The following is a 113689-nucleotide window of genomic DNA, read 5'->3' on the forward strand; positions in this document are numbered from 1 at the left end:
TGGCCCTCGGCGATGACGCGGCGCTGCTCGTCCTCGTGCAGCAGGGCGGCCACGGCCGGCACGTAGAAGGTCGCGGGAACGCTGTATTTCTCCAGGATCTTCAGGATGCGCGGCACGCCGACCCGGGGCCCGTACTGGCCCCAGGCCATGCGGCCGATGGAATTGCCGCCGTCGCGCAGCTCATTGGTCTCGTGATCGGCGTCGAACGACAAAGCGAAGGCGCAGCGTGCGCCGCCCTGCCAGCGCTCCGGGCGGTAGCTGCGGCCGGCGCGGACCTGGCCGACCAGCTTGCGCCAATGCTCTTCCGGCCACTGCCAGGGTTCCATCTTGCCTTCGGTTGGATTGCTCATTGCAAAGAACTCCTTATTTGCCGCCGTCGACCGACAGGATCTGGCCATTGACGAAGCTCGCGAGGTCGGAGGCGAAGAACATCACCGCCTTGGCGATCTCGTCGGCCGTCCCCAGCCGCTTGAGCGCGACGCTCTCGACGATCTGGCGCTGTTTCTCCGGGCTGTAGCTCGCCCATTGCCGCTCGGTCGCCGGGTTGGTCCGGACGAAACCCGGGGCGACACTGTTGACCCGAATACCATAGGGCCCGAACTCGTGGGCCAATTGACGGGTGAGGCCGAGAAGCGCGTGCTTGGCGGAACAATAGGCCTGAACCCCGGTCAGCGAGGCCTGCAGCGCCGCGCCCGAGGTAATGGTCACGATGGCGCCGCGTCCGGCCTTTTTCATGGCCGGCGCCGCGGCCCGGCAGAGCGTGAAGGCCGAGCCGAGATTGATCTCGACGATCCGGTCCCAATCGGCGTCCTCGACCTCTTCGAGCGGCCGATTGCTCTGGCCGGCGACACCGCCGGCATTGGACACCAGCACGTCGATCGGCCCGCCGCTGCGCTGCTCGATCGAGCGGATCCAGGCGGCGCCGGCCTTCCGGTCGGTCAGGTCGACCCGGTCGGTGATCAGATCGGTCGAGGCGATCTCGGCCAGCGCGGCATCGTCGATGTCGCAACCATAGACCTTGGCGCCGGCGGCGACGAACCGCTGGCTGATGGCGCGACCGAAGCCGATGCCGGCGCCGCTGACCGCGACGGTCTTGCCGTGGAAATCCATGCTCATGCGCGCACCAGCTCATCGAGGTTGGCGTCGCTCATGGCGCGTGTCCCGTCCTCGATCTCGTGGATCGCCTGGACCAGCGCGGCGAGCTTCGGACAGGCAATGCCATGGCGGGCGCCGAGCGCCACCACGGGTGCGAGCTGGACATCGACCTCGGTGCGCCGCTTGCGCACGGCGAGATCGCGCCAGATGCCGGAATGGGTCTTGGCGTTCGGCCGGTTGAACGCCTCCATGGCGGCGACACTGGCGCGGGCCTGGGCCTCGGTCGAGCCGGGCTGGAACGCTGCCGGATCGAAGCCGTTGAAGCCTTTCGGCGTGACGCCCTCGGCCCGGGCGACGCTCAGCACCTCGGTGGCGAGCCCGCGCCAGAGCGGCAGGAGTTCCGGCCGGGCCAGGCAATCGGCGATGCCGAGCTGGCCGATGCCCTGCGCGAACAAGAGCGAGCCATAAGCGAGCTTGCCCCAGAGATAGGAGCCGATGTCGTCGGAGATGATCGCATCGGGCTCGAACAGCCGGACCTCGGCCAGAAGCGCGGTCAGGCGCTCGCTGCCGCGGCCGTCGATCTCGCCGACCACGAAGGCGGCGCGGTTGCCATAATGGATCTCGCCCGGCGCGATCCAGTCGGCGCCGAAATTGATGAAGGCGCCGACGGTACGCTCAGGTCCGACGACGCCCGCGATGATCGGTTCGCACAGGCCGTTCTGCAGCGACACGACAAAGCCGTCATCGGCCAGGTGGGGCAGCAGCGCCCGGGCCGCCGCCTCGGTATGATGGGCCTTCACGGCGAGATAGATCCGTTTCCACGTGCCCTTGAGCGTCTCGGGCGTGAAGGCCGGCGCGACCACGGTCATCGGATCGACCGGACCGGTGATGCGTAGGCCGCGCGCCGGATCGCGGATGGCTTCGACATGCTCGGCCACGATGTCGACAAAGGTCACGTCGCGGCCGGCACGGGCGAGCGTCGCGCCGAAAGTGCCGCCGATGGCGCCGGCACCCCAGATCAGGATCGGTTCTGACATTGCTTCACATTCCCTCGAGATATCAGCGCAGCCGCTCGTGGGCGGTTTCGCGGAAGCCCCAGATGACGATCGCCGAGACGATGCCGGCGGCGATCAGGTAATAGGTCGGCGAGATCGGCGATCCCGTGGCGCCGATCAGATAGGTCGCGATGAACGGCGCGAAACCGCCGAAGATCGCCACCGACAGGCTATAGCCGATCGACATCAGCGTGGTGCGCGAATGGGTCGGGAACAGCTCCGACAGCGCTGCAGGGCCCGCGCCCGAGAAGGCCGCGATGAACAGGTTGAAGACGATCTGGATCGCCACGATCGTCGTCAATGACGGCCCGGACAGGATCACCTGAAACAGCGGGTAGGGCAGGATGACGAAGGCCGCGCAGCAGGCGAGCAGCAGGGGCCTGCGGCCGATCCGATCCGACAGCCAGCCGAACAGCGGCGTGGTCGCGACCAGGATGACCAGGGCGATCGAATTGCCCCACAAGGCCTGGCTCTGGGTGACGCCGGCATGTTTCACCAGGAAGGTCGGCATGTAGTTGAGCATGATGTAATAGGAGACGGTCCAGATGATGGTGAAGCCGAAGGCCTTGGCCATCAGCGTCATCGGGCTGCCGAGGTCATGGGTCGTCTCCGGCGCCGTCTTCTGCGCCGCCACGAAAGCTGGCGTCTCCTCGATATTGCGCCGCATGTAGAAGCCGACCGGCACCAGCAGCCCGCCGAGCAGGAAGGGGATGCGCCAGGCCCAGTCGTTCATTTGCTGGGTGGTGACGAGGCCGGCGACGATCGCCACGACGACGCTGCCGAGCAGGCTGGCGCTGGCGATCGAGGCCTGGCCGATGCCGCCGAACAGGCCACGCCGGCCGGCGGGGGCGGATTCGATGATGAAGGCGGTGGCGCCGCCCCATTCACCGCCGGCGGCCAGCCCCTGGATCAGCCGCATCATCACCAGCAACACCGGCGCCATGATGCCGATCGTCTCGAAGGACGGCAGGATGCCGATGCCGACCGTGCCGACGGCCATGCCGAAAATGGTGATGAGCAGGGCGACCTTGCGCCCCTTCTTGTCGCCGATGCGGCCAATGATGGCGCCGCCGAGCGGGCGCGCCAGGAAGCCGACGCCGAAGGCGGCGAACGAGGCGAGCAGCCCGGCGACCTCGTTCTCGCTGGGGAAGAACTTCGTCGCGATAGTCGCCGCCAGGAAGGCGTAGACGACAAAGTCGTAATATTCCAGGACGTTGCCGATCGAGGCGGCCATCAATTGCCGGCGCCGGGTCGCCGGCGACATCGCGACGGGCCCGTCATGGGGCGCGATCGCCTCGGTCCTGGTCTGCATATTCATGGCGGATAGTCCCCTCGGTTTGTTTTGAAACTGTGCGCGGCGCTGGGCGGCAGGTGAGGGCTATTCGCCGTCCTGCATGGCCAGGCTCTGGGTGAGCGATTGCGCGGACCGCGCCAGCGCCTCGAGCACATCGGCGCGTTTGGCCTGGAAGCGGGTGGTGATGCAGCCGACATCGAGCGTCGCCAGGATGGCGCCGTCGGGCGCAAAGACCGGCGCGGCGATGCCGGTGCCGCCCAGCACATATTCTTCCTCGACGATCGCCAGGCTGTCGTCGCGGACCTGGCGAATGATGGCGCGCAGCGCATCGAGCCTGGTCACCGTCGACGGTGTCAGCTTCAGCCTGGGCGCCGCGTCGAGCATGGCGTCGCGGTTCTCCTCGGGCGAGAAGGCAACGAGAATGCGCCCCATGGCGGTGCAATAGAACGGCGAGGGCGAACCCAGGTCGACGTCGTAGCTGATCGCCTGGCGGGCCACGACCTTGGCCAGCACCTTGACCGCGCCGGCTTCCGCCGCGCCGAGCAGAACCGTCTCGCCGACCGCCTCGCAAAGGCGCTGCATGACCGGCTCGGCCAGGGCGATCAGCCGGGCGTAGCGGTGGCCACCCCAGCCGAAGCCATGACTCCGAAACGTTTCGTTCAGTTTGTAGCGGTCGTCCCGGTCACGCGTCACGTAGCCGCGCACCAGCAAAGTGCGCAGCAGCATCAGCGTGCTGCTCTTGGGGAGGCCCAGCGCTTCCGAGGCCTCGCTCAGCGAGGCGCCCGCGGCCTGGCCCGCGAGATATTCCAGGACATCGAGAACCCGGGCGGCCGAGCGTACCGTGGCGGTCATATATGTGGCTCGTGTTCAGAATGCTGAACACGCTAGGTTGGCGGGCGAGGGGAGTCAATTGGCCGGGAGGGCCTGTGGAAAGGGCCGCCGGGCGAGGGGGCCGCGTCGATGCTGTCAGTGCGTTCCCGCTTTGAATTGATGGTCCGGCCCTTTGCAGACCCTCACCCGGCGCCTGACGGCGCCACCCTCTGGCGCGAGCGGGCGAGGGTTTGCGCGCGTTCACGGCAACGAAAAACAGCCGCCGCGGCTTGCGCCGCGGCGGCTGTCCTTGGTCAAACGTGACGCGGCTGCCTGGTTAGAAATTGACCTTGTCGCCGCCCTTCAGCGCCAGGATCTCGCGCGCTTCGTCCGGGCTTGCCACTTCGAGGCCGAGGCCTTCGATGATCTGGCGCACCTTGGTGACCTGGGCGGCGTTCGACTCGGCGAGCTTGCCGGGGCCGATCCACAGCGAATCCTCCAGGCCGACGCGGACATTGGCGCCCATGGCGAGCGACATGGCGGCGATCGGCATCTGGTTGCGGCCGGCGCCCAGCACCGACCAGTGATACTGGTCGCCGAACAGCCGGTCGGCGGTGCGCTTCATCATCACCACGTCTTCGTAATGCGGACCGATGCCGCCGAGGATGCCGAACACCGACTGCACGAAGAACGGCGGCTTGATGATGCCGCGGTCGGCGAAATGCCGGAGCGTGTAGAGATGGCCGATATCGTAGCACTCGACCTCGAAGCGGGTGCCGTTATCGGCGCAGGTCTTCAGGATATATTCGATATCGGCGAGCGTGTTCTTGAACATGCCGGCGCGCGAGCCTTCGAGATAGGCCCTTTCCCAGTCGTGCTTGAAGTCCTTGAAGCGCTCCAGCATCGGATAGAGGCCGAAATTCATCGTGCCCATGTTGAGGCTGGCGACCTCGGGGGCATAGGTTGCCGCCGGCTTGACGCGTTCCTCGACCGTCATGGTCATGGCGCCGCCGGTGGTGATGTTGACCACCACGTTGGAGGCCTGCTTGATCACCCCAAGGAACGGCGCATAGGCCTCCAGGCTCTGGTCGGGCCGGCCGTCCTTCGGGTCGCGCGCATGCAGGTGGACGATGGAGGCGCCGGCCTTGGCGGCGCCGAGCGCCGCATCGGCGATTTCCTGGCCCGTCACCGGCAGGTGCGGCGACATGCTCGGCGTGTGGATCGAGCCCGTGATGGCACAGGTAATGATGACTTTTTTCGACTTCGCCATGAGCGCGCTCCAATGCGTGGTTTAATCAGACAGGTTTCTTTTTGGCCGCGCGCTTATGCGCCTTGAGCGCGGCCAGCCGTCCGTCGCGCCAGCGCGAAAGACGCGCGATGCGCTCAGGCGATTGTTCGCCGGTCCATTCCGCCATGATGGCCTTTGCATTGCGTTGGGAAAAGGCGTCGCGGCCGGTGAGCCGCCCCAGATTTTCCGCATAGCGATTGTTGTAGTCGGGGATTCCCGCCGGCGCATTGAGTTCTATCGTCTCGAACGGCCCCATGAAAGCCCAGCGCAGGCCGAGCCCGTCGCGGATCGTCTTGTCGAGATCCTCGGGGCTGACGATGCCGTCGCCGACCAGTTGATAGGCCTCGGCCAGCAGCACCGCCTGCAGGCGGTTGAGCACGAAGCCGTCGATCTCCTTCTTTACGATGATCGGCACCTGGCCGACCTTCTCGTAGATCCTGCGGGCTTTCTCGACCACTTTGGGGTCGGTCCAGGGCGCCGGGCAGAGCTCGACGATCGGCACCAGGTGCGGCGGATTGACCGGGTGGGCCACCAGGACGCGGGCGCGGTGCTTCAACTCCTTGGCCCAGAGCGAAGCGACCAGCACCGAGGTGGAGGACGCGACGATCGCCGAGGCCGGCGCCAGCCGGTCGATCTCGCCATGGATCTGCTTCTTGGCGGGAATGTTTTCCGGGCCGCTCTCCTGGACGAAGGCGACCCCCTCGAGCGCACCGGCAAGGTCCTCGGCGACCACCAGATTGGCGGCCGAGCCCTTGGCGTCGTCGACCAGGCCAAGTTCCGCCAACTCCTTGAGGTTCTTGGCGATATGGCCCTTGGCGGCCTTGGCGGCACCAGGGGCCGGATCATAAAGCGCGGTGGTCCAACCGTGGCTAGCGAAGACGGTGGCCCAGGCGCGCCCGATCAGGCCCGATCCGACAATGGCGACTTTCGGCATCAGTTTCCCCGATTCATGAAGGCAGAGATCATTGGATAGGCACGGATCGTCTTGGCCGGGCTTGGCCCTGAGATCCGCGACGTCGGAGCAGTCCGTGAATTCGTGGATGCCCGGGACAAGCCCGGGCAAGACGAGGGGGTGCGAGCAAAAGAAGGTGGCCAGGCCGGCATCGCTTCGCGCTCTCCGCCGCGTCTTGGCCGGGCTTGTCCCGGCCATCCACGAATTGCAGCCAGGACGAATTGCTGCGCATGGGGCCGCCTCATAGCCACAGCACCTTCCGCCGCAGCTCCTGGTCCTCGCGCAGGCTCTTCGAGGCGCCGGTCCAGGTCACAGCGCCGCGCTCGAGCGCAACGGTCCGGTCGGACAGCGCCAGGGCGAGGTCGAGATGGTGGTCGACAATGATGATCGCGACCTCGTGGCGCAGCTTGTCGAAAGCCTCGAACAGCTCTTCCGTGATGGCCGGCGACAGGCCCTCGAACGGCTCGTCGAGCAGCAGCACGCGGGTGTCGCCGACCAGCGCGCGGGCGACCGCCACCATTTGCTGCTCGCCGCCGGACAGGAAATCCGCCGGCGTGGTCCAGCGCTCCCTCAAGCGCGGGAAGAAGCTGAGCACCCGCTCTTCGTCCCAATGCCGGCCGGCGCCGGTCAGCCGCTTCAGGCGGCCGAGCATCAAATTGTCCTTCACCGACATTCCCGCGAACAGGCCACGGCCCTGCGGCACGTAACCGACGCCGCGCCGGGCGATCCGGTCGGACGTCAGTCCGGCCAGCGGCTCGCCTGACAGCGTGATCGTGCCGGAGGCCGGCGGCGCGATGCCGGTAATGGTCTTCAGGAGCGTCGACTTGCCGGCGCCGTTGCGGCCGAGCAGCGCGATGATCTCGCCCTCGGCGATGTCGATCGAGACGTCGTTGAGGATATGGCTCTTGCCGTAGAAGGTGTTGACCTCGCGCATGGCGAGGAGCGGCGTGTCGGTCGCCGCCGAAACGCGCTCCTTCGCCGTGATGGCATGGGTGCCCGAGCCGAGATAGACCGCCTGGACCCGCTCGCTGGACCGTGCCTGTTCCACCGTGCCGTCGATCAGCACCTCGCCGTCGTTCATGACCGTGACGTGGTCGGCGATCTGGAAGACGCGGTCGATGTCATGCTCGACCAGCAGCACGGGGATGTCGGCCGAGATGGTCTTGATGATGTCGCCGACGCGCCGGCGCTCGGCGGCCGCCAGGCCCGCCAGCGGCTCGTCGAGCAGCAGGATGCGCGGCCGGGTGGCGAGCGCCAGCGCCATGTCGACCAGGCGCTGGCCGCCATAGGACAGCGAGCCGGCCTCGGCCTGCTCGATGCCGGCAAGGCCGAGATAACGCATCAAGGTGGTGGTGTCGGCGGCAACGCCCGATAGCGCACTCGCCCGGGTCCAGACGCCGAACCGGCAGGAATGGCGCGCCTGCACCGCGAGCCGGACATTTTCCTGGATGCTCAGGCCGGCGAACAGATTGGTGATCTGGAACGAGCGGCCGATGCCGGCGGCGGTGATCGCCTGGGGGCTGAGGCCGCTGACCAGGCGGCCGTCGAGCATCACGCTGCCCTTGTCGGGCGGGAACAGGCCGGAGATCAGGTTGAAGGCGGTGGTCTTGCCGGCGCCGTTCGGCCCGATCAGGGCGTGCAATGTCCGGTCCGTGACGGTGAAGTCGACGCCGCGCACGGCCCTGATGCCGCCGAAACTCTTCACCACGCCGCTGACCTGCAGCACCGGCCCGCGGCCGCTGCCTTCATGGACGAATTCGGGCGGCACCGGACCGACCGCCTCGACGCGCCGCGCCGCCATGGCGGCATCGGTTTCGATCCGCTTGCGGAACGGCGCCATCAGGCGTTCGGCGACGCCGACCAGGCCGGTCGGCGAGAACACGATGAAGCCGACGAACATCAGGCCGAAAAACAACAGCCAGCTCGACGTGAACAGCGACAGATATTCGCGCGACAGCATGAAGAACAGCGCGCCGAGCGCTGGCCCCAGGAAGCTGCGCATGCCGCCGATCACCACCATGGCCAGCAATTCGCCGGAGAACTGGATGGCGACCGGGTCGGCCGAGGTGAAGCGGTGGTGGAAGGCCGAGAGCACGCCGGCAAAGCCGGTCAGCGTCGCCGAGACGGTGAAGGCGATCAGCTTGTAGCGGTCGGTGTCGTAGCCGACGAACTGGGCGCGGGTCTCGTTTTCGCGGATGGCCACCAGCACGCTGCCGACCGGCGCGTTGTGGAAGCGTTGCAGCAGCAGCACGACCGCGAAGCCGAGCAGGGCGACCAGGCCGTAGAAGGTCCAGCCGTTGTTGAAGTCGAGCAGGCCGTAATTCGGCCTGACGACACCGCCAATGCCGTTCTCGCCGCCGGTCAGCTCGGTCCAGCGGAACGACACGGTGTACATGACAGCGGTCAGCGCCAGCGTCAGCAGCGAGAAATAGACCCCGCGCCGGCGCAAGATTAACAGGCCGGCGAGCGCCGACACGACAGCGACGAAGACGAGCGCGAACAGAATGGGAAATACGAACTGTCCCTGGGCGAAATGGCGCTGGGCCAGCACCGCCGCATAGGCGCCCATGCCGAAAAAGGCGCCGTGGCCGAAGGAGACGAGGCCGGTATGGCCGACCAGGATGTTCAGCGCCATGGCGGCGATGGCGTAGATCACCACATCGGTGGCCGACGTCAGGGTCAGGCCGATGGCGAGCATGGCGAAGGGCAGGGCGAGGAGGGCCGCCGCCGCGGCGAGAAGGGAGCGGTTTTCAGAAGCCATCATGTCACTCGAACTTCTGGATGCGTTCGCCGAACAGGCCGCGCGGGCGCAGCAGCAAGACGAGCACCATGAGCAGGTAGACGGAGGCTTCCGTCGCGGCGGGATAGAAATGGGCGGCGACGCCACGGGTGACGCCGACAATGGCGGCGGCCGCCACCACGCCCCAGAACGAGCCGAGCCCGCCAATCACCACCACCACGAAGGCGAAGGTGATGATCTCCTGGCCCATGGCCGGATGGACGCCGGCGATCGGCGCGACCAGCACGCCGGCGAGCGCCGCCAGGCCGACGCCGATCATCACAACGGCTGTCATGTAGGGTTTGAGCGAAATGCCGAGCGCGCCGACCATGTCGGGGTTCTGCACCCCGGCCCGCACCACCTTGCCGAAGGCGGTGCGCGAGAGCAGCAGCCAGAGGCCGAGCACGCAGGCCGCGGCGATCCCCAGGATCATCAGCCGGTAGCGCGAATAGACGAAGTCGCCGATGAACACCTGGCCGCGCAGCGCCTGCGGGATCGAGAACGGCACGGGTGCCGCGCCATAGATGATGCGCAGGCTCTGCTCGGCGACCATGGCGAGCCCGAAGGTCAGCAGCAGTCCGAGGATCGGGTCGCCGGTATAGAAGCGGCGCAGCAGGAAACGCTCGACCACCATGCCGATCAGCGCCACCAGCAAGGGCGAGGCGACCATGGCGCCGCCGAAGCCGATCTGCGGCGCCAGCGTCACCGCCAGATAGGCGCCGATCGCATAGAAGGCGCCATGCGCCAGGTTCACGATGCCTCCGAGCGAGAAGATCATCGAGAGGCCGAGCGCGATCATCACGTAATAGGCGCCGTTCTGGAGCCCGTTGAGGATCTGCGACAGGAGCGGGATGAAATCGATCACGAGGGCCTCTAGGGTTCCGTCGCAGTGACTATGGTTCTTTGAATGGACAGATCAGGCGACGTTTTCTCAGGCATTTCGATAGTGAAGGAGCGAATTCGTGGATGGCCGGGACAAGCCCGGCCAAGACGGAGCGAGCACGACGACGACGGCTTGGCACCGCTCCTCCGTGCTCGCCGCACTTCGTCTTGCCCGGGCTTGTCCCGGGCATCCACGCCTTCATCCGCTCACGACGATTGCGGTGCGGCAGAACGAGGCCATCTGGCGGCACGAGCCTGGACGGACGCGCGTGCTTCCACCCGGACGACGTCGTCAGCGCCGGCTCACGCCTTGAACATGCACTGGTTCTCATCCGCCGTGGCGGCGATGGCCTCCAGGCTCTCGTCCGGGCCGGGCACCGGCGGCGACGAGGTGAAGATGTCCCACTGGTTCTTCACCTGGGCCTGGGGCAGGGCGGTGATTGCATACATCTCCATCATCATCTGATGGTCGCTGGCGCGGAAATAGCCCTCGCGGGTTTTCAGCAGGTCGAATTTCGCGCCCTTCTCGAAATGCTCGACGATCTTGGCGGCTTCGGTCGTCTTGGTCTCGGCCATCGCCTGGGCCACCACCTTCAGCGAGCAATAGTCGCCCCAGGCCTGGTTTTCCGGCGGCCGCTTCCAGCGCGTGTTGAAGGCCTGGACGAACTTCTTGGTATTGGGCGTGTCGATCAGGTGATGCCAGACCACCGGCCAGATGCCGCCGAAATTGCCGGGGCCGGCCCCCCAGGCGAGCGCGGTGTCGAAACCGAAGCCGGCGACCGGGAAGCTCAGGCCGAACTCAGCATATTGCTTGAGGAAATTGGTGATCTGGGTGCCGGCGAGGTTGAGGATCACCACGTCGGGGCGCGCGGTGCGGATCTTCAGGAGGAAGGGCGAGAAATCCGCGAGATCGGTCGGGATCAGGTCGTCGCCGGCATGGTTGCCGCCATTCTCGCCCATATAGCGCTTGGCGACCCGCAGGAGGTCATGGCCGAAGGCATAGTCGGCGGTCAGCGAATACCATTTCTTGCCCCTGACCAGGCCGTCGCGCACCAGCGAGCGGCCGACGGCCTTCACATACATCGAGTTCTGCGCCTCGATATGGAACATGAAGCGCTGACAGTCGGACCCCCGCAGCGCATCGGAATTGGCGCCGGTATTGATGAACAGCACCTTCTCGCGCTGCACCACCTGGCCGATGGCCAGCGCCGAGGCCGAGGAGATCTCGCCGAGCAGGGCCGCGACCTTGTCGCGCTGGATCAGCCGCTCGGCCTTGGCCGAGGCCTGCTGCGGGTTCGGGCTGTCGTCCAGGATCAGCTCGATCTTGCGGCCCATCACGCCGCCGCCGGCATTGATCTCGTCGGCGGCCAGCTGCACGGCCTGCACCGCATATTCGCCGAGCGGCCCGAGAAATCCGGTGCGCGGCGTGATATGGCCGATCTTGATGGCTTCGGCCTGGGCGTGGCTGATCGCCGGCGCGCCGATCAAGCCGAGGGCGGCGGCCCCGGCGGAGGTCTTCAGAAGTTTGCGACGCGAAAGGCTCAGGTCGATCGGCATGGATCGTCTCCTCGGTTTAACCTGCCCAATTCTCCCGGCGGACCCGTTGCCCGGGCCTCGCCGACGGCCGCTCGTTCGGCTTGCCGTGATCTGTGATCACAGTTATGGTTTCGCAATTGGCACGCTTTGTCCAGCCCCTAAAGCGACATCATGAGCGCGGTTGAAGCCCTCACCACCATTGGCCCGATCGAACGGCAGACGCTCGGCGATCAGGTCTATGGCCATATGCGCGAACTGCTCATGTCCGGGCGCCTGGCGCCGGGCGAGAAGCTGTCCCTGCGCGCCACCGCCGAGGCGCTCGGCGTCAGCATGATGCCGGTGCGGGAAGCGGTGAGCCGGCTGGTCGCCGACCGGGCGCTCGAAGTGGCTCCGAACCGCGCGGTGCGTGTGCCGATCATGTCGGTGGAGCAGTTTCGCGAGCTGTCGGCGGTGCGCATCGAGATCGAGGGCTTTGCCGCCGAGCGCGCGGCGATGGCCGCGACCGAGGCGGATCTCGCCAGGATCGAGGCCGCCGAGACGGCCTTCCGCACGCTGAGCCGCGAGATCGATCCCGACCTGCCCGATGCGGTCGGCTTCAACAAGGCGTTCCATTTCGCGGTCTATGCCGCCAGCGGCCTGCCGACCCTGATCGAGATCGTCGGCGGCCTCTGGCTGAAGGCCGGGCCGGTGATCAATCTCGACCTCAGGGCCAATCCGGAACGCTTCAACACCGGCGGCGCGGTCCGTTTCCACGCCGATGCGGCGGCGGCGATCCGGGCCGGCGACGGCGCGGCGGCACGCGCGGCGATCGCCGGCGACATCAAGGGCGCGTCGGAATTCATCATCGCGCGCGGCGGCCTCGCCAAGGCCGGCGCGGGTAGCCCGGCCGCGGCCATGGCCGCCGGGTTTTCCGACCCACACACCGCATAAGGAGACGGTCCATGGACATGGGCATCAAGGGTTTGCGCGTCCTGGTGACGGCGGGCGCCAACGGCATCGGCCGCGAGATCGCCCGCGCCTTCGTCGAGGAGGGCGCGCGCGTCCATGTCTGCGACGTCGACGCGGAAGCGATCGCGGCCCTGGCGAAATCCGATCCGGTCGTCTCGGCGAGCCTTTGCGACATTGCCGACCGCGGCCAGGTCGCCGGCCTGTTCGAAACCGCCGTCGCCAAATTGGGCGGACTTGATGTCCTCGTGAACAATGCCGGCATTGCCGGGCCGACCGGCCGGGTCGAGGAGATCAATCCGGAGGACTGGGATCGCTGCCTGGAGGTTTGCATCACCGGCCAGTTCAACTGCGTCCGGCTGGCCGTGCCGCATCTGAAACAGAGCGCCAACGCCTCGATCGTCAACCTGTCTTCCGCAGCCGGCCGGCTGGGCTTTGCCCTGCGCACGCCTTATGCGGCGGCGAAATGGGCGGTGGTTGGCTTCACCAAGTCGCTGTCGATCGAGCTCGGCGAGTTCGGCATTCGGGTCAATGCCATCCTGCCGGGCCTGGTCGAGGGTGATCGCATCCGCCGGGTGTTCGAGGCGAAGGCCCAGGCCAAGGGTGTCTCGCGGCAGGAGATCGAGGACCAGGCGCTGGCCTATACCGCGCTGAAGACCATGGTGACGCCGCGCCAGCTCGCCGACCAGATCGTGTTCTGCGCCTCGCCGCGCGGCAAGACCATTTCCGGCCAGGCCCTGTCGATCTGCGGCGATACGCTGATGCTGAGCTGATCGGGACGTGGAACGGGGCAGGGCGGCCGTGACAAGCAGGCCGCCTGCGGGCGAGAGTGCCGCGTCCCGCCCGCAGCCAGCGAATCATCCTTGACCGTCATCGCCCATCTCTCGGACCTGCATCTGGGGCCGGTGCCCTTTCCGGCGGCCTGGCCCTGGCGCCTGAAACCCGTGCTCGGCTGGATCAACTGGGCGCGCCAACCGGGGGCCCATGACGTCGGGCTGTTCGAACGCATGGCGAGCGCGGTGCGGGCGGCCAGGCCGGATCATGTCGTCGTGTCGGGCGACCTGATCGAGCTTGGCCTCGTGCGGGAATGGCAGGCCGCGCGCGCAGCCCTCGGCCGCCTCGGTACGCCGGCCGAGGTCTCCTGGGCGCCCGGCAACCACGACCTCTACACCACCGACGTGCCGGCCCGGATCCGCGAGAGCCTGGCGGACTGGCTGGCACCGGCCGCCTCCACCGGCGACATCCGGGATCACTTTCCGCGTCTCGACCTGGCCGGCCATGTCGCCCTGATCACGCTCTGCTCGGGCACGCCCACCTGGCTGTTTTCCGCCGAAGGCGAATTGGGCACCACGCAGCGCGGCCGGCTCGCGGCCATGCTGGAAGGGCTCGATCGCGGCCGCGTCCTGCCGGTCATCGCCATTCATCATCCGCCGGTCGCGCCCGGCCTGTCGCGCCTGAAGCGGCTGCGCGACGCGCAGGCGCTGCTCGACATCCTCGCCCGCCATCGCTGTCCGCTGGTGCTGCATGGCCACCTGCACAAGGCCTGCTGCCAGGACTGGAGCCGGGACGGCCACCGGATCGCGGTGATCGGCGCGGCCTCCGCCTCCGCCACCGGCCGTCACGGCGACGATCCGGCCTCGTTCAATCTCATCACCGTCGCCCCGGGCGACGGCGGCTTCGACTGGCAGGTGGAGACCCGCCCTGTCGCCTGATGATGCACAGGCCCCATGCGATTTACCGGTTGGCTTCGGCCGGCCTTGATGTCTTTGATGCCAGCCCTTGTTCCGGAGCCCTATCGATGTCTGCCTCTGCCCTTGCGCCCGCCCTGCTCGAAGCCCTGAAGGCGCTGCTCGGCAACCGTGTCTCGACATCGGAATCCGATCGGGCCCAGCACGGCCGCGACGAGTCCTATCATACGCCGCAACTTCCCGACGCGGTCTGCCGGCCCGAGAGCACGGAAGAGGTCGCGGCCATCGTCAAGCTCTGCGCCGCGAACAAGACGCCGATCGTCGCCTATGGCGCCGGCTCCTCGCTCGAGGGCGCGCTGATCCCGCTCAAGGGCGGCGTTTCCATCGACCTCACCGGCATGAATCAGATTCTGAGCGTCCGGCCGGAAGATCTTGATGCCACGGTGCAAGCCGGCGTCACGCGCAAGCAGTTGAATGCCCATTTGCGCGATACCGGCCTGTTCTTCCCGATCGATCCCGGGGCCGACGCCACGATCGGCGGCATGTCGGCGACGCGCGCCTCCGGCACCAATGCGGTGCGCTATGGCACGATGCGTGAAAATGTCGTCAGCCTCACCGTGGTGCTCGCCGACGGGCGGGTGATCAGGACCCGCTCACGGGCCAAGAAGTCCTCGGCCGGTTACGACCTGACCGGCATTTTCGTCGGCTCGGAAGGCACGCTCGGCATCATCACCGAGGTCACCGTCCGGCTCTACGGCATTCCCGAGGTGATGGCGGCGGCGATCTGCGCCTTCCCGACGGTGGAAGCGGCCATCGACACGGTGATCCAGACCATCCAGATGGGCCTGCCGATCTCGCGCATGGAACTGCTCGACGACCGCGCCATTGAGGCGGTGAACAATTATTCCAAGCTCGACCTGCCCATGGCGCCGACCCTGTTCTTCGAATTCGCCGGCAGCCAGTCGAGCGTCGAGGAACAGGCGGCCATCGTCGAGGACCTGGCGCGCGGCGAGGGCGCTTCCAGCTGGCGCTGGTCGACCGATGCCGACGAGCGCGGCAAGCTCTGGCAGGCCCGCCACGACATTCACTGGGCGCTGCGCGCCATCCGTCCCGGCACCCGCGGCTGGGGCACCGATGTCTGCGTGCCGATCTCGGCGCTCGCCCAGGTCATCCGCGAGACCCGCGAGCATTGCGCCCAGGCGCCGTTCTTCGTCGCCATGGTCGGCCATGTCGGCGACGGCAATTTCCACCTGAGCATGCAGCTCGACCGCGACGACCCCGCCGAGCTCGCGCTGGCCAGCGCCATCAACGACCGGATGGTGGCTCTCGCCCTGAAGCTCGGCGGCACCTGCACCGGCGAGCACGGCGTCGGCATCGGCAAGATGAAGTTCATGCGCGCCGAGCACGGCGACGCCATCGACGTGATGCACCTGATCAAGAACGCGCTCGACCCGGACGGTATTTTCAATCCGGGCAAGGTGCTGCCGCCGCCGAAGGCGGCGTGAGGGGCGGGCGAATAGTGAGTGGCGAATAGCGAATGGGGATGATGCCGGGCCGTCAGCGCATCAACCCTCTCTCGCAAGCGGGCGAGGGTTTACGCGCACGGAGCGTTTCGCTTCATCCCCATTCGCCATTCGCCATTCGCCATTCGCTATTCGCTATTCGCTATTCCACCGCAGCCGGGCTGCGCGCCGCGGCCCACCAGGCGGCGAGCGCCTCCGGCCGGCAGGCGAGCTTCTCGTCCAGCCCGCCGGCATAGACGTCCCAGGCTCCGGCGAAGCGGCGGGGCACGCCGATGATGAGCGGGCGGCCGGAGGCGACCGCCTCGCCGATCTCGGCGACCAGGCCATGGCCCTCGCTCTCCATCCGGCCGAACTTGTTGATCACCACCAGGCCGACCGGCTTTTCCAGCGCGGCCTTCAGCGCGCCGGCGGCTTCCGCGAGCCCGGTCGGATCCAGCCTGCAGCTGTCGACGCTGCCGGTGCCGAGGTCCTGGCAGATATTGATGAGCCGGCCAGTGTCCAGGTCTTCCAGCTCCATGTCCATGTCGGCGCAGGAGGCGTCGCGGCCGTTGATCTGGACGAGGCCCGCCACCGCCACGCCCTGGGCCGCCAGGCCATGGGCGAAGTCGGCGAGCATCTGGTCGCAATCGTCATCCGGGCCGTAGATCACGGCGGCGAGCATGGACATGGCGCGGTTCCGATCGCTTCTGTGGCCGCCAGCTTGGCGATGGCGCGGCCGGCAGTCAAAGGCTCGACGATGGTTTCAGGCTTTCTTGCGGATCCGGAAGACCAGCGCGGCCGCGTCCCTTTCCTGCGCCTCGAGGCTGTCGCCGGTCTCGCGCACGAGGTTGGGGATGTCGATCGCCGCCATCGGGTCGGTGCAGGTCACGACCAGCACGCTGCCGGCGGCGACGCGGGTCAGCGCCTTGCGGGTCTTCAGGGCGGGCAGCGGGCATTTCAGCCCGCGCAGGTCGAGCGCCGTCTCGGTCATGCTTTCGGTCATGCCGCGGCCCTGCTGCCGGCGGTTGCCGGTCCGGCGGCGGTGGCTTCGCCCGCCGCGGCCGGCGCGCAGCGCCCCATCGCGGCGAGGTTGGCGTCGCCCCAGGTCTTCAGCGCGCTGATCACCGGATCGAGGCTGCGGCCGAGCTCGGAGAGCGAATATTCCACCCGCGGCGGCACCTCGGCGAAGACCTTGCGCAAGACCAGGCCGTCGGCCTCCAGCTCGCGCAGCTGATTGGTCAGCATGCGCTGGGTCACCCGCGGAACCTTCCGGCGGATCTCATTAAAACGTAACGTTCCGTTCAGGAGGTGGAACAGGACCACGCCCTTCCATTTGCCGTCGATCAGGTCGAGCACTCCCTCGACCGGGCAGCCCGGCCATTGCTCGAGCTTCTTGCGGTGGCGCGTATAGGCCATGACGGTATCCTTTTCGACACTATATGCGTTTTATGTGCGTTCTTGCGAGCTTGCAAGCTATGCCGCATCTGGTCTCCAGCACAACAGAAGGAGACCTGCCATGCGTGCTGTCGGATACCGTGAGAGCCTGCCGATCGAGGCCGAAGCCTCGCTGATCGACGTCGAGCTGCCGAAACCCGAGCCTGGGGGCAGGGACCTGCTGGTCGAGGTCAGGGCCGTCTCGGTCAATCCGGTCGACACCAAGGTGCGCGTCCGGGCAAAGCCCGAGGACGGCGCCGTCAAGGTGCTCGGCTGGGACGCTGCCGGCATCGTCACCGGCGTTGGCCCCGAGGCGCGGCTGTTCAAGCCGGGCGACCAGGTGTTTTATGCCGGCGCTATCGATCGGTCGGGCACCAATGCCGAATTTCATCTGGTCGATGAGCGGATCGTCGGCCGCAAGCCGGTCTCGCTGGATTTCGCCGCCGCCGCGGCCCTGCCGCTGACCACCATCACCGCCTGGGAAACGCTGTTCGACCGGATCGACGTCAGGCGGCCGGTGCCGGGCGCGGCGAGCGCCATCCTGATCATCGGCGGCGCCGGCGGCGTCGGCTCGATCGCGGTCCAGCTAGCCCGCAAATTGACCGACCTGACGGTCATCGCCACCGCCTCGCGGCCGGAGACCCAGGCCTGGGTGCGCGAGCTCGGCGCCCACCATGTCGTCGATCACGCGAAGCCGCTGGCGAGCCAGGTCGCGGCGCTCGGCCTCGGCGCGCCGGCCTTCGTGTTTTCGACCACCCATAGCGGCGAGCATCTGGCCGAGATCGCCGCGCTGATTGCCCCGCAAGGGCGCGTCGGCGTGATCGACAATGCCGCAACCATGGACGTCATGCCGCTGATGCAGAAGAGCGTGTCGTTCCACTGGGAGCTGATGTTCACGCGCTCGCTGTTCGGCACGGACGACATCCAGGCTCAGCACGATCTATTGAACGAAACGTCTCGTCTCGTTGATGCCGGCAAGCTCCGCAGCACATTGACCGAGACGTTCGGCACGATTTCGGCCGCCAATCTCAAGCGCGCCCACGCCCATATCGAAAGCGGCAAGGCGCGCGGCAAGGTGGTGCTGGCCGGCTTCTGAGCCGTCTCCGCTCGACCAGGCGCCGGCGGCTGCTAGACTGCCCCGATGCCCCGCCTTGTCCGTCTCCTCTGGTTGATCGTCCTGTCCTGGGTCGCGGCTGGTCCAGCCGCGGCCCAGGAGATGCGCGGCCATGGCGGCCCGGTCCGCGCCTTGGCGGTCACGACCGATGGCCGGACGGCCATTTCCGGTTCCTTCGACAGCTCGGCCATTCTCTGGTCGATCGAGACGGGTGCTGCGCTCCAGGTTTTGCGCTACCACGACGGCGCGGTGAACGCGGTCGCGGCCTTGCCCGACGGGCGTTTCGCCACTGCCGGCGAGGATGGCCGGATCGCCCTCTGGCAGGCCGGCCGGCCGGAACCGGTCCGGGTGATCGAGGGCCATGCCGGCCCGATCGCCGCGCTTGCCGTCTCGCCCGACGGCCTGAGCATCGCGTCCGCGTCCTGGGACGGTACGGCGCGGGTGGCGCCGATCGCAGCTGGCGAGGCCGAGGTCATCGCCGGCCACAAGGGGCCGCTCAATGCCGTCGCCTTCATGCCGGATGGCAGGAGCCTGGTGACCGGCGGCCATGACCAGACCTTGCGCATCACGCCGCTCGGCGGCGGCGCCGCCGCGCGCAGCGTCGATATCGGCGTCTCCATCAATGCCCTGGTCGTTGCCGCCGACGGCGAGATCGCGGCGGCCGGCGCCGACGGACGCGTCCATCGGGTCTCGTCCGGCGGCGTCAGGCAAGGCGAGATCGTCGCCTCCGAGACGCCGCTGGTGGCGCTTGCTTTGTCGCCCGACGGTCGGCGGCTTGCCGCCGCGGGCATTCGCGGCTCGGTGGCCCTGATCGAGCGGCACGCCGGCAATCCCGGCGGGCGGGTCGAGCGCCTGCTGGTCGGCCCCGGCCTGCCGGTCTGGTCGGTCGCCTTCCGGCCGGGCGGGCAGGAGCTGCTGACGGGCGGCGGCGACCGGCTGGTGCGCCGGTGGGACGCGGCATCGGGCGAGCATATCGGGCCGGTCGCGATGAGCCGGCCGGAAGACCCGCTGGCGCGCTACAGCGGCGATCGCGGCGCCGAGGTGTTCCGCGCCTGCGTCGCCTGCCACACGCTGGATGCCGATGGCGCCAACCGTGCCGGCCCGTCGCTTTACGGGGTGATCGGCCGGCGCATCGGCAGCGCGCCCGGTTATTCCTATTCGCCGGCCTTCCGGACGTTGGACATCGTCTGGAGCAAGGACACCATCGCCCGGCTGTTCGAGATCGGCCCCACCGCCTATACGCCCGGCACGAAAATGCCGGAGCAGACCATTGCCGACCCGGACGACCGTGCCGCGCTGGTCGACTTCATCGCACGGGCTACGGCGCGGCCCTGACCAGGGTCAGTTCAGCTTGTCGCGCCCCTCGGCGGTCTCGCGCAAATAATCTTCCGCGGTGCGCTGGCGCGGCCGCGACGGGGCTCCATAGGGGTCGAAGCTCTCGTTGACCACCTTCTCGACCCGGCACTGCTCGCACATGAACAGGGCGGCGCGGCGATGCGCATTGTCGCCGGAGAACATCCAGTGGCCCTCGAGCTTGGCGGCGATCCGGTCGATCGTTGATTTGGTGCCGAAGGCCTTGCCGCATTGCTCGCAATGAAACGGCTCTTCCTGCTTGATGATACGAAACGGCTCGTTCCAGGCCGCGAAATCGACCTGCGGCTTCAAGGTGATGGCGTCCTCGGGGCAGGTCGCGGCGCACAGGCCGCACTGAACGCAGAGGTTTTCGCTGAAACGCAGCATCGGCTGGTCCGGATTGTCGCTCAGCGCCGCGGTCGGGCAGGCGGAGACGCAGGCGAGGCACAGCGTGCAGGCCGCGGGATCGACGTCGGCCTTGCCGAAAGGCGCGCCCTTGGCCAGTGCCACGACGTCGACCGGCGCCGGGGCCGCCCGATGCAATTCGCGCAATGACAATTCCAGCAGGCCGCGCTTGGTGCCGAGCGGCAGGAAAGAGGCCGGGCGCGGCGCGACCGTCGCCCGCGGCGGCGTGCCGAGCGCCGCGGCCAGTGCGTCCGGATCGTCGGTTTCGATCAGTGTGACGAGATCCTGGCCATAACCAAGGCCGGCGAGCACCGCGTTGGCCGTCGCCATGACCTGATGCAGGCCGGAAAGGTCGTGTTTCGGCCGGGCTCGGCCGATCAGGCGGACGCCCGCCGCGCCATAGGCGAAGGCCGCCGCCAGGAGCTCGGGGCCGACCTGGGTGATCTCGTTGACGCCGAGCGGCAGGACATGGGCCGGAAGGCCGTCGCCGAACCGCGCCAAAGCGTCGATCAGGGGCAGGCCATGGTCGCCGTCATGCAGGAGAACGACACCGTGCTCTCCGCCCGCGGCCCGATAGGTGGTGACCAGCGTGCGCAGGCGGCGCATCAGGCCGTCCACCGGCGGCAGGGCATAGGCCGCCGCCCCGGTCGGGCAGGCGGCCGCGCAGGCGCCGCAGCCGGCGCAGATCGCCGGATCGATCGCCACGGCGTCGCCGTTCGGCGTGATCGCGCCGGTCGGGCAGAGATCGAGGCAGCGCGTGCAGCCGGTGATCTTCGAGCGCGCATGGGCGCAGAGGTCGTCGTGGAAGGTGATGAATTTCGGCTTGTCGAAGGTGCCGACGAGCCCGCGCGCCTCGCCGATCAGCCGCTCGACCGCGGCCGGGTCGGCGGGGTCGGCGCGCAGATAGCCCGGCCGGAGATCGGCCGCGGGGAACAGCGCGGTCCCGCCGGTGAGGTCGAGCACGATGTCGCAGGTCGACGAGGCGCCCTGGCGCGGCGCTTGCCAGAGATAGGCCTGGCGCGATGCAGGCGAGGGCAGGGCGTAGTCGTCGATGGCCAGCGTGAAGGCGCCGAGATGGCCCTTGGCCGCGCTGATCGTGCCTTTGACGACCGGAAATTCGGTGGTCGCCGCCGGCGTCACCTGGCCGGGGCGGGTCAGCAGCACGGTGATGTCGAGCGCATCGGCGAGCCGGCGCGCGGCGGTAATCGCCGTCTCGTCGCGGCCATAGATCAGCGCGACGCCCTTCGATTCCAGCGTCACCAGGGCGATCGGCGGCATTTCCTCGGCGGCGGCCGCCAGGAGCGCCGCGGTCTTGGGCCCGGCATCCGCGGCAGCCGACGACCAGCCGGCCTGCTCGCGTATATTGGCGAAGGCGAGCGTGCCGGCAAAGCCGAGATCGGCCGCGGTTTCCTCGAACAGCGGCGCTTCCTGGGTGCACCCCACGGTGACGTCGCCGCCCTGGTCGAGCACCGCCTTGAACAGGTCGAGCTGCTTGCGGCAGAGCTGGTCGGCCGAACGCACCTTGGCCTTGCACGCCTTGGCGACCAGTTCGCCATGCAGTGGCATGGTCTCCTCGCAGGAACAGACGAGAATGGTCCGGCCGGCTTGCATGCACGTCTCCTCGCGGCACCGGGACGAGACTTCGGCGCGCGAGCGTCAATGCGTCACGCGGGTCCTTTTACCCGGGCCTTTCAGACTCATATATTGGAACGGGTCAAAAGAACCAGACCCGAGGATCCGAGGAAGCGCCGAAGTCCAGCCATGTCCGCCTTGATTGCCATCAGAACGCCGATGACGCTCGACCTGCCGCCCGGTTTCCGGCTGGTGGCCCTGCGCGAATCCGGCGATGCCTTCAGCCATGCCTGCCGGACCGCGGGCGAGGAGGGGGCGGGCACGCTGGTCTGGGTGCGGCGCTTCGATGTCGCCGAGTTCGCCGTGGTGCTGGAGCCCGAGGAGCCGCTCAACCTCGCCCGCAAAGCCTTCTTCATGGGCATGAACGCGGTGGCCGATGCGCTCGCCGCCCATTGCCCGCCCGAGCGGGCCGTCACCTTCGACTGGCCCGATACGATCCGTTTCGATGGCGGGCTGGTCGGCGGTGGGCGGATCGGCTGGCCGAAGGCCTGCGCCGAGACCGAAGCGCCGGCCTGGCTGGTCTTTTCGGCGATCATCCGGGTGGCTTTTCACGATGTCGCCGAACCCGGCCTGACGCCGAACGCCGCGGCGCTCGACGAGGACGGCACGGACGGCATCGGCCCCGCCATGATTGTCGAGAGCTTCGCGCGCTTTTTCCTGCGCCAGGTCGACCTCTGGCGGCATGATGGTTTCGGCCGGATCGGCACCGATTACCTGGCGCGCCTCGGCAAGGACCGGCCGGGCGATATCAGGGGGCTCGACGTCAACGGCGACCTTCTGACCCGCGGTGCCCTCGGCGGCGCCGAGACGCGGCGCGACTGGCTCGGGGCGCTGCGGGCCGTCTCCTGGCTCGACCGCAAGACCGGGGGGCCGAGGCTGTGAAACTCCTGCGCACCATCCGGCTCGATCCCTCCGACACATTCGTGTTCCCGCGCGTGGCGGAACCGGGCGAGTGGGCGGTCACCGGCACCTTCCTGTTCTGGGGGCGCGATCTCTCCGGCCTGGAGGGCAGGGAACGGGCGGCCTTCCGCTCCGGCTTCCTCGGCGTCGAGACCTTCGGCTTCTCGACGCTCGTCGTGGTCCAGGAGGCGCGCGACGACGAACAGGCCGCCGCCGTCGACGCGCTGGCCCGCCATATTCATCGTGAGCTCGGCGCGCCTGATCTCGCCAGCGCCCGTGCCGCCGCCGAGGAGGAGGTCGCCTTTTCGGCCTCGCTCGCCGACCATGAGCCGAACACGCTGGTGGCGCTGCACCGGCTGTTCGAAGCCGGCGAAATCCGCGAGGCGTTCCGGACCCTCAAGGCCCGCGAGCGTACCGCCGGCGCCGACGGCTTGCATGCCCAGGCGCGCGCCTTCAGCTTCCACGAGGTGGTGGATGACGAGCCCGTCGGCGATGAAGTGGATCTGATCGGCATGATGGACAAGCGCTCATGACCCTGGATACGGCGACCTCAAGGGAATTCTGGGTCTCGTCCGGCCATCACATGACCCGGCGTGTCGGCGGCGGTGGCCTTGGCGCCACCGACGAACTGATCCTGGCCTATCTGGCGCGGCCCGAACTGGTGCCGCCGGAGGAGGCCTGCGCCGCCGAGCGCGCCCTCCACGCCCTGCTGATGGCGGAGCCGCGCCGCCCGGTCGCCGCCGCCGAGATCCAGGCCATCCAGGACGAGGATGCCCGCGAGAACTGGAGCTTCATGATCGGCTTCCGCGACCGGCTGATCGCGGCGCCGAGCATCGAGGCCGCCTATCTCGCCATCGTCAGGGGCGGCGCCGGCGCCGTGCCGCCGCTGTTTCTCAACCAGTTGAGCCACCTGATCCTGCGCAACGCGCTCGACGGCTGCGAGGACCCCTTCGTGCTGCGCGCCGCCGAATGCCTGTTCCGCGCGCAGAAGGCCTCGCTCAAGGACGGCACGCTGCTGCTCGCCGATGCCGAGCTGATCGAAGGCTTCGAGGCCGAGCGCCGGACGCTGATGCAGTCCTCGCCGCTGACGGCCATGTTCGGCGCGGACGCCATGGCCGGCCTCGACGTCATGACCGAGGCCAATTCGGGCGACTACTGGTCCTGTTCCGACGCCTTTTCCATGGTGATGAATCTCGGCGGCGATCCGCGCGCCCGCGACGCGCTGGCACGCGTCGTCGAATGTTGGGTCGGCCATCTCCTCGGCATTGCCGTCAGGGTCGCGCCGGCCGAACGCATCGAGGACGCTGACTGGCGCTGGTTCGTCGGGCTCGACGCCGAGGCGACCGGCATCGGCAACCGCATGTGGCGGGGCGAACCGGTCGCGCCCGCGGCCCTGTCGCGGATCTGCGGCCTGTTCAGGCTGGATTTCACCACCTCCGACCGGGTCGACCCTCGTTTGGCCGGAAAACCGGTCTATCTGATCATGGCGCTGACCGAAGACATGGTGCTCAGGCTGAAGCCGCAAAACCTCGTCGTCGGCCTGCCGCTGACGGAAGTGAGGCCGACATGAGGGGGCCGCAAGGAGGGCGATATTGGACAGAACGCCAGCCGGGATGTCTCAACGTCATCCCCGGCGAGCGAAGCGAGGGAAGGGGATCCAGGAGTCGACAGGCCGTGTTTTCAGCGCATGGAATCTCGGCGCGGGGTCATCTCGCGTCGCTGATTTCGCAGCGTCGCGGGCACTGCCCTGCAACCCCTGGATCCCCTTCCCCTCGCTTCGCTCGCCGGGGATGACGTAGAGCTATCCCGGCCGCCGACGGGTCCATTATTCGCCTCATAACGTCGCCGGCCCACGCTGGCTTCACAAACCCCTGCCGGAGACAGACCATGCCGGTTCACCACATCGCGGTCGGCGTCGTCGTCGAGAAGCGCAAGCTCAACAATCCCTGGCTGGATCACGAATGGGCGCCCGCCGCGATCCTGCCCGGTGTTCCCGCGGTCGAGCCCTGGACCTTGATCGGGCGCGAGGGGGAAACCGAAAGCTGGTATGCCGGCCCCTCGGAACTCATCTTCCATTCCGGCGAGACCGCCCATTACCGCGACAATCTGGTGTCGGGCCGCCCCTCGATCTGGGTGGCGCTGCGCGAGGATGCCGAGGGCCGCTGGCAGGTCGCTGCGGTCACCGCCGATCCCTATGAGGGAGAAGCCTTTGTCGACAATGTCACCGACCGGGTCGAGGCGGTTCCCATGCCGCACGAGGTGATGGTCGAGCTCTCGGCCTTCTTCCAAACCCACCATGTCGAGGAGACCTTCTTCAAGCGCAAGCGCGACCGGCAGGATCCTGACAGCATGGGCAGCCGCGGGCTCGCCCAGCCGGCCCGGTTCCGGCGCGAGCCCGGACCGGGAGAAGGCCAATGAGCCGGCACGGCGGCGACGACGAGGGCTTCCTCATCCGCTGGTCGCGGCTGAAGCGCGAGCCGGCGCCGGCGGCCGATCCGGCAACACCCGACATTCCCGCGGCCATCGCCGAGACAGCGGCGGATGCGCCCGCGACCGCGCTCGACGACCTCATCGCGGCCTTGCCCGAGATCGAGACGCTGGTGCCGGGCCAGGACATTTCGGCCTTCATGCGCGCCGGTGTGCCGCTGGCGCTGCGCAATCAGGCCTTGCGCCGGATGTGGACGATCGATCCGGCGATCCGCGATTTCGTCAGCGAGGCCCTGGACTATGCCTATGACTACAATGTCCCGGGAGGCGCGCCGGGCTTTGCCGCGATGACCGCCAATGCCGATCAGGTGCAGGCGGTGCTCGACGGTTTCGACCGGGCCTTGTCCGCCCTGACAAGCGAATCCGAGGCCAAATCAGGCGCGACGCCCATAGCTCAAGACAATATGTCGCAGGCTGCGCCGGCGGAGGCGCCTTCCCTGGCAGGTCATGCTGCGCCGCGGGAAAAGCGGTCGCCAGCCGAGCCGGCTTCGCCACACGCGGATGTCACAGCGTCGGCCGTGCCGCGCGAACCCGCCGAAAGCCTCGCAAATTCGGGCGCCGCGGTGATCGCGCGCGATGTTGCGATGCAAGAAAATCGTCGTGAATCGAAAGACTTGGAGCCTGTCCGACGGCGTCATGGCGGCGCTTTGCCGGACTGAGCTGCGACGGTCCATCCGTTGCATTGGCTCATAGCTTGTAGCTATTCTAGGGTGACTATCGCGTATGGCTTCGATCACCCGCACAGCTTCGCTCCGGTGGTCGGGCCGACAATCGGAAAGACGATCGCGAGAATGCGTGACGGTGGCTTGGAAGCGGCGATCAAGGCGGTTGGCGGGGTTGGAGCCCTGGCCAGGGGCCTGGGCATTTCGCAACCGTCCGTGTCGAACTGGCAGCGCATTCCGCCGGAGCGTGTGATCGCCGTGGAGGCGCTGAGCGGGGTCGGCCGGCAGTTGCTCCGGCCCGATCTCTATCCCGAGAAGCGTCCGAGCCTGGCGGCGGCGATGGAAGAGGCGCGCGCCGCGGCGGAAGCCCGGGCAACCCCGGAGATCGACGAGATGGATCGGCTCCGGGCCGCCGAATATGGCCTGCTCGCCTTGCTGCTGTTCAAGGTTCCCACGGCCGAGGTGCTGGCCAAGGTCGCCGACCTCAAGGGCGACGCCTCGCCGCTCGGCATGGCCCATCTGGCGCTGGCGGAAGCCGCTCGCGGCACCACGGTCGCGGCGGTCAACCGCGAGTTCTTCGACCTGTTCATCGGGGTCGGCCGTGGCGAGCTGCTGCCCTATGGCTCCTATTATCTCACCGGTTTCCTGCACGAGCGGCCGCTGGCCGAGGTGAGGGCGGCCTTCGTCGCGCTCGGCGTGGTGCGCGGCGACGGCTCCAAGGAGCCGGAAGATCATATCGCGCTGCTCTGCGACGTCATGGCGGGCCTGGCGCTCGGCCGGTTCGGCGACGGCTATGACGGCGAGAAGGCGTTTTTCGAAACCCATGTGAAACCATGGGCGCAGCGTTTTTTCGCCGATCTCGAGATGGTGCAGGGCAAGCCGTTCTACCGGGCCGTCGGCGCGGTCGGCCGGCAGTTCATGGATATCGAGACGGAGGCTTTTGCCTTCGCGGCCTGACGAGGCCGGATCGAATGGGGATGGAGGACGGGACATGTCGGGTCAAGGCAAAGACAAGAACGACCGCGCTGGCGAGAACGCTGTCACCGGACCGACGGCCGGCCGGCGCGACTTCCTGAAGGCCATGACCGGCGCCTCCGCGCTCGCCGCGACCGCCGTGGTGGCGAGCGAGCAGGCCGTGGCCCAGGCGCCGGCCTCGGGCCGCGAGAGCCGCGATGAGCGCCGCAAGGCGCGCTACCAGGCGAATTCCGCCGACGTGCAGAACTTCTATCGCACCAATCGCTACTGAGGGGCGCGCCATGCTGACCAGACGCAAAAGTGCCGATGCGAGCCGCTCCCGCCTGGCCGGCCTTGCCGCCGGCCTGACCTCCGGCGTCATGGACCGCCGCACCTTTCTCGCCCGCTCCGGCATCGCGGTCGCCGGTGCCGCCGCCGTCGGTTCGCTCACGCTCGGCGCCGTCCGCAAGGCCGAGGCGGCGGGCGGGGCTCCGCAACCCGGCGTGCCGATCACCGTGCGCAAGAACATCTGCACCCATTGCTCGGTCGGCTGCACCGTGCGCGCCGAAGTGCAGAACGGCGTGTGGACCGGCCAGGAGCCGGCCTGGGAAAGCCCGATCAACCGCGGCACCCACTGCGCCAAGGGCGCCTCGGTGCGCGAGATCGTCCATGGCGACCGGCGCATCAAATATCCGCTGAAGCTGGTCGACGGCGTCTGGCAGAAGATCGGCTGGGAGCAGGCGCTGAACGAGATCGGCGACAAGATGAACGAGATCCGCGCCCGCTCCGGCGCCGATTCCGTCTATCTGCTCGGCTCGGCCAAATATACCAACGAAGCCGCCTATCTGTTCCGCAAGTTCGCGGCGTTCTGGGGCACCAACAACGTCGACCACCAGGCGCGCATCTGCCACTCGACCACGGTCGCCGGCGTCGCCAACACCTGGGGCTACGGCGCCCAGACCAATTCATACAACGACATCCGCAACGCCAAGACCATGGTCATCATGGGCGGCAATCCCGCGGAAGCCCATCCGGTGGCGATGCAGCACCTGCTCTCCGGCAAGGAGATCAACCGCGCCAACATGGTGGTCATCGATCCGCGCATGACCCGCACGGCGGCGCATGCCACCGAATATGTCCGGATCCGCTCGGGCACCGACATCGCGGTGCTCTGGGGCATGCTCTGGCACATCTTCCAGAATGGCTGGGAGGACAAGGAGTTCATCCAGAACCGCGTCTACGGCATGGACGAGATCCGCAAGGAGGTCGCCAAGTGGACGCCCGATGAGGTCGAGCGGGTCAGCGGCGCGCCAGGCGAGCAGTTGAAGCGTGTCGCCGAGATGTTCGCCAAGGCCAAGCCCGCGACCCTGATCTGGGCCATGGGCCAGACCCAGCACACGGTCGGCACCGCCAATGTCCGCGCCAGCTGCATCCTGCTGCTGGCCACCGGCAATGTCGGCGGCTTCGGCTCCGGCGCCAATATTTTCCGTGGCCACACCAATGTGCAGGGCGCCACCGATCTCGGTCTCGATGTCGGCAACCTGCCGCTCTATTACGGCCTGGTCGAAGGCGGCTGGCGCCACTGGGCGCGTGTCTGGGATGTGCCTTACGATTATTTCGTCGGCCGTTTCGACGAGGTGCCGGCCAAGGGCGGCCGCGCAGCGCGCACGGCCAAGCAGAACATGGAGACCTCGGGCCTGCCGTCGACCCGCTGGTTCGACGCGACCAACCTGCCGGCCGAGCAGGTCGACCAGAAGGACAACCTGAAGGCCATGGTGGTGATGGGCCATGGCGGCAACACCATCCCGCGCATTCCCGGCGCCGTCGAAGGCCTGGAAAAGCTCGAGCTCCTGGTCATCGGCGATCCGCATCCGACCAATTTCGTGTCGCTCGGCGGCCGCAAGAACGGCAGCTACGTCCTGCCGATCTGCACCAGTTTCGAATGCGACGGGTCGCGTACCGCCTCGAACCGTTCGCTGCAATGGGGCGAGAAGATCGTCGAGCCGATCTTCGAATCCGCCAATGACTACTGGGTCATCTACAAGCTCGCCCAGAAGCTCGGTTTCGCCACCGAGATGTTCAAGAACATCGCCATGGTCAAAGGCAAGTTCGGCGACGAGCCGGAAGCGGCCTCGATCCTGCGTGAGATCAACCGCGGTGGCTGGTCCACCGGTTATACCGGCCAGTCGCCGGAACGCCTGAAGGCCCATATGGCCAATCAGGACAAGTTCGACATCGTCACCTTGCGCGCGCCGAAGGAGCTCGCCGATATCGGCGGCGACTATTACGGCCTGCCTTGGCCATGCTGGGGCAAGCCGGAGGTGCGCCACCCCGGCACCCACACGCTCTACAACACCAATCTCGCCGTCAAGGACGGCGGCGGCTGCTTCCGGCCGCGCTTCGGCCTGGAGCGCAACGGCGAAACCCTGCTCGCGCAGAATTCCTGGCCCAAGGATTCACCGATCCAGGACGGCTATCCGGAGTTCACCTATGCCATCTTCCAGCGGCTCGGCTGGGACGCGGACCTGACGCCGGCGGAGAAGGCCGGCATCGAGGCCCAGGGCGGCGCGGCCGCGGGCACGGTCAGCTGGGCCAACGACCTGACCGGCGGCATCCAGCGCGTTTGCCTGGAGAAGGGCGTCTCACCCTTTGGCAACGGCAAGGCCCGGGCGATCGCCTGGAACCTGCCCGATCCCGTGCCGGTCCACCGCGAGCCGATCTATTCGCCGCGTCCCGAGCTGGTCGCGAAATATCCGGCGCGGCCCGACGAACGCTCGCTGCGCATGCCGAGCCTCAGCACGACCTATCAGAAGGGCGCCGTCGACAAGGGGATTGCCCGGTCGTTCCCGATCATCCTCACCTCCGGCCGCCTGGTCGAATATGAGGGCGGCGGCGAGGAGACGCGGTCCAACAAATGGCTCGCTGAGCTGCAGCAGGACATGTTCATCGAGGTCAATCCGCGCGAAGCCGCCGCGCGCGGCTTCCAGGACGGGCAATGGGTCTGGGTCAGCGGTCCGGAAGGCGGCCGGGTCCGGGTCAAGGCGCTGGTCACCGAGCGGGTCGGGCCGGGCGTCGCCTGGATGCCGTTCCATTTCGGCGGCTGGTACCAGGGCGCCGACCAGCGCGGCAACTATCCGGCCGGCACCGATCCGATCGTGCTGGGCGAGAGCGTCAACACGGTGACCACCTACGGTTATGACCCGGTGACGGGCATGCACGAAGGCAAGGCCACCCTGTGTCAGATCGCGGCGGCGTGAGAGGGAGGACCGAACCATGGCCCGTATGAAATTCCTCTGCGACGCCGACCGCTGCATCGAGTGCAACGCCTGCGTCACCGCCTGCAAGAACGAGCACGACGTGCCCTGGGGCATCAACCGGCGGCGCGTCGTCACCATCAATGACGGCCGGCCGGGCGAGCGCTCGATCTCGATGGCCTGCATGCACTGCACCGACGCGCCCTGCGCGGCGGTCTGCCCGGTCGACTGCTTCTACACCACGGCCGATGCCGTCGTGCTGCACTCCAAGGAGCTGTGCATCGGCTGCGGTTATTGCTTCTACGCCTGTCCGTTCGGCGCGCCGCAATATCCCCGCGTCGGCAATTTCGGCTCGCGCGGCAAGATGGACAAATGCACCTATTGCTCGGGCGGACCACTGGCCGACAATTCGACGGCCGAATATGCCCAATATGGCGCAAACCGCCTGGCCGAGGGCAAATTGCCGATCTGCGCCGAGATGTGCTCGACCAAGGCGCTGCTCGCCGGCGACAGCGACATGATCACCACCATCTACAAGGAACGGGTGCTCAAGCGCGGCTACGGCTCGGGGGCCTGGGGCTGGCAGACCGCCTATAAGGAAACCATCACGATCTGATGGCCGTTGGCCGGCGAGGGGACCTCCCGCCGCCGGTTTCGCAAGCAACGAAATCGGACGCCCTCGCCGGCGTTCACAGCGGACGCCATGTCCGGGAGAGGATCATCCGATGCGCCTCATGCTTCGGTCTCTCGTCGCCACCTTCCTGGTGCTGGCCGCGCTGGCTTTGGCCACGCCCGTCTCGGCCCAGCCTGCGCCGCCGCAGCCCACGGCGGTGAACCCGACGGCCCTGTCGGTGCAGGAGCGCCAGCTGATGGAACAATTGCGCGCGGGAACGCCCGGCACCGGCACCACGGTGCATGGCCGCGGCACCATTCCCAACACCGATTCCTATGTCCTGATCCAGCCGCAGGGGCAGGCCTGGCGGGCCTTCCACCAGGGCGCCATGCACTGGGTCGCCGGCATCGCCATTCTCGGCATGCTGGCCTTGCTGGCGCTGTTCTATCTGATCCGCGGCACGATCCGGGTCGAGCACGGCATGTCCGGGCTGAAGATCCTGCGCTTTTCCAGCTTCGAGCGGCTGATCCACTGGATGGTCGCCAGCTGCTTCATCCTGCTCGGCTTGTCCGGGCTCAACGTCACCGTCGGCAAGTTCCTGCTGCTGCCCCTGATCGGCGAGAGCGCCTTCGCGCTGACCTCGCAATGGGCCAAATATGCCCATAACTATCTGGCCTGGCCCTTCATGCTCGGCCTCGCCGTGATGTTCCTGACCTGGGTCGGCCACAACATTCCGAACCGCGTCGACATCGAATGGATCAAGCAGGGTGGCGGCATGCTCGCCAATGGCGCGCATCCGCCGGCGCGCAAGTTCAATGCCGGCCAGAAGGGCATCTTCTGGGCGGTCATGGTGGGTGGCGCCGTGCTCTCGCTCTCGGGCATCTATCTGGTCTTCCCCTATACCGCCGGGGGCGTGCTGGCGCTGCAGTTCTGGAACATCGTGCACGGGCTCGCCGGCGTGCTGCTGATCGCGGTGATCCTGGCCCATATCTATATCGGCACGCTCGGCATGCAGGGCGCCTCCGAGGCCATGACCACGGGCGACGTCGATCTCAACTGGGCCAAGGAGCACCACTCACTCTGGGTCCAGGAAGAGGCGGAAAAGGGCAAGCTGCACCCGCATGCCGTGGGCCAGGCCGCCGAATAACCCCGACCGGGACGGCGGTGGCAACGCCCGGCCCCGGCCGGGCGTGGTCGTTTTTGCCGCTTCGTTTCGCGCGTCCTATATGCATTGCTGACGGGCGGGCCGTACGACCGGCCCGAACCAGCGGGGCATCATGAAAGTCATCGGGCTTGCCGGATGGAGCGGCGCGGGCAAGACCACCTTGCTGGTCAGGATCGTGGCGTTGCTGGCGGCGCGCGGCCTTGATGTCGCGACGCTGAAACATGCCCATCATGCCTTCGACATCGATCAGCCGGGCAAGGATTCGCACGCCCATCGCGCTGCCGGCGCCCACCAGGTGCTGGTCGCCTCGGCCCATCGCTACGCGCTGATCCGCGAATTGCGCGGCGCGCCCGAGCCAACCCTCGCCGACCTCTTGCGCAAGCTCTCGCCCTGCGACCTCGTCATCGTCGAGGGCTTCAAGAGCTACGCCCATCCCAAGGTCGAGATCCACCGGGCCGCCAATGGCAAGCCCTGGCTGTTCGGCGAGCTCAGCCATGTCAGCGCGATCGCAGCCGACACCCCGGCACCGGGCTTCTCCGGGCCGGTCGCCGATCTCGACGATGTCGAGGCCGCAACCGCGCTCGTCCTGGCGGCGGCCGAACCCCTGAGCGAAGTGCTGGCGCGGCTCGATGCCGCCGGCCGGCCGGAGCGGCAGCCTCAACCGAGGTGATCAGCTCGGATTGAAGCGCTGCATCCAGGGCGGTCGTCCTTCGAGGCTCGCGCAAGGGCGCTCGCACCTCAGGATGAGGACTGTGGAGTATTGCGGACATGCCGGCGATGAATGCGCGGCACGCTCCACCCTTCATGATCAATGTCGATGCAGCGGACTTACCATCCTCATCCTGAGGTGCGAGCTCTTGCGAGCCTCGAAGGACGGCTATCCTTGATTCCGCGCTTCAATCCCAGATGATCAAGACTAATGCACGTCCACGTCGATATTGACCCGCGCGCGGCTCGGCCCGCGATCGGAGCGCAGCGCCAGGACGACGGTGAACTGATCCTGGCCGCGATAGCCCGGGGCCGATTGATAGGCGAAGCGATTGCCGACCACCCGCGCGCTGCCGTGGGCGGCGGGGCCGGCAATGGTGACGCCTTCGATCCGGGTGACCTGGGCCTGATAGGAACGGCGGGCCAGGCGCCCGAGCCGGATCTGGCTCTCGCAATATGTCCCGGAATTGACCATCAGCGCGCCCTGTGTGGTGGTACCGCCGCGGAAGCGATAGCGGTACTGGCACTCGCTGGCGGCCGCGGCCGTCGAAAAGCCGGCGCCGAGCGCCCCGGCAAGCAAAAGAAGCACAAGGCGCGGCATGATGGCTGTCTCCCTGATCCCGCCTGAGGCTATGGTATCACGCAACCTCCGGCGCTGAAAGATGATGCGCCACGAGGCCTCGCTCTGGCGATCTCCCGCCGGCACGCACGGCGTGCTATGCGAAGGTCATGGCGCAACTTTCCTCCGACCACTTCGCCTTTGGCGGCACGCTTCTGTCGGTCGACGAGGCGATCGCCAAGGTGGCGGCCCGCCTGGTGCCGGTCGCCGAGACGGAGCGCCTGCCGCTGCTCGAGGCCGACGGGCGCATTCTCGCCCATGACCTGATCGCCGGCGTCGACCTGCCGCCTTTCTTCAATTCGGCGGTCGACGGTTATGCCGTCCGTTTCGCCGACCTGAAGGCCGGCGACGACACGGTTCTGCCGGTCTCCGGCAGGGTCGCCGCAGGGACCGTGCTTGGCGGGCCGGTGCGGGCGGGCGAGGCGGTGCGCATCTTCACCGGCGCGCCCATGCCAGAGGGCGCCGACACCGTCTTCATGCAGGAGGATGTCCGGCTCGACGGAGAGCGCGTGATCCTGCCCCAGGGCCTGAAGCCGGGCGCCAATTGCCGGCCGGCGGGCGAGGACCTGCCGCGCGGCCGGCTGGCGCTCGCCGCCGGGCGCCGCATCACGCCGGAAGCGATCGCGCTGGCGGCCGCCCTCGGCTTCACCCAGCTCGACCTGCGCCGGCGGGTCCGGGTCGCGGTCTTCTCCACCGGCGACGAGATCGTCTCGCCGGGACAGCCGCTTGGCGCCGGCCAGCTTTATGATTCCAACCGCTTCACGCTGCAGGCCCTGTTGCGCCGCCTCGGCGCCGAGGTGACCGATCTCGGCATCCTCCGGGACGATCGCGCGGCCGTCGCCGCGGCACTGACCCAGGCCGCGCGCGGCCATGACCTGATCCTGACCTCGGGCGGCGTCTCGACCGGCGAGGAGGATCACGTCAAGGCCGCGGTCGAACAGGCCGGCAGCCTGACCTTCTGGCGGCTCGCCATCAAGCCGGGCCGGCCGGTGGCCATGGGCGTGGTGGAGGGCACCGCCTTCATTGGCCTGCCGGGCAATCCGGTCGCAGTCTTCGTCACCTTCGCCCATGTCGTCCGGCCGTTCCTGGCGGCACTTGGCGGCGGCGTGCCGGAGACGCCGCCGGCCTTGCCGGTGCGATCGACCTTCGCCTATCGCAAGAAGGAAGGGCGGCGCGAATATGTCCGGGTGGCGCTGGCGCGCGGCACCGACGGCACCACGGAGGCGACGAAACACCCGCGCGACGGCGCTGGCGTCATTACTTCGCTCACCGAGACCGATGGACTGGTGGAACTGCCGGAAGCGGTCACCGAGGTGAAGCCCGGCGACATGGTGGGCTTCCTGGCTTACGCGCTGTTGCGCTGAGATTGAGCGGTTGGGCGCGCCAGATGGAGCGCCGCATCAAGGTTTGTCGTCCTTGGTGCCATGCGCCTCAATGCGAAGCGACCCGACCCTACGGACTCGTCAATTCGGCTTGGAAATTCCCGACCAGTCCTTGCCGACCAGGTTGTCGCCGGCCTCGCCGTGGCGCAGATGCGCGCCCGAGCCGACGAAGCGGGCATCCGCGGTCTGCTGGACGGACGTGTTCAGGAACACGCCGGCGCCGGTCGCGAGCACGACGGCGGCGATCAGGCCCAACAGCATCACTTTCATCGCATGCTCCTCCATCCGGCGTCGAAGTTCTTGTTTTGCCGACAGATTCTAGCACTTCGCCCGGGCGCTTCAAGCGTCCTGGTGACGCAGCGAGATCGCTTCCGCCTCGGCCAGGTCCTCAGGCGTATTGGCGTTGAAGAAGGGGTCGTAGGGCAGGGTCGGCCAGACCGCGGCGGCGCAGCCGTGACGGGCGGTCCAGCGATCGATCTTGCGCATGTCCTCGACGACCAGGGCATGGCGGAGATCGGCCCTGAGATCGACGCGCCAGAGCCCGATCACCGGATGGGTCTGGTCGCCCGACCGGGCGCAGGCGAGCGGCAGGCCGGCGGCTTGGCGGGCTTTATGAAGCCGGCTCACGAGATCGCCGGGCAGGAACGGCGCATCGGTCGCGACCGACATGAGCCATTGGATCTCGGGCCGGTGCGTGGCGGCCCAGTCGAGCGCCGCCAGGATGCCGGCGAGCGGCCCGGCAAAGCCCGGCACGTCGTCGGCAACGACGGGCAGCCCGAGAAAACCGAAGCGGGCAGGGTCGCCATTGGCATTGACGATCAGGCCGTCGCATTGCGGCCTCAGGCGTTCGACCACCCGGTCGAGAATGGTCTTGCCGCCGACCGTCTTCATCGGCTTGTCGCCACCGCCCATGCGGCGGGCGAGGCCGCCGGCCAGCAGCACGCCGAGGGTTGGCGGATGGTCGGGTTTCAACGGTTCAGTCATCGCCATCCGAGCCTTTCCGGCGATGCCTGGCGCTTTCCTCCTCGACATAGCTGAGGTCCTGGTCGAACACGATCCGGTCCTCGCCGGCGAGCGCCACGAAGCGTTTTCCCCGCGCCCGCCCGATCAGCGTCAGGCCGCATTGCCGGGCGAGCTGGACGCCCCAGGCGGTGAAGCCGGAGCGCGACACCAGGATCGGAATGCCCATGCGCACGGTCTTGATGACCATTTCCGAGGTCAGCCGGCCGGTCGTGTAGAACAGCTTGTCGGCACCGGTCTCGCCGTGCCGGTACATCCAGCCGGCGACCTTGTCGACGGCATTGTGCCGGCCGACATCCTCCATATAGACCAGCGGCTTGTCCTCCCTGCAGAGCACGCAGCCATGGATCGCGCCGGCGCTCAGGTAGAGCGAGGGTATGGTGTTGATCGCGTTGGTCAGGCGGTAGAGCCAGGAGGTCCTGAACTGCGTCGCCGGCAAGGTGATCTCGCCCAGCGCCTCCATCAGGTCGCCGAAGGCGGTGCCCTGGGCGCAGCCCGAGGTCTGCGTACGCTTCCGGAGCTTGGCCTCGAAATTGGTGTCGGTGTCGGTGCGCACCACCACCACCTCGAGGTCCTCGTCGTAATCGACGCCGGTGACCACGTCGGTGGGTTTCAGCATGTTCTGGTTGAGCAGATAGCCGATCGCGAGATAGTCGGGGTAATCGCCGATCGTCATCATGGTGACGATTTCCTGGGCGTTCAGATAGAGGGTGAGCGGCCTCTCCACCGTCACCGAGGTCTCGATCCGTTGGCCGCGCTCGTCGACGCCGGTGACCCGCTCGGTCAGGCGCGGGTCGTCGGGGTTCGGCACGATCAGCGGACCGGCCATGGCGATCACTCGAAGATGATGCGGGGCGGCGTCCGCATTTTCACCGGGCCGTCGCCGGCAAGGCTCGCCCAGACCAGCCGCGCCATCTCCTGATAGACCTGGGCCTGCGGGCCGTCCGGCTCGGTGGCGACGATCGGCTGGCCGGTATCGGACCGCTCGCGCAGGTTCATGTCGAGCGGCACCTCGCCGAGGAAGGGAACACCGAGCCGGTCGGCCTCGCGCCTCGCCCCGCCATGGCCGAAAATATCGTAGCGCTTGCCGGTATCGGGCGCGATGAAATAGCTCATATTCTCGACGATGCCGAGGATCGGCACCTCGGTCTTGCGGAACATGGCGACGCCGCGCCGGGCGTCGATCAGGGCGAGGTCCTGCGGCGTCGAGACGATCACCGCGCCGGCCAAGGGCGTCGCCTGCGCCATGGTCAGCTGGGCATCGCCGGTGCCGGGCGGCATGTCGACCACCAGCACGTCGAGATCGCCCCAGGCGACCTCGCGCAGCATCTGGGTGATCGCGCTCATCACCATCGGGCCACGCCAGATCATCGGCGTTTCCTCGTCGACCATGAAACCGATCGACATGACCTTGACGCCGAAGCCTTCGAGCGGCGCCAGCGTCCGGCCCTCGATGACCCGCGGCTTGCCGTGCAGGCCGAACAGTTTCGGCAGTGACGGGCCGTAGATGTCGGCGTCCAGGATGCCGATCTTCAGGCCCTGGCTGGCCAGCGCCAGCGCGAGGTTGCAGGCGGTGGTCGACTTGCCGACGCCGCCCTTGCCGGAGGCGATGGCGATCACGTGGCGGACGCCCGGGATCATCGCGGCCTTCGGGGAGGGGGCCTGCTGCGGCCGGCCGGGCGTCACCTGCGGCCGCGGCGACGGCGCGGCCTTGGACTGCGGGCGGTCGGCGGTAAGCGAGACGAAGACCTGGCCGACGCCGGGCAAGCCGCTGATCGCCGACTGGGCCGCCAGCCGGACCGGCTCCATGGCGGCCGCTTCGGTCGCGTCGATGGCGATCGCCACCATCACCTTGTCGCCGCTGACGACGATCTCGGACAGGCGCCCGGAAGCTGCCAGCGTCTGGCCGCTGGCCGGCAGCCTCACGTGTTCGAGTGCGCGCGCGACCTGTTGTTCGGTGACCATGATGCCCTCACATGCCCTCTGTCACATAGGGCATGTCAGGGGGGCGCGGAAGGGCATGCGGCGCCGATGCGGCAGGCGTTTTGCCGAACCGTCACGGCGTGACGGTGAGCCGCAGCAGATATTCGCCGAGCGGCGCCGGCCGGCCGGCGGTGGTCAGTTCGCGCGGCGGGCTCACCAGCTCGCCGAAAGCGACGAAACGGCCCTGCACCGGCACGAAGGGCGCCGCCAGATGGGCCGCCGGCGACATGCGGAACAGAGGCGCCCGGCCATGGGTGCCGATCCACTGGATTTCGACCACCGGCGAACCGGTGCGCGCGCAGGTGGTGGCCGCGCAACGGCCGTCATTGATGACGCGGGTGAATTTCAGGGTGATCACGCGGCCGTCGCTGCCCGGCACTTCGATGGTCTCGCCGCCGCGAATCTCGATATTGCGCGGCGCGCCGGCTTCGGCGCGGCTCGGCGCGGTCATGCTCAGCAGCAGCGCGCAGGCGGCCAGGAACATCAGGGTGGGGGCGGCGATCATGGTGACGTGGGCGAGAAAACGCGGGGCGACGGTCATGACATGCTCCAAGCGACGGCTCGTGCTTGGGTCGCAGCGGCGTCGCCAAAGGTTCAAACCCGCGGCCCTGCCGCCTGGATGCACCTGCCCCCATATCGTCATGACCAACCCCTGCCGCTAGGGTCCGGGCCGACAACCACCCAACAATTGCGGTGTCGCTCCGCCCTTCGCGATCATCTGCATACGATGGCGCGATCGAACCGGATCGAAGCCATAACGAGGCGCCGTGAAATGCCCGTGAAAGAGCGCCGGCGGCATCCAGCGGCGCCATGGCGGCAAAAACCGCCTCGCATGCGTCACGCGCGGGCCCGCCTGCGTGAATCCGCCTTGGAGCCGTCATCGAGCCGTGGTAGCAACTTCCGCCAATCCGAAACCAAGCTCGCCACGCCCTCCCGATCAGCGAGGGCCAAGACGGCTTTATCCCTCAGGAGTTGGCAATGGCCGTTTTCACCAGCCTCGATGAAGCCCTGACCTTCGACGACGTGCTGTTGAAGCCGGGCCTGTCGGACGTGCTGCCGGCGGATGTCGATGTCCGGACCCGCCTGACCAAGGCGATCAGCCTGAACATCCCGATCATTTCCTCCGCCATGGACACGGTGACCGAGGGCCGCATGGCCATCGCCATGGCCCAGGCCGGCGGCATCGGCGTCATCCATCGCAATCTCGACGCCGACGTCCAGGCCGACCATGTCCGCCAGGTCAAGCGCTTCGAAAGCGGCATGGTGCTGAACCCGATCACCATTCACCCGGAAGCGACGCTGGCCGAGGCGCTGTCGCTGATGAAGAAGCACGGCATTTCCGGCGTGCCCGTGGTCGAGCCCTCGCCCAGCGGCAAGGCCGGCAAGCTCGCCGGCATCCTGACCAATCGCGACGTCCGTTTCGCTTCGCGGCCGGACCAGCCGGTCTCCGAGCTGATGACCAAGGAACGGCTGATCACGGTGCGCGAAGGCGTGACCCAGGACGAAGCCAAGCGGCTGCTGCACCAGTTCCGCATCGAAAAGCTGCTGGTCGTCGACGAGCACTACCGCTGCGTCGGCCTGATCACCGTCAAGGACATGGAGAAGCAGGTCGCCAATCCCCATGCCTGCAAGGACGAGCAGGGCCGGCTGCGCGTCGCCGCCGCGACCACCATTGGCGATGCCGGCTTCGCACGCACCGAAATGCTCATCGACGCCGGTGTCGACCTGGTGGTGGTCGATACCGCCCATGGCCATTCGCAAAAGGTGCTGGACCAGGTCGCGCGCATCAAGCGGCTGTCCAACAAGGTGCAGATCCTGGCCGGCAATGTCGCCACCGCCGCGGGCACCCGGGCGCTGATCGACGCCGGCGCCGACGCCATCAAGGTCGGCATTGGCCCGGGTTCCATCTGTACGACCCGTATCGTTGCCGGTGTCGGCGTGCCCCAGCTCACCGCCATCATGGACAGCGTCGAGGCGGCCCAGGGCGCGGGCATTCCCGTCATCGCCGACGGCGGCATCAAGTTTTCGGGAGATCTCGCCAAGGCTTTGGCGGCTGGCGCCGAGGTCGCGATGATCGGCGGCCTGCTGGCCGGCACCGACGAGGCGCCGGGCGAGGTCTATCTGTGGCAGGGCCGCTCCTACAAGAGCTATCGGGGCATGGGGTCGGTCGGCGCCATGGCGCGCGGCTCGGCCGACCGCTATTTCCAGGCCGAGGTGAAGGATAGCCTGAAGCTGGTGCCGGAAGGCATCGAGGGCCAGGTGCCCTATAAGGGGCCGGTCGGCACCGTGGTGCACCAGCTGGTCGGCGGCCTGCGCGCCGCCATGGGCTATACCGGCGCCAAGACGCTCGAGGATTTCCGCAACCATTCCGAATTCGTGCGCATTTCCGGCGCCGGCCTGCGCGAGAGCCACGTCCACGACGTCACCATCACGCGCGAAAGCCCGAATTACCCGAATGGCGGGCGGGTGTGACGGCGAGAGGGTTTGATATGCCGCGGCGCGGCCTTGGCACTTGAGTGCTGCGCGACAGCGGTTAGGACAGGTTGATTTTGGGACAAGCAAGTCGTGGATGCCCGGGACAAGCCCGGGCAAGACGATGTCTGGACATCACTGTCTACTGGGCGATGGAGCGAAGCCAGCGCCTGTCTCAACGCCATACCCTCGTCTTGGCCGGGCTTGTCCCGGCCATCCACGAATTCAGCCCGATTTCTGATGAAAACGGTCGATCCCGTAGCGCGACGGGGGGCCGCCCCTTCATGAAACGCGCCGATCCGATACGACCGAACCCTAGCGCCGCGACCCCTGTTCGAGTTCGGTCTTGGCGTCGCGCACCTGGCGCTGGGTGCGGGTCTCGTCGACCTGGGCGATCGGCGCGGGCGGAGCGGCGCAGGCGGCCAATGTCATCAGGGCGAAGCCCGTCAGCACGACGCGGGACGCGATCATCGGCCAGGCTCTCCGTCGCATGATGAAAAGAAACGACCGCCTGCGACTTCACCCAGCCGTGGCGGCGTTCATCGTCCACGAAAGATGAGATGACCCGGCCGAAGCCGGGCCACCTGAAGACATATCAGCGGGATCAGCGGCAGACGCGCACGTCGCGCGGAACCGCATAGCCATCCCACCTTTCGACCCAGCGGCGCTCGATCCAGCAGTCACCGTAATAATAGGGCTGACTGGCGATCGCCGCGCCTCCGAGGATCAAGCCGGCTGCCGCCGCGCCCGCCCAGGGACCGGGACCATACCAGCCGCCGCCATAGCGGTAGCCGCCACCCCAGCCGGGCCGGCCGCCCCATCCGGGCCGACCGCCCCAACCACCGCCGGGGCGCCCGAATCCGGGGCGTGCGCCGGTGAATGCGCCGGGGCGGATGCCCGCACCGGCGAAGCCGCGGCCGCCGCTGAAGCCGCGGCGCTGCATCTCGATCGGCGCCTGACCTGTCGTGGTCCCGGCCGCCGCCCTGTCGCGCTGCTGTTCGGCAGCACGCACGTCCGTCGCCGGCATGGCCAGGACGAAGCCCAGGGCCAATGCGCCGAGAGCGGCGCCGGCCACAGGGCGGGTACTCATCATGATAGGCATGATATGGTCTCCTAAAGCATCAGGGGTGTCGCCCCCAAGGGATGCGCCGAACCGAACCGCGCCGTCCTCAGGGATATAACGCGAGCCGATTCAGGTATTTCCTTGACCAACGCTTCCGCCACGTGATCGGTTCCCAATCGGCCGGCCGGCGGCCTCGTAACGCTGGCGGAATCGGGGGGAACGGGCATGGGGTTGATGAACCCGAACGGATTGTCGCTGATCTGGCCGCTGCTGGCCCAGGTCGGGCTGACCCTGGTGGTGCTGTTCGTGATGGGCTTTTTTCGCCGCCGCGCGCTGATGCGCAAGGAGGTGCGGCTCGGCGAGATCGCGCTTTCGGGCGACGCCTTTCCGATCAAGGCCAGGCAGGCGGCCAATAATTTCACCAATCAGTTCGAAACGCCGGTTCTGTTCTACGTGCTGGTGATCGTGGCGATCCATGTCGGCGCCACCGGTCCGCTGATGACGGCGCTTGCCTGGGCCTATGTGGCCAGCCGGCTCGCCCATGCCGTCATCCATATCGGCTCGAACGATGTGCGTTATCGCGCGCCGATCTTCACGCTCGGCGTTTTTGTCCTGATCCTGATGCTCGTCGGCGTGCTGATCGCCGCATTGTGATCGCCAGAACGCCGGAAGGCCCCGGTCTTGCGACCGGGGCCGGGCAGGGACGGGCGGCATGGCCGCCCTCCGGCGCTCAATAGGCGCAGACGTTCACCGTGCGGCGAACCAGGCCGTAGGGGGTATCGACCCAGCGGTAGCGGTAGCAGTCGGATGCGATGACGGTGGCGCCGACCCCGACCACGCCGAGGCCGATCCAGCGGCCGCCGCGCCAGTGCCCGTGGCGATGGCCGGCGAAGTGGCGACCGCCGAAATGCATGCCGCCGTGGCGCAGGCCGCCGCCATGAAAACCGCCATGGCGCATGCCGCCGCCGTGGAAGCCGCCGCCGCGGCCGCCGAAACCGCGGGCTTCGGCATCATTCATGGCGAACAGGCCGAGGCCGGCAATGGCGGTGGCGGCGAGAGCGAGCGTCTTGAGCGAGGTCATCGTATCGATCCTTGGGTTGAGTGGGCTTGAGGGATTATCGCCCCATGCCCATGGGTCACCTCGGCCGCGAGAAAGGTTCGATGCGTGGGAGATTATTTTTTTGCGCGCGCGGTCCGGTGGATCGTTTCGAATTGACGGGCACTGCACTGAGGAAAGCCGTCCTTCGAGGGGCGCTTCAATCTCGATTGGCAAAACCGAAGGCCGTCGCGTCCTGAGCACCGACCAAGAAAAACCCCGGTCTTGCGACCGGGGCCAAGGTGGAAACGGGAGGAATGCGGGAGGAAGAGGGATCAGTAGGCGCAGATATTGACGGTGCGCCGGACCAGGCCATAGGGCGTGTCGAACCAGCGGTAGCGGTAGCAGTCGGAAGCGATGACGGTGGCGCCGACACCGACCACGCCGAGGCCGATCCAGCGGCCGCCGCGCCAGTGGCCGTGGCGATGACCGGCGAAGTGGCGCCCGCCGAAATGCATGCCGCCGTGGCGCAGGCCGCCGCCGTGGAAGCCACCGGCGCGGAAACCGCCGCCGCCGCCGCGGCCGCCGAAGCCGCGGGCCTCGGCATCGTTTATGGCGAACAGGCCGAGACCGGCAATGGCGGTGGCGGCGAGGGCAAGGGTCTTGAGAGAGGTCATGGACGTGCTCCTTGGGTGTGGTGGGCTTCGGGAATTTCGCCCCATGCCCATGGGTCATCCCAGGCGGCGGGAAGGTTCATGCGCGGCGTGAAGATTTTTCGCCGCGCGGCGAAATGGACGCCGGCGCGCCGGCGGCGCGGCATATCAGGCGCCGGTCGACCTCCGGACAGGAAACGGTCAACCATTTCTCCGGCAAATCGTGACAATTTGCGATATTTTTGCGCGATCTGGCCGTATTTCACCGATCGGATTAGCCCCTCGTTCACGCTTGCTGGCCAGTCTTCCGGCGGGGCGGACGTGGACAGGCGATCGGGCTATGGCGAGCCAGGTGAAAGTCACGGCCGACGATGTGGCGAAAGCGGCATCGGTCAGGCGCTGGGATCTGTCGTTCCCGAGCAAGCTCGAACGGCGCTTCGCGGCCGATATGGCGCCGCGCCGGGCCAAGGCTCTCGAAATCATCACGCTCCGCACCGTGGTCGTCTACAACGTGTTCCTGGTCGGCGACGCGCTGCTGGTGCCCGACAGCTTCGGGCTGAGCCTGATCGTCCATCTCATGCTGGTCACGCCGTGGCTGCTGGCGGCGGCCGTGCTGCTGCGCCGCACCCTGGATCCGCGGCGATGCGATCTTCTGGTGGCGAGCATTCCGCTGGCCATTGTCGCCGGCATTCTCTGGGTCTTCATGTCGTCGCGCAGCCCGCTCGCCAGCCACTACCAATATTTCATCGTGCTGGTGGTGATGTATGCCAACTCGGCCATGCGGCCGTCATTGGCCTATGGCACCGCGGCCTCCGCCGCGATCGTGGTGGCGCACGGCCTGGCCTGCCTGTTTCATCCCGACATGCCGGTGGCCGCGACCATCACCGCCTCCTTCGGCCTGATGGTGACGATCGGCGTCACGCTGATCGCCAATTATTATATCGAGCGTGACCTCCGGCGCCTCTATCTGCTGCGCCTGAAGGACAATCTGGCCGCCGAGAGCCTGCAGCGGACCGCCGATGACCTCGCGCGCATGTCGCATGTCGATGCCCTGACCGGTCTCGCCAACCGGCGCGGCGTCGACAGCCATGTCGCGGCCCTGTTCGCGGGATCGCAGGCCGTGCCGCGGTGTTTCGCCGTTCTGATGATCGATGTCGACCATTTCAAGGGCTTCAACGACCAATATGGCCATCCCGCCGGCGACCGCTGCCTGGCGCTGATCGGCGCCGCGGCCCGCGAGGTGCTGCGCGACGGCGCCGACATCCTCGGCCGTTATGGCGGCGAGGAATTCGTCGCCATCCTGCCCGACGCCGATCTCGCCGACGGCCTGCGCACGGCCGAACGCATGCGCGCGGCGGTCGAGCGGCTCGCCGTGCCGCACCTGCGCTCCCAGGCCGGTCATGTCACGCTCAGCGTCGGGGTCGGCACCGGCTCGCTCGGCGATGCCGCGAGCCTCACCGCCGCCATCGTCGCGGCCGATGCCGCGCTTTACGAAGCCAAGGCCGCCGGCCGCAACCAGGTGCGCCCGGTTCCATCCGGCATTCTGCCCTCCGGCCGGCCTGCGCGCGCGGCCTGACCGGCCGGCCCGATCCGGCCGCCGGCCGTTTCTCCTTGCTCTCGACCGCCGCCAGCGGCTACCACCACGGCCTTCCAAGGAGCCGCCGTGATCCCGTCCGCCCGCCTGTCCGCCGCCATCGAGGTCCTGGCCGATATCGCCGCCCGCCGCCGCCCGGCGCCCGATGCCCTGAAGGATTGGGGCCTGGCGCACCGTTTCGCCGGGTCGAAAGACCGCGCGGCCATTGCCAGCCTGGTCTATGACGCGCTGCGCCGGCGCGCCTCCGCCGCCCATGTCATGGGCGACGAGAGCCCGCGCGCCGTGCTGCTCGGCGCCCTGGCGCTCGCCCGCGGGCTCGACCGCGCGGCCATCGCGGCGCTGTGCACCGGCGAACGCTTCGCGCCCGAGCCGCTCACCGATGACGAAGCCCGCCGGCTCGACGCGCTCGATCTCGACGACGCGCCGGCCGCCATTGCCGGCGACTTTCCGGACTGGCTGAGCGACGAGCTCGCCGCGGCCTTCGGCGACGAGACGGTGGCCGAGATGCGGGCGCTCTCGGCCCGCGCGCCGATCGACATCCGCGTCAACACGCTGAAGACCGAGCGCAACCGCCTGATGCCGGCGCTCAGCCATCTGGCGCCTGAGATGACGCCGCATGCGCCGACCGGCTTGCGCTTCTCCGCCGGCGAGGACGGCCGCGGCCCGACCTTGCAGGTGACGCCGGAATTCCTGAAGGGCCTGTTCGAGATCCAGGACGAAGGCTCGCAACTGGTCGCCATGATGGCCGGGGCCGCGCCCGACATGCAGGTGGTCGATCTCTGCGCCGGCGGCGGCGGCAAGACGCTCGAGCTCTCGGCGCTGATGGACAATTCCGGCCAGATCTATGCGACCGATTCCGATATGCGCCGGCTCGCCCCGATCCATGAGCGGCTGACCCGGGCAGGGGCCCGCAACGTCCAGGTGCGCACGCCGAAGGGCAGGGCGGACGAGCCGCTCGCCGATCTCCAGGGCAAGATCGACCTGGTGCTCGTCGACGCGCCCTGCACCGGCATCGGCACCTGGCGGCGCAATCCCGACACCAAATGGCGGGTTCGCCCGGGCGCGCTGGCCGAACGCATGAAGGATCAGGATTTCGTGCTGTCGCGCGCCGAACCCCTGGTCAGGCGCGGCGGCCGCATCGCCTATGTCACCTGTTCGGTTCTGCCTTGCGAGAACGACGAGCGGGTCGCCGCCTTCCTGGAAACCCACCCGGATTTCGCCTCCGTCGACCCCGGTGAGGTGCTGGCTCTGGCGCCCGACACGCTCTCGGAACGCGACGACCTCGTCTCGCCCGCCGGCCTCGGCCTGCAGCTGACGCCGCTGCGCACCGGCACGGACGGGTTCTATCTGGCGATCATCGAACGCACTTAGTGCGTGGCGAATAGCGAATGGCGAATGGCGAGTAGGGGATGATGCCGCGCCCGCCGTGCATCAAGCCTCGCCCACGCCTTCGTGGGTGAGGGTTCGCGCGCTCCGACCCGGTTCGGTCAAATCCCCGCTGCAGAATTGACCAATTGGCATGGCTTTCCGGGCATTCTCGCCCGCCAGCACTCCGATCAGGGAACCCCGCCTTGGCCTCTCGCCTCATCGCCCCGGCGCTCGCCGCCGGCCTTCTCCTCGTCCCGGCCGCCACCCAGGCCGCGCCCCAGACCCGCCAGATGGCGGCACGGGAAACCGCCTCCCGCCAGGCCTCGACCCGCGAAGCGGCAGCAGCCATCCAAATGATCAACGCCTACCGCGCCTCATCCTGGATGGGCCCGCTCCGGCTCGATCCGAAACTCACCGCCGCCGCGGCCGAGCAATCGCGCGCCATGGCGGCGGCCGGCACTATGTCTCATGACGTCGGCGGCGCCTTCCAGGCGCGCATGCGGCGGCATGGCATCGGCGATTCCGCCGAGAATATCGGTTACGGTTATGCGAGCGTCGGCGAAGCGGTGGCCGGTTGGCGCGGCTCCTATGCCCACAATGCCAATATGCTCAACCGGACGATGACCCGCGCCGGCTTCGCGCGGGCGGTCGGCGCCGGCGGCCGGCCGTTCTGGACGCTCATCCTGGCGCGCTGAGCCGAGCGGCCTCGGAATGGGGATCGCGCGGCGCGGGGCTTGCAAGCGGACGGGCTTGGTCGTAACCGAAGCGGATGACGCACGACACCATCCTGATCATCGATTTCGGCTCCCAGGTCACCCAGCTGATCGCCCGCCGCGTACGCGAGGCCGGCGTCTATTGCGAGATCCACCCGTTCCAGAACGCCGAAAAGGCCTACAAGGCCTTGAGGCCCAAGGGCGTGATCCTCTCCGGCAGCCCGGCTTCCGTCACCGAGGACTTCTCGCCGCGCGCGCCGCAGCTGATCTTCGACGACAAGCTGCCGGTCTTCGGCATCTGCTATGGCGAGCAGACCATGGCGGAACAGCTGGGCGGCAAGGTGGAAGCCGGCCATCACCGCGAATTCGGCCGCGCCTTCCTCGATGTGAAGAAGAGCACCAAGCTCTTCCAGGGCGTCTGGGAACCGGGCAGCCGGCACCAGGTCTGGATGAGCCATGGCGACCGCGTCACCGCCATCCCCGAGGGCTTCGAGGTGGTCGCCACCTCCGAGAACGCGCCCTTCGCGGCCATTGCCGACGAGGCGCGCAATTATTACGCCGTGCAGTTCCACCCCGAAGTGGTGCACACGCCCGACGGCGCCAAGCTGATCCAGAACTTCGTCAAGAACATTGCCGGCGCCACCGGCGACTGGACCATGGGCGCCTTCCGCCAGGAGGCCATTGCCCGCATCCGCGCCCAGGTCGGCCGCGGCAAGGTGATTTGCGGCCTCTCCGGCGGGGTCGATTCATCGGTTGCTGCCGTGCTGATCCACGAAGCCATCGGCAGCCAGCTGACCTGCGTCTTCGTCGACCACGGCCTGATGCGCCAGGACGAGGCCAAGGAGGTCGTCGGCCTGTTCCGCGACCATTACAACATCCCGCTGGTCCATGTGGACGCCGCCGACCTGTTCCTCGGCGAACTCGCCGGCGTCACCGATCCCGAGGCCAAGCGCAAGACCATTGGCCGGCTGTTCATCGAGGTCTTCGAGAAGGAGGCCAAGGCGGTGGGCGGCGCCGATTTCCTGGCCCAGGGCACGCTTTATCCCGACGTGATCGAGAGCATCTCGTTCACCGGCGGCCCCTCGGTCACCATCAAGAGCCACCACAATGTCGGCGGCCTGCCCGAGCGCATGAACATGCAGCTCGTTGAACCCTTGCGCGAACTGTTCAAGGACGAGGTGAGGGCGCTCGGCCGCGAGCTCGGCCTGCCGGCAAGCTTCGTCGGCCGCCATCCCTTCCCGGGCCCGGGCCTTGCCATCCGCATTCCCGGCGAGATCACGCCGGAAAAGCTCGACATCCTGCGCCAGGCCGACGCGATCTATCTCGACGAGATCCGCAAGGCCGGCCTCTACGACATCATCTGGCAGGCCTTCGCCGTGCTGCTGCCGGTGAAAACCGTCGGCGTGATGGGCGACGGCCGCACCTATGACCATGTCTGCGCGCTGCGCGCGGTGACCTCGGTCGACGGCATGACCGCCGATTTCTACCCCTTCGACATGAACTTCCTCGGCCGCGCCGCGACGCGGATCATCAACGAGGTGAGGGGGATTAATCGGGTGGTTTATGACGTGACGAGCAAGCCGCCGGGGACGATTGAGTGGGAGTGAGGGGAAACCTGCGTGCGTCGTGGTAGTTGGTTGTAGAAATACAGTGATTTAGAGAGAGTTCAATTCACTGTCCGCGTGAATCATCGGAAATGCCTGTTGGTCGCATAGGGTGGATTTGGAATCACCGACTCTTTCGACCCTACAATTCAGCCAAAACTACGCCGACGCATGCTAGGGTCGCATAGTCCTGCATGTCTTTAGTGCTCAAGCGAAATAGACGTCTTCATCGGTTGTGCTTCGGCGCGCCGCCGGGAAGAATTGAGCGATGGATTCGATCAGTCTGGCCTAAAGCGTAGGGGGTGAGATGCGTATTGCAGGATTGTTCGCGGGTATTGGAGGAGTGGAGGCAGGCTTGGCATCTGCGGGCCATGAGACCGATCTACTTTGCGAAATATGGGATCCTGCGCGCGCTGTCCTCTCAGCCAGATTCCCTAATGTCGAGCTTTGGCGCGACGTCATCGACTTGCCCGATCTGCCGAGTACTACTGAGGCGCTCGTTGCGGGCTTCCCCTGCCAGGATCTCAGCCAAGCTGGGTTGACCGCTGGGATCGTAGGCCAGCGCTCCGGCCTTGTCGGGCACGTATTCCGTCTGCTCGATCGCCGACGTGTACCCTGGGTTGTCCTTGAGAACGTATCCTTTATGCTTCAGCTCGACCGGGGCCGCGGCATGCGGACCCTGGTGGAGGCGTTTGAGGAACGTGGCTATCGCTGGGCATATCGAGTCGTCAACTCGCGCGCCTTCGTGCCACAGCGTCGCGAGCGCGTCGTCGTCGTCGCGACGCTGACGGACGTGGATCCCGCTTCCGTGTTGTGCATCGATGACGCTGCGGCTCCCGAAGCACCGACCTCACTCGACACGCATGCGCACGGGTTCTACTGGACCGAGGGCATCCGCGGGCTTGGCTGGGCGCCGGACGGCATCCCGACTCTCAAGAATGGCTCGACCGTGGGCATAGCTTCGCCGCCGGCAATCCTCCTCCCCGACGGAAAAATCGTGACGCCCGACATTCGCGACGCTGAAAGGCTTCAGGGTTTTGAGGCGGATTGGACCGAGCCGGCAGAGGCAGTCGCGCGGCGTTCGCTCCGTTGGTCGCTGGTTGGTAACGCAGTCACCCGACCGTTGGCAGAGTGGCTCGGTAAGCGACTGCAAACGCCTGGCGTGTATGATCAATCCAGAGATGGCGTACTCCCGGCAGACGGCCGTTGGCCGCGATCGGCTCGCTTCGACGGGACGCGCCGCCACCGGATCGAAATTGGTGCGTATCCAGTCTGGCACGAGCGCGAACCGCTGGCCGATTTCCTCAAATTTGGCGGCAAGGCGCTCTCCGCGAGGGCGACGCGCGGTTTCCTGTCAAGGACGGAGCGGAGTCAGCTTCGGTTCGTGCCGGGCTTTCGTGAGAGAGTCAGGGCTCACCTCGACAGCGTCGAGCGGAACGATGTTGCACCACTTGCGATTGCCGCGGAATGAGGGCCGCGAAGCCCACCGACCCGAAGCGCAGCGAGTGGATGAGGCGTGTTAAGCGATTCGGTACACCCGCCGAGGGGGTAGTAGGTGCCTGTCTCCGCAGCCTCGGACTTCGGTACCGCCGGAACGTACGGTCGTTGGTTGGCTCACCCGATTTTGCGAATAGGTGTGGCGCGTGGACAGTCTTCGTAAACGGTTGCTACTGGCATCACCACACGAACTGCACACGTGCGACCGTGCCGAAGGCGAATGCGTCGTTTTGGACGGACAAGTTCGAACGAAATCGCCGACGAGACGCCCGCGCTATCCGTGAACTGCGCGGGAGCGGTTTTCGCGTGGCCGTCGTCTGGGAGTGTGAGTGTAATGCCCGCGACGGGCGGGCGTTAGAGATGGCACTTTCCAGGGCGTTGAAGCTGATCCCCGGAAGGCCTGCGGAACCGTGGGTGACTGGGGCGGTCGAGGAACGACGAAGTATCCATCTGGGTGATTATGCTGATCAGGACGCTGGCGGCACCTGATGTTGCGCCTTCCCGCGCGCCGTCCTTATTACCTTCGCGTAGCCGTGCCGCGCGTCTGCCAGATCGGCGGGCGAGAAGGGTCAAGACAAAGCAATCTCGGCCGCGCGACAGAAGGCCTTTCGATCCCTCGCGATTTGTGGGAAAGACAAGGCGGAATCCGACGATCAGCAAAAGCGCAAGCAGCGAGGAAGCGGCGGTGTCCGAGCGAACCGACGAGGGATGGCATCGCAATCGCTTGGCTCTCGTCGAGCTCGGGAATCTGTTGGGTCCGGTCGACCTGAGCGCACCGAGTGCGAACAAATTCGATCCAACCCGCGCTTGGATCGCGTCACGAACGGGTCTAGAATCACGACGTGTCGCGGTCTACTGGGTTAGCAAGCCCGGTAATTTCGACGTTCGGTTCCGGCAGCCAGGTGTGCTGCGCGACCATCCGGTCCTGGGCGTTGCGCTCGTGCCGATGGGAGGAAACCTGGAAGCTTATGGGAAGCCTGCCCAGCGCCTCGTTCAAAATGGACTCTTCCAAGCCATCGCCATATGCGTGCGCACCGACGATGGCTGGGAAGGGGTGGCCTCCTATGTTCGGGAGGGCTCTGACATCGACGCGACCGCGGGCGGGCTCGTTGACCAGGAGCGCGTGCAGCCGATCGTCGATCCTTCGGAGCCGCCGAGCGAGGCGTTAGAAGGGTTGGATGGTCCACAACCGACGGTGGGTTTGGGAGATTATCCCCTTGATGCGGTCTTCGTCAGGACTGAGACACGAACGGTCTCGGAGGTGGTCAAGCGGATACGGGCGGGACGCTACCAGCTCGATCCCGAATTTCAGCGCGACTTTGTGTGGTCGCAGGCGAAACAGAGTCGCTTGATCGAGTCATGCACGATGCGAATTCCGTTGCCGGTCTTCTACGTCGCGGAGGCCAAGGATGGCGGCATCATCGTCGTAGACGGCCTCCAACGCCTGACGACCTTCGCCCGCTACCTGGATAACAGCTTCGCACTAACCGGCCTGGACAATCTTGAGCGGAACCTAAGCCATCCGCTGACAGGGCTGCGTTTCTCCGATTTGCCCGTCGCGCTGACCGAGCGGATCGAAGACACGCAGCTGACTCTCTACGTGCTCGATGCCAAGGCTCCTGAAAGGGCCAAGCTGGACATCTTCGAACGTGTTAATAGCGGCGTTCCTCTCAGCAGACAGCAGATGAGAAACTGCCTCTTTAATGGACCGGCCACTAAGTGGCTGAAAGAGGCTGGGCAGAGCTCGGCGTTCTTGAGCGCAACCGGAAAATCTCTCGACCCGAAGACTATGCGGGATCGAGAGGCGATCAACCGGTTCTGTGCGTTCCGCTTGCTCAATTGGAGGAGCTACCGGACCGGCGATATGGACGGTTTCCTCGCGCAAGCGCTTGAGCGCATGAATGAAGCCGGTGACGACGAACTTCACTTGCTCTCGCAGACCTTCTCAAGGTCCATGGAGGCGAACATCTTTCTGTTCGGAAAGCACGCTTTTCGCAAGTCGTTAGCCGACTCCGGCGAGGACGCGTTCCGGACTGTGATCAACATCGCACTGTTCGACGTATGCTCGGTGCTGCTGGCGGACGCCGACCCAAATAGAATCGCGAACAATGCGCAGGCCATCCGTGAGCGACTAGGCGAGCTCATAGCGAACGAGGAATTCAGCCACGCCATCACATACTCGACAAACAGCACACGACAGGTCCGTTCCCGCTTCGAACGGGCCGCGGCGGCGATCGAGGGCCTGCTGTGATGCTGGACAGGGTACACCTTCGAGATTTCAAGTGCTTCGAGCAACTGACGCTGCCGCTGCCGAGCCTTACCCTCCTAACGGGCTTCAACGCGTCTGGAAAGTCGACTGCGCTTCAGCCGTTGTTGCTCATGGCCCAGGCTCTAAGAATCGGCAGGCCAACCGCGAGCATCGCTCTCAACGGGCCGCTCGTGCGGCTGGGCACGCCCGGTGAGGTTTTCAACGAGCACCGCGGCGGAAGCTCGCGAAACCTCTCGATCGGCGTTGGCTCGGGCACACTGGACGCATGGTGGCGCCTGGGCGCGGAGGACCGGAACGTCGGCTCTGCCCTCACGCTAGAGACAGTCGAGTTCACCGACGCCGTAGGCGCCGACCGGACTATCGTCGGATGGCCAGACCCTGCCGCGCTTGCGAGCGAGCATCGGATGCTGTTCGAGCTAGTCCGCGAATTGGTTTTCATCAGTGCGGTACGTTCCGGCACGTCCGACACTTTTCCGGGCGTCGACGCAACTGACTTGATCCAGGCGGACGTGGGCGTGCAGGGCGAGTACGCCGCGTGGTGGTTCCAGCGCCATCTCGATGACGACATAGCGCCGGCTCGCAAGCATCCGCATGAGCCGGCGCCGACCCTGCGGCGGCAGCTAAACGCCTGGGCGGCGGAACTTTTTCCCGGGTTCGAAGCCAACGCCCAGCGGATTGCGCGGACATCGTTCCTGCGACTTGAGCTCCGGACGCGCACAACCGAGGACTATCGAAGGCCTGCGAACATCGGCTACGGTCTGACTTATGTGTTTCCCGTGCTGGTAGCGCTGCTGCTGGCGAAGGATGGTCAGACGATCGTTGTCGACAGCCCAGAAGCGCACCTACATCCTAGCGGCCAGTCGGCCATGGGGCGGATCCTTGCTGCCTTCGCAGCTGCGGGCGTCCAGATTGTGGTCGAGACTCACAGCGATCACTTGCTCAACGGGGTGCGGCGTGCTGCCTTGTCCGGTATAGTGCCGCCCCGTGACGTCGGCATCCATTTCTTCAGGTCCATCGAAGTCGGTGGCGAGGAGGCCGGCGTAACTGCGATCGCACTCGATGCCGCGGGCTCGTTGGACCATTGGCCTAGCGGTTTCTTCGATCAGGCAGACATTGACCTCGCGTTGCTCGCGGGGTGGGGCGAGCAGTGAAGTTTCTGATCAACGACCTTTCCATCAATGGGCAGTTCGTAAACGCCGAAGCCTTCTTGACAGAACTGCGTCGATTGCTGGACGCCCGCGATAAGTCTAGGCTGGTAAAGAGTAGCCTGCTTTGTTCTCGCTTGCTTGGAGATCGACCTGCAACGGCAATCCAGACGTTTCGGATTGCGGTGCAAGCCCATAGTGACAAGGACTTGAAGCAACGCATCCTTCGATGGCTGGGCCAAGCCGGTCCCTTTTGGGAAGACGACCGGGTGTCCGTCCCCGAGGATCTATTCCATTTCGCTGGCGAGGACGTCACGCTCCAAGGTTTGGGTGAGGCGGCGCGCCGCCGAATCATCGGTGCTAATGACGCAGTCTATAGCCTGCGAGATTCCGGTAACAATTGCGACGCGGACCCCCTCGTGGTCACCCACGGGTTACTTGAGGCCAAGATCGCCGACGTAGATGTGCCAAATCATCTTTCCGTTGAGAGCATGGAAAAGGCGGCTGTGGCCGCGTTGCCGCTGCCGACAAGTTGGCCGGAGTTGCTGGCGGCGGTCGGATCGGCCTTCGATGCAGTGACGTTGTCGGGGGATATCGCAAGCGTCCTGCGGCCGCATCCCTTCAGCTCCAATGTCGCTGATCGTGTCCTTGAATTGCTCGGGATATTAGATCGATTGGTTAAGAGTCGAGACGGAAGTGGCGAATACACGGACGCCTCGCACGGCATCATTGCCAACTTCTTCTCGGGCAGCACCGCGAGGTTCACCGACGAGTCTACGACTAACAAAAACGACTATCGGGCACAGATGACATTTCCAGATCCCGATGAACCAGGAAAAAGAATATTCTGCCCATTCCATGGTAAAATTAACCATCCTGCCTACCGAATTCATATTCGATGGCCTCTCGAAGCGCACCACAAGAAGATCCTGGTAGCGTATATTGGTCCAAAGATCACTGTCTGATACAGAAGAGAGATCGGCTATGCGTGTCGACTCCTCCTCTCTATTTCGTCTGCCATCTTCCATATGCGTTTGTTGTGCGAATCCGAGTTAAGATCGGGCATCAGGGCGGGATGTGCGCGGAACCGGGCAGGTGCAGCGAAGTTGGCGGTATAGGTAGCCGACACACCTCTTGCGGCGCCCCGAACCATCGCGTGGCCGCCTGAGCCGCGTCCCAAGCTCCGGCGCGCCCTCGACGGCCCGCTTGGAGCGAACCCTTGGAATGAGACAGGGAAATTGGAGGCAACTGGCTGCGGTTTAAGCCTTGTGCGGAATTACGGTGACGGTGCATTGGACTGGACCCTCAAAGCGAGACACGCGATAATTCAGTGACACGCCTCTGGAAGAGAGGTCCAGGTGTCAAATCGAAAGCTGGTCCGTCTATCGACGGATCTGAAGATGCAGATTGTTCAGCGGGTCGAAGCCGGGGAACGGCTTTCGGCGGTCGCGTCCGAGATGGGTGTTCTTCGCAAATCGATTTATGAATGGCGCGCTGCCTATCGCGCCCGCGGGGCTGCCGGATTGAACCAGAAGCGCGGCCCGAAGCCGGGGGGCGAACGGGCGGCGGCCTCGGTGCGGGACGGCGCCTCGTTCGACACACCATTCTCGCCGCCGCCCCGCGCCAACGCGGCGCCGGTCGATGAGTTGAAGAGCGCGCAAGCTCGGATCGCAGAGCTCGAGCGCGTCGTCGGACGTCAGCAGGTCGACCTGCATTTTTTCGCGAAGCCTTGCGGCTCTGGGACGCGAACAGCCCGAGCAGACGCGCGCCCATATCTACGAAGTCATCCAAAAAATGACCTCACAAGAGAGGAGCGATGAGTCGCAAGGCTTACTCGAACAAGATTTGCTCGAACGCGATGCTAACATCTAGCACCTGTGCGCCCTGGGTGGCGTATCGCGCGCCGGCTATTATCGCCATTTGGGGCCACACGCGTCGGTGCGCGACGACGCGGACCTGCGCGATCTCATACAGCGGATTGCGCTGGCCGATCGCCATTGCGGCTATCGGCGCGTCACGCATGCATTGCGGCGGCAGGGCCTGATCGTCAACGCCAAGCGGGTGCTCAGATTGATGCGCGAAGACAATCTGCTCAGCCTACGGGCCAGGCCGTTCGTTCCGCGCACCACCGACAGCTGTCACGGCTTCGCGGTTCGCCCCAACCTGATCCGTGGGGCGGCTTCCACCGGCCTGGATCAAATCTGGGTCAGCGACATCACCTACATCCGGCTGGCCGAGGCCTTCGTTTATCTCGCTGTGGTGATCGACGCCTTCTCGCGCAAGGTCGTGGGCTGGAGGCGCGCCGGATCGCCGTCAGCATAAGCCGGCCGACCAATCCCTACGACAACGCCAAAGCCGAGAGCTTCATGAAGACGCTCAAGACGGAGGAAGTGAACGGCAAGGACTACAAGAACCTTGACGACGCTAGGCGCCGGATCGGCGAGTTCGTCGAAAATACCAAGCGTCTACATTCCGCGCTCGGCTATGCGCCACCGGACGAGTTCGAAGCCGAAATCAGCCGGGTCAACCACAATCAACGCGAGCGCGTGTCACTGAATTAGACCTGTCTCAAACAAGGGGTGCACTCCAGTCAGCAGCCCGCTCTCGTGGCCGAAGTCGCCGGTGAAATCGACGCGTGCCCGCGCCCGATCTTGGCTGGCGGAGGTGACCGACAGCAGGCGGGTCACCGTGTGATAGCCGACGAAAAACCGCTCCAGGTCATCACGGATACCGACATGGCCGACGAAACTCTCGCCCACCGACGGATCCGCGATCACCGCATCCGCGGTGAACAGGGCCAGCGCGCCTTCGACGTCGAAGGCGTTGGTCGCCTTGATCAGCCGGTCGGCGGCCGCACGCACGGCATTTTGGGCGTTCATGTCATCAATTCCCGTGCTGCCAGCTCTTGTAGACGAACTCGAGGCTGTAACCGTCCAGGTCCCTGACCTGGGCGGCGTAATAGCGGGGATCGTAGTGAAGCTGCGGTCCGGGGGCGTGGATCTCGGTCGCGCCGGCGGCCAATGCGGCGGCGTGGGCGGCGTTCACCATCTCTTCGGACGCGGCCACGAAGCCCACATGCACGGCGCCGGGGGCGGCGGTCCCCGGCTTCAGCCAGAAGAACAATCGCCCATTGGCGCCGAAGCCCTTGAGGTCCGGATGACCCGCCGGGCCATCCCGGCCGTCATAATCCACGCGGCTGGTGATCCCGAGGATGGGCAGCACCTTTTCGTAAAAGGCGACGGCGCGATCGGTGTCATCGACCGTCAGAAAGATGTGATCGAGCATGAGGCTCTCCCGCTTCAGATGAGGTCGCCACCGGCCACCTCGATGTTTTGCACGTTGGCCCGGCTGCTGTCGTCGGAAAGCAGGCTGGCGACCATGCGGCCGAAAAAAAGCGCCTGACGATGTCGGCTTCCGAAAACTCCGTTCGTCGTTTCGATGCCAGGCCGATGGAGCCGGCTCGAACACGGAGACGGACGATACCGAGTGACGGCGACAGTGCCTTTTTCTTTGCGGAACACCGCGATGGAGCCGGCGAGAAAAATGCACTGTCACCGCAACAAAGCTTGGGAAACGCGGCCTCACGGCGGAAGCCGCGTGGATCGAGGCGCATCGCAAGCTCTTCGAGGCCGGCTTCGAAGCATGGGACGACATCATCGGCAAAATGAAACAGGAGGGAAGCGATGAAACAGCAAATTAACGGTGCAGGTGGCGCGCAGAACCGCACGCCGGTCGAACCCAGAGGGGATCGCGAACTCGCCGTAACGCGAGCGTTCAATGCGCCGCCGAGCGCGGTTTACAGGGCGTGGAGCCAGCCCGCGCTGTTCCAGCGCTGGTGGGTGCCAAAATCGGTATCCGGCGTTTCGCTCGTAGCCTGCGATATGGACGTCCGTACCGGCGGCAAATATCGGCTGGAATTCGGCGCCGACGGTTCGGACACCATGGCCTTCTACGGCAAGTATCTCGAGGTGGTGCCGAACGAGCGCATCGTCTGGACCAACGACGAGGGCGAAGAGGGCGCGGTCACCACCGTGACCTTCGAGGACCAAGGCGGGACGACGCTGCTGAATTTCCACGAAGTCTATCCGTCCAAGGAGGCGCTCGAGGAAGCACTCCAGGGCGCGGCCGCCGCATTGCCGGAGCAGCTGGAGCAGCTCGACGCATTGCTTTCCGGCAAAGGCGCGTAGCGCGGGTCGGGAAACGCGCCTCGGGGGAGCGTCTCGGAGCGACGGTGACGGTGCATTGGACTGCATTTTCCGTTGCGGAACGCCGCGACGAGAAAGGTGCACTGTCAGCGTAGTGGACATGAACGTCCTCGGTCGCGCCGCGACGCGGATCATCGTCACGCGCAAGCCGCCCGGGACGATCGCGTGGGAGCAGGGGGCGGAGGCCATAGCGCGGTTTCAGCCACGCATGTCTGGGCGCGTTCATTCTCCCCTTTAAGATCACGCGCTATAGACAGCGTGCTGTCGAGCGACGACATTGGCTGATGAGGCATGGGTCTCAAGACAGGTCCAGGGCAGGCGGTATGGCATCGCTTTCGGATTTCGATCAGACGGTCGGGCAGAGTTTTTCCGTTGAGGCCGACGGCAAGGCGATTGCGCTGGAATTGAGCGCGGTGAAGCCCATAGCCTCCAGTCCACGTGAAGGAGGCGGCTTCACGCTGCTCTTCAAGGGACCGCGCGAGGCTCCGTTGCCGCAAGCGGTCTATCGCTTTGTCCGCAATGGTTCTTCGCATGACATCTTCATCGTGCCCGTGTCGGCTGACGCGACGGGTTATGTCTACGAGGCTGTCTTCAACTGATCGGGCTCGCCTGAGGCCGGACGCGCCATCAGGTCATAGACGCCTTTGTCCTCGGTGACGGCAAAGCCCAGGCGCAGATAAAGCCGGCGGGCCGGATTGTTCTTTTCGACATGGATCGAAACAGCTTTGCCGACGGCGGCAGCCTCGTCGATCAGGTCGCTCAGCAACGCCGTACCAAGGCCCTTGCCACATTGCTGGGGCAGAAAGGCGATGTCGATGATGCGGTGCTGGCTCGGCCAGCGCTCCAGGTAGAGACGGCCGATGTCTTCCCGCGCACGCGTAACCACCTGCCATTCGCCTTCGGGATAGTGGCGCCGGTAATGCGCGCGCTGCGCCTGGAACTGCGCCTCGAGAAACTGCGCCTTGGCTTCCGGCGGCCATCGCACCTCGGCGAGTTCCGCATGGCGTGTCGAGGCATAGAGCGCTGCTATGAAGGGAATGTCGGCATCGGCCTCAGGCCTCAGCACCAGCCCAAGGGCTGCTGCCCGCTTGTAGCCTGCACCAGCCGCGATCACGACCATTCCCGGCCGGCCTCAGACCGGCGGCGTCAGGTCGCGCACCACGACGATCTGCTTGACGTTGTCCTCCGCGAGCGTCGTCCATCCATAGTCCCATTCGGAACTGTCGATGCCCACCTGGCTTATGGTGGCGAGCGCATGTGTGCCGTTCGGCATGAGCATCAGGCTGAACAGGGCGAGCCGTCCGTCGGCATTGTAGTTGAGCGAGAGCCGCGTCGCGTAGAGGGACACGCCGAAATCGCGCCAGCCCGACCAGTTCTGGGTGGTGGCGTCCCACTGAGCATTGAATTCGTGGATGCGCTGCTGATCCGAAGCGACCAGCACGATGTCGCCGTCGCCCTGGATGCCGGCTGCCAATGTGTATTTGGGGACCCTGGAATAACCTGGCGTCGCCCATTGCGTCCAGGTGTTCGATCCGGCCGGCTGCTGACGTGTGTGCAGCACCTGGCCGTTCTGGGTGAGGGCGAACAGGTTGGTGGCACCCAGCGGGCCGACCACCGGCGCCATTTCCGTAAACCCGCCGGTTTGTCCGGTGTCGATCTGCACCCACGGCGTCCAGTCGGTGGCCTTGAAGGCCTGCGCCGTCGCCTGCTGGCAACGGTAGAGATGGAGCCCGGAATTGATTCCGAACAGCGCAATGGTGCCGTCGCCCTGGCGGATCGCGGCGACCGTCACCAGGCCGCCTGGTATCTGGATCCAGTCGCTCCACATCTTGGCCGGTGGCGCGAGCTCGTTGACGGTGACGACGATCGGGGTCGTCGTGCCGGGCGGCGTGATGGTTTTCTGGACCTGCACGATCCGGTCCGGGTTCTGATAGATCCACCAGATCCGGCCCTGATTGTCGGTGACGAAAACCTCTATGCGGCCATCGGCATCGTTGGCCATCGACAGTTTCTGATAGCCGGCGGCGCCGGGCGGTGCGCCGATGGTCAGCGGCGCATTCCATTTGTCGACCGGCCCGATCTGGTTGGCGTCCTCGGTGATGAACGAGAGGCTGACTGTGCCTGACGGTTGCGCGACCACCGCCACCCTGCCGTCCTTGGTCAGGCCGGCTGTCATGATCAGCCAGGCGCCGGGAGCGATGACCGACCATGCGGAAGGCCATGGCCCGTTGGGCGAAGTCTGCGCCTTCTGGATCAGCCGGCCGGCATTGGAATCGATGCCGACGACCATCAGCCGCGAGAGTTCGAAAAACGATGCACCGGCCGGCATGCTTTGGAACGAAGGGGCGGGACCGGCGCTGGCCTTCGAAGCCGTTCTTGGCGCCGCTGCGGAGGCCGATGCCTTTGACTTTGTTTCTGTGCTCTTGGCCATCGTATCGGTCCTGCCTTTGGCTCTGAATTCAGGTTCTCGGCGGGAAGACGCCTTGCAGCGCGATGCAGAAATAACAGGTGAGGTAGGGTTGCAGATTGTTGTGCGGCTGGTCGCCGCCGGCAGGCGCGAGCATTTGATCGCTCATCGGAACCAATGCCGGCTGAGGGCTGCCTGCGACATAGGCGAATGCGTTGATCGACCGGGCAAGCGACCGGGCTGGTGTCGGAGCCCCCTGATCGGCAGGCAGATTCGCCGCCATCATGCTATGCGAATGCATCGGAATCTCGGATTCGAGCAATGACACCGTCTCCGAGCCGCTTGTCTCGCCGAGATCGTGCAGCGAAAGGCCGGGGCCTTGGCCAGGATGCATCGGCGCGCGGCCTTGGAGGTCGGGCAGGGCGAAGTTGGATTTGCCGTTGCCGCCATAGGTGGTGCCGAGCAGCGAAAACAGCGCCGTGTTCTGCGACAGCGGCAGAAGCTGTCCGTCGCACCACGCCCACCCCCTGGGCGCGAAGTTGAACGGAAAGATGCGAATTTCAGCGACGAACGGATCGGCCATGACGGTCCCTCTTCAAGTCTGCGTCGGGAAGATGCCGAACAGCGAGATGATGAAATTCACGCAGAGATAGGGCTGGAAATTGCTGTGCGGCTGGCTGCCGCCGATGGAACTGACTGCCACCGCACTCATTGCAACTGTCGGAGGCTGTTCCTTGTACAGCAAGATCGCGCCGCTCATCTGGTCGAGGACGTTGCCTTGGGGGTTCGTGCCTGTGCCCGTATTGCCGGACGCGAGCATAGGATGGCTGTGTGCGGCAATTTGGTTGATGGTCAGCGTGATCTCTTCGGCTCCGCCGGTCTCGGAAAGGATGAAGCCGTTACCCTGATGGATTGGAAGCCGTCCGCGTAGGTCGGGCAGGGCGAAAGTACTCTGGCCGTCGCCGCCGTAAGTGGTGCCGATAAGATTGAACAAGGTTTCGTTCTCTGAGATCGGCAGGAGCTGTCCTTCGCAGAACATCCAGCCGGCTGGCGCGAAATTGCCAGCAAACATTCTGATCTCGCCAACATAGGGCTGTGCCATGATCCCGCTCCCTTATGTCGGCGACGGAAAGATGCCCTGCAGGGCGATGCAGAAGCTCAATGTCAGGAATGGCTGCATGTTGAGATGCGCCTGATTGCCGCCCTGATTTCCAATGGTCGCCGGATTGATCGATGTCAGTTGCGTGGGCGCGCTATAGGCGTTGTTGACGGCGCCCAAAAACGCACCGCCCGGAATAGCGACCGCGCCATTCGTGTTCGTCGCCTGCCCGACATGCGTGTGCGTCGGCAGTTCCCCGATCGAAAGCGTGTGCGCCTGTTCGCCGCCCCGTTCGCCGAGCGTATGGCCGTTGCCGGCATGGATCGGCGCGCGCCCCCGATAGTCAGGCAGTGCGAAGTTGACCCGCCCGTCACCGCCGAACGTGGTGCCCAGCAGCGAAAACAGTCCCTGATTCTGGTTTATGGGGAGGAGTTGGCCGTCGCACAGCGCCCACCCCCTGGGCGGGAAGGCAAAGGACATGATCCTGATTTCGGAAAGAAACGGCTCAGCCACGCGTGCCCCCTCTATTTGAGCGCGGAGCGCACTATCGCACATTGCATTAGCGAGTCACTACCAATCTGCGCGTTCGTCGGTACAAATTTCAGGGCCCACGGAAATGTCTTCTTCCGGCAAAATTGTCCGGATTTCCAATATACGCCGACGATCTCGCGCAACTGGGCGACGGAAGTATCCGCAATTTTACGAAGTGTCCGAATCTGCGACGGCTCCAGCTGCCGTACGAAAAGATGTGATGGCGACGTTCCGCGACGCTAGGTCATGCGTGATCACGGCGACGTCCTATGCCGTTACGACAGAAATAGTGTCAGAACCGAGCGTATCGATGTCCCATGGATCAATGCGGACAGGAATTGAGGGCCGCCGAAGAAGCCGTATCGCGCTTTTTTGTTTGGATCACCGAAGGCAAGGACGGCTTGAGCATGGGTGGACGTGCCGTCGGTGCTATCGGCAATGGTGTTCTGCGCTGCCGTGAAGTCGTAGAACGTTCCGGCATAGTGCGGGTTGCCTATCCGGCCGAGGCGGGAATTCCCCTCCTGCTCGACGAGCATACCGGCGATTATTCGGCCAGGTGGAGTCGCATTCGCTCCAAGGTCGGTGTGATTGGCCAACCTGCCAGCGCCGCCGATGTCCTGGCACAGGGCACGCTTTGCCCCGACCTGATCGACCGCATCTCATTCACCGGCGGCCCCGTGGTCACCGTCAAGAGCCGCCACAACCTGCCCGAGCGCATGAACATGCAGCTCGTCGAACCCTTGCGCGAACTGTTCGAGGACGAGGTGAGGGCGCTCGGCCGCGAACCTGGCCTGCCCGCGAGCTTCGTCGGCCGCCATGCCTTCCCGGGCCCGGGCCTCGCCATCCGCATTCAGCAGGCAGTCCAAGCGTTTGCCAACCTGGCTTGCCCAAGCGATCGGAAAACCGCATATGGCTGACGCCTTCTTGGCGCGCGCCAGCCGCCAAATGGCAGGGGCAAACCGGACGACGTCGCCATGACATCCAGCAACCGCATCGTCCTCTCCAGCGACCACGCCGCCATTCAGCTCCGGCAGGTCCTTGCCGCGCATATCGCGGGGCACGGCTGGGAGGTGGTCGATATCGGGCCGGTGACGTCCGAGAGCACGCCCTATCCCGAGCATGGCGCGGCGGCGGCGCGGCGCGTCGCTTCCGGCGATTGCCGCTTCGGCATCATTTTGTGCGGCACCGGCCAGGGCATCATGATGGCGGCGAACAAGGTCAGGGGCATCCGCTGCGGCGTCTGCGCCGACGCGTTTTCGGCCCGCATGATCCGCCAGCACAACGACGCCAACATGCTGTCGATCGGCGCGCGCGTGGTGGGCGAGGGCCTGGCGCTCGATATCGTCGATGCCTTCCTGGCCGCCAAGTTCGAGGGCGGCCGGCATGCGACGCGGGTGGCGATGATCGGGGCGCTGGAGGGGTAGGGCACCATCGGGTCAGATTGAAGCGGGCTGCATAGAGGTTAGCCGTCCTTCGAGGCTCGCTGCGCTCGCACCTCAGGATGAGGGGAGAAGAGAACTGCAACAGCGTTGCCTATGAGGCGCAACGCGTGTCGTGCATCCTGCACTGGACTCGATGCCGATCTCGACGGCCCTCATCCTGAGGTGCGAGCGCAGCGAGCCTCGAAGGACGGCTGACCGAATTGCAAGATCGCCCGACGGCTTCAATCTGACGCGGTCACGCTCCAGCGCCGTTCCTTGCCACGTCTTATCGAGCTTGCGCCGGGTGCTGGCTCCGTCACCTCCCTTTCACCGATGGCCGTGACGCCGGAGGCGACGCGGGTCAGGCGAGCGCGAGAAGCAGCGAGATCGCGCTGCGGGCCTCGTTGTTGAAAAAGCCCAGCGGCAGCAGGTGGTGGATCTCCGACAGTGAGAGCCACAAGAGGCCGGGGGCCTCGGCCTCGCCGGTCACGTCGCGCACGCGGTACAGGGACACGTCCTGGAGGAAGCGGCCGCCTTCATCCGATTGGCGCGCCTGCAGGAGCGTCTTCCCCTCGGGGCGATCCTCACCCATCCGGGTTGGCGCGAGCTCGGCGCCGGCGCCGAGGCCGGGCTCCCAGGCGGCGCGGAACGCGAAGTGCAAGGCTTCGTTTTCGTGCCGGCCATCGAGGTCGATCGTCTGTTCGCCGCCGCTGTCGAGGATCGGCTGGTCCCAGGCCGCGACCTCCCGGGATGCCGCGCGGACGTCGATATGGCGGAGCGTCAGCTTGCCGTCGGTCAGGGTCGTCGCCCCACCGGGATCAAATCGCCAGCCCGGCAGCCGGTCCACGGGGCAAAGTGTGGCGGGCGCCGTCGCGTGACGGGCATGGCGCAACGCGGCCTGGACGCGCGCCAGCGCCTCCAGGCGAACCGGCGCCCGGAACGACTGGCCGAGAGCCCGCGACAGCGCATCCTCGCCCGGAAAGGGCGCGCGTCCGGCCAGCAGCCGCCACGGCGTGGTGCAGATCACCGAACGCGCATCGGTGTTTACAAGGAAATCGTCGAGCAGGAGCGGCCTGAGCGCGTCGAAGCCGGCCCAGCGGTGGTCGTCGCCCACCGGCGCCGTGCCGTCCGACAGCACGACGACGTTGCGGTTGAACTTGCCGAGAAAGCGCGAGCCCTGTTCGCTCTGCCGGGAATCCGTCAGCCGGGAGCCGGTCTCATCGGCAAAGGCCGCCGCATAGGGGGGCAGGGCGCCGCCATGCACGCGGTCCCGGTTGCTGGCGGTGGCCTGGCAGGTCGGGCCGATCTGCGCGATGCCGACATTGCCCGGCTCGGCCTTGGCATGCAGCAGAAGCGCCAGCCCATGGGCCGTCCGCCGCGCCAGGAAGCCGAGTGTGCCGATCTCCCGCTGTTCGATGAAGGGCTGGCAATGCGCGGCGCCGCCCTCGCACCAGTTGAGCCCGACGACCTGGAAGAAGCGTCCGGAGGCATGGCGGATCACGCCGTCCTCGAGCCGCCAGCTCGGCGAGCGGGCAAGCGCGCTCGGCACGACCTGCATGCCCGCCGCCGCGCGCCGCCGCTCCAGCCATTGCCGGATGGCCAAGGTCTCCGCCATCGCGTCCGGCGTCATGGGGGGGCACCGGTCTGAAGGTGGAAGGCGGCTAGGCCGCGGCGCGCGATGAAGTCATGGATGAAGTCGGGCCCGAGCGCCGCGACCGCCTCCGCCCGTTCGGCCGCGTTGTCCATCACCTGCGCGATCACGCGGTCGGCGAACAGCGCATAGCCGCCGTCCCGCGGCCACCAGCGGCGCGCCAGGGCGACCTTTCGGGCGCCTTGCGTTCTCATGTCCCGCAGCTCCGGGAAGATCTCCGGCAGGCGATCGAGCAAAGGGGGAAGGGCGAAGTTCTCCAGCACGCTGGCGAGCTCGATTTGCGTTCGGCGGCCGGCGGCAGGCGACGGCCCGCTGAGATTGCGCCCCGCGACGATCCGGATGTCGCACAGCGCATCCGGCAGGATGGCGATCTCGCCGATGGCCGCCAGCCGCACCCAGAGATCGAAGTCGGAGAGCTGCACGAGGCTCGCCCGGAAGCCGCCAAGGCGCAGAAGCTGGCGCCGTCGCACCATGGCGGAGGAAATGGCGAGACAATTGCCGATGTCGAAGAAGTGGCGGAGCCAGGCGGGCCCCCCTCGGTTCTCGGTGGTGAACAGGCCGTTTGCCCAATTGTCGCCGTCCGGTGCGCCATTGGCACCGATGATGCGGGTGGCCGTGCAGCAGAGGGTGAGTTCGGGCCGCGCTTCCATTGCCGCGACCTGCGCCGCGAGCTTGGCCGGCGACCAGACGTCGTCCGAGTTCTGGAAGGCGATGAAACGCCCGCGCGCCCGGCCGATCGCCAGATTGCGCGGATGAACCGCGCGATTGAGCGGCATGCGGATCAGGCTGAGCCGGGGATCGCTGATGGCGGCGACGACGTCGGGCGTGCCGTCGGAGGAGCCGTCATCGACCACGATCAGCTCCAGGTCGCGCAAGGTCTGGTCGAGCACGCTCATCACCGCCTCGCGGACGAATTCCACGTGGTTGTAAGCCGCGAGAACCACGGTCACGCGGGGTGTCGATCGACGGAACCACATCAGGAAGAAGCACCCGTGCGAGGTGAGGCTTGGCTGGGTGCGGCATATCGTGGTGCAAGAGGCCGCGTCAATCGACGCGGATCCCAGGTTGGGGCGCGAGGCAAGGTCGATACGTCCGCCTGCCGTCGCCGGCGGAGCGGCTCACTTCACCTGGCTCAGATAGGCGCAAAACATGTCGGCCAGGGCGTCGGCATAGGTTTCGATCTCCGCCGCGCTGCGCGGGATCGCCGAGAACTGCTTCGCGATCGTGCTCATGGTGGCCATGATCAGGCCCCCGGCGAGGACGCGCGTCGGCTCCGAGGCCTCGGGCAGGGCTTCGCGCATGAAAGCCTTGAAAATGCGTTCGCCTTGCCCGCGGGCCTCGCGGGCTTCGGGCGTGGCGCGATAGAGCGGGGCTGCGTCGGCCAGCGCGATGCGGATCCGCGCCTCCTCGCATTCGGAGCGAACGAAAGCGTGAACGAGGTCGCGCAGCCTGGCGAGCGGTGCGGCCGCCGCATTCTCCAGGATCGACCGCATGAGGTCGCCGGTCTGGCGCCATTCGTCGCTTTGCAGGCGAAACAGGATCGCCGCCTTGTTCGGAAAATACTGGTAGAGCGATCCGACGCTGACACCGGCCTTTTCCGCCACGCGCGCCGTCGTGAAACGGGCCGCGCCTTCCTCGGCCAGAACGCGAACCGCAGCCTCGAGAATGGCCGCGACGAGCTCCGTGGAGCGCATCTGCTGCGGCTGTTTTCGCGAGGAAATACGTGGGGTTGAGGCGTTCGTCATCGGTCGTCGGCGCCATGCGAATATGAAACGCGACGAATTGATCGTATTTTTCGATCCGACACAAGCAGCTCGCTTGTCCAGGACCGGAGATACCGCATGAACACCCTGACGACCGCCCCGCTCGCCGCCCTGCTGCCCCGCCTGTTCGCGGAGGCAGAGGCCGCCACCAGCCCGGCTTGGGCCGACGTTTCCCGAGCCGAGCGCGAGCGGCTCTTGCGCAGCAAAACCGAATATCTCGACCTGTACGGACGCCTGAAGGACCTGTGGCTGCCGGTCTCGCGCGAGACCGGCTTGCTGCTCTACATGCTCGCGCGCAGCAGCCGCGCGCGGACGATCGTCGAGTTCGGAACCTCGTTCGGGCTCTCCACGCTGCATCTGGCGGCCGCACTTCGCGACAATGGCGGCGGTCGCCTGATCACCAGCGAGTTCGAGCCCGGCAAGATCGAGCGCGCACGCGGCAACCTGACGGATGGCGGCTTGATCGATCTCGTCGAGATCCGCGCGGGCGACGCGCTCCAGACCTTGAGCGTCGATCTTCCCGACACGATCGACCTCGTGCTGCTTGACGGAGCCAAGGCGCTTTATCCGGAGATCCTCGCACGGGTGGAGCCCCGGCTTCGCCCCGGCGCGCTGGTCGTGGCCGACAATGCCGACGACTCGCCCGAATATCTCGCACGTGTGCGGGCACCGGGAGGCGGCTATCTGTCCACGCCCTTCGCCGAGGATGTCGAGCTCTCCATGCGGCTCGGCTGACGCCGCTGCTCCGTTGCCTGTGAAGGCCGCGGCCTTCAGGAGCCCAGGCCGAAGCGCTGGCGGATCCCCGCCAGCAGGGCTTCCTCGCCGATCTCCTGCCGCGCCTGCATGACGGCGAGCGCATCGTCGCCGATCACGTAGCGCACCTGCGCGCTGCCATCGGTCGCCGCGCCGTAGAGCGCCTCGGCCAACTGTTCGGGCGTGGAGCCGTTGGAGGCCCGGTTGGCCGCGAAGGCGCCCATGACCTTGGCGATCGAAGCCGCGTAAGGGCCGCCGTCACCCTCGAAGGTGCGCGCCAGCGAACGCCCGGCGAAATCGGTCGACACCGATCCCGGCGCCACGACCTTGACCCGGATGCCGAGCGGCGCGAGTTCGTGGCTCAAGGCCTCGGAGAACCCGACCACCGCATATTTCGAGGCCGCGTAGAGCGAATAGAGCGGCATGGCGACCAGCCCCGTCAGCGAGGCGACATTGATGATGACGCCGCTCGCGCGCTCGCGCATGCCGGGCAGCACGGCGCGGGTGACGGCGAAGACCCCCTCCACATTGGTCTGGAACTGGCGGGCGATCGCCTCCCGGGACGCGCTTTCGAACGGCCCGAACAGGCCATAACCGGCATTGTTGATCACGACGTCGATCGGCCCGAAACGCGCGACCGCCTTGGCCACCGCCGCGTCGACCGAAGCCTGGTCGGTCACGTCGAGCGCGAAGGCCTCGACTTGGCCCGAACCCTGCGGGAAGTCCGCGGCCGAAGGGTTTCGCAAGGTCGCGGCGACATTCCAACCCGCATCGGCGAAGCGCCGCACGGCGGCGGCGCCTATCCCCGAGGAACAGCCTGTGATCAGAACCGTGCGTGTCATGGCCGAATCTCCGTTTGGTTATAGGGCAAAACAAGATCAGGACTTCAGGGCATCCCAGCACATCGAAAAGGCCGCGGCGCGGCTCGCCGCATCGTCGGGCAGGTCGCCGGCGCGGATCAGCCGCGCCGTCTCGCGCACTGAGGCCAGGAAATGCGCCGCCAGCAGCGCCACCGGCACGTCCTTGAGGATTTCCTCCCGGCGCCCCTCCTCGAGCGCCGCGGTGAACACGCCCATGGCGGAAGCGACCATGCTCTGGCTCGGCGCGCGAAACCAGGCGGATGCCGCGAACTGCTCCTGGAACGAGGCTTCGGCGAAATGGGCGAGCCGATTGTGCAGCATGGCGAGCCAGATCGCCCGGCCCCTGGCGCGCAGCGGCGCCTTCGGATCGTAAGCCTGCATCAACCGCGCGGCGGTGGCCGTCTTGGCGGTCTCATAGAGCCGGGTCAACAGGTCGTCCTTGGACGGGTGATAGACATAGAGCGTGGCCGTGGCGATGCCGGCCGCCCGCGCAATGTCCGACATTGTCAGCGCGGCCAGCCCGGATTCCGCGACAAGCCGGAATGTCGCTTCGGCGATCGCCCGCTGCTTCTCATCGTCCTTGGGTTTCATGGGGGGAGTTTAAGCGAACGGGGATTCGGTGTCGACGGGAGGCACGGAGGCGAGAGAATTGTGCCACAGCCAAGCGCCAGTCATCGGTCGGCTGATCATCGAGGTCTTCAAGAGGAAGCCAAAGCCGTAGAGGGCGCCAACTTGCTCCAGGGCACGCATTATTCGGACGTGATCGAAAGCATCAAGCTCGCGGGCGGCCCATCGGTCGTCAGCATCGAAGTGGTCGGCCATGGCGGCGGTCATGGTCAAATCTACGCGTTGCGCACGTTACACTTCGATTTCTGTATCATTGGCGGTCCCCTGCCGCCTGAAGCCTAGAACGGATATGCATTGTTGGAGCGGGCGCCTATCTTCGCTCGCATGGGCGAATCAAAACGTAGAATGGAACGTCGTGCGATTAGAGAGGCCGCGAGCCGCCCGATGAAACGTGCGCGCTTCGATCTCTTCGCTCTCGGTGCGAGGCAGTCACTGGCCAGGCTTATGTCCGTGGAGCTGTCCCAATGGAGCGACCACGATGAACGAGTGCTAGGGCTCGTGTTCCTGGATACGACTGACGAGGACTTTGGCTGGATTTTGATGGCGCGTGACAAGATCGGCCGGTTCCGCTGCGTGGACGTCGAAACGAGTATCGATAGCGAGATCATCGCGGTGCAGCGCGTTCGAGAGCGTATTGCGTTGGCCGTTGATGATGGCGACTTCCTCGCCTTGGGCGATCAGGAGGACGAAACAAACTACCCGACCGACGTCTTATTCGTCCCGGCCGGGACGAAGCTGGAAACCCTGCATCCGCATTTCAGGGTCCTCATCGACAGTCCTGGGCGACACCCCAGCCGCTCGGTCTTCAAGGAGATCGGCCCCTGGCTGGCGCCTACGGACCCTCACTTCGTTAGCGAGTTTCAGTTCAAGCACTTCGACCAGCGCCTTTGGGAGATGTTCCTCTGGGCGACATTCCGCGAACTCGGCTTCGACGTATCCCAGCCCGAAGCCCCGGACTTCACCTGCGAGGCGCCTAGCATTGCCTTCACCGTCGAAGCTACGACCGTCAGCCCGTCAAAGGGTGGTGTCCTCGCAGACCGGCCTAATCCCACGACTCCAGAGCAGATGAGGGAGTTCCTCGAACACTACATGCCAATGAAGTTCGGTTCGTCGTTGACGAGCAAGCTCAACAAGAAAGACAAGGACGGCCGAAGCTACTGGGAGCGCGGTGATGCGGCGGGCAAGCCCTTCCTTCTTGCGATCGCCGACTTTCACGTCACCGGCGGCGACGGCGAACCGGGCTCGATGACCTACACAGCGTCGGCCCTTTGGCCCTATCTCTACGGTCAACGCATCGAGTGGGAGCTTGTCGATGGGGAGTTAGTCATCCGCGCCGTTAAGGGCGGCGACCACATCTTTAAAGAGAAGGTGGTTGAGACCGGTTTTTTCGATCTGCCAGGCGCCGAGAACATTTCCGCGGTGGTCTTCTCGAACGCCGGCACGCTAGCCAAGTTCGACAGAATTGGTATCGCGGCCGGCTTCATGCCCGTGGACCACAGATATTTTCGTATGGGTGTCCGGTTCAACCCCGATCCCAACTCCATACACCCCTTGCCGTTCTTCGAAGAGATCGGCCGGGAGGATTATGTTGAGCATTGGTCGGACGAGCTACAAATCTTCCATAACCCCAAAGCTAAGGCGCCGCTCCCGGAGACTGCCTTCGGCGGAATAAGCCAGCACTTCTTCAAGCACGGCGAGCAGGTGACCCTCACCCCCGACGGCACAGTGCTGAGCTCCCGCACGATCATCATGCACATCACCGGAGGTGATAAGGACCGCGTCGTGGTCTGAGGGGCATAAATTTGCGCGACACTATCCCGGTTGAGGGCGCGCAGGACGCTAGGCGACCCAATTTGCTGGCGTCAGCGGCAGAAGAGAGTTGCGTCAAGGCGGAAAGCTTGAACAATTGCAGATGGAACACGCAGTGCCGCACTCGCGGCGTTGTGTGTCTTTCCGGAGCGAGCTCCGATTTCGCCGAACGTGTACTCTGAGAGTTAGCGGATCTACGACTCATGACCGAATTTTGGGATTCGCCGCTCGCAGACACGGTCCTGACTTCCGCGCGACTGACCGACAACTCCACTCGATCGCAAGACGTAGCCGGGTGGCTGGGGCTCTATTCGGAGGCCGCCCCGACGTCGTCAAATCAGGGCGCGGCCAAGATCCCTTTTCAGCGCTGGTTCCACTTCAAAGAAGCGTTCTCGCCGAAATTCGTCGCCGATACGCTGGGGTCGCTTCCCTATAAGGTTAGATCCTGTCTCGATCCGTTCGGAGGAAGCGGCACGACGGCAATGACATGCCGCATGCTTGGCATTTCCTCAACTTCGGTCGAGGTGAATCCGTTTCTTGCCGACCTCATTGAAGCGAAGCTCAGCCCGGTGGCACCAGCGGCTTTCTCTGCGGCCTACGAAAAGCTGATTGCGGGGCTGGAGATTGAACCGGTGGATACTCTGCTGGTCGATGGAATGCCGCCGACGCTCGTCGCACCGGGGCCTATGGGCCGGTACGTTTTTCCGGCCGACGTCTACGCTACGTCGCGTGCCATCCTAAGAGCGTCGACTTCACTGGAAGTGGATCAAGCGCGCCTGCTTCGTGTGCTGCTCGGCTCTGTCTTGGTCGCAAACAGCAACGTTGTTATTAATGGTAAAGGGAGGCGGTATCGCCGTGGATGGAAGTCCAAGGAGAAGACGGGCGATGATCTCATTGCGAGTCTTGACGCCGCGATCGATGTGGCGGGTGCCGATCTCACCGCTTTCTCAGGCCTTCCGTGTGGCAAGCACGAGGTTCTGCGAGGCGACGCGCGAATGGTGCTCACGCAGGTGACGGAGGCTGACGTCGTCATCTTCTCGCCGCCCTATCCGAACTCGTTTGACTACACGGATGTGTACAATCTTGAGCTTTGGATGCTGGGCTATCTCAACTCGGCGCCGGACAATCGCGCGCTGCGTCACCGTACCCTACGGTCCCACGTGCAGATGAAGTGGGAGGCGACGCCACGGTATGCGGCGTCTGCGGTCCTGGACGAGACCCTGGAAGCTCTCCGCGCCGCCAGAGCCGACCTTTGGAATCCCAACATTCCGGAGATGATCGGATTCTACTTCGACGACCTCTGTCGCATTTTCCAACACGTTGCGAGAATTCTCCGGCGAGGTCGCCATGTGGTTGTGGCGATTGGCGACAGCCAGTACGCTGGCGTTCGCATCGATGTGGCATCGATTCTAGTTCAGAGTTTGGCGGGGGTGGGCTTCAAATTGGCTGAACGCGGCGCGATTAGGTCCATGCGTAACAGTTCGCAGCACGGCGGGGCGTTCGATCTGTCCGAGCATTGTCTCGTGTTCGAGCGCATCTAACGCTCTACGGTCGTCGGAGGCCACCTTATTGCCCAACCCAGCCGCCGCCAAGAAAGTGTCTTTCCCACGCATCGTTAGGATCGCACTTGAAAATTTCGACCTCTACTCTAACGAGGCGAGCCCCGACGTAGAAGTTGAACGAAACGTCTTTTGCCTGATCGGCGCGAATGGCCTTGGAAAGTCGACGTTCCTGAATACGGTGAACTTCGCGATCACGGGTGCGATCCCCGATCCGAATCGGAAGTTTCAATCGGCCTTAGATTACTATCGCAACGCCGCGCGGCGTGAGCGAAGCGACGAGTACTTCAGCGGCCGGCTTAGCGAAGGCGCCCGACGCCTAGCCGTTGCGACGGTGGATTTGGAGTGGCCGACGGCGTTCGTGTCGGTGACGCGGGATTTGTTAGGCGGTGCGGGTGTGACCCGCTTGACCGTGCGCGATATTGCAACCGGCAAGGTCACGGCTGTGACCTCAACGGAAGATCCCGAAGGCAATCTGAATACACGATTCGAGGCTGAAGTCCTGAAGCACACGGGCTTGGAGGATTTTGCTCAGTTCGTTTTCATCATGCATTTCATCGCGACCTTCGACGAAGGGCGCCATTTGCTGATGTGGGATGACGGGGCGCTGACCAACGCCTTGTATCTCGCCTTCGGGGCTGATCCCGCGGCCGCCAAGGCTGCTGACAAGCTTCAGCGCGACATGGACCGCGAGAGTTCGCGAGGCAGGAACGTCCGCTTCTCTGCCCGGCACGTCGCCGACCGGATCAAGACGATCACTGATGTACTAGATGGCGTGGAGTCAGACGATCATCTGCGGAAAGCGCAACTTCAAGCGCAACACGACGGCCTAATCGCCGAACGTTACGAGGCCGAAGAACGGGTCCGGCGCAAGCAAGCGGAACTGAGAGATGCAGACCTCAAATGGACCGACCTCAGCGCGGCCTTGACAGAAATGCAGCTCGAATATCGTCGCGTGTTCTCAAGCCGCCTGCAAAGGTCATCGTCGGTCGACCACCACCCTATCGTCCGGGCGACCCTTTCGGAGGATCGGTGCGCATTGTGCGGCAAAGTTCATGTCGGCGCTGTCATACAAGCGCGACTGACCGCCGGCGAATGTCCACTCTGTGAGAGCCCATTCGATCGATCAGTCAAGGACGACGGCGCAGTCATCGAGTTGCAGCGTATCGATGCAGCTATCGCCAAGAATCGAGACGACCTCGCCACTATCCTCACTATTCGAGAGCGGGTCAGTGCTGAACTGACTGCGGCGCAAGCGACTGAAGACGCTACGGACGCCGCGTTGAAAGCGTTTGAGGAGAGGGAGGGCCCGAGTCTCGCTCGCTCTCAGTTGGGGTCTGATTTTTCCGCTCTTCGAGAGGAAATAAAGAAACTCGAAACGGAGCGACAGAAGTTCCTTACCCAGAGCGAGGAGCACTATCGCAAGCGCGACGAGGTACGCGAGAAGCTTAGAAGCTACGAACGCCAGCTCAAGGAGCAGTACGACGTCGGCTCAGAGGACTTCGTGCCGCGGTTCAGGGAACTCGCTGAAGCCTTCATCGGGCTGCCGATCGACGTCGAACTTGAGCACCGGAAGGGCGCTAACGATTCCGGATTCGGCCTCCGACTGCGGATGGACGAGCAATTGCGGACGCTCCCAGACAAGGTTTCGGAGAGTCAGCGGTTCTTCCTCGACATCGCGTTGCGGATGGCGCTGTCGGAGTTCATGGCGACCGGACCGGCCACGCTGCTGATCGACACGCCGGAGGGTTCGCTCGACATCGCTTATGAAGCCCAAGCAGGCGCGATGTTCTCCAAGTTCGTTGCGGAAGGAAACGCGGTGCTTATGACCGCGAACCTCCGAAGCTCCGAGCTGATTTTGCGGCTTGCCCAACTGCAAAAAAGCCAGGGTATGCAAATCGTGCGCATGACGGACTGGACGGACCTTAGTGAAGTGCAGCAACGCGAGGAACGGCTGTTCCTAGACGCGTACGACGCCATAGACGCGGCCCTAAGGTGATCAGGTGTGGCTGTGACCGACCTAGTCCCCGAAGCATACGTGGATAGTCTCGTCATATTGAACGATGCGCCGACGTCGATCCTGCCGATGTCAGTCAACGAGATGCACCTATACTCCTACCTCGGATGTATACTCGCGCTGTTCAAAGGCAAGCCGGTCGCCGATTGGGGCTACCCTTACGCGATCACCTCCGAAGGATTTCCGTGGAGCGCGGAGTTCGAAAGCGCGCGCGAGACGCTGTGTGCTACCGGCCTGATCCAGGTCGATGATCGGGGGCAGATGATGCCACGGCCCTCGGAATTGGCGGCCGAACTTGCGGTCATTCTCAGCCTCGGTTCGGTCGCGGAGCGCCGGCCATGGCTTCGCGCCGCTGTAGAATGTGCGCTTGCCTTGCCGGTCGGCTCGATCCGCTATGCAATAAACCGTTCGCCTGGCATCGCGACTCCGTTTTTACTGGGTCAGCGCGGCCGGTTGCTTGAACCTGCAGACACCACACTCCTGTACGAAGAATATGCAGTCGTCAGCCAAGTGCTGGGGGCGGAGGTACAGGACGTCCTGTCGCCGGCTGTCATCTGGCTTTCGGCACGTATCCTCCGGAAGGAGGAAGCCGCTGTCTAGTTTCAACATTGAGAACATTCAGGCGCTGGTGGCTCAGGCCTACATCCCACACGCGGAAAGGGCGTTCGGCGAGACAGGCGCGAGCGGCATCCGCACTTTGCTCAACGGCGTAAAGCTGATCTTTCAGCGCTGTCCGCCGGAGAGGCTCCCCGGGACGCTGACGGTCGCTATCGGCATCCACGCCACCCCGTTAACGCCGGTGATCGGAAGCCTAGGCTCGCCGGCGGCTTGTTCCGACTACGCCGGTGTCGGTCGCTTCCTGGTGGACAACCCAGTCGGCTCGCATGCGGTCGTGGAGTTGCTTTCGGATGGCAGCTTTCGGCTCCTGCTCATGACGCAGGACATCGATCTCCAAACGCTCGCGCAAAATGCCCTGATCTATCGATTTGATGGAACCGCAGAGCGTTTCCTGGCCAAGGAGTACGAGGATTTCGTTCCTTCGATTTCGCCCGTGCTGGCGAGCAATTTCTCGGACCCGACGTTGAGCAGCCTCGAGGACGCCTTCGAGCGCTACAGCAAGTACGTTCTCGAGACGAATTGCCGCATTCTGAAGGATGTGTGGGAAGGCGGCGTCGATGGCCCGCGCCTGGTTCTGGTGAATAAGCCGGAGGCGAAGATGCGTGACTCGCTCGCTCAAGCCCTGGAGCTGCTGCTAGGGGACGTTACCGTAAAGCCGGAGCAGAACACAGACGAAAGCAAGCCGGTGGATATCAGGGTCAGTTGGTTTGCATCCGGTGCGACAGCGCTGATTGAGGTCAAGTGGCTAGGTAAGTCGACGGCGAAGTCGAAAAGGACCGCCGCTGGCTCAACATACACAGAATACGGGCCGGCCCGGGCGCAATCGGGAGCCAATCAATTAGCCGACTATATGGATCGCGAGGTGCGCCACTCCGCCGCGATTGCGCCTAATGGGTATCTCGTGATTTTCGACGCTCGTCGGAGAGGCACCCAAGGGCCGGCCGACCAACTGACTGAGGCAGATGCGATGGCTTTCGCCAACGTCGCCATCGAGCTCGACCCCGACCACTCCAAGACACGATCGGACTTCGCGTCCCCAGTCCGATTGTTTATGAATCCCAGGAAGTCCTTCTTCAAGGCAGCCTGAACACACGGGGCTCAATCTCTGTTGTTTTTCCCGCAAGCTACCAAGCGCTCGATTGACTGACGTGAGTTCTCTCGCCAAGATCACGCGGTGGCCGCCTCACAGCGACTGAGCAGACTTGCTTGCCGTCCGCTTGGCCAACTCAAAACGTCGCACGTGACCAACGGAACATCCACGACTGCTAAGCAACTTTCGAAAGCTGTCAGTGTACTTTCTGCGCGTAAAGATTTCTCCAGGAAAACTGTTGCTATCAACGACATATGCGCGTCCGGCAGGGCCACCACGCCGTTCTGCTCGTCGGTCCAGTCAGTGGCCATTTGTGCCCTTGGCATGTTCAGTAGACAGGAGGTGCCTGCGAGCCTCGGCGGTCGCTATATCTTTCCGGCAGGTCGGTCTCGCCATCCGCATTCCCTGCGAGATCACGCGCAAGACGCTCGGCATATGCGCAAGCCCGCGGTCGAGATGCGCTTGGGTCGCGCTGCTTATGCAACTTGGTGAACGGACATCGCAAAACGCGAGATCATATGCGCACGTAGGCCGACTCAGGCAGACTTGCGCGCCTCGTCCGCTTGGCCGAGCCATCGTACAACAGCCCGAGCCACTTCCTCAAACTCAGGCACTCCCTCGCTTGCCCACGCCACCACCCCATCCGGCCGTACCAAAACCGCACTCACCCCCAGCCGATCCCGGGCAACCCCCGCGACATATCCAACCCTCCCATCCCAGCCCGCCGCCATTCCCCGAAGCGGCGCACCTGCGCCAAAATCCAGCAACAAGCCTTTCCCCGTCCGCAGCAACTCCCCGAGCCGCCTCCCGTCAGCCAATTCGAAATCTGGCACGCTCCGCCCCACCAGCGGATGCCCACCCCCGAGGTCGTACCGCAACGAAACACCCCACACGCGCTCGGCGAAATAGGTCGCGCCGTCCGGCGTATCGATGAGGTCGCGAATGATGGCTTCAAGCGCGCGCGAGCTGCGGCTCGGGCGCATGAGGGCGACCTGGGCGCGTGACCAGTCGAGGACAGCGGCGCCCACCGGATGGCGTTCGCGCTCATAGCTGTCGAGCAGGCCGGCGGGCGCGTCGCCGCGGATCGTGGCGGCGAGTTTCCAGCCGAGATTCATGGCATCGCCGAGGCCGAGATTGAGGCCCTGGCCGCCGAGCGGCGAATGGATATGGGCGGCGTCGCCGGCGAGCAGCACGCGGCCGCGGCGATAGGTGATCGCCTGGCAGGCGCGGTCCGTCCAGGTGGTGGCCTGGGTAAGCGCCGTCACGGTGACTTCGGTGCCGGAGACATGGCGCAACACCGACTGCACGTGGTCGCGGGTGATCGGCTGGGTGCGGTGGAAGGCGCCGGCGTCGAAGGCGACCATGCCGATCGTGCCGGGCCGCGCATAGGTGTACATGCCCGTCGGCGTGTAGTGGCGGCCGAGGCTGAGCGCGTCCGGATCGGCCAGCGCGACTTCGACGGAATAGCCGGTGAATTCGGGTTCGGTGCCGGCGAAATCGAAGCCGGCGGCCTTGCGCACCGTGCTGCGGCCGCCGTCGCAACCGACCAGCCAGCTTGCGCGAAAGGTCTCAGGCCCGGCGCGAAGGATCACGCCGTCCTCCGACGCGTCGAGGCCGTCGCCGGTGAGCCCGCGCCGGATCTCGACGCCCATGGCGCCGGCGCGTGCGGCGAGCACGGTTTCGAGGTGCTCCAGTTCGACCGGCAGGCTGGTGCCGGCCGGCGAGGGCAGGTGATAGCGCCACTGGGTGGTGTCGATCTTGTCCTTGTAGAACTGGATGCCGGCGAAATGGCCGGCCGGGCGGCGGTCCTGCTGCATCCAATGGGCGGCTGCCGGCGAGCCGGTAGGGCCAGGCGCGTCCGTCGCGCGGGATGCCGCCGCGATGGCGTCCAGCAGGCCGCGGCGGTGCAGGGCGTCGAGGGTCGGCGCGGACAGGCCGCGCATGCCGAAGGGCAGCCGCTTCAAGGGCGAGCGCGGGTCCTCGGCTTGCTCCAGCACCAGCACGGAGATGCCGGCGAGGCGCAGCTCACAGGCGAGAAACAGGCCGACCGGGCCGGCGCCGGCAATCACGACATCATGGCTCAAGGCGGAATTCCCCAAAAAAGGTGGTTTGAGAACGCGGTTCGGTGCGGTCTCACATCGTCTTGGCCGGGCTTGTCCCGGCCCCCCACGACGCGTTGCGTTTTGAATGCGTGGATCCCCGGGCCAAGCCCGGGGAAGACGAGCGGCGGCGAACTGCCCGGATGAAGTCCGCGAACGGCGTCTGATTGCTCGTCGGTCTTCACCGGCAAACGTCGCAGTTTGCCGACCGCGTTAAAATACACTGAGTGTAAATTTATCTATGGTATAAAGATCGGCATGTCAAACCGGACCGGCCTTCGAGACCGCAAGAAGCAGGAGACGCGCTTGGCGATCTCCAATGTCGCCACGCGCCTGTTCGTCGCGCGCGGCTTCGACAATGTGTCGGTCGCAGACGTCGCGCAGGAGGCGAATGTCGCGCGAAAGACGGTGTTCAACTATTTCCCGCGCAAGGAGGATCTTGTCTTCGACCGCGAGGAGGAGGGGCGGGCACTCGTGCGCGAGGCGCTCAGCCGTCGCGGCGGGCAGTCGCCGGTCGGCGCGTTCCAGGCGCTGATGCGCGGGCTGGCCGAACGGCAGCACCCGCTGTTCAGGATCTCGGAGCGGTCCGCGGGTTTCTGGCGCACGGTGGCGGAGAGCCCGGCGCTCGCGGCCCGCGCCCGTGAGCTGCAGGTGACGCTCGCCGACGATCTCGCGGGCATGCTGGCAGGTGCTGCGGGCAGGGCGCAGGCCGATCCCGAGGCGCGGCTCGCCGCGGCCATGCTGATGGCGGCGCTGGTGGTCGCCTATGGCGCGGCGCTGCGCGCCTTTCGCGAGAACAGGAAGCCCGAGCCGGCGTTCATGAGCGTGATGGAACGCGGCTTTGCCGGCGTCGACGCGTCACTTGCCGGCACGCCTTACGTCTAAGACCGAAGCGCCGCGCGCCTGCGCCGTCGAAAAAATGCGCGGGCCGATGTCGGCCACCGCAAGGCCCGTTCGTCGTTTCAGTGCCGGACCGATGCGGCCGGCGCGATCAGGGAGACGGATGATGCGCGTGATGGTGCTGGTGAAGGCGACCGAGGACAGCGAAAAGGGTTTTGTCCCGACGCCCGAGACCATGGCGTTGATGGAGGAAATGGGCCGGTTCAATGAGGAGCTTCAAGCGGCCGGCATCCTGCGCGAGGCCGACGGCCTCAAACCCTCGTCGCATGGCAAGCGCGTCGCCTTTGATGGCCCCGGCCGCACGGTCGTCGACGGGCCTTTCACCGAGACCAAGGAGCTCGTCGCCGGCTTCTGGCTCTGGGAGGTCAAGGACATGGACGAAGCGGTCGCCTGGGTGAAGCGCTGTCCCAATCCCATGCCGGGGCCGAGCGAGATCGAGATCCGGCCGCTCTACGAGATGGCCGATTGGATGCCGGACTCGGAGACCGGTGGCCACGAAAACTCCTGAAGAATCGGAAATGTCGATCGCCGCCGCGCGTCGGGAATTCGCGGCGGAACCACCGTCTCCACCTCTTCCCGGCAGGGAGAGGCCGGTGGCTTGGCGAGCCCGAACGTTTCTCGCATGGACGCTGGCCTGGGTGCAGGGCGCCTTTGTCCCGCGCGGCTCGAGGTGAGGGGACAGCTTGATCGTCCTGCGATCCCGCGCCCCGTCCGAACGCGCCTTCGCCAAGCGCGAGGGCTTGCCGGGAAGCCCGCGAGCCGGTCTGCGCCACCCTCTGGAACCGGATTGGCCGGTCGCTTCCCGGCATCCCGCGGGACAGGGGCGCGAGCGCCAATGATTCACGATAACAAAACGTCATTGCGTAAATAGCAAAACCGTGTTCTCTTAAATGAAGGCGCGGCGCAGGCTGAACCGCGGAAGGGAAACCGGGCGTCTCGGCCTTGCGATCTCGATTACCGCGCGCCCTCAAGGACAGCGAGACACGGAATGTCACCTGATACACGCTTGGCCGATCCGCACCGCAGAAGCTTCCTGAGAGGGTCGGCGGTCGCCGCCGTCGCTCCCTTTGCCGCGTCGTCGGCGCTTGCCGAGGCGCCGGCTCCCACGCCCGCCAGGGATCCGAGGTCGCCCCAGGCGGTCGAGATGACGATCAACGGCCAGCATCGGCGTCTCTTGCTGGATGCGCGCACCAGCCTGCTCGACGCGCTCCGGGATCATGCCGGGCTGACCGGCACGAAGAAGGGATGCGACCAGGGGCAGTGCGGCGCTTGCACTGTTCATGTCGGCGGCCGCCGCATTCTCTCCTGCCTGATGCTCGCGGTCGCGGCCAATGGCGCCAGCGTCACCACGATCGAGGGGCTCGCAAGCGAAAGCGGCGCGCTTCACCCCATGCAGGCGGCCTTCATCGACCAGGATGCGTTCCAGTGCGGGTTCTGCACGCCGGGGCAGATCATGTCGGCGATCGCCTGCGTCACCGAAGGCCATGCCGGAACCGAGGCCGATATTCGCGAATTCATGAGCGGCAATATCTGTCGCTGCGCTGCCTATCCCAACATCGTCGCCGCCGTGCAGCAGGCGAAGCCAGAGATGGAGCGCTGAGCCATGCGGCCGATCTTCTATGAAAAGCCTCGCACCGTCGCGGCCGCCATCGGCGCGCTGGGCCATCCGGACGCGCTCGCCGTGGCCGGGGGAACCACGCTGTTCGACCTCATGAAGGTCGATGTGATGCAGGCCGGCCGCCTGGTCGACGTGACCGGGCTCACGGATCCGCGGCTGCGGGCGATCGAGGTCGGCGAGACGACCATCCGCCTCGGCGCGCTGGCGCGCATGGCGGATGTCGCAGCCCATCCAGCGGTCGCCGCGACTTGCCCGCTCATCGCCCAGTCGCTCGACCTCGGCGCATCCCAGCAGATCCGCAACATGGCGCGTCTCGGCGGCAACGTGCTTCAGCGGACGCGCTGCGCCTATTTTCGCGACGTGAGCTTCACCCGCTGCAACAAGCGAAACCTGGGCTCGGGATGCGCCGCTCTCGACGGTCACAATCGCCAGCATGCGATCCTGGGAACCAGCGAGGCCTGCATCGCGGCCTATCCGGGGGACTTCCCACAGGCCCTCGCGGCCCTGGACGCGCGCGTGGAAACCATCGGCCGGCGGGGCCGGACCCGTTCCATTCGCTTCACCGAACTGCACCGGCTGCCCGGCTCCGCTCCGCATATCGAGACCGTCCTCGATCGCGACGAACTGATCACCGGCTTCGCAATTCCGCGTGGCCCGTGGATGAGGCGGTCGCTCTATCTCAAGATCAGGGACCGCCAATCCTATGCCTTTGCGCTCGCGAGCGCAGCCGTTGCCCTCGACCTGACCGCCGAAGGCATTGTGCGGGAAGCGCGCATCGGGCTTGGCGGGGTGGCGACCACGCCATGGCGCGCGAGCGAAGCCGAAGCCACCCTGAAGGGCAGGCGCCTGGTCGACACCGTCGCGCAGCAGGCGGCCGATGTCGCCTTCGCCCAGGCGGTCACGCGGTCCCACAACGGATACAAGATTGTACTTGGGAAGCAGACGCTGGTCCGGGCGCTCCTGAGCGCCGCCGCGATGGAGGTCTGACGATGGCCGCAGGTGAAACAGCCCTTCGGCCGCTGCCGCTGATCGGCAAGGGCCATCCGCGCTACGACGCCCGTGCCAAGGTCACGGGCCGCGCCCGCTTCGCGGCGGATTTCGTCGTGCCGGACCCGATCCATGCCTGGATCCTGGTGAGTTCCATTGCCAAGGGGCGGATTGTCTCGATCGACACGAGCCGGGCGCGGAGCCTGCCCGGCGTCGTCGATATCGTGACGCACGAGAACGCCCCGACGCTGGCCGCCCCGGTCAGCCGGGCCATGGGCTCCGCGACCAGCCACCAGCCGCTGACCGGCCCGGACATTCTGTTCGACGGCCAGATCATCGGCATCGTGCTGGCCGACAGCTTCGAAACCGCCCGCGAGGCCGCTTCCGCCGTCCTCGTTCGCACCAGCGCGCAAGCCGCGGCCGTGACGCTCGGCAGCGCGGGGGTCACGACGCAGCGCTGGTCGGAGGTCAATCCGGCCTTCAAGGACCCGGAAGTGGGCGATGCCGAGCGGGCGCTCGCTACTGCCGCCGTCGTCGTGGACGAGACCTACCATTTGCAAAGCCAGGTCCATAACGCCATGGAGCCGTTTCCGACGACGGTCCTGTGGGACGGCGACGACCTCGTCGTCCACGAGCCCAGCCAATATGTCGTCGGACTGCAGCGCGGCATCGCAAGGCAGCTCGGGATCGATCCGTCGCGCGTGCGCGTCATCAGCCCGTTCATCGGCGGCGGCTTCGGCAGCAAGCTCAGTCTCACGCCCAGGACGGCGCTCCTCGCCGCGCTCGCCCGCAAGTTCCGCCGGCCGATCAAGCTGGTCGCGACGCGGACGCAGGGCTTCACCCTGTCCACCTATCGGGGCGAGAGCCGCCATCATATCCGGCTCGGCGCCACCGCCGACGGCAAGCTGACGGCCTTCGCGCACGAAGCCTGGGAGCTTTGCTCCCGATTTGACGCCTATGCCAGCGCCGCCACCATACAGGCAGCCGAGATGTATGCCGCGCCGTCGATCCTGACGCGGGTGAACATCGTCCGCGCCGACCGGACGACGCCGGGCTTCATGCGTGGGCCAGGTGAAATGCCCTATTTGTTCGCGCTCGAAACCGCGATGGACGAACTCGCGCATCGCCTCGACATCGACCCGGTCGCGCTCAGGCGCCGCAACGAGCCCGACAGAAGTCCGGTTGACGGCGTCCGGTTCACCAGCCGCTCGCTTTTGGAGTGTTTCGACCAGGCGGGCGCGCGCTTTGGGTGGCGCGAACGAAATCCCGTTCCGGGGGCCGTGCGCGATGGCGACTGGATGATCGGCCATGGCTGCGCGGCAGCGATCTTTCCATGCTTCAACTACGGCGGCAGCGCGACGGTGACCTTGCTGCGCTCGGGCAAGGCGCGGGTCGAGACCGCCGCGTCGGAGATCGGCACCGGCGCCTATACCGCGCTCGGCCAGGTGGCCGCGGAACTGCTGGGCCTGCCGATCGGCGATGTCGAGGTTCTTCTGGGCGACAGCCTGCTGCCGCCGACCGCGCCGGCCGGCGGATCGATGCAAACCGCCAGCACGGTCCCGGCGATACGGCTTGCCTGCGAACGCATCGTCGCCCGGCTTGGTGGCGCGATGCCGGCGCCGGGCGATCTGGCGGCGGCTTTCGACAGGCTCGCCACCTCATCCATCCAGGAGACGGCGCAATATTCGGCATTTGACGGCAAGGGAGGCAATGGACGCGCCAACCTTGCGACGCCCGGCGGCACCGAGCCCGTGGCCATCTTTTCCTTCGGCGCGCAATTCGCGGAGGTCAGGGTCAATATTCGGACGCGGGAGCTGCGGGTGCCGCGCCTCGTCGGCGCCTTCGCCGCCGGGCGGATCCTCAACGAACGCATGGCGCTGGCGCAATACCGGGGAGCGATGGTGTGGGGCCTCTCCTCGGCGCTGTTCGAGGGCCTGGAGATCGATCCGGTGCTCGGCAGGGCGATCAATACCAACATTGCCGAATATGTGGTTCCGGTGAACGCCGACGTGCAGCAGGTCGAGGCCATCCTGGTTCCCGAGGAGGATCACGAGGTCAATCCGCTGGGCGTCAAGGGCATCGGGGAAATCGGCATCGTGGGCGTTGCCGCCGCCATCTCGAACGCGATCTTCAACGCGACGGGAAAACGGCTGCGCGATCTGCCGATCACGCTCGATAGGCTTTTCTAGCCGGCCGGCGGCAAGAGCCGTCGGCGCCCGGCATTGGTCCGGGGCCATGTCCGGCGCGATGAGCGCCGGGCGGGCCTTTGGCGCATCGTGCTATTTCGGCTATTGGATTGAACCGCCGTCATCGCGTCAATGGCGCAGCATCGTTTCGGTCAAAAGCCCATGTCGCATATGTTTCAACGCGCCCGCAGCATCGAGGCCAAGGAGCAGCGTGAGCGCGACATCTTGGAAGCGGCCCGCGCTCTCGCCGCGAAACACGGCATCCGCGCGATCACGCTCACCGAGATCGCCAACGCAATCGGCATGCACAAGTCGGCCCTGCTGCGATACTTCGAGACCCGCGAGCAGATATTTCTCGTGCTGGCCGCTCAGGGGTGGCGCGAATGGTCCGCTGCCTTGCGTGGGCGCTTGCGTCAGGCCGAGACCAATTCGCCGCCTGCCGTGGCCGAACTCTTCGCCCGGACGCTGGTTGACCGGCCACTGTTCTGCGACCTGCTCGCGCATGTCCCGCTGAACCTCGAACGCAACGCATCGGTCGACCGGATCCGCGCATTCAAGCTCGTCGCCCTGGAGGAGGTCGCGGCCATTCGCGCCGAACTCACGCGACTGCTCGGCCTCACCGACACACAGGCGGTCAACGTCGTCTCCACGGCGGTCGGGATGGCCGGGGCATTGTGGCAAATGGCGACGCCCGGGCCCGATGTGGCCGAGCTCTATCGTCGCGATCCGCTTCTCGCCCATGCCGTCGTCGACGTCGGGCCGAGGCTGGAGCACATCCTTTCCGGACTGCTCAAAGGATATCTTGCCGACAATGGATCCAAGAAGCCGGGAGCCTCCGCGCGCCAGCACAACGACGCCCGCCGATAATCGTGGCCTGGCCTGTGCTGCCGACGGCAACCCGTCGCGCCCGCTCACCTGACAGCCCCGGCGGCCGCGGCGCGGGCGCGATGGGAACCCCGCGCAGGGCCGTCACCCTCACCACGCGGCGCGCCAATCCGGCGAAAGCGTCACCGCGCCTATCCCTGATGCTCCAGGATCACCCTCAGGAACGCATCGCCATAGCGCTCCAGCTTCGACTGTCCGACGCCGGAAATGCCGAGCAGGGCCTGGCGGCTCGACGGGCGGTCGGTGGCAAAGGCGATCAGGGTCGTGTCGGGGAAGACGACATAGGGCGGCACCGAAAGCTCGCGGGCGATCGCCGTGCGGGCGGCGCGCAGCGCCTCGAACAGTTCCATGTCGGCGCCATCGAGCGCCGATTTGGCCCCGGCCGAGCGTGACGGCGCGCTGCGTGATGCTTTTCCAGTCGTCGGGCGGTCCTTGCGGAAGCGCACCTCGCGTTCGCGCTTGAACACGGCGCGCGCCTCGGGTTCCAGCTTCAGGGCGCCGAAGGCCGCGTGGTCGACGGCGACGAGGCCGGCGGCGAGCAGCTGGCGGTAGACCGACTGCCAGGTCTTCGCCGGAATATCCTTGCCCGCCCCGAACACCGGCATGTCGGTGTGGCCGAAGCGGGTGGTCTTGTCGTTGCGGGCGCCGGTGAGCACATCGATCAGGTGGCCGGCGCCGAACCGTTCGCCGGTCCGGTAGATCGCCGCCAGCGCCTTGATCGCGGCGTCCGTGCCGTCCCAGGTCTCGACCGGCTTGAGGCAGGTGTCGCAATTGCCGCACTGGCCCTGATGCGCCTCGCCGAAATGGGCGAGGATGGACTGCCGGCGGCAGCCGGGCGTTTCGCAAATGGCCAGCAGCGCATTGAGCTTGGCGCGCTCGACGCGCTTGATCTCGTCGGCGGACCCGCCTTCGTCGATCATCCGGCCGCGCTGGATGACATCGGCCATGCCATAGGCCATCCAGGCATCGGACGGCAGCCCGTCGCGCCCGGCACGGCCGGTTTCCTGGTAATAGGCCTCGACCGAGCCGGGCAGGTCGAGGTGGGCGACGTAGCGCACATTCGGCTTGTCGATGCCCATGCCGAAGGCGACGGTGGCGACCAGGCAGAGATTCTCTTCCTTCAGGAAGGCGTCCTGGTTGGCGTCGCGAAGCGCGCGGTCCATGCCGGCGTGATAGGCCCGCGCGCGAATGCCCTGGGCCTGCAGCCATTCGGCCGTGTCCTCGACCTTGGCGCGCGACAGGCAATAGACGATGCCGCTCGAGCCCTTGTGGCGCGCGAGGAAGCGCAGGAGCTGTTGGCGCGGCTGGTCGCGCTCGACGATCTCATACGCGATGTTCGGGCGGTCGAACGAGGTGGTGAACACCTCCGCGCCGCGCAAGGACAGCCCGTCGATAATGTCTTCGCGGGTGTGCGGATCGGCCGTTGCCGTCAGGGCGAGGCGCGGCACGCCCGGATAGAGCTCTCCGAGATGCCCGAGTTCGCGATATTCCGGCCGGAAATCGTGGCCCCATTGCGAGACGCAATGCGCCTCGTCAATGGCGAACAGCGCGATCCTGGCGCTGCCGATCATCTCCTTGAAGCCGGCCGTGACGATCCGCTCCGGCGTGACATAGAGGAGATCGAGCTCGTCCCGGGCGATCGCGCGGCGGATCTCGACATATTCCTCGCGCGTCAGCGACGAATTGAGCGCGGCGGCCCGGACACCCAATTGCTTGAGCGCCTCCACCTGGTCGCGCATCAATGCGATCAGCGGCGACACGACGATGCCGACGCCCTGGCGGCACAAGGCGGGGATCTGGAAGCAGAGCGACTTGCCGGCGCCGGTCGGAAACAGCACGACGGCGTCGCCGCCGGCGATGACCCGTTCGACGACGGCGGCCTGCTTGCCGCGAAACGCCGGATAGCCGTAGACGCGCTTGAGCACATCCAGCGGGTTGTCCGCGCGGTCATTGCCGGACGGCGCATCGGCGAGGCTTCGGATCGGCGGCATGGAATCGCTTTTGGCGGGATCGCCGCCTTATGGCACAGGTCCGCCGCCGATCGCGAGCCTTTGCCGGAAAGCGCGGCCAGGGCGACGCCCGGTGCGCTGTTCACGGTGCATCGCAACCTCCATAGGCAAGCCGCCTCACGCGATCGAGACCATAGCTGGAAACAGGAGCAAGATTCGCCTCGCAGCCCCTGAACCGCATCGTCGTCCTGCCGGAAAGCGCGTCGAGCTGCGGCGGCCGATAGCGATCCAGGTGGTCCGTCGCGTAGCTGAAATTGTCGGTCCTGTTGGCGATATCGAGCATTTCGAACAGGAACTCGGCGCTCTTCAGCTCGACCTTGTAGCGTGCCCCCCAGATCCTGTTGTTGCGGGAGGCCAGATCGATTTCCTGCCAGGCATCGCGTGAAAACCGGCAGGCCGACGTGATCACCATGCCGCGCGGAACGCCTTCCCTGAACAGCACGCCGTTGAGTTCGCGGACGGTGTTGACGCCCTCGGTCGCGGACAGCCGGGTGCGGCGTTTGACCTGGATGATGGTCGGCTCGTCATTTTCGGCGATCGCGAAGATATCGATGCCCAGGTCGCGCCGCCCCCCGACGAGCCTGATGTCGGCCGCGGGATAATAGTGTCTCAGGCAGTCGGCGACGAGTTTCTCGAAGACGAAGGGATCGACCGACACGATGGCGTCACGATGGGTCGAAAGCCATTTTCGCAGATCGGTGACGGGAACATCGCCGTCGGAGGCCGAGAAGCGCCGGAGAATGCCGCAGACCAGGCTGTAGTCGCACCGATTGTCGTTGCCGTCGCCGTCACCGCCATTTTCGACCGCGTTATGACCTTCCGTTTCGATCGCCCACCAGCCGCAATGGTCGCACTCGAAGACGGTCCTGGCCGCCGCGGTGCCGTGTGTCATGTCATCATTGTTCTCTGGATATGCATAAGGCAATGACGGGTCCGGAAGGACCCGAAGTGGCTTTTTGCAGTAGTGACATGAATTGAACGGCGAGAATTTTTCATCGAGAATGCAGGGAATGTCGAATACCGGTCCGATATTGGCGATGTCGCGCATTGAATTGAGCGTTGCGCGCCGCGCGGCTTTCCGATGTTCATCGGCGTAGCGATCTTCCGTCAGCTGGATGTGAAAGGGAACGTCGCGCTTGCCGGCGATGTAGCCAGGGGCGTGAACCTTGGCCCAGCCATTGCGGCGCATGTCCGGATGGCTTCGATAAAGAAGGGAGCGAAACCTGTCCAAATTGCCGCGGTATCGGGAGAAAACGTCGTAGCGGTCGCTCGCGCCGGACAGGCTGTAGATCAGGCCTTCGTTCAGAAAAAGATTGATCCGGCGGAGGTGCGACGCCCGGAAATGGGCGTAGCGATAGACCGATTCAGAATCCCGATAGGACAGGATATCGTCGGTCGCGTTCGCGCGACGTTGGTCGAGCCGCCGCATCATCCGCCCCCGATCCCGCACGTCGCGCGCTTCGGCCGATCCATTCGCAACAACTGACGTTATGCTAGCCGGACTCCGGCTCGTCCGGAAGGCAGGACGCGTGTCGAGGCGCTGAGCGCCTGATCGGTCCGGTCCCGGCGCCCCGGGCAGGGGCCTCGTGCTGTTCCGGCGACCGCGCCGCGAACTTCACTCCGATGCCACAACGGGCCGGCGATCAGCCGCCGGCCCTTGGCCGGAAAGGTGGGCCGATCCCACCCAATCGTTGCATGATCCTTCCAATGGCCGGGTGGGAAACAGGGCGTCGTACAAAACCGATCTTCGCCCCGCCAGGCCGTGTCCCTGGCCGCAATGTCGGCTTCCGGCAGGCCGTCGGCCGCCGGGATGCGCCGCCCTGGGACCGTCTCTCGGCCCTCGCCGCTAGCCCGGCCGCAATCCCCGCTCGGCGAAATAATGGTCCAGGGCCTCGGGGGCACCCGATTTGACGGCGAGCGCCACGTAGGTGTCGGGTCTCAGCACATAGACCGCATCGCGCACCAGGCCGGCATCGGCGTAAGCCGGCTGCCACGCGAAGGCATGCAATGGGATGGTGTGCCGGGCGCACCATGATGCCAGGGCGTCGCCGGCGGCGCCGTAGACGTGAACCTGCCAGGTCATTGCCGTCAGCGGCCGATAATTGTCGACGCCGCCAGCCGAAACCCAGGGCAGGCGATCGCCGCCATGGACATGGCCAAGCGCACCGCTGCTGATCGGCCCGTCGCGATAATGGATCATGATCTGCGATACGGTGCGGAACATCCATTCGCGCCAGGTTTCGAATTGCGCGGCGGCGGGCAGCACGATCGGGACGACGCGGGTCCGCAGGAAGTCGGCGAACTTGCCTTCCGCGGTGGCCAGCGTGAAGGCGCGATCGGTGGTCTGGACCAGGCGCCGGGCAAAGGGTTGGCGTTCAGCCTCATAGCTGTCCAGGAGAGCATCGCCGGCCCGGCCGTCCAGCACCGCCTTCAGCTTCCAGGCGAGGTTGATGGCATCGCCGATACCGGTATTCATGCCCTGGCCGCCGGCGGGGCTGTGAATATGCGCCGCGTCGCCGAGCAGAAAGGCGCGGCCATTGCGAAAATGCTGGGTCACGCGGTGATGCACATGATAGGTCGAGAACCAGTTGACCGTCTCGACGGTGAGCTCGAGCTTTTCGATGGCACGGCCGCTGACGTCGTCGAATGTGAGGGTCTCGGCCTGTTCGGCGCGCTCGTCCCTGACCGTGCCGATCAGGCGGGCACGCCCTTTGCCCGCCAGAGGAAAGACCGCCAGGAAATCGGCCTCGTCGAGATCGACGGCGAGATCGCCATTGATGGCCGGGCCGGAAGCATCGACATCGGCGACGTAGAAGACCTGCTTGTAGGTTCCTCCGGGAAATCCCGTGGCCATGATCTGGCGCACCAGAGACCGCGCGCCGTCGCAGCCGGCGATATAGGCTGCGTCGCACCGGCTTTCCTGGCCGTCCGGTCCGCGCAGCCGCGCGGCGATGCCGGAGCCGTCGTCGAGATAGCCGATCAATTCGGTCTGTCGTGCGACCGAAACGCCGAACGCCTCCAGCCGCGCGATCAAGAGCCGCTCATGCTCGTCCTGGGGGAAGATGTGCAGGAAGGGGTAGGGCGTGACATCGGCCCCGACATCCTCGAAGGACACGCGTGCCTTGCGTTTGCCTTCGACCCAGAGGCCGACCGCCGGGACCTTATGGCCTTGCGCGATGACGGCGTCCGCGAGATCGAGCTGGCTGTAGAGTTCCAGCGTCCGGGCGTGAACGGCAAGGGCGCGCGAGGTGGTGCCCGGCCGGTCGGTCTTGTCGATGATGCGGACCGTGGCGCCGAGCCGGGTGAGCCACAGCGCCAGCACCAGGCCCGTGGGGCCGGCGCCGACAATCAGAACGTCGCAACGCGGCATGGCGGTCTCCGTCGGTTTCGGCCTGGCGAGGAATGCGGCTCTGTGGGTCCGGGGCTGTCCGACGACCCTCGAAACATCCAGATGTTATGCAACGCAATAGCATTCCGGAAAATGCACCGCGCGGCACAAGCTCGCGTGATCGGCGGACGCTAGTCTCCGCGGCGAGAGGTGAAGAGTGGTGGTTCCGGCGCGAGGCCTCGAAAGGCGACGCATTCAGGCTCATCTGCAAGACATGTGCGACCGCCTTTTGCAACGGGCCTTCAGGCCGGCTGCTGCTGCGTCGTGCAATGGATGCCGCCGCCGCCGGCCGCGATGCCGTCGATGTTCAGCTGGATGACCTCGCGGCCGGGAAACAGATCCCGCAGGATGTCTCGGCATCGGGCGTCCGCGGCCCGGTCGCCGAATTCCGGGGCGACGACGGCACCGTTGCAGACGTAGAAATTGATATAGCCGGCGGCGAATTCCTTGTTTTCATAACGGCTACGCACGGTTGACGGGCCCGGCAGCACCACCACCTTCAATCTGCGTCCCTCGGCATCGGTGGATTGCCGCAGGATGTCGAGGTGCCGCCGGGTCACCGCGTGGTCATAAGACGACGGATCCGGATCAAGGCCGGCGACGACCACGCCGGGGCTGGTGAAGCGGGCATAGAAGTCCGCATGGCCGTCGGTAATGTCCTTGCCGGCTATGCCGGGCAGCCAGATGATTTTCCGCAAGCCCAGCAGGCGCGCCAGTTCCGCCTCGCACCGGGCCTTGCTCAGGCCGGGATTGCGGTTGGCGTTGAGCACCGCGCTTTCGGTGATGATCGCCGTGCCCGCGTCATCCACCTCGATGCCGCCGCCTTCCAGCACCAGCGCGGTCTCGACGAGCGGGGTGCCGGCTGTCCGGGCAACGAAACCGGCGACTTCGGCATCCCTGGCATGGGCCTGCTTGTTGCCCCAGCCGTTGAAATTGAAGCCGACCGCGCCGGGCCGCCCGGATCGGTCCTTGACGAAGACCGGCCCGGTATCGCGCATCCACAAATCGTCGATCGGCCGGACCACCAGGGTCACCGAGGGGCCGCAGAGACGCGCCGCGATGTCGTGATCGGCCTCGCGCACCAGCATCTGCACCGGTTCATGCGCTGCGATCGTCCTGGCGATCTGGGCGAGGTTGTCCCGCGCCACGGCGAGCAGCTGGTTGCCCCAGATGTCGGCGCTCGGCCCGAAGGCCATCCAGGTGGCGGCATGGGGAGCCGCTTCATCGGGCATGCGCCAGGTGGCGCCCTGGGCCTGGCCGGTCGCGGCGTAGCCGCCGGCCGCAAGAACATGCCCCGAGGCCGCAAGGCCCCGCCACAGGATATTTCGCCGTGTCATCATGAAAAACGCCTATGCGAATGGATCGACAGCGACATCGATCGATGTCGCTGTCGCGAAGTCGTGGATGGCTGGGACAAGCCTGGCCAAGACGAGCATTATCCCTGCAACGGAGAGCGCTGGCACAACCGTGCGCAGGCCCTGTGCCGTGGTCCAGAACATCACGAGATCGACACATCGTCTTGCCCGGGCTTGTCCCGGGCATCCACGACTTTTCGCATCGAAATTGATCACGCTTGACCATATTGCAGCAGTAACGATTTCCAACGTAATGGGCGCATTATAACGGCACAAACGCGAATCCGTCAGGCAGTTGATGAAAAACGCTCATGTGAACCCTTATCGAAACATGCCGCCCATGGCGGCGATGGCGGGATTCGAGGCTGCCGCGCGGCTGTCCAGTTTTTCACTGGCCGCACGGGAGCTGAACATGACCCAGTCGGCGGTCAGCCATCAGGTCCGGGCGCTGGAAGAGCATCTCGGCCAGGCCTTGTTCCTGCGTCTCAACCGGCGGGTCGAGCTCACCGATGCCGGACGGGACTTCCACAAGACCGTGGTCGCCGCCCTGGAAGCGCTGCGCCTGGGCGTGCGCCGGCTCGGTTTCTACACCAAGCCGGAATCGGTGGTGCTGGCCATGCCGGCCGCCTTCGCCACGGGCTGGTACATGCCGCGGCTGGCGAGGCTGAAGACCGAGCATCCGGCGATGGAGCCGTGGCTGCTGACCACCGAGGAGGAGGTCAATCTGGCCGATTCCGAGGTCGACATTCTGGTGACTCGCGGCGGCGGCGAGCGGGACGGCCTGGTGTCTGTCACGCTGTTCACCGATACCGTCTGGCCGCTTTGTGCGCCCGCGCTGCGGGCCACGATGCCGGAGGCCCCGGACGCGCGGACCTTCCTCGATTGCCCGCTGCTGCATGACGAAACCGAAGACGATTGGCAGAAATGGTTCCAGGCCGGCGGGATCGACCAGCGCGAGCCGGTCAAGGGGCTGAATTTCTCCGATTCCGGCGTCATGCTCGACGCCGCGGCGCGTGGCCTCGGCGTCTGTCTCGGCGGCCTGAGCCTCGCCTCCGAGCGGCTGGCGCGGGGCGAGCTGGTGCTTTGCGGCGACAGGGGGATGGCCTCGGCGAGCCCCTTCGTCCTGGTCGCTCATCCGCGCAATTTGCGCCAAGCCGCCGTCGGCGCGCTGTGGGAGTGGCTGGTGGCCGAAGCGAAGCGTGCGGGCCCCGGGACGACGGCATGAGCCGCGTCCCGCCGATGGGCCCTCATTGCACGGCCGCGCGCCAGAGGCCTGGCGTCATGCCGACAAGCCGCGCGAAGCAGCGGGTGAGATGGCTCTGGTCGGCAAAGCCGCAGGCGAGCGCGACATCGGCCAGCGGGCTGCGGTCGGCGGCGAGCAGCCGCTTGGCGCGGGCGACCCGGCGCTGCTGGAGCCATTGGTAGGGGGCCATGCCGGTCGAACGCCGGAAGGCATGGGCGAACTGGCTCGTGCGCACCCCGCAGAGCGCGGCGATCTCGGCAAGGCCGATGCCGCCCACCAGGCTCCACTCGATGATGTCCTTGGCCAGCCGCTCCTGCCAGGTGCTCAGGCCGCCGACCGCCCGCCGCCGCATGGCGAGGTTGCCGTAGCGTGCGCAGACATAGATGCCGAGCGTCCACATGAAGTGATCGGCGAGCAGCGGGTCGAGCGCCTCGGGCGCGTCGAAATAGGGCTGGATGCGCTGTGCCAGGCCGAGCAGCGTGGGATCGTCCACGACATGGAACGGGCCGCGGCCGAGATGGGTGACATGGGGCACTTCCAGGTCGTCGGCGATCTCGCGCATGAAGCTGCGCTTCAGCAGGATCTCGGTCGTGTGGCGCGGCGTCGAGAAGTCGATCTGCTCGACGCCCGAGAGATGCAGAATATGCGCCTCGCCCTTGCGACGCGGGGCCGTATAGCTCTTGCCGTCGACGAAGATGTCGCTTTTTTCATCGTTGAAGCGCACGCCGATACTGTAGGCGTCGTCCCAGACCGGAAAGGCCGGATCGGGGCCCGCCGGCCGCGAGCCATAGTGAATGTCGGCCGAGATGAGCTGCGAGCGCATCAGCGCCCGGACCGCGAGCCGGCGATCGCTATTGCGCGGAAGGCCGATCGGCACCGTTGCGATGTCGACCATGGTGAGGGGGACATTCAGGGTCATACGGGCCGCGTCCTCCGTCGACCGAGGCTACCAGCAGGTCGCCGCGCCGGCCAAGATGGCCTGTCGGCGGGCCGACGATCCCGTCGGCAAGGGGTCTCCGGCCGGCACCGGCGCGCGATGTCCGGGATATTCGATCCCGGTCCTGCGCATGCCGGCGCCGGCCGGAACCGTCATCCGGGCCTCAGGCCTGCCGTGTCATTTGCCGTGGGCCTGGGCGATCTGGCCGACGAGTTTTGCCCAGGGCATGTCGAGCGCGCCGTAGACGGCGCCCGCCTCGGGCCGGCCGTTATCCCCGAGGATCTCGACCATCAGCGTCGCATAGTCCGAGAGGATGACGCCGGCCTGCAGCATGCGCAGGAGACCGGCGTCCCGCTTCGTCTGGCTGAACGTGCCCGACGCGTCGACCGCGACATAGGCGTCGAGGCCTTTGCCGACCGCCGTGATGGCGGGGAAGGCGGCGCAGACCTCGAGCGAGATGCCGGCGAAGATCAGCTTCTTGCGGCCGGTCGCCTCAATGGCGCGCGCCACGGTCGGATCGTCGAAGGCATTGACCGACGAGCGGTCGATGATGCGCACGCCCGGCAGCGCCTCGACCAGCTCGGGGAAGGTCGGCCCCCACATGCTGTCGCGCGCCGTGGTGGTCACCACGATCGGCAGCTTGAGTGCCTTGGCGGCCTTCGCCAGGGCGACGACATTGTGCTTCAGCTCCCCGGTCGAATAGTCGCGCACGCCGGTCATCAGGCCGATCTGGTGGTCGACGAGAACGAGGGCGGCGTTGTCGGAGGTGAGGGGCTCATAGGGGCGGATCTGGTTGGTCATTGCATTCTCCTGCGGTCGATGGGGTTGAAAGATGGCGGCAAGCGACGGGGCTATTCCAAGTGTGGTCGCGGCTGCTCCGGCCGCTGCCGCCTGCAGGAACTGACGCCGTTCCATGATGCCTCCGTGCGCTTCCCGGTCGGCCACAGCGGCGCATCCGGGGTCGCGGCCGACTGGCGGCGACGGCTGGAACCTAGGCGCTGGATTTAGAGCTAAGAAGTCGGCAATCTTCCAACATAGCGTCCGACGTGTTGGACGATGGAGGCGGCGTGCTCGATCTCAACGACTTCTTTTTCTTCGTCCAGGTGGTCGACCGCGGCGGCTTCACGGCGGCGGGGCGCACGCTGCGGGTGCCCAAATCGACCTTGAGCCACCGGATCCAGCAGCTCGAGGCCGAGCTCGGCGTCCGGCTGCTCAACCGCACGTCGCGGCGGTTCGCCATGACCGATGCCGGCGGCGAGTTCTACCGTTATGCGGTGGCGATGCTGCAGCAGGCCGAGCTGGCGGAAACGGCGATCCGTCATCGGCTGACCGAGCCGACCGGCACCGTGCGTTTCACGGCGGGCGTGGCGACGGCGCAGTTCGCGATGCGCGACATGGTCGCCGACTTCCTGGTGCGATTTCCCGCGGTCAATGTCATCGGCCACGCGACCGATCGGACGGTCGATATCGTCGGCGAGAATTTCGACGTCGCGATCCGGGCGCATTCGGCGCCGCTGCCGGATTCCGCGCTGGTGCAGCGAACGCTCGCGCCGGCGCCCTGGCTCTTGTTCGCCGGCGCCGCCTATCTCGACGCCCATGGCGGCCTGGAGACGCCACGCGATCTCGCCAGCCATCCGTCGCTGTTCATGATGCGGACCGGCATCGCGCCGACGTGGCGGCTGCGCCACGCCGGCGACGGCAAGGACGAGGTGATCATGCCGCTCACGCCGCGCCTTCTGAGCGACGACATGGTGGGGCTGAAGCAGGCGGCGATCGCCGGCCTCGGGATCGTCGCGCTGCCGGGTTATATCTGCCGCGACGAACTGCGGTCGGGGCGGCTGCGCCGCGTCCTGCCGGACTGGCTCGCCGGCGATTCCACGCTCACCGCGCTCATCCCGTACCGGCAGGGCCTGCTGCCCTCCGTCCGCGCCTTCATCGATCACCTGGCGGCGGAGTTCCCGAAGGTGGTGCGGATCTAGCTGTGGGGCACAGTGGTTATGACGGGTTGATTTTGGTGCAAGCAAGTCGTGGATGCCCGGGACAAGCGCGGGCAGGACGATGTGTTGCCGTCACTGCGTGCTCGGCCACAGCGCGGATTTTGCGCCCGGTCGATCCGGCGACCGTGCTCCAAGGACAATTCTCGTCTTGGGCGGGCTTGTCCCGGCCATCCACGACTTGATTGCCGCGGGCGGATGAATGCGTGGATATCAGGGACAGGCCCGGGCAAGGCGACGTGGTGCCAGCATAAGGACCTGGCGCCAAGCCGCCATTGCTCCTCCGTCTCCATCAGCGCTGTGCCTCATCAGCCAAAGAGTCGTGATCACTGTGCCGCGGTACCAGGGGGCATGCTGCGTTGGGAGATTGCCGACGTCGCGGCCGATCGGGTGACTGGGCAGGTTCGCCTCATCCGGCTGTCGTCCGCACCGCGCCGCTGGCTTCGAGTCCTGCGACCTCCGCCTCGCTCAAGCCGAGCTCTCGCAGGATCTCCAGCGTATGCTCGCCGAAATCCGGCGCCGGGCGCGACGGCGCCGGCTGGCTGGCGCTCCAGCGCGACGGGACCTGCATCGCGCGCACCGCGCCTTCGGTTGGATGCTCGACGCGCGTGAAGAAGCCGACATCGGCGAGATGCGGATCGTCCATGATGCTTTCCAGCGTGTGCATCGGCGCGTGCGGGATGTCGGCGGCATCGAGCAGCGCTTCCCATTCCGCCGTGGCGCGGGTGAGGAAGATGGCCGCGACCTGCTCGGTGATCCCGGCGATATGGCGTGTGCGGCTGGCGTGGCTGGCGAAGCGCGGGTCGGTGAGCCATTCGGCGCGGCCGGCGAGCTCCAGGAAGCGGCGCCAGTGCCTGTCGGTGTAGATGACCACGCAAAGATGACCGTCGGCGGTGCGATAGGGGCGGCGGTCGCGCGCCAGCAGCCGCGGATAGCCGCCCTGGTCCAGCGGCGGCTCGTAGCTCAGGCCGCCGAGATGGTCGCCCAGCACGAAACTCGCCATGGTCTCGAACATCGGCACGTCGATGCGCTGGCCCTCGCCGGTATGGTCGCGGTGACGCAAGGCCCCGAGGATGGCGGCCGCCGCGTGCAGGCCGACGACGCGATCGGCGATATTCACCGGCACGTAGCGCGGGGTGCCGTCGCCGGCTTCGGCGAGCAGGGCGGGGACGGTCGCCAGCCCCTGGATCAGGTCGTCATAGGCGGGGCGGGCGGCATAACGGCCGTCCTGGCCGAAGCCGAACGTGCCGACATAGATGAGGCCGGGCCGGACCGCCGCCAGCGCCTCATAGCCGAGCCCCAGCCGCTCCATCGCCTGCGGACGGACATTGTAGACCAGCACGTCGGCGGTCGCCGCGAGCCGCAGCGCGACGTCGCGGCCGGCCGGGGCCTTGAGGTCGACGACGATCGAGCGCTTGCTGCGGTTGGCATGCATGAACATGCCGCCCATCGCGCCGCCGCGGCTTGGGCCCACCTGGCGGATGATGTCGCCGTCGGGGCTTTCGAGCTTGATCACGTCGGCGCCCATGTCGCCGAGGATCGATGTGGCGTAAGGGCCCATCAGCACGGAGGTCAGATCGAGGATCCGGACACCGGCGAGCGGCCCGCCGCCGCCCCGGGCCGGGCCGCGGGAAGACACGGGAACGGTCATGGCTTGTCTCCGGCCTGGTCCGGCGGTTCATGGGCCCTGATCGCGGGCCGCGCGCCGTCGTAACGCTCGCATTGCACGGTGGTGACCTGGCCGCAGCAGCCCTGGGCCAGGCGCGAGGTGCCGACGTCGCGGGTCAGCACGTTGGGATTGCCGTGAACGCAGAGCGGCTCGTCGGTGCCGTCGGGCAACGGGTCGTACCAGGCGCCGGTCGGCAGGTGGACGACGCCGGCCATCACGGCATCGCTCAGGCTGGCGGCGGCCAGGCAGGCGCCCCGGGCATTGAACAGCCGCACCAGGTCACCATCGGCGATGCCGCGTTGCGCCGCGTCGCGCCGATTGATCCGCACCACCTCGCGGCCATGCCGTTTCGAGGCCTGGCTATAGGCGCCGAAATCCAGCTGGCTGTGCAGCCGTGTGGCCGGCTGGTTGGCGATCAGCGTGAGCGGCGCGGCCTGGTCCGGCTGTTCGGTGGCCGGCAGCCAGGCCGGGTGGCCGGGGCAATCGTCGTAACCGAAGCCGGCGATCGTCTCGCAGACGATTTCGATGCGCCCGCTCGGCGTCGGCAGCCTGTTGGCCTCGGGATCGGCGCGGAAGGCGCGCAGCATGCCGCCGTCGTCGGGCGCCGACGGCAAGGCCAGTTCGCCGGCCTGCCAGAACGCCTCGAAGGATGGCGCCGGCCAGCCCTTGTCGGCGAGCGCCTGCCGGGTCGGCTCGTAGAGATGCTCCAGCCATTGCCGGGCCGACCGGCCTTCGGTGAAGGCCTCGTCGCAGCCCATCCGCGCCGCAAGGCCCGAGAAGATGGTGAAATCGTCGCGGGCCTCGCCGATCGGCGCGACCACCTGGCGCATGCTGATCAGGCGCGGATCGGTCGCGGCGGCGCCGATATCGTCGCGTTCCAGGGTCATGGTCGCGGGCAGCACGATGTCGGCGAAACGCGCCATCGGCGTCCACGCGGTCTCGTGGCAGACGATGGTGTCGGTCTGCGAGAAGGCCCGCCGCAGCCGGTTGAGGTCCTGGTGGTGATGGAACGGATTGCCGCCGGCCCAGTAGATCAGCTTGATGTCGGGATAGGTCAGGCGCTGGCCGTTATAGTCGAAGGGCTGTCCCGGATTGAGCAGCATGTCGGCGATGCGGGCGACCGGAATGAAGTTGGCGACACCGTTCCTGCCCTGCGGCATGGTCGGGATCGGCACGGCATTGACCCGCCGGCCGGTATGGCCCATGGCGCCCAGCGCGTAATTGTAGCCGCCGCCGGGCAGGCCGATCTGTCCGGTCATGGCGGCGAGCACGGCCGCCATCCATACCGGCTGCTCGCCATATTGGGCGCGCTGAAGCGCATGCGCCACGGTGATCAGGCTGCGGCCCGAGACGAGCTTGCGCGCCAGGTCACGGATGGTCGGGGCGGCGATGCCGGTCACCCCGGCGGCCCAGGCGGCGTCCTTGACGAGGCCGTCCTCTCGACCGGTCAGATAGTCGGCAAAGATCTCGAAGCCGACGCAGTAGCGTGCCAGGAAGGCGCAGTCGTGCAGCTCCTCGGCCAGCAGCGTATGGGCGAGGCCCAGCATCATCGCGACATCGGTGCCCGGCCGGATCGGCAGCCAGAGCGGCCTTGCCTCGTCTGGCATGTCATCGCGCAGCGGGCTGACCGAGCAGAACTGGGTGCCCCGGGTGGCGGCGCGGGTCATCGCGTCGGGTTCGATATGGCGGGTGATGCCGCCGCTGGCGATCATCTGGTTCTTCAAGGGCATGCCGCCGAAGGCGAGCACCAGGTCGGTATGCTCGGCGATCTGCTCCCAGGTGACGTTGCGCCGCGACAGCACCTCGAAGGGCCCGAGCACATGCGGCAGGATCACCGAGGAGGCGCCGGCGCTGTAGCTGTTGACCGAACGGACATAGCCGCCGCAGGCGATGTTGAAGAAACGGTGGATCTGGCCCGAGGCGTGATGGAAGCGCCCGGCACTGGCCCAGCCATAGGAGCCGCCATAGATCGCCTGCGAGCCGAAATCGGCCTTGACCCGGGTGATCTCCCCGGCGAGCCGGTCGAGCACCTCGTCCCAGCCGACGGCCACGAGATCATCGGCGAAGTCGCGCCTGCGGGGGCCCGGGCCGCGCTCCAGCCAGCCGCGCCGGACCATGGGGCGGGTGATCCGCGCCTTGTGGCGCAGCGCATCGGTGAAATTGCCGAGGATGGGCGAGGGCGCCGGATCGTCCGGATGCGGGGTGACCGCCAGTCTCTCGCCGTCCCAGCGCGCGGAGAAGCTGCCCCAATGGGCGGCGTGCGGCGTACCGGCTGGGTGGGAAAGCGGATCATCCATGCGGGGGCTCGCGCGGCGTTGTCCCGATGTCAGGCGATGGCCGCCGATCGGGTGTCTCGCCGGATATTGCTGTCGGCTCTGATATCAGTCCAATATGCGGCTGGCTGGTTTTCAAGAACTGCAGGTTATAAGAGGCTTCATGGCACCCGGTCGACGTCCGAGCAGCGCCACGCTTGAACTGCGCCATTTGCGCTATTTCCTCGCCACCGCCGAGGAGCTCAATTACGGCCGCGCGGCCGAACGCCTGAAGATCGCCCAGCCGGGCCTGAGCCAGCAGATCATGAACCTGGAGGAGATCGTCGGCACGCCGCTGTTCGACCGGACGCGCCGGTCGGTCAGGCTGACGCTCGCCGGCGAGCTGTTCGCGGCGGAGGCGCGCAAGGCGGTGATGCAGGCCGATACCGCGCTGCTGGTGGCAAGACGCGCCGGGCGCGGCGAGCTCGGGCGCATCGCCATCGGTTATGTCGGATCGGCGGCCTATACCGGCGCGTTGACGACCATGGTCGGCGAGTTCCGCACGGCCTATCCGGAGGTCGATCTGCAGATCTCGGAAATGGAGATGCAGCAGCAGCTCGACCAGCTCGACCAGGGGCGGCTCGACATCGGCTTCATTCGCCCGCCGGTGCCCTTGCCCAGCGGCATAGCCAGCATTCCCATCCTGTTCGAGGAGATCATGCTGGCGCTGCCGGAGAGTCACGAACAAGCGGGCCAGGACATCGTGCCATTGGCCGAGCTCAGCGGCGATACCTTCATCACGCCGCGCCATCCACCTGAAGTCAGCTTTCACAAGCACACCAGCACGGCCTGCCGGGCGGCCGGGTTCTTTCCGCGGCTGGGCCCGCAGGGACGCGATTTCGTGACCATCGCCAGCATGGTGGCGGTCGGCCTCGGCGTCGCCCTGGTGCCGCAGTCGCTGCGCTGCATCCAGGTCCCGGGCCTGCGTTACAAGAGCATTGGCGGCGAGCCGGTGCTGGCGGAACTCGCGGTCGCCTATCGCCGCAACGAGCCCTCGCCGGTGGCGCGCGCCTTCGCCGCCCATGCCCGCCGCGCTGCCCGGCTCGAACGGAAATAGCGCGGTCGGTCTCAATTGAGAATTCGTGATTATCAAAAATGATGAAAGCGCATATTGGACTGATTTGATGAACTGCGCCGATACTTCCTGATCTCAAGGGATCAGGCGGCGACGATGGATTGGCGCGACCGGGCGGGAAGCTCCTTCATTTGCGAGAAGACGGCGGTCAGCGCCAGCAGGGGCATGGCGGTGACCAATCACCCGCTGGCCTCGGCCGCGGCGGTCGAGATCATGGCGGCCGGCGGCAATGCCGTCGACGCCTCGATCGCGGCGCTGTTCACGCTCACCGTGGTCGAGCCGATGATGGTCGGCATCCTCGGCGGCGGCGTGGCGCTGATCCGCCTCGCCGATGGACGCGAGATCGCGCTCGACGGGCTTTCCACGGCCCCGGCGGCCGCCCGTCCGGACAGCTTCACGCCGATCTCCGACGTCTGGCCCGACTATATGGAAGCCAAAGGCCGTGCCAACCGCGTCGGGCCGCAGGCCGTGGCGGTGCCCGGCACGCTGAAGGCCTGGTGCGAGGCCGCCGAGCGCTATGGCCGCCTGCCGCTGAGCGACCTGATGGAGCCGGCGATCCGCCATGCCGCGCGTGGCTTCCGCCTGTCGCCTTATCTTGCGACCTGCATTGCCGAAATCGCGCCGGATCTCGCGCTGGACCCGGCGATCGCCGCCGTCTTCCTGCCCGGTGGCCGGCCGCTCACCGCCGGCGACCTGCTGGTGCAGGCCGATTACGCCGCGACGCTCAGGCTGATCGCCGCGCACGGGCCGGACATCGTCTATGGCGGCGCGCTCGGCCGCCGCATCGCCGACCATCTGGAGAAGGCGGGTTCGTTCCTGCGGCTCGAAGACCTCGCCCGCTATCGCACGGTCCAGCGCGAGCCGGTGCGCGGCCTCTACCGCGGCGTCGAGGTGGTCGGGCCGCCGCCGCCCTGCGCGGGCGGCGTCCACACCCTGCAGATCCTCAACCTGCTCGAAGCCTATGACATCGGCCAGCTCGGCTTCGGTACGCCCGAGACGCTGCACCTGGTGCTGGAGGCGCTGAAGATCGCCGCCGCCGACCGCCGCGCCGCGACCGCCGATCCGGCTTTCGTCGACGTGCCGGTCGCGCGCCTGATCTCGAAGGACTACGCGGCGCTGCGCCGGCGGGAAATCGATCCTGGCCGGGCAGGGGCCTTCGAGTCGAAGATCCTGTCGAACGAATCCGCCAACACCACCCATGTCACCATTGCCGACGACGAGGGCAATATCGTCACCTCGACGCAGACGATCAACAGCCTGTTCGGCGCGCGCATCATGATCCCCGGCACCGGGATCATTCCAAACAACTACATGTACCTGTTCGATCCGCATCCCGGGAACACGCTGTCGCTCGAGCCGGGCAAGCGCATCACCAGCGGCATCACCGCCCTGATCGGCAAGCGCGAGGGTCGTCCGGTCTTCGCGCTCGGCCTGCCCGGGGCCCATCGCATCCCGGCCTGCGCGATGCAGGCGGTGCTGAACCTGGTCGACCACGGCATGAGCGTGCAGGAGGCCGTCGAGGCGCCGCGCGTCTTCACCTGGGGGCAGGAGGCGGAAGTCGAACTCGGCATGGCCGAGGCAGTGCGCCGGACACTGTCCGAACTCGGCCATCGCGTCGCGCCATCGGATCATGTCGCCGGCGGCATGTGCGCCATCACCTTTGCCGAGGATGGCGCCATGACCGGCGCCGCCTGCTGGCGCGCCGACGGCGTGGCCATGGGCATCGGCGGCGGCGCCGCGCGCGCCGGGACGTCCTTCTGGCCGGATCCGCGGCGCGGCCGCAGCTATTGAACGACAAGAACGCGCAAGCAGACGCATTCCGCCCGCGAACCAGCGCGGCGAGCCAACGACCAAGGGGAACGGAACCATGCTGATCAACCGACGCGAAGCCCTGGCCCTGTCGGCCGGCGCACTCCTCGCCACCACCGGCGGCGCGAGCGCCCAGGCGAAGAAGACGCTGCGCATGGCGCCGCACGCGGCGCTGCGTGTGCTCGATCCCGTGGTGACCAACGCCTATATCACCCGCAACCACGCCTATATGGTCTACGACACGCTGTTTTCCGTCGATTCCCTCTACCGGCCGCAGCCGCAAATGGTGAAGGCCTGGACGGTCAGCGACGACAAGCTGACCTATAGCTTCACCTTGCGCGACGGCCTGGCTTTCCATGACGGCCAGCCGGTCACCGCCGAGGATTGCGTCGCCTCGATCGCGCGCTGGGCGAAGAAAGATGTCATCGGCCTGCGTCTCGCCGCCGTGACGGCGGGCATGACCGCCGTCGATGCGAAAACCTTCCGGATCAGCCTGAAGGAGCCCTTCGGGCCCATGCTCGAAGGCTTTTCCCGGCCGAGCTCGATCCCGCTCTTCGTCATGCCCAAGCGCATCGCCGATCTCGCACCCGACAAGGTGCTGGAAGAGGTCGTCGGTTCCGGTCCGTTCAAATTCGTCGCCTCCGAATTCCGCCCGGGGGTGAGCTGGGCCTATGAGCGCAACGACAAATATGTGCCGCGCGACGAGCCGGCCGACGGTCTCGCCGGCGGCAAGCAGGTCAAGGTCGACCGCGTCGAGGTGATCTGGTTCCCGAGCAAGCAGACCGCGATCAACGCGCTCGCCAAGGGCGAGATCGACCTGCTCGAGAACATGAACGCCGATCAGCGCTCGATGCTCCAGGGCAACAAGGACGTGGTGGTGCGCCGCCGGCCCGGGCCGAATGCCTCGACCATCCGCTTCAACTGGGCGCAGCCGCCCTTCGATCAGGTCAAGGTCCGCCAGGCGGTGCAGGCCGTCATCACCCAGCAGGACTATATGGACGCCACCATTGGCGACCCTGAATCCTATCAGATCTGCCCGGCCTTCTTCGGCTGCGGCACGCCGCTGGAGACCGCTGTCGGTTTTCCCGATACCGGCAAGCCCGACGTCGCCAAGGCCAAGGCCCTGCTCAAGGAGGCCGGCTACAAGGGTGAGAAGATCGTCATCATCACGCCCGGCGACGTCAACTCCTTCGCGCCGCTGGCGCCGCTGACCCAACAATACCTGCGCCAGATCGGCATGGAATCCGAGATCCAGGCCATGGAATGGAGCGCCTTCCTGACCAGGCGGGCGCGGCCCGTTCCGGTGTCGGAAGGCGGCTGGAACCTGGCGCATGCCGTGTTCGACCGCATCGACCTGATCTCGCCGCTCGGCAACCTCAACTTCGATGCCCGCGGCAAGGTTGCCTATACCGGCTTCGTCGACGATCCCGAGACCGAGGCGCTGAAGGGCCGCTACCAGCGCGAGGTCGACCCGGCGAAGCAGAAGGCGATCGTCGAGGAGATGCAGAGGCGTGCCTATGAGCTGGTCTTCTACATCCCGCTCGGCACCTATTTCGACTACGAGACCTACCGCGCCAATGTCTCAGGCTATGTCCAGTCGCCCGTCATGGTCGTCTGGGGCGTCGACAAACGCTAGGCCCCGGTTCCGATGCTGCGGCTCATCGCCCTGCGCGTCGCCATGGCCATTCCGGTCATGCTCGTCGTCGCGACCATCGTCTTCCTGCTGCTCAGGCTCAGCCCCGGCGATCCCGCCATGGTGCTGGCCGGCGACAATGCGACGCCGGAGGCCCTGGCGCGGATCCGCGCGGAAATGGGGCTCGATCGGCCGCTTCTGGTCCAGTATTTCGGCTGGCTCGCCGAAATCGCGCAAGGCAGGTTCGGCACCTCGATCCTGTCCAAGGTGCCGGTGCTGGCGCTGATCCACGACCGGCTGGAGCCGACTTTGGTGCTCGCCTTGACGGCGATCGTCATCACCGTGCTGGTGGCGGTGCCGCTCGGCGCCATCGCCGCCTTCCGGCACAACAGCTGGGTCGACCGGGCGATCATGATGCTGTCGGTGGTCGGCTTTTCCGTGCCCGCCTTCGTCATCGGCTATCTCCTGATCCTGTTCCTGGCGGTGAAGGCGGATCTGTTTCCGGTGCAGGGCTATGTCAGCCCGTTCACCGATCCGCTCGCGGCGCTGCGCCATCTGGCCCTGCCGTCGCTGACGCTGGCGCTGGTCTTCATGGCGCTGATCGCCCGCGTCACCCGCTCCAGCGTGCTGGAGGTGCTGGGCGAAGATTTCATCCGCACCGCCCGCGCCAAGGGCAATGTCGAGAGCCGCGTGCTCTGGCGCCACGCCCTGCCCAATGCCGCGGTGCCGGTCATCACCGTCATCGGGCTCGGCATCGCCTTGCTGATCAGCGGCGTCGTGGTCACCGAGAGCGTGTTCAACCTGCCCGGCGTCGGGCGGCTGACCATCGATGCCATCCTGGCGCGCGACTATCCGGTCGTGCAGGGGCTGATGCTGTTCTTCGCGCTGATCTATGTCGGCGTGAACCTCCTGATCGACATCGCCTATGTGATCGTCGATCCGCGCATTCGCTACTGAGGAGGCCAGGGCCATGTCGATATCGGGACAGACCTCGGCGCCTCCGCGGCGCAGCGCGCTCCTGGAGGCGCTCACCTCCAACCGCGTCGTGCTGCTGAGCGGCCTGCTGCTGCTGGCCATCCTGCTTTCGGCGGTGTTTGCCGGCGTGCTGACCGGCACCGATCCCTTGCTGATCCGCCCCAGGATGCGGCTGCGTCCGCCGGACGGCCAGTTCTGGTTCGGCACCGACGCGCTCGGCCGCGACGTCTTCGCGCTGGTCCTGCATGGCGGCAAGCTTTCGCTGATGGTCGGCCTGCTGGCGGCCTGCGCCGGCGCGGTCGCCGGCACCGCCATCGGCCTGGTGACCGGTTACGTCCGCTGGCTCGATCCCATCGTCATGCGGGTGATGGACGGCATGATGGCCATCCCCGGCATCCTCTTCGCGGTGGCCCTGGTCTCGCTGGTCGGGCCGAGCCTGGTCTCGATCGTCGCGGCCATCACCTTTGCCGAGATCCCACGCGTCACCCGGCTGGTGCGCAGCGTCGTCCTCAGCGTGCGTGAGGAAACCTATGTGCGCGCGGCCGAAGGGCTCGGCATCCCCTCCGTGCTCGTGCTCACGCGCCACATCCTGCCGAGCTGCATCGCGCCGCTGATCGTCCAGACCACCTATATGTTCGCCGCCGCCATCCTGTCGGAGGCCGTGCTCGGCTTTCTCGGCGTCGGCTTTCCGCCGGATGTGCCGAGCTGGGGCAACGTGCTGGCCGAGGGGCGCGCCGTGTTCCAGCGCGCGCCCTGGACCATCATCGCGCCCGGGCTTTTCCTCGCCATGACCGTGATGGCCGTCAACCTGCTGGGCGACGGCCTGCGCGACCGGCTCGACCCCCGTCTCTCGCGTGCCGCCAGGGTCTCGTCATGACACCGTCCGAGCCGATCCTGCGGATCGACAATCTCAGCGTCGCCCTGCCTGCTGGCCTCGATCGCAGCCACGCGGTGCGCGATCTCTCGCTCGAGGTCCATCGCCGCCAGATCGTTTGCGTCGTCGGTGAATCCGGCTCGGGCAAGTCGGTCACCGCTTCCGCCGTGATGCGTCTCCTGCCGGAGAAGGCGCTGCGCATATCGGGCGGCACCATCCGGCTCGAGGGCGAGGACATCGCGACCGCTTCGCAGGCACGGATCTGCGCCTTGCGCGGCAACCGCATGGCGATGATCTTCCAGGAGCCGCTGACCGCGCTCAATCCGGTCATGCGCATCGGCGACCAGATTGCCGAGGTCCTGCGCATTCATCGCCCGGACATGTCGGCCGCCGCGGTCGAGGCGCGCGTGCTGGAGCTGATGGACGACGTCCATTTGCCCGACACGGCGGCGCTGGCCCGGGTCTATCCGCATCAGATCTCGGGTGGCCAGCGCCAGCGCGTGATGATCGCCATGGCGCTGGCGCTCGAGCCGGCGCTGATCATCGCCGACGAGCCGACCACAGCCCTCGACGTCACCACCCAGGCGCAGATCCTCCGGCTGTTCCGCGAGCTCCTGACCAAGCATGACAGCGGCGTCCTGATGATCACCCATGATTTCGGCGTGGTCGCCGATGTCGCCGACCACGTCGTGGTCATGCGCCATGGCGAGGTGGTCGAGCACGGCGCGCCGGACCAGGTGCTGAAGGCGCCGGCCCACCCCTATACCCGCGCGCTGATCGACGCGGTGCCGCGCTTCCGCTATCGCGCCCCGCCGCCGCCCCGGCCGGAGCCGGTGCTGGCGGTCGAAAACCTCAGCCTGACCTATCGCAACACCAGCTTTCTCGGCCGCAAGCGCGAGACGCTGGCGCTCGATCGCGTGTCCTTCGCGCTCTCGGCCGGCGAGACGCTCGGCGTCGTTGGCGAATCCGGCTCGGGCAAGACCAGTCTCGCCAAGACCCTGCTGCGCTTCGAGATGCCGGATTCGGGCCGGATCCTGTTCAACGGCAGCGATGCCGCCACCTGGACCGGCCGCGCGCTGCGCGACTTCCGCCGCCATATCCAGATGGTGTTCCAGGACCCCTACAAGTCGCTCAATCCGCGCCGCCGCATCGGCCAGTCGCTGGTCGAGGGGCCGGTGCAGCACGGCGTGCCGGCGGCGGATGCCACCGAACGCGCCCGCGAGCTGATGGAGCTGGTCGGCCTCAGCCGCGACGTGCTCGACCGCTTCCCGCACGAATTCTCCGGCGGCCAGCGCCAGCGCATCTGCATTGCCCGCGCGCTCGCCATGGAGCCATCCATCATCGTCGCCGACGAGGCCGTCTCGGCGCTCGACGTCTCGGTCCAGGCCCAGGTGCTGCGCCTGTTCGAAGATCTTCAGCGCCGGCTCGGCTTCGCCATGATCTTCGTCACCCACGACCTGCGCGTCGCCTCCAACATCTGCGACCGGATCGCGGTGATGAAGCGCGGCAGGATCGTCGAGCTCGGTCCGGCGCAATCGGTCTTCGAGGCGCCGCAGGACGCCTATACGCGCGAACTCATCGCGGCCGTGCCGGGTGGCGTGTTCGAGGCGCGGCAGGCTGTCTAGGGGCGCGGCAAGGCGATGATATCGGGTCGATGGCGGTGCAAGCCATTCGTGGATGCCCGGGACAGGCCCGGGCAAGACGATGTGGTGGGGGCACGCCCGTGACAGGCGCCCACGCGGATTCCGCGCCCGGATGATCCGGGGCCTTGCGCCCAAGGACAATTTTCGTCTTGGTCGGGCTTGTCCCGGCCATCCACGCATTCAGCCTGGTCGCCCATGGCGCGTGGCCCTCCAGTGCAATCAACTGAAATCGAGACCAGGCCATGGCAAGCTCTCCCGCATACAAATCGCCATCGGGCTGGAATGCCCTGCTGCCGCAGCGCATTGCCAGGGACACCGAGCCTTCGAACCGGCGGTTCCGCACGATCATCGTCGGCGCCGGCTACACGGGCCTCGCGGCGGCCCGCCGGCTGGCGGAACTGGCTCCCGATGACGAGGTGCTTCTGCTCGAGTCCTCCACCATCGGCGAGGGCGCGGCGGGGCGAAACTCCGGCTACCTCCTGATCAACCCGGGCGAGCCGAGCGCCAATGCCGCCGGCTTCGCGGCCGACTGGGCGACGCGGCAATTCGCGCTGGCGAAAGCCGGATTCGACGGCCTGCGCGCGCTGGTCGAGAGCCATTCCATCGCCTGCGACTGGGACGAGGCGACGCCGACCGTCACGGCGGCCGCCACCGCTCCGGTTGAAAAATCGGCGCGCCAGACACGCCAGACCTATCTCGACTGGGGCGTGGTGGCGCAGGAATACGGCCCGGGCGATCTCCTGCGCATGATCGGCACCGATTATTATCGCTACGGCCTGCAATCCCTGACACGGGCACTGGTCCAGCCCGCCGCGCTCCACCGCGGGCTCGCCGACAGCCTGCCGGAGGCGGTGGTTCTCGTCGAGAACACGGAGGTCGTGGCGGTCGGCGAGGGGGCGCCTTTCCGGGTCCAGACCAACCGGGGCGAATTCGTCGCGGACCGGGTCTTCGTCACCAACAATCTCCACGCAAGGTCGCTCGGTCTCGTCCGCGACCGGATGATCGGCATCTACACCTATGGCGCCTTTACGCCGGAACTTGACGACGCTGAGCTCACCCGGCTGGGCGAAGCGCCCCGATGGGGTGTTCTGCCGGCGCACCGCATGGGAACGACCATGCGCAAGACCGGGCGGCGGCTGCTGATCAGGAGCGGTGATTCCTACGAGCAGGAGCTCGACCCGGGCAAGGTTCGCGTCATGCTGACCGCGCTCTACCGGCGCCGCTTTCCCCATATGCGGCTTCATGACTTCGAGCACGTCTGGGGCGGCCTGACCGCGGTCACCCATAATGGCGGTTTCTATTTCGGCGAGGCGCGGCCGGGTCTCTACGCTTCGGTCGGCTGCGGCGGCGCGGGTGTCGTCCGCGGCACGATCCACGGCAAGCTCCTGGCCGAACTCGCCAGCGGATCGCAGTCTGCGCTGCTGAGCGATCGCCTCGCGCAGAAGGGCCCGAACTGGCTCCCGCCGGAACCCCTCCGGCGCCTTGGCGCGACCGCCCAGATCGCCTGGGAGCAATGGCAGGCTGGCCGGGAGCGTTAGGTCGTCGCTACGCTGTCATCGTGCGGGCATGACGATCACTGCTTGCGGTGGGAGCTCGACAGTCCCTCGATGATCGGGCAATCGGGACGGCTGTCGCCCTGGCAACTGCGGACCAGATGGCGCAGCGTGTCGCGCAGTTCGGTCAGCTCCACCAGCTTGCGGTCGATCTCGGCGAGCTTCGTCTTGGCCAGCGCCTTCACGTCGGCGCTCTCCCGCTCCTTGTCGTTATAGAGCGACAGCAGCTGCCGGCATTCCTCGACCGAGAAGCCGAGACGGCGCGAGCGCTGGATGAAGCGCATGCGATGCACGTCGTCGATCGAATAGTCGCGATAGCCATTGCTGGCGCGGTCGGCCGTCAGCAGGCCGATATCCTCGTAATAGCGAATGGTCTTGGCCGGCAGTCCCGACCTTTCCGATGCAGCGCCAATGTTCATCAGGCTCTCCCTCGCACGCGTTGGACATCATATAATGCTTCCAGTCACTGGAAGCTCAAGGGGTTCCCGTTCGCCGGGGGAGGGCGTCGGCCGCAGTCTCCCCCGGGCGCTCGGTCAGGCCTCGTAGGCCATCGATGTCATCATGCCGCCGGCCATGTGATAGAGGTGGTGGCAATGCAGCGCCCATCGGCCGGGATTGTCACCGTCGAAGGCGATCGTCACCTGTCCCATGTGGCCGGGGACGAGCACCGTGTCGCGCACGGCGCCGGCGAACCGTCGGCCGTTCACCGCCACCACCTGGAAGTGGTGCCCATGCAGGTGCATGGGATGCGACATCGATGTGTGGTTGACGAAGGTCAGCTCGAAGCGGTCGCCCGCTCGCACGGCCAGCGGCCGGTCCGCGCCGTGCACCGCGCCATCCAGGGTCCAGACGTAACCGGCGCTTTCGCCGAGCATCATGGCGTGTTTGCGTGTCGCCGCCCGTGCCACGAGCGGCTTCGCCGCCCGCAATCTCTGCTCCAGTTCGGCGTCGACAGCCGGAAAATCCGCGTCGGCCGTGCCCGCCAGCTTGCCGAGCGACGCCCCCCGGGCGGCGAGCACCACGCCGGTGCGCATGCGGCCGCCTTCCTGCACGGCGAAGATCGGCCATGCCCCGGCCGCCTTGGGCAGTTCGAGCAGAATGTCGAGCCGCTGTGCCACGGCGAAGGCGAAGCGCGAGCCGGCGACCGGCTCCACCGGCATGCCGTCGACCGCGATCAGCCTGCCCGCGAGTTGGCCGAGATCGATCCACATATTGGTGCTGGCGGCGCCATTGATCAGGCGAAGACGCACACGCCCGCCCGGTTCGACGGTGAAGACCTCGGGGTCGTCCAGGGTTCGATCATTGGCGAGAAGCGCATCGTATTGGACATCCTGGACATGCGCCATGCCGCCCATCCGCATGCCGCCATGGCCCATTGCGCGATGACCCGTTGCGCCGCCTCCCATTGCGCCACCACCCATGGCTGGCATGCCGTGGCCTCGATGAGCGGACGCCGCCGGCGGCTGCTGCATCGCCGCCATGTCGTGCCCGCCGCCCTTGAGCCCGGCGAGGATCTCGGCCGGGTCGCGGAAGGTGAAGTCGTGGAACAGCACCACGACCTCCTGGACATCGGCCGAGGCTTCCGAGGGATCGCGGACGATCAGCGGTGCGGCGAGCAGCCGCTGCTCCTGCAATCCCATATGCGAATGCATCCAGAAGGTGCCGGGCCGGGCGACCGGAAAGTCATAGTCATGACGGCCACCGTCCGGGATCGGCGCCTGCGAGAGGGCGGCGACGCCGTCCTGCCGCCAGGGCGGGGTCAGCCCGTGCCAGTGAATCGCCGTCGGTTCGCCGATGCGGTTTTCGAGCCTGACCCGGAAGGTCTCGCCGGCGTTCATCACCAGGCCGTGCCGTCCGCCCGGCTGCGTCAGGCCGAGGACGTCGGCGGCCTTGCCCTTGACCTCGATGACGCGCTTGGCCGCCGTGATGATCGTGGGATCGGCGCCCTGGCCCTTGACGGTCGAAGCGAAGAGAGCGGGAGCGGTCGTCATCAGGGCGCCTGTGGCTGAAAGCTTCAGAAAGTCTCTGCGAAGCATGGTGTCGGTCTCCATTCGGGGCGTCAGGCGACGGCCTCGACGCGTTCCTCGGGCGTAAAAAAGACGTCGGCGTGCAGGTCGGACGCCGCGACGCCGCGGGCTGCCAGCACGGCGCCGACGGCATCGACCATCGCGGGCGGTCCGGCGACATAGGCCTTGGCGCCGGCAAGGTCCTGGTGGTCCTGTGCCAGGGCCTCGGACACAAGGCCGCTGCGCCGGCCGGCCTTGGCGGATTGCGAGAGGACCGGCACGAAGGTGAGGTTCGAAAAGCCCCGTTCGAGCGCGTGGAAATGCTCGACCAGATAGAGATCGGCTTCGGTCCGTGCCCCGAAATAGAGGTGGATCGGCTGGCGCATGCCGGTGCCCAGCGCGGTCTCGACGATCGATTTGATCGGCGCCAGCCCGCTTCCGCCCGCGACTGCGACGATCGGGCCGCCATGGCCGTCGCGCAGATAGGCCGCGCCGGCCGGGCCTTCGACCGCCACCCGGTCGCCCGCTTTCAACGAGGCATGGATCAGGCTGCTGGCGCGGCCCGCCGGCACGAGCCGGACATGCAGCTCGACAAGCGCGTCGCCGGGCCGGCTCGCCATCGAATACTGGCGGGCGGGCGCCCCCGGCACGGTGAGCGACAGATATTGCCCGGCGGCGAAGCGGAAGGCCGACCGATCGTCCATGTTCAGCCGGATGGCCAGGATGTCGTGTGTCAGGCTCTCGACCGCGGTAACCGTCGCTCCCTGGGTGGCGGCCGGCATGGCCTCGTAGCCGGCGTCGAGCCACGCAACCGTCACGTCGGTTGTCGGCACCGACCGGCAGGCGAGGATCAGGCCGTTGTCCCGGTCCTCCTCGGTCAGGGCGAAGGGCGAGTGCCGGCCGTGTTCGACATCACCGCTGATCAGCCGCGACTTGCACGCTCCGCAGCGGCCGGAGCGGCAGCCTTGCGGATAGGCAATGCCGGTTTCGGCCGCCGCCTGCAGGATGGTCTGCCCCGCGGCGACCGGAATGCGGCGCCCAAGGTGGGGAAGAGCGAGATGGGGCATGGTGTCCTCACGCGGCCTTGGTCAGGTCGAGCAGCGCCGCGATCTCGGCGCGCTGCACGGCGAAGGTGCCGAAGAAGATGTGCTTGTCGTCGATGATGGTGATCGGCGCGACGCGCACGCCGGCGCGGCGCCTGGCGTCCTCGGCGACCGCGGGGTCGCGCAGGTCGTGCTCGACGAAAGGCAACTGTTGCGCCGTCAGCCAGCGCTTCAGCGCCAGGCAGTCGGGGCAGGTCGGCGTGGTGTAGATTTCGATGCGGGATGGCGTCGACATGGCGATCCTCGTGGCAGGGCTGGACAGGGCAGCGGGAGGGGCGGCCCGCCGCGACGGCGGGCCGAAGACCGTTATTCGGCCGGCGTCAGCAGGCGCGCGTCGGCTGCTGCCGCGGTCTCCCTGACCGGGGCCTGGAAGCGCTTCAGGCGCATCGCGTTGCCGAGGACGAAGACGCTCGACAGGGCCATCGCGCCGGCCGCCAGCATCGGCGACAGCAGCGTGCCGCTGAGCGGATAGAGCAGGCCGGCCGCGACCGGGATCAGGGCCGCGTTATAGGCGAAGGCCCAGAACAGATTCTGCTGGATGTTGCGGATCGTCGCCTTGGACAGGGCGATGGCGTTGGCGACGCCCAGCAGGTCGCCGGACATCAGCACCACATCGGCGCTTTCGATCGCAACGTCCGTGCCGGTGCCGATCGCCATGCCGACATCGGCCTCGGCCAGCGCCGGCGCATCGTTGATGCCGTCGCCGACAAAGGTGACGGCGCGGCCGCCGGCGCGCAGGCGCTTGATCGCGTCGACCTTGCCGTCGGGCAGCACTTCGGCAACGACCTCGTCAATGCCGAGCTGGGCCGCGATCGCTTCGGCGGTGCGCCGGTTGTCACCGGTGATCATGGCGACCTTCAGGCCCATGGCCTGCAGGGCGCGAATGGCCTGCGGGGTCGACCGCTTGATCGGATCGGACACGGCGATCACGGCGGCGAGCTTGCCGTCGATGGCCGCATAGAGCGGCGTCTTGGCCTGCCGGCCCATGCGGGCCGCGGTGTCGGCGAAGCTGTCCACCGCAATGCCGAGCCGGGCCATATAGCGGTCGGCGCCGACCGCGACCTGATGCTGGCCGACCCTTGCGCTGACGCCGAAGCCGGGCACGGCTTCGAAAGCGCTGACCGTCCCCAATGAAGCGCCGTCATCCCTGGCGGCGGCCACGATGGCGGCGGCGACCGGGTGTTCGGACTGGGCCTCGACGGACGCAACGAGAGCCAGGACCTTGGCGCGTTCGAAACCGCCGGTGACGTCGAGATCGGTCATCACCGGCTTGCCGGCGGTCAGCGTGCCGGTCTTGTCGAGGGCCACCACCTGCGTCGACTTCAGGGATTGCAGCGCCTCGCCATTCCGGAACAGCACGCCGAGTTCGGCCGCGCGGCCGGTGCCGACCATGATCGAGGTCGGGGTGGCAAGACCCATGGCGCAGGGGCAGGCGATGATCAGCACCGCGACGGCATTGACCAGCGCGAAGGTGACCGCCGGCTCCGGGCCCAGCAACAGCCAGACCAGGAAAGTCAGCGCGGCAGCGGCCATGACGGCCGGCACGAACCAGGCCGTGACCTTGTCGACGACGGCCTGGATCGGCAGCTTCGACCCCTGCGCGGATTCGACCATGCGGATGATCTGGGCGAGCAGCGTGTCGGCGCCGACCTTGGTCGCACGATAGGCGAAACTGCCGGTCTTGTTGATCGTGCCGCCGACGACTTCGGCGCCTTCGCCCTTGCTGACCGGGATCGGTTCGCCCGAGATCATCGACTCGTCCACGAACGACGAGCCCGACAGCACGACGCCGTCGACCGGCACCTTGTCGCCCGGACGCACCTGGACGATGTCGCCGGCGACCACCTCATCGAGCGCGATCTCGATGAACTGGCCGTTGCGCTCGACCCGGGCGGTCTTGGCCTGCAGGCCCATCAGCCGCTTGATCGCTTCGCTGGTGCGGCCCTTGGCCTTGGCCTCGAGCAGGCGCCCGAGCAGGATCAGCGTGACGATGACGGCGGAGGCCTCGTAGTAGACATTGGCCGTGCCGTCGGGCAGCACGCCCGGCGCGAAGGTCGCGACGACGGAATAGGCCCAGGCGGCGGTCGAGCCGAGGACGACC

Annotated in this window: 107 protein-coding genes and 4 pseudogenes (1 of these 111 cut by a window edge); 58 read left to right on the top strand and 53 right to left on the bottom strand. The window is 66.6% G+C overall.

Translation table 11 applies throughout. From position 1 onward, the window contains the following. The 10 genes and pseudogenes from AC07WJ_RS32905 to AC07WJ_RS32950 form a co-directional block, all read right to left on the bottom strand. Positions 1–350 (bottom strand): annotated as a pseudogene (locus AC07WJ_RS32905) (polysaccharide deacetylase family protein); the annotation flags it as partial. 13 nt (positions 351–363) lie between these two features. Beyond that, a complete protein-coding gene (locus tag AC07WJ_RS32910) occupies positions 364–1116 on the bottom strand; it encodes an SDR family NAD(P)-dependent oxidoreductase (protein WP_494938951.1) in 753 nt (250 codons plus the stop codon). Continuing rightward, positions 1113–2132 (bottom strand): ketopantoate reductase family protein, encoded by a 1020-nt coding sequence (locus AC07WJ_RS32915; protein WP_494938952.1) that lies wholly within the window; start codon positions 2130–2132, stop codon positions 1113–1115. Before AC07WJ_RS32915 ends, AC07WJ_RS32910 begins: the two co-directional genes overlap by 4 nt. 22 nt (positions 2133–2154) lie before the next feature. Next, entirely contained in the window at positions 2155–3468 is a 1314-nt protein-coding gene (locus AC07WJ_RS32920) for an MFS transporter (RefSeq protein ID WP_494938953.1), read from the bottom strand. A gap of 60 nt (positions 3469–3528) precedes the next feature. Beyond that, positions 3529–4296, bottom strand: coding sequence for an IclR family transcriptional regulator (locus AC07WJ_RS32925; RefSeq protein ID WP_494938954.1), 768 nt, complete (start codon positions 4294–4296; stop codon positions 3529–3531). 295 nt (positions 4297–4591) lie between these two features. Then, positions 4592–5524: a 3,5-dioxohexanoate:acetyl-CoA acetone transferase gene (gene kce / locus AC07WJ_RS32930; protein WP_494938955.1), complete on the bottom strand. Its 933-nt coding sequence runs from the start codon at positions 5522–5524 to the stop codon at positions 4592–4594. A gap of 25 nt (positions 5525–5549) precedes the next feature. Next, a complete protein-coding gene (locus tag AC07WJ_RS32935; RefSeq protein WP_494938956.1) occupies positions 5550–6476 on the bottom strand; it encodes a 3-hydroxyacyl-CoA dehydrogenase in 927 nt (308 codons plus the stop codon). 259 nt (positions 6477–6735) lie between these two features. Continuing rightward, positions 6736–9258: a branched-chain amino acid ABC transporter ATP-binding protein/permease gene (locus AC07WJ_RS32940; protein WP_494938957.1), complete on the bottom strand. Its 2523-nt coding sequence runs from the start codon at positions 9256–9258 to the stop codon at positions 6736–6738. A 1-nt stretch (position 9259) separates the two neighbouring features. After that, the gene (locus tag AC07WJ_RS32945) at positions 9260–10135 is read right to left on the bottom strand and encodes a branched-chain amino acid ABC transporter permease (protein ID WP_494939111.1); all 876 of its coding nucleotides are present in this window, start codon (positions 10133–10135) and stop codon (positions 9260–9262) included. A 323-nt stretch (positions 10136–10458) separates the two neighbouring features. Beyond that, on the bottom strand, positions 10459–11712 hold the full coding sequence (locus AC07WJ_RS32950) for an ABC transporter substrate-binding protein (RefSeq protein WP_494938958.1): 1254 nt from the start codon (positions 11710–11712) through the stop codon (positions 10459–10461). Positions 11713–11862: 150 nt separating this feature from the next. Between AC07WJ_RS32950 and AC07WJ_RS32955 the strand changes: the two genes are divergently transcribed. The 4 genes from AC07WJ_RS32955 (at position 11863) to AC07WJ_RS32970 (ending at position 15829) form a co-directional block, all read left to right on the top strand. Next, positions 11863–12621, top strand: coding sequence for a GntR family transcriptional regulator (locus AC07WJ_RS32955; protein ID WP_494938959.1), 759 nt, complete (start codon positions 11863–11865; stop codon positions 12619–12621). 11 nt (positions 12622–12632) lie between these two features. After that, positions 12633–13409, top strand: a complete 777-nt coding sequence (locus tag AC07WJ_RS32960; protein ID WP_494938960.1) for an SDR family oxidoreductase — start codon at positions 12633–12635, stop codon at positions 13407–13409. A 90-nt stretch (positions 13410–13499) separates the two neighbouring features. Beyond that, a complete protein-coding gene (locus AC07WJ_RS32965; protein ID WP_494938961.1) occupies positions 13500–14348 on the top strand; it encodes a metallophosphoesterase family protein in 849 nt (282 codons plus the stop codon). Between the two features lie 86 nt (positions 14349–14434). Further along, positions 14435–15829, top strand: coding sequence for an FAD-binding oxidoreductase (locus AC07WJ_RS32970; RefSeq protein ID WP_494938962.1), 1395 nt, complete (start codon positions 14435–14437; stop codon positions 15827–15829). Positions 15830–15989: 160 nt separating this feature from the next. Here the strand turns inward: AC07WJ_RS32970 and AC07WJ_RS32975 are convergent, their stop codons facing one another. The 3 genes from AC07WJ_RS32975 to AC07WJ_RS32985 all read right to left on the bottom strand — a co-directional run bounded on the left by AC07WJ_RS32975 (position 15990) and on the right by AC07WJ_RS32985 (position 17242). Beyond that, the gene (locus tag AC07WJ_RS32975) at positions 15990–16514 is read right to left on the bottom strand and encodes a DUF2478 domain-containing protein (protein ID WP_494938963.1); all 525 of its coding nucleotides are present in this window, start codon (positions 16512–16514) and stop codon (positions 15990–15992) included. Positions 16515–16589: 75 nt separating this feature from the next. Continuing rightward, entirely contained in the window at positions 16590–16829 is a 240-nt protein-coding gene (locus tag AC07WJ_RS32980; protein ID WP_494938964.1) for a sulfurtransferase TusA family protein, read from the bottom strand. Continuing rightward, positions 16826–17242, bottom strand: a complete 417-nt coding sequence (locus tag AC07WJ_RS32985) for a winged helix-turn-helix transcriptional regulator (RefSeq protein WP_494938965.1) — start codon at positions 17240–17242, stop codon at positions 16826–16828. Before AC07WJ_RS32985 ends, AC07WJ_RS32980 begins: the two co-directional genes overlap by 4 nt. 100 nt (positions 17243–17342) lie before the next feature. Here AC07WJ_RS32985 and AC07WJ_RS32990 point away from each other — a divergent pair, with 100 nt between their 5' ends. Together AC07WJ_RS32990 and AC07WJ_RS32995 are read left to right on the top strand one after the other, a co-directional pair. After that, on the top strand, positions 17343–18356 hold the full coding sequence (locus AC07WJ_RS32990) for a zinc-binding alcohol dehydrogenase family protein (protein ID WP_494938966.1): 1014 nt from the start codon (positions 17343–17345) through the stop codon (positions 18354–18356). Positions 18357–18401: 45 nt separating this feature from the next. Further along, positions 18402–19709, top strand: a complete 1308-nt coding sequence (locus AC07WJ_RS32995) for a c-type cytochrome (protein ID WP_494938967.1) — start codon at positions 18402–18404, stop codon at positions 19707–19709. Between the two features lie 6 nt (positions 19710–19715). Here AC07WJ_RS32995 and AC07WJ_RS33000 read toward each other — a convergent pair whose 3' ends face one another. Continuing rightward, positions 19716–21743, bottom strand: a complete 2028-nt coding sequence (locus AC07WJ_RS33000; RefSeq protein WP_494938968.1) for a 4Fe-4S binding protein — start codon at positions 21741–21743, stop codon at positions 19716–19718. Positions 21744–21893: 150 nt separating this feature from the next. Here AC07WJ_RS33000 and AC07WJ_RS33005 point away from each other — a divergent pair, with 150 nt between their 5' ends. The 11 genes from AC07WJ_RS33005 to mobB all read left to right on the top strand — a co-directional run bounded on the left by AC07WJ_RS33005 (position 21894) and on the right by mobB (position 32469). Then, positions 21894–22646, top strand: coding sequence for a biotin/lipoate--protein ligase family protein (locus AC07WJ_RS33005; RefSeq protein WP_494938969.1), 753 nt, complete (start codon positions 21894–21896; stop codon positions 22644–22646). Then, entirely contained in the window at positions 22643–23197 is a 555-nt protein-coding gene (locus AC07WJ_RS33010; protein ID WP_494938970.1) for a DUF6505 family protein, read from the top strand. Before AC07WJ_RS33005 ends, AC07WJ_RS33010 begins: the two co-directional genes overlap by 4 nt. Further along, positions 23194–24234, top strand: coding sequence for a DUF6352 family protein (locus AC07WJ_RS33015; protein ID WP_494938971.1), 1041 nt, complete (start codon positions 23194–23196; stop codon positions 24232–24234). The genes AC07WJ_RS33010 and AC07WJ_RS33015 overlap by 4 nt, the downstream gene beginning before the upstream one ends. A 317-nt stretch (positions 24235–24551) precedes the next feature. Next, on the top strand, positions 24552–25082 hold the full coding sequence (locus tag AC07WJ_RS33020) for a DUF3305 domain-containing protein (RefSeq protein ID WP_494938972.1): 531 nt from the start codon (positions 24552–24554) through the stop codon (positions 25080–25082). Then, positions 25079–25810 (top strand): DUF3306 domain-containing protein, encoded by a 732-nt coding sequence (locus tag AC07WJ_RS33025; protein ID WP_494938973.1) that lies wholly within the window; start codon positions 25079–25081, stop codon positions 25808–25810. The genes AC07WJ_RS33020 and AC07WJ_RS33025 overlap by 4 nt, the downstream gene beginning before the upstream one ends. 132 nt (positions 25811–25942) lie before the next feature. Further along, complete coding sequence (locus tag AC07WJ_RS33030; protein WP_494938974.1) at positions 25943–26770, top strand: Cro/CI family transcriptional regulator; 828 nt, start codon at positions 25943–25945, stop codon at positions 26768–26770. A gap of 34 nt (positions 26771–26804) precedes the next feature. Further along, entirely contained in the window at positions 26805–27059 is a 255-nt protein-coding gene (locus tag AC07WJ_RS33035; RefSeq protein WP_494938975.1) for a twin-arginine translocation signal domain-containing protein, read from the top strand. Between the two features lie 10 nt (positions 27060–27069). Then, positions 27070–30024 (top strand): formate dehydrogenase subunit alpha, encoded by a 2955-nt coding sequence (locus tag AC07WJ_RS33040; RefSeq protein WP_494938976.1) that lies wholly within the window; start codon positions 27070–27072, stop codon positions 30022–30024. A 16-nt stretch (positions 30025–30040) separates the two neighbouring features. Continuing rightward, a complete protein-coding gene (gene fdh3B, locus AC07WJ_RS33045; RefSeq protein WP_494938977.1) occupies positions 30041–30637 on the top strand; it encodes a formate dehydrogenase FDH3 subunit beta in 597 nt (198 codons plus the stop codon). A gap of 109 nt (positions 30638–30746) precedes the next feature. Next, positions 30747–31781, top strand: a complete 1035-nt coding sequence (locus AC07WJ_RS33050; RefSeq protein WP_494938978.1) for a formate dehydrogenase subunit gamma — start codon at positions 30747–30749, stop codon at positions 31779–31781. 130 nt (positions 31782–31911) lie between these two features. Next, positions 31912–32469, top strand: a complete 558-nt coding sequence (mobB, locus tag AC07WJ_RS33055; RefSeq protein ID WP_494938979.1) for a molybdopterin-guanine dinucleotide biosynthesis protein B — start codon at positions 31912–31914, stop codon at positions 32467–32469. Between the two features lie 246 nt (positions 32470–32715). Here the strand turns inward: mobB and AC07WJ_RS33060 are convergent, their stop codons facing one another. Beyond that, positions 32716–33108, bottom strand: a complete 393-nt coding sequence (locus AC07WJ_RS33060) for an Ig-like domain-containing protein (RefSeq protein ID WP_494938980.1) — start codon at positions 33106–33108, stop codon at positions 32716–32718. Between the two features lie 128 nt (positions 33109–33236). On the opposite strand from AC07WJ_RS33060, the gene AC07WJ_RS33065 reads away from it, so the two are divergent. Further along, complete coding sequence (locus tag AC07WJ_RS33065; protein ID WP_494938981.1) at positions 33237–34490, top strand: molybdopterin molybdotransferase MoeA; 1254 nt, start codon at positions 33237–33239, stop codon at positions 34488–34490. Between the two features lie 99 nt (positions 34491–34589). On the opposite strand, the gene AC07WJ_RS33070 is transcribed toward AC07WJ_RS33065, so the two are convergent. The 5 genes from AC07WJ_RS33070 to AC07WJ_RS33090 form a co-directional block, all read right to left on the bottom strand. Further along, positions 34590–34778: a hypothetical protein gene (locus AC07WJ_RS33070; RefSeq protein ID WP_494938982.1), complete on the bottom strand. Its 189-nt coding sequence runs from the start codon at positions 34776–34778 to the stop codon at positions 34590–34592. 69 nt (positions 34779–34847) lie between these two features. Next, a complete protein-coding gene (mobA, locus tag AC07WJ_RS33075; protein WP_494938983.1) occupies positions 34848–35498 on the bottom strand; it encodes a molybdenum cofactor guanylyltransferase MobA in 651 nt (216 codons plus the stop codon). Beyond that, on the bottom strand, positions 35485–36357 hold the full coding sequence (locus AC07WJ_RS33080) for a formate dehydrogenase accessory sulfurtransferase FdhD (protein ID WP_494938984.1): 873 nt from the start codon (positions 36355–36357) through the stop codon (positions 35485–35487). Before AC07WJ_RS33080 ends, mobA begins: the two co-directional genes overlap by 14 nt. Positions 36358–36362: 5 nt before the next feature. After that, on the bottom strand, positions 36363–37496 hold the full coding sequence (locus AC07WJ_RS33085) for an Mrp/NBP35 family ATP-binding protein (RefSeq protein ID WP_494939112.1): 1134 nt from the start codon (positions 37494–37496) through the stop codon (positions 36363–36365). Between the two features lie 88 nt (positions 37497–37584). After that, positions 37585–38052, bottom strand: coding sequence for a hypothetical protein (locus tag AC07WJ_RS33090; protein WP_494938985.1), 468 nt, complete (start codon positions 38050–38052; stop codon positions 37585–37587). A gap of 437 nt (positions 38053–38489) precedes the next feature. On the opposite strand from AC07WJ_RS33090, the gene guaB reads away from it, so the two are divergent. Continuing rightward, positions 38490–39983 carry an IMP dehydrogenase gene (gene guaB, locus AC07WJ_RS33095; protein ID WP_494938986.1) on the top strand — a complete coding sequence of 498 codons (1494 nt, stop codon included), beginning with the start codon at positions 38490–38492 and terminating at the stop codon, positions 39981–39983. A gap of 315 nt (positions 39984–40298) precedes the next feature. On the opposite strand, the gene AC07WJ_RS33100 is transcribed toward guaB, so the two are convergent. Together AC07WJ_RS33100 and AC07WJ_RS33105 are read right to left on the bottom strand one after the other, a co-directional pair. Continuing rightward, positions 40299–40454: a hypothetical protein gene (locus AC07WJ_RS33100; protein ID WP_494938987.1), complete on the bottom strand. Its 156-nt coding sequence runs from the start codon at positions 40452–40454 to the stop codon at positions 40299–40301. Positions 40455–40587: 133 nt separating this feature from the next. Beyond that, positions 40588–41085 (bottom strand): hypothetical protein, encoded by a 498-nt coding sequence (locus tag AC07WJ_RS33105; protein ID WP_494938988.1) that lies wholly within the window; start codon positions 41083–41085, stop codon positions 40588–40590. A 186-nt stretch (positions 41086–41271) separates the two neighbouring features. Between AC07WJ_RS33105 and AC07WJ_RS33110 the strand changes: the two genes are divergently transcribed. After that, positions 41272–41700, top strand: coding sequence for an MAPEG family protein (locus AC07WJ_RS33110; RefSeq protein WP_494938989.1), 429 nt, complete (start codon positions 41272–41274; stop codon positions 41698–41700). 76 nt (positions 41701–41776) lie between these two features. Here AC07WJ_RS33110 and AC07WJ_RS33115 read toward each other — a convergent pair whose 3' ends face one another. From AC07WJ_RS33115 to AC07WJ_RS33125, 3 genes are all read right to left on the bottom strand, one after another. Next, the gene (locus tag AC07WJ_RS33115) at positions 41777–42127 is read right to left on the bottom strand and encodes a hypothetical protein (RefSeq protein WP_494938990.1); all 351 of its coding nucleotides are present in this window, start codon (positions 42125–42127) and stop codon (positions 41777–41779) included. A gap of 290 nt (positions 42128–42417) precedes the next feature. After that, on the bottom strand, positions 42418–42759 hold the full coding sequence (locus tag AC07WJ_RS33120; protein ID WP_494938991.1) for a hypothetical protein: 342 nt from the start codon (positions 42757–42759) through the stop codon (positions 42418–42420). Continuing rightward, entirely contained in the window at positions 42756–43001 is a 246-nt protein-coding gene (locus AC07WJ_RS33125; RefSeq protein ID WP_494938992.1) for a hypothetical protein, read from the bottom strand. The genes AC07WJ_RS33120 and AC07WJ_RS33125 overlap by 4 nt, the downstream gene beginning before the upstream one ends. An 86-nt stretch (positions 43002–43087) precedes the next feature. On the opposite strand from AC07WJ_RS33125, the gene AC07WJ_RS33130 reads away from it, so the two are divergent. The 12 genes from AC07WJ_RS33130 to AC07WJ_RS33185 all read left to right on the top strand — a co-directional run bounded on the left by AC07WJ_RS33130 (position 43088) and on the right by AC07WJ_RS33185 (position 55486). After that, on the top strand, positions 43088–44311 hold the full coding sequence (locus AC07WJ_RS33130) for a GGDEF domain-containing protein (protein WP_494938993.1): 1224 nt from the start codon (positions 43088–43090) through the stop codon (positions 44309–44311). 87 nt (positions 44312–44398) lie between these two features. Continuing rightward, a complete protein-coding gene (locus tag AC07WJ_RS33135) occupies positions 44399–45700 on the top strand; it encodes an RsmB/NOP family class I SAM-dependent RNA methyltransferase (protein WP_494938994.1) in 1302 nt (433 codons plus the stop codon). 200 nt (positions 45701–45900) lie between these two features. Then, entirely contained in the window at positions 45901–46392 is a 492-nt protein-coding gene (locus AC07WJ_RS33140; protein WP_494938995.1) for a CAP domain-containing protein, read from the top strand. Between the two features lie 74 nt (positions 46393–46466). Continuing rightward, a complete protein-coding gene (gene guaA, locus AC07WJ_RS33145) occupies positions 46467–48017 on the top strand; it encodes a glutamine-hydrolyzing GMP synthase (RefSeq protein WP_494938996.1) in 1551 nt (516 codons plus the stop codon). A gap of 304 nt (positions 48018–48321) precedes the next feature. After that, positions 48322–49485, top strand: a complete 1164-nt coding sequence (locus tag AC07WJ_RS33150; RefSeq protein ID WP_494938997.1) for a DNA cytosine methyltransferase — start codon at positions 48322–48324, stop codon at positions 49483–49485. Then, positions 49482–50000 carry a very short patch repair endonuclease gene (locus AC07WJ_RS33155; protein ID WP_494938998.1) on the top strand — a complete coding sequence of 173 codons (519 nt, stop codon included), beginning with the start codon at positions 49482–49484 and terminating at the stop codon, positions 49998–50000. Before AC07WJ_RS33150 ends, AC07WJ_RS33155 begins: the two co-directional genes overlap by 4 nt. Positions 50001–50196: 196 nt before the next feature. Next, a complete protein-coding gene (locus tag AC07WJ_RS33160; protein ID WP_494938999.1) occupies positions 50197–51762 on the top strand; it encodes a GmrSD restriction endonuclease domain-containing protein in 1566 nt (521 codons plus the stop codon). After that, positions 51762–52931 carry an AAA family ATPase gene (locus tag AC07WJ_RS33165; protein WP_494939000.1) on the top strand — a complete coding sequence of 390 codons (1170 nt, stop codon included), beginning with the start codon at positions 51762–51764 and terminating at the stop codon, positions 52929–52931. Before AC07WJ_RS33160 ends, AC07WJ_RS33165 begins: the two co-directional genes overlap by 1 nt. Continuing rightward, positions 52928–53890, top strand: coding sequence for a hypothetical protein (locus AC07WJ_RS33170; RefSeq protein ID WP_494939001.1), 963 nt, complete (start codon positions 52928–52930; stop codon positions 53888–53890). Before AC07WJ_RS33165 ends, AC07WJ_RS33170 begins: the two co-directional genes overlap by 4 nt. Positions 53891–54283: 393 nt before the next feature. Then, complete coding sequence (locus tag AC07WJ_RS33175; RefSeq protein ID WP_494939002.1) at positions 54284–54745, top strand: helix-turn-helix domain-containing protein; 462 nt, start codon at positions 54284–54286, stop codon at positions 54743–54745. Positions 54746–54863: 118 nt separating this feature from the next. Further along, positions 54864–55247, top strand: a complete 384-nt coding sequence (locus AC07WJ_RS33180; RefSeq protein WP_494939003.1) for an IS3 family transposase — start codon at positions 54864–54866, stop codon at positions 55245–55247. Continuing rightward, positions 55244–55486 carry an integrase core domain-containing protein gene (locus AC07WJ_RS33185; RefSeq protein ID WP_494939113.1) on the top strand — a complete coding sequence of 81 codons (243 nt, stop codon included), beginning with the start codon at positions 55244–55246 and terminating at the stop codon, positions 55484–55486. The genes AC07WJ_RS33180 and AC07WJ_RS33185 overlap by 4 nt, the downstream gene beginning before the upstream one ends. Here AC07WJ_RS33185 and AC07WJ_RS33190 read toward each other — a convergent pair. Together AC07WJ_RS33190 and AC07WJ_RS33195 are read right to left on the bottom strand one after the other, a co-directional pair. After that, the gene (locus AC07WJ_RS33190) at positions 55475–55804 is read right to left on the bottom strand and encodes a nuclear transport factor 2 family protein (protein WP_494939004.1); all 330 of its coding nucleotides are present in this window, start codon (positions 55802–55804) and stop codon (positions 55475–55477) included. The two genes, AC07WJ_RS33185 and AC07WJ_RS33190, sit on opposite strands and share 12 nt — an antisense overlap. A gap of 4 nt (positions 55805–55808) precedes the next feature. Further along, a complete protein-coding gene (locus AC07WJ_RS33195; RefSeq protein ID WP_494939005.1) occupies positions 55809–56210 on the bottom strand; it encodes a VOC family protein in 402 nt (133 codons plus the stop codon). Between the two features lie 265 nt (positions 56211–56475). On the opposite strand from AC07WJ_RS33195, the pseudogene AC07WJ_RS33200 reads away from it, so the two are divergent. From AC07WJ_RS33200 to AC07WJ_RS33210, 3 genes and pseudogenes are all read left to right on the top strand, one after another. Next, positions 56476–56625, top strand: a pseudogene (locus AC07WJ_RS33200) (ArsR family transcriptional regulator); the annotation flags it as partial. Then, the gene (locus AC07WJ_RS33205) at positions 56609–57112 is read left to right on the top strand and encodes an SRPBCC family protein (RefSeq protein ID WP_494939006.1); all 504 of its coding nucleotides are present in this window, start codon (positions 56609–56611) and stop codon (positions 57110–57112) included. The pseudogene AC07WJ_RS33200 and the gene AC07WJ_RS33205, both read left to right, overlap by 17 nt. Positions 57113–57453: 341 nt before the next feature. After that, positions 57454–57729: a DUF6916 family protein gene (locus AC07WJ_RS33210; RefSeq protein ID WP_494939007.1), complete on the top strand. Its 276-nt coding sequence runs from the start codon at positions 57454–57456 to the stop codon at positions 57727–57729. Here AC07WJ_RS33210 and AC07WJ_RS33215 read toward each other — a convergent pair. The 5 genes from AC07WJ_RS33215 to AC07WJ_RS33235 form a co-directional block, all read right to left on the bottom strand. After that, positions 57708–58250 carry a GNAT family N-acetyltransferase gene (locus AC07WJ_RS33215; RefSeq protein ID WP_494939008.1) on the bottom strand — a complete coding sequence of 181 codons (543 nt, stop codon included), beginning with the start codon at positions 58248–58250 and terminating at the stop codon, positions 57708–57710. The genes AC07WJ_RS33210 and AC07WJ_RS33215 overlap by 22 nt on opposite strands. 12 nt (positions 58251–58262) lie before the next feature. Next, a complete protein-coding gene (locus AC07WJ_RS33220; RefSeq protein WP_494939009.1) occupies positions 58263–59459 on the bottom strand; it encodes a PLL family lectin in 1197 nt (398 codons plus the stop codon). A gap of 130 nt (positions 59460–59589) precedes the next feature. Then, complete coding sequence (locus AC07WJ_RS33225) at positions 59590–60120, bottom strand: phage tail protein (protein WP_494939010.1); 531 nt, start codon at positions 60118–60120, stop codon at positions 59590–59592. A gap of 12 nt (positions 60121–60132) precedes the next feature. Then, entirely contained in the window at positions 60133–60639 is a 507-nt protein-coding gene (locus AC07WJ_RS33230) for a phage tail protein (RefSeq protein ID WP_494939011.1), read from the bottom strand. 12 nt (positions 60640–60651) lie between these two features. Continuing rightward, on the bottom strand, positions 60652–61149 hold the full coding sequence (locus AC07WJ_RS33235; protein ID WP_494939012.1) for a phage tail protein: 498 nt from the start codon (positions 61147–61149) through the stop codon (positions 60652–60654). A 626-nt stretch (positions 61150–61775) separates the two neighbouring features. Between AC07WJ_RS33235 and AC07WJ_RS33240 the strand changes: the two are divergent. Together AC07WJ_RS33240 and rpiB are read left to right on the top strand one after the other, a co-directional pair. After that, a pseudogene (locus AC07WJ_RS33240) lies at positions 61776–62015 on the top strand (glutamine-hydrolyzing GMP synthase); the annotation flags it as partial. A gap of 126 nt (positions 62016–62141) precedes the next feature. After that, positions 62142–62591, top strand: a complete 450-nt coding sequence (gene rpiB, locus AC07WJ_RS33245; RefSeq protein WP_494939013.1) for a ribose 5-phosphate isomerase B — start codon at positions 62142–62144, stop codon at positions 62589–62591. Between the two features lie 358 nt (positions 62592–62949). Here the strand turns inward: rpiB and AC07WJ_RS33250 are convergent, their stop codons facing one another. The 3 genes from AC07WJ_RS33250 to AC07WJ_RS33260 form a co-directional block, all read right to left on the bottom strand. Next, positions 62950–64218, bottom strand: a complete 1269-nt coding sequence (locus tag AC07WJ_RS33250) for an NDP-hexose 2,3-dehydratase family protein (protein ID WP_494939014.1) — start codon at positions 64216–64218, stop codon at positions 62950–62952. Further along, on the bottom strand, positions 64215–65189 hold the full coding sequence (locus AC07WJ_RS33255; RefSeq protein WP_494939015.1) for a glycosyltransferase: 975 nt from the start codon (positions 65187–65189) through the stop codon (positions 64215–64217). The genes AC07WJ_RS33250 and AC07WJ_RS33255 overlap by 4 nt, the downstream gene beginning before the upstream one ends. A 168-nt stretch (positions 65190–65357) precedes the next feature. Next, positions 65358–65984: a TetR/AcrR family transcriptional regulator gene (locus AC07WJ_RS33260; RefSeq protein ID WP_494939016.1), complete on the bottom strand. Its 627-nt coding sequence runs from the start codon at positions 65982–65984 to the stop codon at positions 65358–65360. Between the two features lie 96 nt (positions 65985–66080). Between AC07WJ_RS33260 and AC07WJ_RS33265 the strand changes: the two genes are divergently transcribed. Continuing rightward, entirely contained in the window at positions 66081–66737 is a 657-nt protein-coding gene (locus AC07WJ_RS33265; protein WP_494939017.1) for an O-methyltransferase, read from the top strand. A 35-nt stretch (positions 66738–66772) separates the two neighbouring features. On the opposite strand, the gene AC07WJ_RS33270 is transcribed toward AC07WJ_RS33265, so the two are convergent. Genes AC07WJ_RS33270 through AC07WJ_RS33280 form a run of 3 tightly spaced genes read right to left on the bottom strand, consistent with a single transcriptional unit; the run spans position 66773 to position 68449 of the window. Continuing rightward, entirely contained in the window at positions 66773–67597 is an 825-nt protein-coding gene (locus AC07WJ_RS33270; protein ID WP_494939018.1) for an SDR family oxidoreductase, read from the bottom strand. Positions 67598–67633: 36 nt separating this feature from the next. Further along, positions 67634–68206, bottom strand: a complete 573-nt coding sequence (locus AC07WJ_RS33275) for a TetR/AcrR family transcriptional regulator (RefSeq protein ID WP_494939019.1) — start codon at positions 68204–68206, stop codon at positions 67634–67636. Positions 68207–68215: 9 nt separating this feature from the next. Then, complete coding sequence (locus AC07WJ_RS33280; RefSeq protein ID WP_494939020.1) at positions 68216–68449, bottom strand: hypothetical protein; 234 nt, start codon at positions 68447–68449, stop codon at positions 68216–68218. A 177-nt stretch (positions 68450–68626) separates the two neighbouring features. Here AC07WJ_RS33280 and AC07WJ_RS33285 point away from each other — a divergent pair, with 177 nt between their 5' ends. From AC07WJ_RS33285 to AC07WJ_RS33305, 5 genes are all read left to right on the top strand, one after another. Beyond that, on the top strand, positions 68627–70033 hold the full coding sequence (locus AC07WJ_RS33285; protein WP_494939021.1) for a hypothetical protein: 1407 nt from the start codon (positions 68627–68629) through the stop codon (positions 70031–70033). Between the two features lie 221 nt (positions 70034–70254). Continuing rightward, positions 70255–71592, top strand: a complete 1338-nt coding sequence (locus tag AC07WJ_RS33290) for a hypothetical protein (protein WP_494939022.1) — start codon at positions 70255–70257, stop codon at positions 71590–71592. A gap of 28 nt (positions 71593–71620) precedes the next feature. Next, positions 71621–73609, top strand: coding sequence for an AAA family ATPase (locus AC07WJ_RS33295; protein ID WP_494939023.1), 1989 nt, complete (start codon positions 71621–71623; stop codon positions 73607–73609). A gap of 39 nt (positions 73610–73648) precedes the next feature. Beyond that, positions 73649–74227 (top strand): hypothetical protein, encoded by a 579-nt coding sequence (locus AC07WJ_RS33300; protein ID WP_494939024.1) that lies wholly within the window; start codon positions 73649–73651, stop codon positions 74225–74227. 28 nt (positions 74228–74255) lie between these two features. Beyond that, entirely contained in the window at positions 74256–75332 is a 1077-nt protein-coding gene (locus AC07WJ_RS33305; RefSeq protein WP_494939025.1) for a hypothetical protein, read from the top strand. A gap of 539 nt (positions 75333–75871) precedes the next feature. Here AC07WJ_RS33305 and AC07WJ_RS33310 read toward each other — a convergent pair. Continuing rightward, positions 75872–77434 (bottom strand): FAD-dependent monooxygenase, encoded by a 1563-nt coding sequence (locus AC07WJ_RS33310; RefSeq protein WP_494939026.1) that lies wholly within the window; start codon positions 77432–77434, stop codon positions 75872–75874. A 306-nt stretch (positions 77435–77740) separates the two neighbouring features. Between AC07WJ_RS33310 and AC07WJ_RS33315 the strand changes: the two genes are divergently transcribed. The 6 genes from AC07WJ_RS33315 to AC07WJ_RS33340 all read left to right on the top strand — a co-directional run bounded on the left by AC07WJ_RS33315 (position 77741) and on the right by AC07WJ_RS33340 (position 83992). Beyond that, positions 77741–78319 carry a TetR/AcrR family transcriptional regulator gene (locus tag AC07WJ_RS33315; protein ID WP_494939027.1) on the top strand — a complete coding sequence of 193 codons (579 nt, stop codon included), beginning with the start codon at positions 77741–77743 and terminating at the stop codon, positions 78317–78319. Positions 78320–78440: 121 nt separating this feature from the next. Continuing rightward, positions 78441–78842 carry a YciI family protein gene (locus AC07WJ_RS33320; RefSeq protein WP_494939028.1) on the top strand — a complete coding sequence of 134 codons (402 nt, stop codon included), beginning with the start codon at positions 78441–78443 and terminating at the stop codon, positions 78840–78842. 480 nt (positions 78843–79322) lie between these two features. After that, positions 79323–79934 (top strand): (2Fe-2S)-binding protein, encoded by a 612-nt coding sequence (locus AC07WJ_RS33325; RefSeq protein WP_494939029.1) that lies wholly within the window; start codon positions 79323–79325, stop codon positions 79932–79934. Positions 79935–79937: 3 nt separating this feature from the next. Further along, positions 79938–80939: an FAD binding domain-containing protein gene (locus AC07WJ_RS33330; protein ID WP_494939030.1), complete on the top strand. Its 1002-nt coding sequence runs from the start codon at positions 79938–79940 to the stop codon at positions 80937–80939. 2 nt (positions 80940–80941) lie between these two features. After that, a complete protein-coding gene (locus AC07WJ_RS33335) occupies positions 80942–83128 on the top strand; it encodes a xanthine dehydrogenase family protein molybdopterin-binding subunit (protein WP_494939031.1) in 2187 nt (728 codons plus the stop codon). Between the two features lie 159 nt (positions 83129–83287). Next, positions 83288–83992, top strand: a complete 705-nt coding sequence (locus AC07WJ_RS33340; protein WP_494939032.1) for a TetR/AcrR family transcriptional regulator — start codon at positions 83288–83290, stop codon at positions 83990–83992. 149 nt (positions 83993–84141) lie between these two features. Here the strand turns inward: AC07WJ_RS33340 and recQ are convergent, their stop codons facing one another. The 4 genes from recQ to AC07WJ_RS33360 all read right to left on the bottom strand — a co-directional run bounded on the left by recQ (position 84142) and on the right by AC07WJ_RS33360 (position 90747). Further along, a complete protein-coding gene (gene recQ, locus AC07WJ_RS33345) occupies positions 84142–86001 on the bottom strand; it encodes a DNA helicase RecQ (protein WP_494939033.1) in 1860 nt (619 codons plus the stop codon). Between the two features lie 100 nt (positions 86002–86101). Then, entirely contained in the window at positions 86102–87451 is a 1350-nt protein-coding gene (locus AC07WJ_RS33350; protein ID WP_494939034.1) for a restriction endonuclease, read from the bottom strand. A gap of 414 nt (positions 87452–87865) precedes the next feature. Then, complete coding sequence (locus AC07WJ_RS33355) at positions 87866–89389, bottom strand: FAD-dependent oxidoreductase (RefSeq protein ID WP_494939035.1); 1524 nt, start codon at positions 89387–89389, stop codon at positions 87866–87868. 260 nt (positions 89390–89649) lie between these two features. Further along, a complete protein-coding gene (locus AC07WJ_RS33360; protein ID WP_494939036.1) occupies positions 89650–90747 on the bottom strand; it encodes an agmatine deiminase family protein in 1098 nt (365 codons plus the stop codon). 364 nt (positions 90748–91111) lie between these two features. On the opposite strand from AC07WJ_RS33360, the gene AC07WJ_RS33365 reads away from it, so the two are divergent. Next, positions 91112–91987 (top strand): LysR substrate-binding domain-containing protein, encoded by an 876-nt coding sequence (locus AC07WJ_RS33365; RefSeq protein ID WP_494939114.1) that lies wholly within the window; start codon positions 91112–91114, stop codon positions 91985–91987. A gap of 22 nt (positions 91988–92009) precedes the next feature. Here AC07WJ_RS33365 and AC07WJ_RS33370 read toward each other — a convergent pair whose 3' ends face one another. From AC07WJ_RS33370 to AC07WJ_RS33380, 3 genes and pseudogenes are all read right to left on the bottom strand, one after another. Then, a complete protein-coding gene (locus AC07WJ_RS33370) occupies positions 92010–92924 on the bottom strand; it encodes a helix-turn-helix domain-containing protein (RefSeq protein ID WP_494939037.1) in 915 nt (304 codons plus the stop codon). Positions 92925–93119: 195 nt separating this feature from the next. Continuing rightward, positions 93120–93743: an isochorismatase family protein gene (locus AC07WJ_RS33375; RefSeq protein WP_494939115.1), complete on the bottom strand. Its 624-nt coding sequence runs from the start codon at positions 93741–93743 to the stop codon at positions 93120–93122. Positions 93744–93791: 48 nt separating this feature from the next. Further along, positions 93792–93857, bottom strand: a pseudogene (locus AC07WJ_RS33380) (twin-arginine translocation signal domain-containing protein); the annotation flags it as partial. 152 nt (positions 93858–94009) lie between these two features. Here AC07WJ_RS33380 and AC07WJ_RS33385 point away from each other — a divergent pair. Further along, entirely contained in the window at positions 94010–94921 is a 912-nt protein-coding gene (locus AC07WJ_RS33385) for a LysR substrate-binding domain-containing protein (protein ID WP_494939038.1), read from the top strand. Positions 94922–95345: 424 nt separating this feature from the next. On the opposite strand, the gene AC07WJ_RS33390 is transcribed toward AC07WJ_RS33385, so the two are convergent. Then, complete coding sequence (locus AC07WJ_RS33390) at positions 95346–96587, bottom strand: CaiB/BaiF CoA transferase family protein (protein ID WP_494939039.1); 1242 nt, start codon at positions 96585–96587, stop codon at positions 95346–95348. Continuing rightward, a complete protein-coding gene (locus tag AC07WJ_RS33395; RefSeq protein ID WP_494939040.1) occupies positions 96584–98902 on the bottom strand; it encodes a molybdopterin guanine dinucleotide-containing S/N-oxide reductase in 2319 nt (772 codons plus the stop codon). The genes AC07WJ_RS33390 and AC07WJ_RS33395 overlap by 4 nt, the downstream gene beginning before the upstream one ends. 139 nt (positions 98903–99041) lie before the next feature. On the opposite strand from AC07WJ_RS33395, the gene AC07WJ_RS33400 reads away from it, so the two are divergent. The 7 genes from AC07WJ_RS33400 (at position 99042) to AC07WJ_RS33430 (ending at position 108464) form a co-directional block, all read left to right on the top strand. Next, positions 99042–99974: a LysR substrate-binding domain-containing protein gene (locus tag AC07WJ_RS33400; RefSeq protein ID WP_494939041.1), complete on the top strand. Its 933-nt coding sequence runs from the start codon at positions 99042–99044 to the stop codon at positions 99972–99974. Positions 99975–100088: 114 nt separating this feature from the next. Then, positions 100089–101783 carry a gamma-glutamyltransferase gene (gene ggt / locus AC07WJ_RS33405; RefSeq protein WP_494939042.1) on the top strand — a complete coding sequence of 565 codons (1695 nt, stop codon included), beginning with the start codon at positions 100089–100091 and terminating at the stop codon, positions 101781–101783. A 76-nt stretch (positions 101784–101859) separates the two neighbouring features. After that, the gene (locus AC07WJ_RS33410) at positions 101860–103437 is read left to right on the top strand and encodes an ABC transporter substrate-binding protein (RefSeq protein ID WP_494939043.1); all 1578 of its coding nucleotides are present in this window, start codon (positions 101860–101862) and stop codon (positions 103435–103437) included. 12 nt (positions 103438–103449) lie between these two features. After that, positions 103450–104391: an ABC transporter permease gene (locus AC07WJ_RS33415; RefSeq protein WP_494939044.1), complete on the top strand. Its 942-nt coding sequence runs from the start codon at positions 103450–103452 to the stop codon at positions 104389–104391. A gap of 13 nt (positions 104392–104404) precedes the next feature. Continuing rightward, positions 104405–105286: an ABC transporter permease gene (locus AC07WJ_RS33420; protein WP_494939045.1), complete on the top strand. Its 882-nt coding sequence runs from the start codon at positions 104405–104407 to the stop codon at positions 105284–105286. After that, a complete protein-coding gene (locus AC07WJ_RS33425) occupies positions 105283–106908 on the top strand; it encodes a dipeptide ABC transporter ATP-binding protein (protein WP_494939046.1) in 1626 nt (541 codons plus the stop codon). The genes AC07WJ_RS33420 and AC07WJ_RS33425 overlap by 4 nt, the downstream gene beginning before the upstream one ends. Before the next feature lie 260 nt (positions 106909–107168). Beyond that, positions 107169–108464, top strand: a complete 1296-nt coding sequence (locus tag AC07WJ_RS33430; protein ID WP_494939047.1) for an NAD(P)/FAD-dependent oxidoreductase — start codon at positions 107169–107171, stop codon at positions 108462–108464. A 35-nt stretch (positions 108465–108499) separates the two neighbouring features. Here AC07WJ_RS33430 and cueR read toward each other — a convergent pair whose 3' ends face one another. From cueR to AC07WJ_RS33455, 5 genes are all read right to left on the bottom strand, one after another. After that, entirely contained in the window at positions 108500–108898 is a 399-nt protein-coding gene (gene cueR / locus AC07WJ_RS33435) for a Cu(I)-responsive transcriptional regulator (protein WP_494939048.1), read from the bottom strand. 114 nt (positions 108899–109012) lie between these two features. Further along, positions 109013–110515 (bottom strand): multicopper oxidase family protein, encoded by a 1503-nt coding sequence (locus AC07WJ_RS33440; protein WP_494939049.1) that lies wholly within the window; start codon positions 110513–110515, stop codon positions 109013–109015. Positions 110516–110538: 23 nt separating this feature from the next. Further along, entirely contained in the window at positions 110539–111552 is a 1014-nt protein-coding gene (locus tag AC07WJ_RS33445; RefSeq protein ID WP_494939050.1) for a 2Fe-2S iron-sulfur cluster-binding protein, read from the bottom strand. Between the two features lie 7 nt (positions 111553–111559). After that, positions 111560–111823, bottom strand: a complete 264-nt coding sequence (locus tag AC07WJ_RS33450; protein WP_494939051.1) for a glutaredoxin family protein — start codon at positions 111821–111823, stop codon at positions 111560–111562. A gap of 71 nt (positions 111824–111894) precedes the next feature. After that, positions 111895–113689, bottom strand: partial view of a heavy metal translocating P-type ATPase gene (locus tag AC07WJ_RS33455; RefSeq protein WP_494939052.1) — the 3' portion only. The gene runs 740 nt beyond the window's last position; only the last 1795 of its 2535 coding nucleotides appear in the window; the start codon falls outside the window, past its right edge; it ends in the stop codon at positions 111895–111897.

It is taken from the genome of Phreatobacter sp. GW821-FHT04C01 (assembly GCF_059420385.1).

Bases quoted from the DNA above. Each gene is read 5' to 3' on its own strand.
- AC07WJ_RS32910 (WP_494938951.1), bottom strand. From the start codon at position 1,116: ATGAGCATGGATTTCCACGGCAAGACCGTCGCGGTCAGCGGCGCCGGC.
- AC07WJ_RS32915 (WP_494938952.1), bottom strand. From the start codon at position 2,132: ATGTCAGAACCGATCCTGATCTGGGGTGCCGGCGCCATCGGCGGCACT.
- AC07WJ_RS32920 (WP_494938953.1), bottom strand. From the start codon at position 3,468: ATGAATATGCAGACCAGGACCGAGGCGATCGCGCCCCATGACGGGCCC.
- AC07WJ_RS32925 (WP_494938954.1), bottom strand. From the start codon at position 4,296: ATGACCGCCACGGTACGCTCGGCCGCCCGGGTTCTCGATGTCCTGGAA.
- kce (WP_494938955.1), bottom strand. From the start codon at position 5,524: ATGGCGAAGTCGAAAAAAGTCATCATTACCTGTGCCATCACGGGCTCG.
- AC07WJ_RS32935 (WP_494938956.1), bottom strand. From the start codon at position 6,476: ATGCCGAAAGTCGCCATTGTCGGATCGGGCCTGATCGGGCGCGCCTGG.
- AC07WJ_RS32940 (WP_494938957.1), bottom strand. From the start codon at position 9,258: ATGATGGCTTCTGAAAACCGCTCCCTTCTCGCCGCGGCGGCGGCCCTC.
- AC07WJ_RS32950 (WP_494938958.1), bottom strand. From the start codon at position 11,712: ATGCCGATCGACCTGAGCCTTTCGCGTCGCAAACTTCTGAAGACCTCC.
- AC07WJ_RS32955 (WP_494938959.1), top strand. From the start codon at position 11,863: ATGAGCGCGGTTGAAGCCCTCACCACCATTGGCCCGATCGAACGGCAG.
- AC07WJ_RS32960 (WP_494938960.1), top strand. From the start codon at position 12,633: ATGGACATGGGCATCAAGGGTTTGCGCGTCCTGGTGACGGCGGGCGCC.
- AC07WJ_RS32970 (WP_494938962.1), top strand. From the start codon at position 14,435: ATGTCTGCCTCTGCCCTTGCGCCCGCCCTGCTCGAAGCCCTGAAGGCG.
- AC07WJ_RS32975 (WP_494938963.1), bottom strand. From the start codon at position 16,514: ATGTCCATGCTCGCCGCCGTGATCTACGGCCCGGATGACGATTGCGAC.
- AC07WJ_RS32980 (WP_494938964.1), bottom strand. From the start codon at position 16,829: ATGACCGAAAGCATGACCGAGACGGCGCTCGACCTGCGCGGGCTGAAA.
- AC07WJ_RS32985 (WP_494938965.1), bottom strand. From the start codon at position 17,242: ATGGCCTATACGCGCCACCGCAAGAAGCTCGAGCAATGGCCGGGCTGC.
- AC07WJ_RS32990 (WP_494938966.1), top strand. From the start codon at position 17,343: ATGCGTGCTGTCGGATACCGTGAGAGCCTGCCGATCGAGGCCGAAGCC.
- AC07WJ_RS32995 (WP_494938967.1), top strand. From the start codon at position 18,402: ATGCCCCGCCTTGTCCGTCTCCTCTGGTTGATCGTCCTGTCCTGGGTC.
- AC07WJ_RS33000 (WP_494938968.1), bottom strand. From the start codon at position 21,743: ATGCAAGCCGGCCGGACCATTCTCGTCTGTTCCTGCGAGGAGACCATG.
- AC07WJ_RS33005 (WP_494938969.1), top strand. From the start codon at position 21,894: ATGTCCGCCTTGATTGCCATCAGAACGCCGATGACGCTCGACCTGCCG.
- AC07WJ_RS33015 (WP_494938971.1), top strand. From the start codon at position 23,194: ATGACCCTGGATACGGCGACCTCAAGGGAATTCTGGGTCTCGTCCGGC.
- AC07WJ_RS33020 (WP_494938972.1), top strand. From the start codon at position 24,552: ATGCCGGTTCACCACATCGCGGTCGGCGTCGTCGTCGAGAAGCGCAAG.
- AC07WJ_RS33025 (WP_494938973.1), top strand. From the start codon at position 25,079: ATGAGCCGGCACGGCGGCGACGACGAGGGCTTCCTCATCCGCTGGTCG.
- AC07WJ_RS33030 (WP_494938974.1), top strand. From the start codon at position 25,943: ATGCGTGACGGTGGCTTGGAAGCGGCGATCAAGGCGGTTGGCGGGGTT.
- AC07WJ_RS33035 (WP_494938975.1), top strand. From the start codon at position 26,805: ATGTCGGGTCAAGGCAAAGACAAGAACGACCGCGCTGGCGAGAACGCT.
- AC07WJ_RS33040 (WP_494938976.1), top strand. From the start codon at position 27,070: ATGCTGACCAGACGCAAAAGTGCCGATGCGAGCCGCTCCCGCCTGGCC.
- fdh3B (WP_494938977.1), top strand. From the start codon at position 30,041: ATGGCCCGTATGAAATTCCTCTGCGACGCCGACCGCTGCATCGAGTGC.
- AC07WJ_RS33050 (WP_494938978.1), top strand. From the start codon at position 30,747: ATGCGCCTCATGCTTCGGTCTCTCGTCGCCACCTTCCTGGTGCTGGCC.
- mobB (WP_494938979.1), top strand. From the start codon at position 31,912: ATGAAAGTCATCGGGCTTGCCGGATGGAGCGGCGCGGGCAAGACCACC.
- AC07WJ_RS33060 (WP_494938980.1), bottom strand. From the start codon at position 33,108: ATGCCGCGCCTTGTGCTTCTTTTGCTTGCCGGGGCGCTCGGCGCCGGC.
- AC07WJ_RS33065 (WP_494938981.1), top strand. From the start codon at position 33,237: ATGGCGCAACTTTCCTCCGACCACTTCGCCTTTGGCGGCACGCTTCTG.
- AC07WJ_RS33070 (WP_494938982.1), bottom strand. From the start codon at position 34,778: ATGAAAGTGATGCTGTTGGGCCTGATCGCCGCCGTCGTGCTCGCGACC.
- mobA (WP_494938983.1), bottom strand. From the start codon at position 35,498: ATGGCGATGACTGAACCGTTGAAACCCGACCATCCGCCAACCCTCGGC.
- AC07WJ_RS33080 (WP_494938984.1), bottom strand. From the start codon at position 36,357: ATGGCCGGTCCGCTGATCGTGCCGAACCCCGACGACCCGCGCCTGACC.
- AC07WJ_RS33090 (WP_494938985.1), bottom strand. From the start codon at position 38,052: ATGACCGTCGCCCCGCGTTTTCTCGCCCACGTCACCATGATCGCCGCC.
- guaB (WP_494938986.1), top strand. From the start codon at position 38,490: ATGGCCGTTTTCACCAGCCTCGATGAAGCCCTGACCTTCGACGACGTG.
- AC07WJ_RS33100 (WP_494938987.1), bottom strand. From the start codon at position 40,454: ATGATCGCGTCCCGCGTCGTGCTGACGGGCTTCGCCCTGATGACATTG.
- AC07WJ_RS33105 (WP_494938988.1), bottom strand. From the start codon at position 41,085: ATGCCTATCATGATGAGTACCCGCCCTGTGGCCGGCGCCGCTCTCGGC.
- AC07WJ_RS33110 (WP_494938989.1), top strand. From the start codon at position 41,272: ATGGGGTTGATGAACCCGAACGGATTGTCGCTGATCTGGCCGCTGCTG.
- AC07WJ_RS33115 (WP_494938990.1), bottom strand. From the start codon at position 42,127: ATGACCTCGCTCAAGACGCTCGCTCTCGCCGCCACCGCCATTGCCGGC.
- AC07WJ_RS33120 (WP_494938991.1), bottom strand. From the start codon at position 42,759: ATGACCTCTCTCAAGACCCTTGCCCTCGCCGCCACCGCCATTGCCGGT.
- guaA (WP_494938996.1), top strand. From the start codon at position 46,467: ATGACGCACGACACCATCCTGATCATCGATTTCGGCTCCCAGGTCACC.
- AC07WJ_RS33150 (WP_494938997.1), top strand. From the start codon at position 48,322: ATGCGTATTGCAGGATTGTTCGCGGGTATTGGAGGAGTGGAGGCAGGC.
- AC07WJ_RS33155 (WP_494938998.1), top strand. From the start codon at position 49,482: ATGAGGGCCGCGAAGCCCACCGACCCGAAGCGCAGCGAGTGGATGAGG.
- AC07WJ_RS33165 (WP_494939000.1), top strand. From the start codon at position 51,762: ATGCTGGACAGGGTACACCTTCGAGATTTCAAGTGCTTCGAGCAACTG.
- AC07WJ_RS33190 (WP_494939004.1), bottom strand. From the start codon at position 55,804: ATGAACGCCCAAAATGCCGTGCGTGCGGCCGCCGACCGGCTGATCAAG.
- AC07WJ_RS33195 (WP_494939005.1), bottom strand. From the start codon at position 56,210: ATGCTCGATCACATCTTTCTGACGGTCGATGACACCGATCGCGCCGTC.
- AC07WJ_RS33205 (WP_494939006.1), top strand. From the start codon at position 56,609: ATGAAACAGCAAATTAACGGTGCAGGTGGCGCGCAGAACCGCACGCCG.
- AC07WJ_RS33210 (WP_494939007.1), top strand. From the start codon at position 57,454: ATGGCATCGCTTTCGGATTTCGATCAGACGGTCGGGCAGAGTTTTTCC.
- AC07WJ_RS33215 (WP_494939008.1), bottom strand. From the start codon at position 58,250: ATGGTCGTGATCGCGGCTGGTGCAGGCTACAAGCGGGCAGCAGCCCTT.
- AC07WJ_RS33220 (WP_494939009.1), bottom strand. From the start codon at position 59,459: ATGCCGGCCGGTGCATCGTTTTTCGAACTCTCGCGGCTGATGGTCGTC.
- AC07WJ_RS33225 (WP_494939010.1), bottom strand. From the start codon at position 60,120: ATGGCCGATCCGTTCGTCGCTGAAATTCGCATCTTTCCGTTCAACTTC.
- AC07WJ_RS33230 (WP_494939011.1), bottom strand. From the start codon at position 60,639: ATGGCACAGCCCTATGTTGGCGAGATCAGAATGTTTGCTGGCAATTTC.
- rpiB (WP_494939013.1), top strand. From the start codon at position 62,142: ATGACATCCAGCAACCGCATCGTCCTCTCCAGCGACCACGCCGCCATT.
- AC07WJ_RS33250 (WP_494939014.1), bottom strand. From the start codon at position 64,218: ATGACGCCGGACGCGATGGCGGAGACCTTGGCCATCCGGCAATGGCTG.
- AC07WJ_RS33260 (WP_494939016.1), bottom strand. From the start codon at position 65,984: ATGACGAACGCCTCAACCCCACGTATTTCCTCGCGAAAACAGCCGCAG.
- AC07WJ_RS33265 (WP_494939017.1), top strand. From the start codon at position 66,081: ATGAACACCCTGACGACCGCCCCGCTCGCCGCCCTGCTGCCCCGCCTG.
- AC07WJ_RS33270 (WP_494939018.1), bottom strand. From the start codon at position 67,597: ATGACACGCACGGTTCTGATCACAGGCTGTTCCTCGGGGATAGGCGCC.
- AC07WJ_RS33275 (WP_494939019.1), bottom strand. From the start codon at position 68,206: ATGAAACCCAAGGACGATGAGAAGCAGCGGGCGATCGCCGAAGCGACA.
- AC07WJ_RS33280 (WP_494939020.1), bottom strand. From the start codon at position 68,449: ATGACCGCCGCCATGGCCGACCACTTCGATGCTGACGACCGATGGGCC.
- AC07WJ_RS33285 (WP_494939021.1), top strand. From the start codon at position 68,627: ATGAAACGTGCGCGCTTCGATCTCTTCGCTCTCGGTGCGAGGCAGTCA.
- AC07WJ_RS33290 (WP_494939022.1), top strand. From the start codon at position 70,255: ATGACCGAATTTTGGGATTCGCCGCTCGCAGACACGGTCCTGACTTCC.
- AC07WJ_RS33320 (WP_494939028.1), top strand. From the start codon at position 78,441: ATGCGCGTGATGGTGCTGGTGAAGGCGACCGAGGACAGCGAAAAGGGT.
- AC07WJ_RS33325 (WP_494939029.1), top strand. From the start codon at position 79,323: ATGTCACCTGATACACGCTTGGCCGATCCGCACCGCAGAAGCTTCCTG.
- AC07WJ_RS33330 (WP_494939030.1), top strand. From the start codon at position 79,938: ATGCGGCCGATCTTCTATGAAAAGCCTCGCACCGTCGCGGCCGCCATC.
- AC07WJ_RS33335 (WP_494939031.1), top strand. From the start codon at position 80,942: ATGGCCGCAGGTGAAACAGCCCTTCGGCCGCTGCCGCTGATCGGCAAG.
- AC07WJ_RS33340 (WP_494939032.1), top strand. From the start codon at position 83,288: ATGTCGCATATGTTTCAACGCGCCCGCAGCATCGAGGCCAAGGAGCAG.
- recQ (WP_494939033.1), bottom strand. From the start codon at position 86,001: ATGCCGCCGATCCGAAGCCTCGCCGATGCGCCGTCCGGCAATGACCGC.
- AC07WJ_RS33350 (WP_494939034.1), bottom strand. From the start codon at position 87,451: ATGATGCGGCGGCTCGACCAACGTCGCGCGAACGCGACCGACGATATC.
- AC07WJ_RS33355 (WP_494939035.1), bottom strand. From the start codon at position 89,389: ATGCCGCGTTGCGACGTTCTGATTGTCGGCGCCGGCCCCACGGGCCTG.
- AC07WJ_RS33360 (WP_494939036.1), bottom strand. From the start codon at position 90,747: ATGATGACACGGCGAAATATCCTGTGGCGGGGCCTTGCGGCCTCGGGG.
- AC07WJ_RS33365 (WP_494939114.1), top strand. From the start codon at position 91,112: ATGGCGGGATTCGAGGCTGCCGCGCGGCTGTCCAGTTTTTCACTGGCC.
- AC07WJ_RS33370 (WP_494939037.1), bottom strand. From the start codon at position 92,924: ATGACCCTGAATGTCCCCCTCACCATGGTCGACATCGCAACGGTGCCG.
- AC07WJ_RS33375 (WP_494939115.1), bottom strand. From the start codon at position 93,743: ATGACCAACCAGATCCGCCCCTATGAGCCCCTCACCTCCGACAACGCC.
- AC07WJ_RS33390 (WP_494939039.1), bottom strand. From the start codon at position 96,587: ATGACCGTTCCCGTGTCTTCCCGCGGCCCGGCCCGGGGCGGCGGCGGG.
- AC07WJ_RS33395 (WP_494939040.1), bottom strand. From the start codon at position 98,902: ATGGATGATCCGCTTTCCCACCCAGCCGGTACGCCGCACGCCGCCCAT.
- AC07WJ_RS33400 (WP_494939041.1), top strand. From the start codon at position 99,042: ATGGCACCCGGTCGACGTCCGAGCAGCGCCACGCTTGAACTGCGCCAT.
- ggt (WP_494939042.1), top strand. From the start codon at position 100,089: ATGGATTGGCGCGACCGGGCGGGAAGCTCCTTCATTTGCGAGAAGACG.
- AC07WJ_RS33410 (WP_494939043.1), top strand. From the start codon at position 101,860: ATGCTGATCAACCGACGCGAAGCCCTGGCCCTGTCGGCCGGCGCACTC.
- AC07WJ_RS33415 (WP_494939044.1), top strand. From the start codon at position 103,450: ATGCTGCGGCTCATCGCCCTGCGCGTCGCCATGGCCATTCCGGTCATG.
- AC07WJ_RS33420 (WP_494939045.1), top strand. From the start codon at position 104,405: ATGTCGATATCGGGACAGACCTCGGCGCCTCCGCGGCGCAGCGCGCTC.
- AC07WJ_RS33425 (WP_494939046.1), top strand. From the start codon at position 105,283: ATGACACCGTCCGAGCCGATCCTGCGGATCGACAATCTCAGCGTCGCC.
- AC07WJ_RS33430 (WP_494939047.1), top strand. From the start codon at position 107,169: ATGGCAAGCTCTCCCGCATACAAATCGCCATCGGGCTGGAATGCCCTG.
- cueR (WP_494939048.1), bottom strand. From the start codon at position 108,898: ATGAACATTGGCGCTGCATCGGAAAGGTCGGGACTGCCGGCCAAGACC.
- AC07WJ_RS33440 (WP_494939049.1), bottom strand. From the start codon at position 110,515: ATGCTTCGCAGAGACTTTCTGAAGCTTTCAGCCACAGGCGCCCTGATG.
- AC07WJ_RS33445 (WP_494939050.1), bottom strand. From the start codon at position 111,552: ATGCCCCATCTCGCTCTTCCCCACCTTGGGCGCCGCATTCCGGTCGCC.
- AC07WJ_RS33450 (WP_494939051.1), bottom strand. From the start codon at position 111,823: ATGTCGACGCCATCCCGCATCGAAATCTACACCACGCCGACCTGCCCC.